100 protein-coding genes, 1 tRNA gene and 5 pseudogenes (1 of these 106 running past the window's edge) are annotated in these 115,343 nt (G+C 40.5%); 54 read left to right on the forward strand and 52 right to left on the reverse strand.

The window, feature by feature from the left end; genetic code table 11:
* The 5 genes and pseudogenes from L2096_RS05800 to L2096_RS05820 all read left to right on the forward strand — a co-directional run.
* Nucleotides 1-139: pseudogene (locus tag L2096_RS05800) on the forward strand (acetyl-CoA C-acyltransferase); the annotation flags it as partial.
* A 9-nt stretch (nucleotides 140-148) separates the two neighbouring features.
* Nucleotides 149-952 carry a 3-oxoadipate enol-lactonase gene (pcaD, locus tag L2096_RS05805; RefSeq protein WP_250365032.1) on the forward strand — a complete coding sequence of 268 codons (804 nt, stop codon included), beginning with the start codon at nucleotides 149-151 and terminating at the stop codon, nucleotides 950-952.
* Between the two features lie 169 nt (nucleotides 953-1,121).
* Nucleotides 1,122-1,736: pseudogene (locus L2096_RS05810) on the forward strand (IS1595 family transposase).
* Nucleotides 1,737-1,770: 34 nt separating this feature from the next.
* Entirely contained in the window at nucleotides 1,771-2,658 is an 888-nt protein-coding gene (locus L2096_RS05815) for a hypothetical protein (protein ID WP_250365033.1), read from the forward strand.
* A 3-nt stretch (nucleotides 2,659-2,661) separates the two neighbouring features.
* Nucleotides 2,662-2,913 carry a hypothetical protein gene (locus L2096_RS05820; RefSeq protein WP_004936978.1) on the forward strand — a complete coding sequence of 84 codons (252 nt, stop codon included), beginning with the start codon at nucleotides 2,662-2,664 and terminating at the stop codon, nucleotides 2,911-2,913.
* A gap of 540 nt (nucleotides 2,914-3,453) precedes the next feature.
* Here the strand turns inward: L2096_RS05820 and L2096_RS05825 are convergent.
* On the reverse strand, nucleotides 3,454-4,383 hold the full coding sequence (locus tag L2096_RS05825) for a HEAT repeat domain-containing protein (RefSeq protein ID WP_250365034.1): 930 nt from the start codon (nucleotides 4,381-4,383) through the stop codon (nucleotides 3,454-3,456).
* Between the two features lie 604 nt (nucleotides 4,384-4,987).
* Here L2096_RS05825 and L2096_RS05830 point away from each other — a divergent pair.
* Nucleotides 4,988-6,331: an aspartate aminotransferase family protein gene (locus tag L2096_RS05830; RefSeq protein ID WP_151746407.1), complete on the forward strand. Its 1,344-nt coding sequence runs from the start codon at nucleotides 4,988-4,990 to the stop codon at nucleotides 6,329-6,331.
* A gap of 43 nt (nucleotides 6,332-6,374) precedes the next feature.
* Here L2096_RS05830 and L2096_RS05835 read toward each other — a convergent pair whose 3' ends face one another.
* Nucleotides 6,375-6,791, reverse strand: a complete 417-nt coding sequence (locus tag L2096_RS05835) for a winged helix-turn-helix transcriptional regulator (RefSeq protein WP_250365035.1) — start codon at nucleotides 6,789-6,791, stop codon at nucleotides 6,375-6,377.
* A 98-nt stretch (nucleotides 6,792-6,889) separates the two neighbouring features.
* Between L2096_RS05835 and L2096_RS05840 the strand changes: the two genes are divergently transcribed.
* A complete protein-coding gene (locus L2096_RS05840; RefSeq protein WP_250365036.1) occupies nucleotides 6,890-7,903 on the forward strand; it encodes a zinc-binding alcohol dehydrogenase family protein in 1,014 nt (337 codons plus the stop codon).
* 53 nt (nucleotides 7,904-7,956) lie between these two features.
* On the opposite strand, the gene qhpR is transcribed toward L2096_RS05840, so the two are convergent.
* From qhpR to L2096_RS05855, 3 genes are all read right to left on the reverse strand, one after another.
* The gene (gene qhpR, locus L2096_RS05845) at nucleotides 7,957-8,991 is read right to left on the reverse strand and encodes an AraC-like transcriptional regulator QhpR (protein ID WP_250365037.1); all 1,035 of its coding nucleotides are present in this window, start codon (nucleotides 8,989-8,991) and stop codon (nucleotides 7,957-7,959) included.
* Nucleotides 8,992-9,140: 149 nt separating this feature from the next.
* Complete coding sequence (locus tag L2096_RS05850; RefSeq protein WP_250365133.1) at nucleotides 9,141-10,376, reverse strand: HAD family hydrolase; 1,236 nt, start codon at nucleotides 10,374-10,376, stop codon at nucleotides 9,141-9,143.
* 149 nt (nucleotides 10,377-10,525) lie between these two features.
* On the reverse strand, nucleotides 10,526-11,536 hold the full coding sequence (locus L2096_RS05855; protein ID WP_025095927.1) for a phosphotransferase enzyme family protein: 1,011 nt from the start codon (nucleotides 11,534-11,536) through the stop codon (nucleotides 10,526-10,528).
* A gap of 182 nt (nucleotides 11,537-11,718) precedes the next feature.
* Here L2096_RS05855 and eat point away from each other — a divergent pair, with 182 nt between their 5' ends.
* The 3 genes from eat to L2096_RS05870 all read left to right on the forward strand — a co-directional run bounded on the left by eat (nucleotide 11,719) and on the right by L2096_RS05870 (nucleotide 15,853).
* A complete protein-coding gene (gene eat, locus L2096_RS05860) occupies nucleotides 11,719-13,134 on the forward strand; it encodes an ethanolamine permease (protein WP_111813090.1) in 1,416 nt (471 codons plus the stop codon).
* Nucleotides 13,135-13,302: 168 nt separating this feature from the next.
* Entirely contained in the window at nucleotides 13,303-13,704 is a 402-nt protein-coding gene (locus L2096_RS05865) for a hypothetical protein (protein ID WP_228205177.1), read from the forward strand.
* Nucleotides 13,705-13,747: 43 nt separating this feature from the next.
* Nucleotides 13,748-15,853: a TonB-dependent receptor gene (locus L2096_RS05870; protein WP_250365038.1), complete on the forward strand. Its 2,106-nt coding sequence runs from the start codon at nucleotides 13,748-13,750 to the stop codon at nucleotides 15,851-15,853.
* 371 nt (nucleotides 15,854-16,224) lie between these two features.
* Here L2096_RS05870 and L2096_RS05875 read toward each other — a convergent pair whose 3' ends face one another.
* Nucleotides 16,225-16,935, reverse strand: coding sequence for a FadR/GntR family transcriptional regulator (locus L2096_RS05875; RefSeq protein WP_025095931.1), 711 nt, complete (start codon nucleotides 16,933-16,935; stop codon nucleotides 16,225-16,227).
* A gap of 442 nt (nucleotides 16,936-17,377) precedes the next feature.
* Here L2096_RS05875 and L2096_RS05880 point away from each other — a divergent pair, with 442 nt between their 5' ends.
* From L2096_RS05880 to L2096_RS05900, 5 genes are all read left to right on the forward strand, one after another.
* On the forward strand, nucleotides 17,378-18,364 hold the full coding sequence (locus tag L2096_RS05880; protein WP_250365039.1) for an ABC transporter substrate-binding protein: 987 nt from the start codon (nucleotides 17,378-17,380) through the stop codon (nucleotides 18,362-18,364).
* 52 nt (nucleotides 18,365-18,416) lie between these two features.
* Nucleotides 18,417-19,235 carry an ABC transporter ATP-binding protein gene (locus L2096_RS05885; protein ID WP_004946775.1) on the forward strand — a complete coding sequence of 273 codons (819 nt, stop codon included), beginning with the start codon at nucleotides 18,417-18,419 and terminating at the stop codon, nucleotides 19,233-19,235.
* Nucleotides 19,228-20,022 (forward strand): ABC transporter permease, encoded by a 795-nt coding sequence (locus L2096_RS05890; RefSeq protein ID WP_250365040.1) that lies wholly within the window; start codon nucleotides 19,228-19,230, stop codon nucleotides 20,020-20,022. Before L2096_RS05885 ends, L2096_RS05890 begins: the two co-directional genes overlap by 8 nt.
* Complete coding sequence (locus L2096_RS05895) at nucleotides 20,022-21,455, forward strand: amidohydrolase family protein (protein WP_212515509.1); 1,434 nt, start codon at nucleotides 20,022-20,024, stop codon at nucleotides 21,453-21,455. Before L2096_RS05890 ends, L2096_RS05895 begins: the two co-directional genes overlap by 1 nt.
* 132 nt (nucleotides 21,456-21,587) lie before the next feature.
* Entirely contained in the window at nucleotides 21,588-22,376 is a 789-nt protein-coding gene (locus L2096_RS05900) for an alpha/beta fold hydrolase (RefSeq protein WP_250365041.1), read from the forward strand.
* Between the two features lie 86 nt (nucleotides 22,377-22,462).
* On the opposite strand, the gene L2096_RS05905 is transcribed toward L2096_RS05900, so the two are convergent.
* Together L2096_RS05905 and L2096_RS05910 are read right to left on the reverse strand one after the other, a co-directional pair.
* Nucleotides 22,463-23,119 carry an epoxyqueuosine reductase QueH gene (locus tag L2096_RS05905; protein ID WP_025095936.1) on the reverse strand — a complete coding sequence of 219 codons (657 nt, stop codon included), beginning with the start codon at nucleotides 23,117-23,119 and terminating at the stop codon, nucleotides 22,463-22,465.
* Between the two features lie 132 nt (nucleotides 23,120-23,251).
* Nucleotides 23,252-24,496, reverse strand: coding sequence for a GGDEF domain-containing protein (locus tag L2096_RS05910; protein ID WP_004946783.1), 1,245 nt, complete (start codon nucleotides 24,494-24,496; stop codon nucleotides 23,252-23,254).
* 483 nt (nucleotides 24,497-24,979) lie between these two features.
* On the opposite strand from L2096_RS05910, the gene L2096_RS05915 reads away from it, so the two are divergent.
* Complete coding sequence (locus L2096_RS05915; protein WP_250365042.1) at nucleotides 24,980-25,726, forward strand: iron-containing redox enzyme family protein; 747 nt, start codon at nucleotides 24,980-24,982, stop codon at nucleotides 25,724-25,726.
* Here the strand turns inward: L2096_RS05915 and L2096_RS05920 are convergent, their stop codons facing one another.
* The 7 genes from L2096_RS05920 to L2096_RS05950 form a co-directional block, all read right to left on the reverse strand.
* Nucleotides 25,727-27,730: an esterase/lipase family protein gene (locus L2096_RS05920; protein ID WP_250365043.1), complete on the reverse strand. Its 2,004-nt coding sequence runs from the start codon at nucleotides 27,728-27,730 to the stop codon at nucleotides 25,727-25,729.
* 144 nt (nucleotides 27,731-27,874) lie between these two features.
* Nucleotides 27,875-28,798 carry an ABUW_2363 family tetratricopeptide repeat lipoprotein gene (locus tag L2096_RS05925; protein ID WP_004937048.1) on the reverse strand — a complete coding sequence of 308 codons (924 nt, stop codon included), beginning with the start codon at nucleotides 28,796-28,798 and terminating at the stop codon, nucleotides 27,875-27,877.
* A gap of 109 nt (nucleotides 28,799-28,907) precedes the next feature.
* Entirely contained in the window at nucleotides 28,908-29,717 is an 810-nt protein-coding gene (gene cysE / locus L2096_RS05930; RefSeq protein ID WP_004937050.1) for a serine O-acetyltransferase, read from the reverse strand.
* A complete protein-coding gene (locus L2096_RS05935) occupies nucleotides 29,710-30,558 on the reverse strand; it encodes an RNA methyltransferase (protein ID WP_250365044.1) in 849 nt (282 codons plus the stop codon). The genes cysE and L2096_RS05935 overlap by 8 nt, the downstream gene beginning before the upstream one ends.
* Nucleotides 30,559-30,576: 18 nt before the next feature.
* Nucleotides 30,577-34,134: a DNA polymerase III subunit alpha gene (dnaE, locus tag L2096_RS05940; protein ID WP_250365045.1), complete on the reverse strand. Its 3,558-nt coding sequence runs from the start codon at nucleotides 34,132-34,134 to the stop codon at nucleotides 30,577-30,579.
* Nucleotides 34,135-34,290: 156 nt separating this feature from the next.
* Complete coding sequence (locus L2096_RS05945) at nucleotides 34,291-35,358, reverse strand: asparaginase (protein ID WP_004937056.1); 1,068 nt, start codon at nucleotides 35,356-35,358, stop codon at nucleotides 34,291-34,293.
* Nucleotides 35,359-35,703: 345 nt separating this feature from the next.
* Nucleotides 35,704-37,134 (reverse strand): pyridoxal phosphate-dependent aminotransferase, encoded by a 1,431-nt coding sequence (locus L2096_RS05950; RefSeq protein WP_004937057.1) that lies wholly within the window; start codon nucleotides 37,132-37,134, stop codon nucleotides 35,704-35,706.
* A gap of 228 nt (nucleotides 37,135-37,362) precedes the next feature.
* Here L2096_RS05950 and msrB point away from each other — a divergent pair, with 228 nt between their 5' ends.
* From msrB to L2096_RS05975, 5 genes are all read left to right on the forward strand, one after another.
* Nucleotides 37,363-37,782 (forward strand): peptide-methionine (R)-S-oxide reductase MsrB, encoded by a 420-nt coding sequence (msrB, locus tag L2096_RS05955; protein ID WP_004937058.1) that lies wholly within the window; start codon nucleotides 37,363-37,365, stop codon nucleotides 37,780-37,782.
* Nucleotides 37,779-38,267, forward strand: a complete 489-nt coding sequence (locus tag L2096_RS05960; RefSeq protein ID WP_004946797.1) for a glutathione peroxidase — start codon at nucleotides 37,779-37,781, stop codon at nucleotides 38,265-38,267. The genes msrB and L2096_RS05960 overlap by 4 nt, the downstream gene beginning before the upstream one ends.
* A 21-nt stretch (nucleotides 38,268-38,288) precedes the next feature.
* Nucleotides 38,289-39,155, forward strand: coding sequence for an AraC family transcriptional regulator (locus L2096_RS05965; protein ID WP_250365046.1), 867 nt, complete (start codon nucleotides 38,289-38,291; stop codon nucleotides 39,153-39,155).
* 32 nt (nucleotides 39,156-39,187) lie between these two features.
* Nucleotides 39,188-39,799 (forward strand): LysE family translocator, encoded by a 612-nt coding sequence (locus L2096_RS05970; RefSeq protein ID WP_250365047.1) that lies wholly within the window; start codon nucleotides 39,188-39,190, stop codon nucleotides 39,797-39,799.
* A gap of 154 nt (nucleotides 39,800-39,953) precedes the next feature.
* Nucleotides 39,954-42,170: a TonB-dependent receptor gene (locus tag L2096_RS05975; RefSeq protein WP_250365048.1), complete on the forward strand. Its 2,217-nt coding sequence runs from the start codon at nucleotides 39,954-39,956 to the stop codon at nucleotides 42,168-42,170.
* 44 nt (nucleotides 42,171-42,214) lie between these two features.
* Here the strand turns inward: L2096_RS05975 and dapC are convergent, their stop codons facing one another.
* Genes dapC through purT form a run of 3 tightly spaced genes read right to left on the reverse strand, consistent with a single transcriptional unit; the run spans nucleotide 42,215 to nucleotide 47,319 of the window.
* Complete coding sequence (dapC, locus tag L2096_RS05980; RefSeq protein ID WP_250365049.1) at nucleotides 42,215-43,384, reverse strand: succinyldiaminopimelate transaminase; 1,170 nt, start codon at nucleotides 43,382-43,384, stop codon at nucleotides 42,215-42,217.
* 22 nt (nucleotides 43,385-43,406) lie between these two features.
* Nucleotides 43,407-46,073 (reverse strand): [protein-PII] uridylyltransferase, encoded by a 2,667-nt coding sequence (gene glnD / locus L2096_RS05985; RefSeq protein ID WP_250365050.1) that lies wholly within the window; start codon nucleotides 46,071-46,073, stop codon nucleotides 43,407-43,409.
* A gap of 28 nt (nucleotides 46,074-46,101) precedes the next feature.
* The gene (purT, locus tag L2096_RS05990) at nucleotides 46,102-47,319 is read right to left on the reverse strand and encodes a formate-dependent phosphoribosylglycinamide formyltransferase (protein WP_111813031.1); all 1,218 of its coding nucleotides are present in this window, start codon (nucleotides 47,317-47,319) and stop codon (nucleotides 46,102-46,104) included.
* 285 nt (nucleotides 47,320-47,604) lie between these two features.
* Here purT and L2096_RS05995 point away from each other — a divergent pair, with 285 nt between their 5' ends.
* On the forward strand, nucleotides 47,605-48,078 hold the full coding sequence (locus L2096_RS05995) for a hypothetical protein (RefSeq protein ID WP_004937076.1): 474 nt from the start codon (nucleotides 47,605-47,607) through the stop codon (nucleotides 48,076-48,078).
* Nucleotides 48,079-48,132: 54 nt separating this feature from the next.
* Here the strand turns inward: L2096_RS05995 and L2096_RS16095 are convergent, their stop codons facing one another.
* From L2096_RS16095 to L2096_RS06015, 4 genes are all read right to left on the reverse strand, one after another.
* Nucleotides 48,133-48,378, reverse strand: coding sequence for a hypothetical protein (locus L2096_RS16095; protein WP_171063730.1), 246 nt, complete (start codon nucleotides 48,376-48,378; stop codon nucleotides 48,133-48,135).
* 280 nt (nucleotides 48,379-48,658) lie between these two features.
* Nucleotides 48,659-49,645 (reverse strand): zinc-binding dehydrogenase, encoded by a 987-nt coding sequence (locus tag L2096_RS06005; RefSeq protein ID WP_250365051.1) that lies wholly within the window; start codon nucleotides 49,643-49,645, stop codon nucleotides 48,659-48,661.
* Nucleotides 49,646-49,714: 69 nt separating this feature from the next.
* Nucleotides 49,715-50,872 carry an iron-containing alcohol dehydrogenase gene (locus tag L2096_RS06010; protein ID WP_076032640.1) on the reverse strand — a complete coding sequence of 386 codons (1,158 nt, stop codon included), beginning with the start codon at nucleotides 50,870-50,872 and terminating at the stop codon, nucleotides 49,715-49,717.
* 10 nt (nucleotides 50,873-50,882) lie between these two features.
* On the reverse strand, nucleotides 50,883-51,746 hold the full coding sequence (locus L2096_RS06015) for a type 1 glutamine amidotransferase domain-containing protein (protein WP_250365052.1): 864 nt from the start codon (nucleotides 51,744-51,746) through the stop codon (nucleotides 50,883-50,885).
* Nucleotides 51,747-51,880: 134 nt separating this feature from the next.
* Here L2096_RS06015 and L2096_RS06020 point away from each other — a divergent pair, with 134 nt between their 5' ends.
* Nucleotides 51,881-52,810, forward strand: coding sequence for a LysR family transcriptional regulator (locus tag L2096_RS06020; protein ID WP_250365053.1), 930 nt, complete (start codon nucleotides 51,881-51,883; stop codon nucleotides 52,808-52,810).
* Nucleotides 52,811-53,068: 258 nt separating this feature from the next.
* On the opposite strand, the gene L2096_RS06025 is transcribed toward L2096_RS06020, so the two are convergent.
* The 8 genes from L2096_RS06025 to L2096_RS06060 all read right to left on the reverse strand — a co-directional run bounded on the left by L2096_RS06025 (nucleotide 53,069) and on the right by L2096_RS06060 (nucleotide 61,464).
* Complete coding sequence (locus L2096_RS06025) at nucleotides 53,069-53,680, reverse strand: superoxide dismutase (protein ID WP_025095952.1); 612 nt, start codon at nucleotides 53,678-53,680, stop codon at nucleotides 53,069-53,071.
* A 168-nt stretch (nucleotides 53,681-53,848) separates the two neighbouring features.
* The gene (ychF, locus tag L2096_RS06030) at nucleotides 53,849-54,940 is read right to left on the reverse strand and encodes a redox-regulated ATPase YchF (protein WP_250365054.1); all 1,092 of its coding nucleotides are present in this window, start codon (nucleotides 54,938-54,940) and stop codon (nucleotides 53,849-53,851) included.
* 99 nt (nucleotides 54,941-55,039) lie between these two features.
* The gene (locus L2096_RS06035) at nucleotides 55,040-55,699 is read right to left on the reverse strand and encodes a methionine ABC transporter permease (protein WP_250365055.1); all 660 of its coding nucleotides are present in this window, start codon (nucleotides 55,697-55,699) and stop codon (nucleotides 55,040-55,042) included.
* Nucleotides 55,680-56,747, reverse strand: a complete 1,068-nt coding sequence (locus tag L2096_RS06040) for a methionine ABC transporter ATP-binding protein (RefSeq protein WP_149929869.1) — start codon at nucleotides 56,745-56,747, stop codon at nucleotides 55,680-55,682. The genes L2096_RS06035 and L2096_RS06040 overlap by 20 nt, the downstream gene beginning before the upstream one ends.
* Before the next feature lie 10 nt (nucleotides 56,748-56,757).
* On the reverse strand, nucleotides 56,758-57,591 hold the full coding sequence (locus L2096_RS06045) for a MetQ/NlpA family ABC transporter substrate-binding protein (protein WP_250365056.1): 834 nt from the start codon (nucleotides 57,589-57,591) through the stop codon (nucleotides 56,758-56,760).
* 15 nt (nucleotides 57,592-57,606) lie between these two features.
* A complete protein-coding gene (locus L2096_RS06050; RefSeq protein WP_250365057.1) occupies nucleotides 57,607-59,019 on the reverse strand; it encodes an LLM class flavin-dependent oxidoreductase in 1,413 nt (470 codons plus the stop codon).
* Nucleotides 59,019-60,242, reverse strand: a complete 1,224-nt coding sequence (locus L2096_RS06055; RefSeq protein ID WP_250365058.1) for an SfnB family sulfur acquisition oxidoreductase — start codon at nucleotides 60,240-60,242, stop codon at nucleotides 59,019-59,021. Before L2096_RS06055 ends, L2096_RS06050 begins: the two co-directional genes overlap by 1 nt.
* 10 nt (nucleotides 60,243-60,252) lie before the next feature.
* Entirely contained in the window at nucleotides 60,253-61,464 is a 1,212-nt protein-coding gene (locus tag L2096_RS06060; RefSeq protein WP_151795877.1) for an SfnB family sulfur acquisition oxidoreductase, read from the reverse strand.
* A 378-nt stretch (nucleotides 61,465-61,842) separates the two neighbouring features.
* Here L2096_RS06060 and L2096_RS06065 point away from each other — a divergent pair, with 378 nt between their 5' ends.
* The 5 genes from L2096_RS06065 (at nucleotide 61,843) to L2096_RS06085 (ending at nucleotide 66,460) form a co-directional block, all read left to right on the forward strand.
* Nucleotides 61,843-62,607 (forward strand): glutathione S-transferase family protein, encoded by a 765-nt coding sequence (locus L2096_RS06065; protein ID WP_227265636.1) that lies wholly within the window; start codon nucleotides 61,843-61,845, stop codon nucleotides 62,605-62,607.
* A gap of 581 nt (nucleotides 62,608-63,188) precedes the next feature.
* Entirely contained in the window at nucleotides 63,189-64,082 is an 894-nt protein-coding gene (locus L2096_RS06070) for a transporter substrate-binding domain-containing protein (RefSeq protein WP_004937109.1), read from the forward strand.
* Nucleotides 64,083-64,180: 98 nt separating this feature from the next.
* Nucleotides 64,181-65,023, forward strand: a complete 843-nt coding sequence (locus L2096_RS06075; RefSeq protein ID WP_004937110.1) for an amino acid ABC transporter permease — start codon at nucleotides 64,181-64,183, stop codon at nucleotides 65,021-65,023.
* A gap of 2 nt (nucleotides 65,024-65,025) precedes the next feature.
* On the forward strand, nucleotides 65,026-65,703 hold the full coding sequence (locus L2096_RS06080) for an amino acid ABC transporter permease (protein ID WP_004937112.1): 678 nt from the start codon (nucleotides 65,026-65,028) through the stop codon (nucleotides 65,701-65,703).
* Between the two features lie 13 nt (nucleotides 65,704-65,716).
* On the forward strand, nucleotides 65,717-66,460 hold the full coding sequence (locus tag L2096_RS06085) for an amino acid ABC transporter ATP-binding protein (RefSeq protein WP_004937114.1): 744 nt from the start codon (nucleotides 65,717-65,719) through the stop codon (nucleotides 66,458-66,460).
* A 345-nt stretch (nucleotides 66,461-66,805) separates the two neighbouring features.
* On the opposite strand, the gene L2096_RS06090 is transcribed toward L2096_RS06085, so the two are convergent.
* Nucleotides 66,806-68,245 (reverse strand): DcaP family trimeric outer membrane transporter, encoded by a 1,440-nt coding sequence (locus L2096_RS06090; RefSeq protein ID WP_215901039.1) that lies wholly within the window; start codon nucleotides 68,243-68,245, stop codon nucleotides 66,806-66,808.
* 403 nt (nucleotides 68,246-68,648) lie between these two features.
* On the opposite strand from L2096_RS06090, the gene L2096_RS06095 reads away from it, so the two are divergent.
* Complete coding sequence (locus L2096_RS06095) at nucleotides 68,649-69,119, forward strand: Lrp/AsnC family transcriptional regulator (RefSeq protein ID WP_004937117.1); 471 nt, start codon at nucleotides 68,649-68,651, stop codon at nucleotides 69,117-69,119.
* Between the two features lie 34 nt (nucleotides 69,120-69,153).
* On the opposite strand, the gene L2096_RS06100 is transcribed toward L2096_RS06095, so the two are convergent.
* The 5 genes from L2096_RS06100 to L2096_RS06120 all read right to left on the reverse strand — a co-directional run bounded on the left by L2096_RS06100 (nucleotide 69,154) and on the right by L2096_RS06120 (nucleotide 74,963).
* A complete protein-coding gene (locus L2096_RS06100; protein WP_004937118.1) occupies nucleotides 69,154-69,903 on the reverse strand; it encodes a YebC/PmpR family DNA-binding transcriptional regulator in 750 nt (249 codons plus the stop codon).
* 147 nt (nucleotides 69,904-70,050) lie between these two features.
* Nucleotides 70,051-70,611, reverse strand: a complete 561-nt coding sequence (locus L2096_RS06105; protein WP_040053976.1) for a 1-acyl-sn-glycerol-3-phosphate acyltransferase — start codon at nucleotides 70,609-70,611, stop codon at nucleotides 70,051-70,053.
* 182 nt (nucleotides 70,612-70,793) lie between these two features.
* Complete coding sequence (locus tag L2096_RS06110) at nucleotides 70,794-72,965, reverse strand: TonB-dependent siderophore receptor (protein ID WP_250365059.1); 2,172 nt, start codon at nucleotides 72,963-72,965, stop codon at nucleotides 70,794-70,796.
* Between the two features lie 131 nt (nucleotides 72,966-73,096).
* Nucleotides 73,097-74,290: a chromate efflux transporter gene (gene chrA / locus L2096_RS06115; RefSeq protein WP_250365060.1), complete on the reverse strand. Its 1,194-nt coding sequence runs from the start codon at nucleotides 74,288-74,290 to the stop codon at nucleotides 73,097-73,099.
* Between the two features lie 76 nt (nucleotides 74,291-74,366).
* Nucleotides 74,367-74,963, reverse strand: a complete 597-nt coding sequence (locus L2096_RS06120) for an HvfX family Cu-binding RiPP maturation protein (protein WP_502801289.1) — start codon at nucleotides 74,961-74,963, stop codon at nucleotides 74,367-74,369.
* Nucleotides 74,964-75,125: 162 nt separating this feature from the next.
* On the opposite strand from L2096_RS06120, the gene L2096_RS06125 reads away from it, so the two are divergent.
* The 10 genes from L2096_RS06125 to L2096_RS06170 all read left to right on the forward strand — a co-directional run bounded on the left by L2096_RS06125 (nucleotide 75,126) and on the right by L2096_RS06170 (nucleotide 84,288).
* On the forward strand, nucleotides 75,126-75,368 hold the full coding sequence (locus L2096_RS06125) for an HvfA family oxazolone/thioamide-modified RiPP metallophore (protein ID WP_004937127.1): 243 nt from the start codon (nucleotides 75,126-75,128) through the stop codon (nucleotides 75,366-75,368).
* 72 nt (nucleotides 75,369-75,440) lie between these two features.
* Nucleotides 75,441-76,304, forward strand: a complete 864-nt coding sequence (locus L2096_RS06130; protein ID WP_004946852.1) for an HvfB family MNIO-type RiPP peptide maturase — start codon at nucleotides 75,441-75,443, stop codon at nucleotides 76,302-76,304.
* A complete protein-coding gene (locus tag L2096_RS06135; RefSeq protein ID WP_151746383.1) occupies nucleotides 76,255-77,001 on the forward strand; it encodes an HvfC family RiPP maturation protein in 747 nt (248 codons plus the stop codon). Before L2096_RS06130 ends, L2096_RS06135 begins: the two co-directional genes overlap by 50 nt.
* Before the next feature lie 9 nt (nucleotides 77,002-77,010).
* Nucleotides 77,011-77,628: an RNA polymerase factor sigma-70 gene (locus L2096_RS06140; RefSeq protein ID WP_055415755.1), complete on the forward strand. Its 618-nt coding sequence runs from the start codon at nucleotides 77,011-77,013 to the stop codon at nucleotides 77,626-77,628.
* Nucleotides 77,622-77,819, forward strand: a complete 198-nt coding sequence (locus L2096_RS06145) for an anti-sigma factor family protein (RefSeq protein ID WP_004937134.1) — start codon at nucleotides 77,622-77,624, stop codon at nucleotides 77,817-77,819. Before L2096_RS06140 ends, L2096_RS06145 begins: the two co-directional genes overlap by 7 nt.
* 459 nt (nucleotides 77,820-78,278) lie before the next feature.
* Nucleotides 78,279-79,772, forward strand: a complete 1,494-nt coding sequence (locus L2096_RS06150; RefSeq protein ID WP_250365062.1) for a DUF4331 domain-containing protein — start codon at nucleotides 78,279-78,281, stop codon at nucleotides 79,770-79,772.
* A 15-nt stretch (nucleotides 79,773-79,787) separates the two neighbouring features.
* The gene (locus L2096_RS06155) at nucleotides 79,788-80,024 is read left to right on the forward strand and encodes a hypothetical protein (RefSeq protein ID WP_004937138.1); all 237 of its coding nucleotides are present in this window, start codon (nucleotides 79,788-79,790) and stop codon (nucleotides 80,022-80,024) included.
* 51 nt (nucleotides 80,025-80,075) lie between these two features.
* Nucleotides 80,076-81,185, forward strand: coding sequence for a tetratricopeptide repeat protein (locus L2096_RS06160; RefSeq protein WP_250365063.1), 1,110 nt, complete (start codon nucleotides 80,076-80,078; stop codon nucleotides 81,183-81,185).
* 70 nt (nucleotides 81,186-81,255) lie between these two features.
* Nucleotides 81,256-83,373, forward strand: coding sequence for a TonB-dependent receptor (locus L2096_RS06165; RefSeq protein WP_250365064.1), 2,118 nt, complete (start codon nucleotides 81,256-81,258; stop codon nucleotides 83,371-83,373).
* An 18-nt stretch (nucleotides 83,374-83,391) separates the two neighbouring features.
* Nucleotides 83,392-84,288 (forward strand): hypothetical protein, encoded by an 897-nt coding sequence (locus L2096_RS06170; protein WP_250365065.1) that lies wholly within the window; start codon nucleotides 83,392-83,394, stop codon nucleotides 84,286-84,288.
* A 111-nt stretch (nucleotides 84,289-84,399) separates the two neighbouring features.
* Here L2096_RS06170 and L2096_RS06175 read toward each other — a convergent pair whose 3' ends face one another.
* From L2096_RS06175 to L2096_RS06190, 4 genes are all read right to left on the reverse strand, one after another.
* Complete coding sequence (locus L2096_RS06175; RefSeq protein WP_119026325.1) at nucleotides 84,400-85,104, reverse strand: SDR family NAD(P)-dependent oxidoreductase; 705 nt, start codon at nucleotides 85,102-85,104, stop codon at nucleotides 84,400-84,402.
* On the reverse strand, nucleotides 85,104-85,730 hold the full coding sequence (locus tag L2096_RS06180) for a glutathione S-transferase family protein (protein WP_250365066.1): 627 nt from the start codon (nucleotides 85,728-85,730) through the stop codon (nucleotides 85,104-85,106). The genes L2096_RS06175 and L2096_RS06180 overlap by 1 nt, the downstream gene beginning before the upstream one ends.
* Before the next feature lie 12 nt (nucleotides 85,731-85,742).
* Nucleotides 85,743-86,762, reverse strand: coding sequence for an NADPH-dependent curcumin/dihydrocurcumin reductase (curA, locus tag L2096_RS06185; protein ID WP_111813034.1), 1,020 nt, complete (start codon nucleotides 86,760-86,762; stop codon nucleotides 85,743-85,745).
* A 408-nt stretch (nucleotides 86,763-87,170) separates the two neighbouring features.
* Complete coding sequence (locus tag L2096_RS06190; protein WP_004937151.1) at nucleotides 87,171-88,061, reverse strand: DMT family transporter; 891 nt, start codon at nucleotides 88,059-88,061, stop codon at nucleotides 87,171-87,173.
* A 96-nt stretch (nucleotides 88,062-88,157) separates the two neighbouring features.
* Between L2096_RS06190 and L2096_RS06195 the strand changes: the two genes are divergently transcribed.
* The 5 genes and pseudogenes from L2096_RS06195 (at nucleotide 88,158) to L2096_RS06215 (ending at nucleotide 94,305) form a co-directional block, all read left to right on the forward strand.
* A complete protein-coding gene (locus tag L2096_RS06195) occupies nucleotides 88,158-88,703 on the forward strand; it encodes a helix-turn-helix domain-containing protein (RefSeq protein WP_250365067.1) in 546 nt (181 codons plus the stop codon).
* A 295-nt stretch (nucleotides 88,704-88,998) separates the two neighbouring features.
* Nucleotides 88,999-89,358, forward strand: a pseudogene (locus tag L2096_RS06200) (hypothetical protein); the annotation flags it as partial.
* Between the two features lie 48 nt (nucleotides 89,359-89,406).
* A complete protein-coding gene (locus L2096_RS06205; protein ID WP_250365068.1) occupies nucleotides 89,407-90,567 on the forward strand; it encodes an efflux RND transporter periplasmic adaptor subunit in 1,161 nt (386 codons plus the stop codon).
* Nucleotide 90,568: 1 nt separating this feature from the next.
* A complete protein-coding gene (locus L2096_RS06210; RefSeq protein WP_250365069.1) occupies nucleotides 90,569-93,673 on the forward strand; it encodes a multidrug efflux RND transporter permease subunit in 3,105 nt (1,034 codons plus the stop codon).
* 86 nt (nucleotides 93,674-93,759) lie between these two features.
* Nucleotides 93,760-94,305, forward strand: a complete 546-nt coding sequence (locus L2096_RS06215; RefSeq protein ID WP_250365070.1) for a GNAT family N-acetyltransferase — start codon at nucleotides 93,760-93,762, stop codon at nucleotides 94,303-94,305.
* A gap of 14 nt (nucleotides 94,306-94,319) precedes the next feature.
* On the opposite strand, the gene adeS is transcribed toward L2096_RS06215, so the two are convergent.
* The 7 genes and pseudogenes from adeS to L2096_RS06250 all read right to left on the reverse strand — a co-directional run bounded on the left by adeS (nucleotide 94,320) and on the right by L2096_RS06250 (nucleotide 98,745).
* Nucleotides 94,320-95,411: a two-component sensor histidine kinase AdeS gene (adeS, locus tag L2096_RS06220; RefSeq protein ID WP_250365071.1), complete on the reverse strand. Its 1,092-nt coding sequence runs from the start codon at nucleotides 95,409-95,411 to the stop codon at nucleotides 94,320-94,322.
* Complete coding sequence (gene adeR / locus L2096_RS06225) at nucleotides 95,401-96,162, reverse strand: efflux system response regulator transcription factor AdeR (protein ID WP_104124350.1); 762 nt, start codon at nucleotides 96,160-96,162, stop codon at nucleotides 95,401-95,403. The genes adeS and adeR overlap by 11 nt, the downstream gene beginning before the upstream one ends.
* Nucleotides 96,163-96,437: 275 nt before the next feature.
* Nucleotides 96,438-96,748, reverse strand: a pseudogene (locus L2096_RS06230) (sodium/glutamate symporter); the annotation flags it as partial.
* Nucleotides 96,733-96,885: pseudogene (locus L2096_RS06235) on the reverse strand (arsenical resistance protein ArsH); the annotation flags it as partial. The pseudogenes L2096_RS06235 and L2096_RS06230, both read right to left, overlap by 16 nt.
* 5 nt (nucleotides 96,886-96,890) lie before the next feature.
* Nucleotides 96,891-97,934, reverse strand: a complete 1,044-nt coding sequence (gene arsB, locus L2096_RS06240) for an ACR3 family arsenite efflux transporter (RefSeq protein ID WP_151795896.1) — start codon at nucleotides 97,932-97,934, stop codon at nucleotides 96,891-96,893.
* Nucleotides 97,935-97,941: 7 nt separating this feature from the next.
* Complete coding sequence (locus L2096_RS06245; RefSeq protein WP_048763029.1) at nucleotides 97,942-98,415, reverse strand: arsenate reductase ArsC; 474 nt, start codon at nucleotides 98,413-98,415, stop codon at nucleotides 97,942-97,944.
* Nucleotides 98,416-98,421: 6 nt separating this feature from the next.
* A complete protein-coding gene (locus tag L2096_RS06250) occupies nucleotides 98,422-98,745 on the reverse strand; it encodes an ArsR/SmtB family transcription factor (RefSeq protein ID WP_076032612.1) in 324 nt (107 codons plus the stop codon).
* A gap of 432 nt (nucleotides 98,746-99,177) precedes the next feature.
* Here L2096_RS06250 and L2096_RS06255 point away from each other — a divergent pair, with 432 nt between their 5' ends.
* Entirely contained in the window at nucleotides 99,178-101,262 is a 2,085-nt protein-coding gene (locus tag L2096_RS06255; RefSeq protein ID WP_250365072.1) for a catalase, read from the forward strand.
* Nucleotides 101,263-101,355: 93 nt separating this feature from the next.
* Here the strand turns inward: L2096_RS06255 and L2096_RS06260 are convergent, their stop codons facing one another.
* Both L2096_RS06260 and lipA read right to left on the reverse strand, forming a co-directional pair.
* Nucleotides 101,356-102,444 (reverse strand): transcriptional regulator, encoded by a 1,089-nt coding sequence (locus tag L2096_RS06260; RefSeq protein WP_151794965.1) that lies wholly within the window; start codon nucleotides 102,442-102,444, stop codon nucleotides 101,356-101,358.
* A gap of 209 nt (nucleotides 102,445-102,653) precedes the next feature.
* Nucleotides 102,654-103,631 carry a lipoyl synthase gene (gene lipA / locus L2096_RS06265; RefSeq protein WP_250365073.1) on the reverse strand — a complete coding sequence of 326 codons (978 nt, stop codon included), beginning with the start codon at nucleotides 103,629-103,631 and terminating at the stop codon, nucleotides 102,654-102,656.
* A gap of 340 nt (nucleotides 103,632-103,971) precedes the next feature.
* Between lipA and L2096_RS06270 the strand changes: the two genes are divergently transcribed.
* The 6 genes from L2096_RS06270 to L2096_RS06295 all read left to right on the forward strand — a co-directional run bounded on the left by L2096_RS06270 (nucleotide 103,972) and on the right by L2096_RS06295 (nucleotide 111,568).
* On the forward strand, nucleotides 103,972-104,934 hold the full coding sequence (locus L2096_RS06270; protein WP_048763454.1) for a thiamine pyrophosphate-dependent dehydrogenase E1 component subunit alpha: 963 nt from the start codon (nucleotides 103,972-103,974) through the stop codon (nucleotides 104,932-104,934).
* Between the two features lie 15 nt (nucleotides 104,935-104,949).
* Nucleotides 104,950-105,969: an alpha-ketoacid dehydrogenase subunit beta gene (locus tag L2096_RS06275; protein ID WP_004946928.1), complete on the forward strand. Its 1,020-nt coding sequence runs from the start codon at nucleotides 104,950-104,952 to the stop codon at nucleotides 105,967-105,969.
* Between the two features lies 1 nt (nucleotide 105,970).
* Nucleotides 105,971-107,503 carry a dihydrolipoamide acetyltransferase family protein gene (locus L2096_RS06280; protein WP_250365074.1) on the forward strand — a complete coding sequence of 511 codons (1,533 nt, stop codon included), beginning with the start codon at nucleotides 105,971-105,973 and terminating at the stop codon, nucleotides 107,501-107,503.
* Nucleotides 107,504-107,514: 11 nt separating this feature from the next.
* Nucleotides 107,515-108,915 (forward strand): dihydrolipoyl dehydrogenase, encoded by a 1,401-nt coding sequence (gene lpdA, locus L2096_RS06285; protein ID WP_250365075.1) that lies wholly within the window; start codon nucleotides 107,515-107,517, stop codon nucleotides 108,913-108,915.
* A 119-nt stretch (nucleotides 108,916-109,034) separates the two neighbouring features.
* Complete coding sequence (locus L2096_RS06290) at nucleotides 109,035-110,093, forward strand: 2,3-butanediol dehydrogenase (RefSeq protein WP_151868543.1); 1,059 nt, start codon at nucleotides 109,035-109,037, stop codon at nucleotides 110,091-110,093.
* 1,028 nt (nucleotides 110,094-111,121) lie between these two features.
* Nucleotides 111,122-111,568, forward strand: coding sequence for a BLUF domain-containing protein (locus tag L2096_RS06295; protein ID WP_151746361.1), 447 nt, complete (start codon nucleotides 111,122-111,124; stop codon nucleotides 111,566-111,568).
* A 111-nt stretch (nucleotides 111,569-111,679) separates the two neighbouring features.
* Here the strand turns inward: L2096_RS06295 and L2096_RS16100 are convergent, their stop codons facing one another.
* Nucleotides 111,680-111,754: a DUF6500 family protein gene (locus tag L2096_RS16100; protein ID WP_350028482.1), complete on the reverse strand. Its 75-nt coding sequence runs from the start codon at nucleotides 111,752-111,754 to the stop codon at nucleotides 111,680-111,682.
* Nucleotides 111,755-111,915: 161 nt separating this feature from the next.
* On the opposite strand from L2096_RS16100, the gene L2096_RS06300 reads away from it, so the two are divergent.
* Complete coding sequence (locus L2096_RS06300; protein ID WP_025095191.1) at nucleotides 111,916-112,383, forward strand: putative hemolysin; 468 nt, start codon at nucleotides 111,916-111,918, stop codon at nucleotides 112,381-112,383.
* Between the two features lie 464 nt (nucleotides 112,384-112,847).
* Here L2096_RS06300 and L2096_RS06305 read toward each other — a convergent pair.
* Nucleotides 112,848-112,924 (reverse strand) — tRNA-Ile (locus tag L2096_RS06305).
* A gap of 898 nt (nucleotides 112,925-113,822) precedes the next feature.
* On the opposite strand from L2096_RS06305, the gene L2096_RS06310 reads away from it, so the two are divergent.
* Both L2096_RS06310 and L2096_RS06315 read left to right on the forward strand, forming a co-directional pair.
* Nucleotides 113,823-114,269 (forward strand): BLUF domain-containing protein, encoded by a 447-nt coding sequence (locus L2096_RS06310; protein ID WP_250365076.1) that lies wholly within the window; start codon nucleotides 113,823-113,825, stop codon nucleotides 114,267-114,269.
* A gap of 215 nt (nucleotides 114,270-114,484) precedes the next feature.
* Nucleotides 114,485-114,685, forward strand: coding sequence for a hypothetical protein (locus L2096_RS06315; RefSeq protein WP_250365077.1), 201 nt, complete (start codon nucleotides 114,485-114,487; stop codon nucleotides 114,683-114,685).
* Nucleotides 114,686-114,726: 41 nt separating this feature from the next.
* Here L2096_RS06315 and bioB read toward each other — a convergent pair whose 3' ends face one another.
* Nucleotides 114,727-115,343: the 3' portion of a biotin synthase BioB gene (gene bioB / locus L2096_RS06320; protein WP_025095189.1), read on the reverse strand. Its footprint extends 373 nt past the window's final position; 617 of the gene's 990 nt are visible here — the last part of the coding sequence; the start codon falls outside the window, past its right edge; it ends in the stop codon at nucleotides 114,727-114,729.

Below are 115,343 nucleotides of genomic sequence, written 5' to 3' on the forward strand. Positions count from 1 at the left end.
TCATCCATTGGGTGCATCTGGTGCGCGTCTGGTGACGACGGCTTTAAACCAGCTGGAACAGTCGGGCGGTAAGTATGCGCTGTGTTCGATGTGTATCGGCGTGGGTCAGGGGATTGCGCTCATTATTGAGCGGGTTTAAGGAATAAATATGCCAGTATTTCACTTTAAAGACACACTAACGGCGCAGGATGTTGCTCTCAATTATGCAACATTCGGTCAGGCGGATCGTCCTGCACTGATCTTTTCAAATTCGTTAGGTACCAACCTGAGTATGTGGCAACAGCAGATAGCGTATTTTCAGGACAAGTATTTTGTCATTTGCTACGACACGCGCGGTCATGGTGCATCATCGACACTTGTTGGCCCTTATCGCATTGATCAGCTAGGTACCGATGTAATTGCATTGCTTGATCATTTGCAAATTCCTCAGGCTACGTTTTGTGGAATTTCGATGGGTGGTTTAACCGGACAATGGCTGGCAATACATTTTCCTGAGCGTTTTAATCAGGTGATTGTAGCCAACACCGCAGCAAAAATTGGAGAAGCTCAAGCTTGGCAAGCACGTGCGCAATTGGTGCGTGAGCAAGGGTTAACACCAGTTGCTCAAACTGCGGCAGCACGCTGGTTTACGCCAGGCTTTATTGAAGACTCACCAGAAATTGTAGAAAAGCTGAGTCATGATTTAGCTCAAGGTAGTGCCGAAGGCTATGCCAGTTGTTGTGAAGCGTTGGCAGAGGCCGATGTGCGCCCTCAACTGCAACGTATAAGCATACCGGTACTGGTGATTGCTGGTGCACAAGATCCAGTGACCACAGTAGTCGATGGTCAGTTTTTATGTGAGCACATTGTACATTCAACACTTAAAGTGCTGGAGGCATCGCATATTTCGAATGTGGAACAGCCACAGGCATTTAATCATGCAGTCGAAGCAGTGATGAAGCGCTTCAATTGATTTGATCTTTTTGACAGATAGAGATTTTAAACCTTTATCTATGAATTTTCAAAACGCCGCGCGTTCATGCACGTGGCGTTTTTTTGTATCGGCTCAGAAAGCGATTTTATATGAAAGCAAAAACAGATACTATTCCCGTTCAAGAATCACACAAGCAAAACTCAGGTAGATCATTCGTTTTTTTGCCGTGGATTTTACTGGTTCAGACACTGCTAAACTCACCAGTACTTCAGTGCGTTCTATCAATACAACTTACATCAAATTGCGTAAAAAATACTATTTAGTATGAACAAATATCTCTTTTCAATGATGTTATTGAACTGGATGAATTTTATTTCTGAGTCAATCGTGTACGAGGTAAGCACGGTCGAGGTGCATTAGGTAAAACCGTTGTTTTTGGACTACTGAAACGGGGTAGGAATTTATATAAAGGAATTGTCCCTCACTGCTCCAAAGCTACGCTAAAAGGTATTATCCGTGGACATATTGAGCTTGTTCAGTGATTTATGCTATAGGCTGGAGAGGCTATGATGGTCTAGTTGAAATTGGTTTTGGTAAATATCTAGGAGTTAATCATGGAGACAATGAATTTGCTAATGCTGAGCGTAATATTAGCGGCATAGAATCATTCTGGAACTATGTTAAAAAGCGACTCAGTAAATTTAATAGAATTGACAAAAAGATATTTTATTTGCATCTTAAAGAAAAGGAGTATTGCTTCAATCATTGGTATTGTAATTTATACCTCGATTTGCTTAAATTAATTCGTAATAATTTTCTTTAACTTCCTAAGCCCCAAAATTAAAATAGGGAAAATTATGAAATATAAGAGTTTATATTTAGTATTATTATTATCTGTACCAACATTTAGTTTTGCTCGAAATTTAAATTTAAATCCATATCTAGAAAATCCATCTACGTTATCTAAGATTGATAGTAACTCACATATTCAGAATGAATTAGCGGCTGTATTAGGCGAAGATTACATTAAATTTTCGAAAAATTTTGAAGTCTTATCAACACCATATAAGTTAAAAATGGCAAAAGCTATTTATTCTGAAGGTAGAACAAAAGCAGGTAGTGATGCTTCTGCAATGACTTTGTATGCAGATGGTCGTATTTACGCAGCTCACTATAATTCACAAAAACATACTGTCAGATATTTTACAAATGATAAGTCGTGTTCAACGGTACTTCATCCCACAATCCAAGTCTTTATAAAGCATTATCCGAATGTAAAAGTTGAGTTTGTAAACTCGAATAATAGTGTTCTGAAATATAATGATGGTAATGGGTTAGGGTGTTCTAGCCCAACATCCCGTACAGTTCAAACATATCCCATTGCGCCCGATAATCCAGCTCAAGCTGCTGCACGTGAGGTTGCCTCTAAGATATGGACACAAAGTATAGCTAACTCATTAGATATGAATAATGACGTGGGGGTTGTCATTTCTAATACAGTAAAATCAATTCTTGCCTGTTCTGCAAATTTTAATTTGGGTCCAAAACCACTTGGTGTTGGAGACATAATTCCTGGTACATCATATTTTATAAAACCAGGATTAGATTATTTGAAAGATTATTTTTATGAAATCATTCCTTATTTAGCTGGATTAAGCGGTGCTCAACCAGTTTATAAAGCTTGTATAAATGTAGCAGCAGCAAATAATAGATCTGCATTAGAGATGGCATCACTAGGAATCTAACGAATGTCTACTTCTCTATGGATATTAATTTATTTATGTTTTAGCTTGGTTTGTAAGTGGATTCTTTCGTGGGGTGGGGCTAGTTATATTAAGGGTTGGAAAAGTATCTTTTTTTTAGATACAGAATCTAGCTCATGGAATGAAGAACAAGTAAAAATGATGACCTTGTTTTTATGGGTTGGTTTTTCTATCTTATTTGTAATTGGTTTAATTTATCCAGAATACAGATTCTATAAGCTTAAAAATAATTTGTAGATTACTAGTAAAATAGAAAAATAAGTTATTATCTAATTTAAATGCAAAGTCCTTGTTTCCATAAGGGCATTCAACTTACATTTTTTGGCGTTACACTTAAATGATGGTTAGAAGAGTTGTTTAATGAAAGCTCTGTAGAGCTAGCAACTCGTAAAGATATTCACACAAAGCCTTATATAGCAGTCAAATCTTATCCTAAGAGATTTGTCCTATGACACAAATTTAAAAATTTAAAAAATTACTATTACTCAAAAATTTACAGCACTTCTCTATTCGTTCACTACATCTGTACAATAGATAAAGTTAACAAGTTCGATTTTATATTTTGGTTTAGTCTTTGTTGGCTTTAACAAAGAATTGCTAGAAAGAATCTCAACCATAATGCATTCAGTCTCGTCGGAAGTAGTCAAAGCTCAGCTGAATTTGCTCGAGACATTGGAAATATTAAAACGAATATCGTCCAGATGAAGGAACGATAAAAAGAAATAGAGAACCTAAAACCTAAGCAATATCGCGGTATGAGTTTTGGATGTTAATTATTTAAAATCTATTTAAAGTGTTTTTCCAAATATCATTTTTAGAACTAAAATCATCATTATGCGAAGTTGGAGGATTTTTTTGAATAAATGTATAAAGTTCTTCTTTTTGGGTTGGATTCAATACATTTAATATGTCTGGATTATTGATAATACTGCTACAAATACTCATTATAATCGCGTCTTTTATTATTTCATTTTTACTCATAATTGTAGAAATAGTATTTGTTGAATCCATTCCGTTGAGAATGGTGGTAGCTATATAAGATGATTCATTTGCCGTTATATTTTGCTCATTGAGAATACTCTTAATCATTGCTTTTGTATCCTCAATAGAAGGGTTAGTAGACATATAAGAGGATACAATAGTCTGTTTCACTTCGGTGGATATATTTGGGTTTTTCTTTAACTCATTAACTTCTTTAGATATTTTAGATCTTATTTGATTATTTTCTGGGAGTGTTTTTTTAAGTTCATGTTCTTCTTCTGTTAGTAAAGACGCATTACTAAGTGCACCGAGAGCAGCACTTTGAACGATAGGGTTATTACTTTTTAAGAAAGGAAGAATATCATCCACTGCTTCAATTGGATTCAGATTCGCTAACTGAGATAAAATTTCTCTAACTGCTGCCGGATCATTTTTATTTTTATTTAATAAGTCGTTTAGCTCTTTAACTTTTTCAATACGGCTGTATTGTGAATTTTCATTAACATCAATAATTTTTTGTGACCAAAATGGAACATTAAGTTTTTGAGTATTTTGTCTTACCTGTATGTCATTCATAATTTTATCTTGATACATACTTTCAGAACTTTTTGCTTTAAGTGCTGTTAGACTTTCAGAACCTTGATCAGTTGAATCTTCTTTTATAAAAAATATGAATATGGTTAAAATAGTAAAGGATAATAAGACATACAGAATATTTTTTTTCATAAGTAATCTATCAATGTTAAAAGAATTCCTCATTATGATTTAATGAGGAATATATTAAAAATTATGCACGAGTTATCGTTAGAAGAGAGCTATTAAAAGTACCGTTAGGAGTATTTCCACCTAAGTTCCCATTTCCTGTCTCTGTATAAAGCCATTTTGTAAATCTGTCACAACGAAAGCTACCCTTTTGCCAAGTATAGGCTATACATCTACCGCATGAATTATAAGATGAACAAAAGTGAACTTGTTTTTGCTTTATTATAAAACACATTTTTATCTTTAGAATTAAGATAAAACAATTGCATACGAATATCCTCACGATTTAATTCATACCATTATTTGTAAGATAGTTATTTTGATTAGTATGACATTCTAGTGTTAGATGCGATACGTAGTAGTTTGCTGAAGCATACAGCAATCCGACCATACATTGAATTCGCTAATTTGACATCAAATGACAACTTTCGCGCTTTAGTGTCAAGTTTCTTTTCTCAAACTTGAACAATATAAGTCAAACAGCGATATATACATTCGAAAGAACATGGCCCGATTTGATTCAATTTCAAGTGTGCCATTTTGAATTATTTAAATACAGGAGTCATTCATGGTTACACGTTCAACCATCATGGATACCAACAGTTTCCGCGCAGAACATGCAGCCGCACTGGATGCTGAAACCCGAAAATTAACAGATAAACGCAGCCAAGTGCTCGGTGAGTCTTATCGATTATTTTATCGTAACCCTGTGCATTTGGTAAAAGGGCAAGGGCAGTATCTTTGGGATGCTGCGGGCCATAAATATCTCGATGTATACAATAATGTAGCCAGTATTGGGCATTGTCATCCTGCTGTCATTGAGGCAGTGAATGAGCAGATGAAAATGCTCAACACACATACACGCTATTTGCATGAAAATATTCTGAATTACACCGAAGAGCTTTTAAAAACAACACCAAGCGAAATTGACCGTGCCATGTATATGTGTACAGGTTCTGAAGCCAATGATTTGGCCATTCGAATTGCCCGTGAATATAGTGGCGGAACAGGTATCATTGTTTCGCAAGAAGCTTATCACGGCACCAGTGAGTTAACTTCAGGCTGTTCTCCTGCATTAGGTTCTGGTCAGGCTTTGGCAGCTACAACTCGTTTGGTTCCTGCACCGGATGCATACCGAATTGCAGCAGATGATTTAGGTGATTGGTTTGCAGCGCAAATTCAACAGCAAATCGATGACATGAACGCCAACGGTATTAAGTTTGCAGGCTTTCTGGCAGATTCAATTTTCTCTTCAGATGGTGTAATGCCAAATCCGGTTGGATTTTTGAAAAAAGCAGTAGATGTGGTTCATGCCAATGGCGGAATATTTATTGCCGATGAAGTACAACCTGGGTTTGCACGTACTGGAGACTCATTTTGGGGATTCGGTCGCCATGGTGTAGTGCCAGATATTATTACCACAGGTAAACCGATGGGCAATGGAATCCCGGTATCTGGTCTACTTGCCAAAAGCGATGTATTGGCAGCATTTAGCGATAATATTCCATATTTCAATACTTTCGGTGGAAACCCAGTATCGATGGCGGCAGCTCAAGCTGTTCTCAAGGTAATTCATGATGCAGACTTACAAGCACACAGCAAATATGTGGGTGCTAAACTTCAGGCCGAACTTAGCAAACTCATGGATATACATGAATGTGTGGGCGATGTACGCGGTGCGGGCTTGTTTATCGGATTTGAACTGGTGAAAGATCGTGACAGTAAATCGCCAGATAAAGCCTTGGCACTGAATCTGATTGAAGAATTACGTAATACTCACCGCGTATTGACTTCGGTTGCTGGCCCATATGGCAATGTACTGAAATTACGTCCACCGCTGGCATTTCAGGAACACGATATCGACTGGTTGGTTAGCGCACTCGATCAATCTATTCGTAAACTCAAAGATTAAAACTCAGCTAATCTTTAAGCCTTATCACTCGATAAGGCTTTTTTTATCCTACCTGAGCGGTAATTTCTGTGTGCTGCTCACGCTCATTATGCTGCTCAGTTTCACTTTGATGCGGTTTTCCATACAAATCGATATGCTGATCGCCCCATTCTTTTAAAGCAACTAAAATAGGCTTTAAGGTTTGGCCCAGCGCAGAAAGCTGATACTCAACCTTAGGCGGCACTTTTGGGTAAACCGTTCGAATAATGAGTCCGTCTTGTTCAAGCTCGCGAAGCTGATTGGTGAGCATACGCTGAGTTACATTTGGAATACGGCGCTTTAGCTCATTAAAACGTAATATTTTTTCGGTAAGTAAATTCCATAAAATTAAACTTTTCCATTTACCGTCGAGTAGGCCAATCGCAGCCTCGACCGAGCAGCCCGGATTACAATTAAAGCGTGAATGTTTTACCTTACTCATAACAGTATCCTTTTTGACACTATGTGCGAAATTTGTCTGTATATACAGTGATTAAGCTTAAGGTATGCTACCACGCAATACAAGTGAGGAACGTCAAGATGAAAGCGGTAGGCTATAAAGAACAAGGTGAGATTACACGCCCAGATGCATTGGTGGATATCGAGATCGAGCAGCCCGTGGCGCGCGGTAAAGATATTCTGGTCGAGGTAAAAGCGATTTCAGTGAATCCGGTTGATACCAAAGTTCGCAAACGTGCAGCAGCAGAAGCAGGACAGTGGAAAATTTTAGGTTGGGATGCAGCTGGCGTTGTGGTCAGTGTAGGCGACGAAGTCACCGAATTTAAAGCAGGCGATGAAGTCTGGTATGCAGGTGATTTAACCCGTCCGGGCAGTAATGCACAGTTTCAATTGGTCGATGCGCGCATTGTGGGGCATAAACCGAAACGCCTTTCTTTTGCAGAAGCGGCTGCTATGCCTCTGACCACCATCACTGCATGGGAAATGTTGTTTGACCGTTTAAAAATTGAAGATCCAGTACCAGGTGGAGACCGAAGTATCCTAATTATTGGTGGGGCAGGCGGTGTTGGCTCAATCACGATTCAATTACTTAAAGCAAAATCAGATTTGAAAGTTATTGCGACAGCATCACGTGCTGAGACACAAGCGTGGGTGAAACAGCTCGGAGCGGATTACGTGATTGATCATTCAAAACCACTTAAGGCGCAAATGGATGAACTGGGTTTAAAGGCACCTAGTTATGTTTTTTCTACCAATTATACCGATCAATACATGGAGCAGATTGCTGCATTGACCGCACCTCAGGGGCGTTTGGGCCTGATTGATGATCCAGCCGAACTGAGTATCAGCTCACTCAAAACCAAATCGATCTCTTTACATTGGGAGTTTATGTATACCCGCTCAATGTATCAAACGGAAGATATTGCACAGCAGCGTGAACTGTTAAATGCAGTGGCCAAACTGGTCGATGATGGCGTCATTCAATCCACATTGACCGAGGTATATGGCAAGATCAATGCCGAAAATCTTAAAGAAGTGCATAGCCTGATTGAAGGTGGTAAAGCCAAAGGCAAAATTGTGCTTGAAGGGTTTTAAATCGAATCAATCAACAAATAGCCGGAACCGCTTAATTGCGTGTTCCGGTTGTATTAGTTACGCCATTGTCTTGGATTAACACCAAACCAGCGCTTAAATGCACGAGAAAATGCACTCACCTCTGAGTAGCCCAATAAAAATGCCATTTCGGAAATCGGGATATTTTTTTGTTTCATGTAATGCTCTGCAAGCTCACAACGCACTTTATCGACCAGTGAACTAAAGGTTAATCCTTCAAGTTTAAGCCGACGGGTGAGTGCACAGCTGCTCAAATCCAAATCGTGTGCAATTTTTTCCAGATTAGGTTCACCTGTGTTCAGCTCAATTTGAATATGTGAGCGCACTTGATCGGTTAGGCTTTGTCTGTGTACATGGGTATTGAGCAAGCGAAGAGTATCTAGAATTACGGTTAATAGCAGCGGATCATGATTGGGCATCGGGTGCTGCAAATCTTTTTTTGACAGTAAAATTGAGTTGAATGGCTGATCAAAATAAACAGGTGCGTTAAACAATTTGCTATGTTCTTGCCAAAACTCAGGCCGCGTATGCTCAAAATGAATTTCACGTGGTGAATAATACCCGCCCAGCACGCCACGAATCACATTCATGAACATGCCTAAGGTCAATTCGGCATCTTGACGTCGGGTTAAGATCGCACCGTGATGCACCTGATAGTCTAAGCGCCAGCAATCTCCTAAATCGACCATGCGGTTCAGCGTGTCTTTCTGGTGCAAATAAAAGTGATTGGTCATATTGACTAATGCGCTTTCAAGCGTTGCAGAGCATAGTCCGATGTAGCCAATTAGACCTAAAGATTTGGGTTGAAATTGCTGACCATAATGCAAACCGAAATTGTCGCATCCTGAAAGTCCAGCAGCCTGTTCTAATACATGACAGTAATTGGGAAGTTGTAAACTTAATGTCGGACTGGCCAGTAACTCGGGATTGATACCACTGATACCAAAGACACGATCGACGTCTGCACCTTTGCTGCTAATGAAATCACTCAAGCCTGATGCAGCTGCTGACAACACGCCCTGATTGCACATGCTGGTGCCCAATAGTTGTGCCGTATTCATCTGAAACATGTGAAGATCTCACTTAATACCGATATATAAGAGAGATGAAGCAAGATGCATACCAGCTATAGCGTAGTTTTTATATGTACGGCTAAAATTAAAAAACCTGCGCCGGAATGGATCAAGCACAGGTTAAAACATAACTCAGTGGATTGGATTTATTGAGATTTCAATGCTTTTGGTATGCTCGATCCATAACTGATACTGTTGATTGATCCTGTAAATTGTCCTGTGTTTGCATCACGGCCCTGTAGTAAAAATTTCGGATTACTCTGTCCATAGCTTTGAACAGCCAAAGCTGAAAACTTCCCAATATCTGTGGTGGGTTTGCGCAGACGATTTACAATCAGCACCTTTTTCGTATCTGTAAAATCCTGCATCATGTTTTGATCGCCTTCGCTGTCGCCAGCAATGAAGAGCGGCCCATAACCATATTTAGATACCAAAAATTTTTCAATTGTGCGCGTTTTGCCTTTGCCTTGGGTCTGATCATATCCTTTACGAAATTCAGGCAAAATGCGTCCTTGTGAATCTCGCTCAAGTTCCATGGCATAAGCATGGCTGTCTGGAATGTTAAAGCCCACGTTGGGATTAGAAATAATTTCTTTAATCACATCGATATATGAAGCCGAACACACATAAACATCGATGCCGTTATTTTGAAATGCCTGAAATAAGTCCTGCATTTCGGCATAAGGGCGTAAACCATTTTCCCACGTTACACTGACCACACCGGCCTGACCTTTTAAATCAGATGGGGATGTCCATGTCACCGGGCCAATGGGCTGAGATTTTTGCCAAGCAACTGTTTTTTGAACCAAATCACGTACTTCTGTTTCGGTCATTCCGGCAAATAAATAGGTTACCCATGGATAAGACACATCATGATCGAAAGTATCTCCAATAGCCGCATACAAATAACGCATTTTGCTGATAAAGTTTTGATAGTGCGGGCTCGTTTGGATTTGCGCTAAGGATTGATTGCCTTTTAAGCCTGAATAGTGCGTATATAGCCATGCATAGCTTTGCACAATATCGGGTGCAATCTTGTCGATATTAACTGCTTGACCTTGGCTGTTATTGTAATCTGCAACAAAATTTTGCGTACTGATTCCCTTACGAATAATCGTATTGAGCTGTTCTGGCGTTACGGCAAATGCAAGCTGTTGAAGTTGATAGATTAATGTCGCTTCCTCAATATCTAAAAAAACCGAGGTATTGTCAAAATCAGTCACAATATAGGGCCGTTTTAACGGATTATAGTTAGGACTGTCTTTGCCGTATTGTGCAATTAATTGATTGAGCTGATCGCGATTAAACGCATCCCAGCGACCTTGTGCCAGATACTCCTGCTTGATCGCGGATGCCAACACCTGTGTATCGTGCTTTGGCATTTGGGCACAGCCTCCCAACGCTAAAACACCTGCGATTAAAGCTCCAATTCCGAGTAAATGCATGTTTCTTTTCATATTTAATTTAGCCCCAAATTACGAAATACAACTCAATTAAAAAACAGATAAAGTGAACAAGTGCTTTGTTTTACTTAAGCGTTGCTACGTCCGACTGGCATTTCACCATTTAAGTACTTCTTACATAAGCGCACGGTTTCATTCGACCACTGATCGCCTAAGCTAAGCGCCATTTCGGTATGTGCATGTGAACCATTCCACGCCATCATTTGAATGCGACGTTGCATAATAAATGTAGGAATCATGACGTAATCATGATTTTGAACATGACCTGTTTTTTCATAACCTGTTAGCCAGTGCTCTACCCATTGCGGTGCAGCATCTAAGTGTTCATTAAAACTAATCGCGGCAGCCAGATCATGCATAAACCAGCTCATACCGCAGTCGTCAAAGTCAATCACACCAATTTGTTGATCTTGCAGTAGTAAGTTGGTGAGTCTTAAATCGGCATGAATCAGACCATAGCGATCTTCACCGGCACCGTACTGGCATAGTTCAGTTGAAATACGTGCAATCGCTTCTTCCACCACAGCGTGGTCGGCTTGATCTAAATGCGGTGCATGTTTCCAGTTGCCCCAATGGCCTTGAGCACCGACCATGGTGTCATGATTCCACACAATTCGATTAAACTGTTCTGGGCGTTTCCAGCTTTTACTGTGTTGATGTAGTGCGGCGGTAATTTGTCCCAGTTGTTGAAAAGCGGTCGGATCGACATCGGTGGTGGGCATGCTGCCATTGACCCAATTGAAAAGCACTGCGTAGCGCGAAATGCCTTCGGCCAGTTTCAGGGTGATCACACGTTGACCATTCTGATCGGCAATCGCCAGTGGAACTTCGATTCCACTTTGATTAAGCGCATCTAACCACGCCAGCTCACTTTCGATATCTTGCAAGTGATGATAATTCGGTCGATGGATTCTAAGTGCGTATTTTGCCTGCGCTGTGGTCACTAAAAAAGTGGCATTTTCTGACTGACACAGGAGTTTAACTGAACCTTGATATTCGTTTGGATATTGCTTGATGGCTTGTTCTGCAAGAATTTGAAGCTGAACTGAGCTTAAAAATTCGTTTTGTTCGACCGTCATGATTCGACTCCTTCACTCTAATTTTAGATACATCGTAAGTACCGATTGGCCTGATCTTATAAAAGAAAAAATGAATCAACTTGACTTCAAATGACCTTGCTCACAATTTGCGGTCAAGTTTTGAAATGGGCTTTTACGCAACATGAATGAAGTCGGTTGGATCAATAGAGTGATTGAATACAATGAAAGATTCAGAATTAAGCCTAGACAATGGCGCAACTCGTGATGTTGATTATTTTGCAAAACGCCAGCTCAAAAAGGGTGCAGTGGGCTGGTTATTATTGGTGGGTTTAGGAGTCTCTTATGTGATATCTGGAGACTTTGCGGGGTGGAACTTCGGTCTGGCTCAGGGCGGCTGGGGCGGTTTATTTATTGCCACGGTCATTGTCGCCTTAATGTACCTGTGCATGAGTTTGTCTATGTCTGAAATGTCGACCATGTTGCCTACCGCAGGTGGTGGCTACAGTTTTGCTCGTGTCGCGTTTGGCCCATTAGGAGGCTACCTCACCGGAACCGCTATTTTAATTGAATATGCCATTGCACCTGCGGCGATTGCGGTCTTTATTGGCTCATATTGTGAGTCACTGTTTGGGATTGGTGGCTGGAGCGTTTACTTACTGTGCTATCTGGTCTTTATGGGTATTCATCTTAAAGGTGCAGGAGAAGCCCTTAAAATCATGTTTGGAATTACCGCAATTGCCTGTGTGGCTTTACTGGTATTTATTGTGGCCATGATTCCGCATTTTGAAAGCGGTAAATTGTTTGATATTGCAGTCAGCAATAACGTAGGGGCCAGTGCATTTTTACCACTCGGTTATTTAGGAATTTGGGCAGCGGTACCCTATGCCATTTGGTTCTTTTTAGCTGTGGAGGGCGTTCCACTGGCGGCAGAAGAAGCCAAAGATCCAGTTCGTTCTTTGCCGCGTGGCCTCATTGGTTCGATGCTGATTTTGGCGGCATTTGCGCTACTGATTTTGTTTTTAAGTGCTGGTGCTGCGGGGTCAGATGCGTTAAAAGCCTCAGGTGCGCCTTTGGTTGATGCCTTGATTGCGGTGTATGGGCAGCATACATGGTTGGCCAGTTTTGTTAATTTTGTTGGATTGGCTGGGCTTGTAGCGAGCTTCTTTTCGATTATTTATGCATATTCGCGTCAGATTTTTGCACTTTCACGTGCCGGATATTTACCAAAAAGCTTGTCATTGACCAACAAAAACAAAGCACCTTTTCTTGCGATTATTATTCCAGGGATCATTGGCTTTTTGATGTCATTGACTCATGAAGGTGATTTACTGATTTTAATGGCTGTCTTTGGAGCAACCATCTCTTATGTGCTCATGATGCTGTCACATATCAAATTGCGGATTTCACATCCAAACCTTGCACGTCCGTATAAAACGCCGGGTGGTGTGGTTACTTCAAGTATTGCATTGGTTCTGGCTGCAATTGCAGTAGTGGCTGGGTTAATGGTCAATCCGAAAGTATGGTTGCTCACCGCAATGATTTATGTGGCTTTTATTCTGTACTTTATTTTGTATAGCCGCTTCCATCTGGTGAAAGGAACGCCCGAAGAAGAGTTTGCGCGCGTGAACGAAGACTAACCACATTTAAGTGAAACCCAAAGGCATGGTATCTACTGATTCCATGCTTTTTTTATATCTGTCGCCTGTACTAGAAGGTGTGTTTTTTTTAAAATTATGCTATTTTCGCCGCGCTTAGGTATTAATTTTTTTGCGATGCATAAATTGGGTGTGGCCTTTGGCCTTTTGGTGATCTTGTTGCAGAATCTTGTATTCTGGCAAGCGCTATTGCCTGTATCGATGCAGCAAAATCCGGTCTGCGTGGAAATTATGCAGATGACTGAGCACAGTGCAATGCATCATGATGCATCGCATACCACAATGTCTGCTGTCAAATCGTCTGCAATGTCATTACATAGCGATTTCAAAGCGGATCATCAGCATTCGATGCATCCAACTCTGGATTGTCATTTTTGTCATCTGTTTCATCATATTGCACCTACGCCGATAACGGATATCACGCTGATCGAGATCGGTCAGGTTTTTAAACTGATTTTCTTATCGGCGATGGCATATATTCTCTTTTGCCTTCGCCGTCTCTTTCTTTGTCCGCAAGGTCGAGCCCCGCCTGTAAATCCTGTTTTGATCTAAATTCCGACATTTTTGTCCAATTTTTGTCTTACAGAGTTTTACTATGTCTAAATTTTATGTTCATCCACTTGCGTGGAGTATTTTACTTGCCCAGAGTTCAATGGTATCGGTGGCTTTGGCGGCTGAAACAGGCACTCAAGTTCAAACTGCGCAGCTTTCAACCTTGACGCTAACCGCAGAAAAGCAAGATGAGCGTCATGCATCTTCTCAGGCAATTACCCAGTTTAATCACGATCTGATTGATGTGCCGTTCACCAAATCGCATGTGTCCGAACAAGATATCAAAAATCATAATATTCAGCGCGTGAGCGATGCATTGGCCTTGGTTAATGGCGTGGTTTATCAAGACAGTTATGGCGGTGGCTTTTGGGACAATTACTCGTTTCGCGGTTTTAGTACCGACCCAAACATGGGCACGATTTACATGCGTAACGGCTTAAGCTCTTTAAGCGGCATCCATGCGCCACGCGATATGGTCAACATCCAGTCGATTGATTTTCTGAAGGGGCCAATGGCTGCCATGTATGGCCAAGGCGCTATAGGGGGGATTATGAACATCACCACCAAACAGCCCGAATGGCAACGTAAGAGTGAATTGACCTTAAGTGGCAGTACACTTGAAGAATACCGGACAGCACTCGATACCACTGGCGCAATCAATGATCAGCTTGCGTACAGACTGGGGCTCGCTTATGAAAACAATCAAAGTTTTAGAGATCAGGTCGATAGCCAGCATTATTATATTGCGCCACAGCTGGCTTGGAAAATTTCAGATCGTACTCAGTTAAATCTGGATACAGAATTTGCCAAAAATCAAGGCGTGTTTGACCGTGGCGTACCGATGGTCAACGGTCAATTTGTGGTTAATAAAAAAACCTTTTTAGGTGAACCAAGTGATGGCGATATTAAAATCAACGACCAGATGTATCAACTGCGTCTGAATCATCAATTCAATGACGACTGGAACCTGACCACCGCGCTAAGTCATGAGCAGGGTGAGCGCGAAGGAACTTCAACTGAAATTTCATCGATTGCAGCCGATGGACAAACTGCAAATCGCTTTCGTCGCTATCGATGGTTTAATACCGAAACCACGCAATTTCAGGCAATTTTACGTGGGAAATTGAATACAGGAACCATTAAGCACGAGCTGGTGGCTAATGTTGAAGCAGGGCATTACACCATCGACCAGCTTCAGCGCAGAAGTGCAGTGGGTGCTTTAAGTACGATCAATATTTACCAGCCTGTATATGGTGTAAATGTATTGCCACTCACGCGAGTAACCAAAAACAGTAAAGAAACTCAGGATATGCTGGGATTCAATCTGCAAGATCAGATTTTCCTGAATGATCAGTGGAATATATTGCTGGGTGGACGCTTTAACCGACTAGAGCAGCAAATTGCAGATTATCGTAGCAATACACAAAGCAAGCAGGCCTTCTCGCCGTTTACGCCGCGTGCTGGTATTAACTTCAAGCCCACCGATCATTTATCTTTTTATAGCAACTGGGGGAAATCACTTGAGCTAAATACGGGATTAAATAAAAATAATCAACTGTATGATCCTGAAAAAACCACCAGTTGGGAAGTCGGTACTAAATATGAATATCTGCCACAAAGCTGGCTGGGATTCACGTATTTTGATCTCGATAAACGCCATTTACTTACCGAAGGGATTACAGACACTTATGTGGACAGTGGCCGCGTGCAAAGCCATGGTCTTGAGTTTGAGCTACAGCATCAGGTCTCTGAGCATTTACGCCTTAATGCCAACTACACCTATACCGATGCCTCGGTGGTCGAAAGTGAAGTCGAAGCCAAAGGTGCACGCCTAAAAAATATTCCTAAGCATACGGCAAATTTAAGTGCGGATTATCAATTTAGTGCGTGGGGGAAAGATGCTGGTGTTACGGGCAATATCAATTATTATGGCAAACGAAGCGCCAATTACATCGACAATGGCACCAGTTTACCTAAATTTACGACCGTAAATGTCGGGGCATATATCAAGCTCCGTCCAGATTTACGTGCCCAGCTCAATATCGACAACCTGTTTGATAAAGACTATTACGTTTCAAGTTATACCAATTACTGGGTACAACCTGGTGAACCACTCAAAGCAACATTGTCATTGAGCTGGAATTTCTAAGAAAGATCGGTCAGCGTTGTATGCTCAGGCATGCAGCGCTGTAAAATAATCATAATGAAATCAAATATTCGCTATCGTGATCAGATACAGATATGCACCCGCCTGAAATAGACATGCTCATTTTAAAAGCATGATGCGCATTTTTTGCTCATTTAGGTGCGCCGAGCAGACTCATAATATGTTGAATTCAGCTTATATTTGATTCATATATTCATTATTTGAGAATTCAAATATCAAGAATTAATACAAAAAAATGGGCTTCGAGCACACCCAAATCTGTAAAAGCTCAAGATATGTGATCAGATGCGTTGCAATGGTGCGTGTATGAATGAATGACTGCACCATGTTTGAAACCGTTGAACAGCGTTATGTTAAATAGAATGACTCGAAAAATACACACCGGCACGTTGCGCAGCACCCACAATATGTAAGCGCATGGCTTTTTCAGCGCCAGCGGCATTGCGTTGACTGAGTGCCTGTAAAATCTGTTCGTGTTCTTGAACAGTTTTATAGGCCAGATTGGGTTGTACAAACGGCAGGATCTGGCTTTGTTTCATCCAGTCAGTTTGATTTTTTAAGCTTTGAATAATGGATTGATTATTGCTCAATCCAATGATGAGCTGATGAAATAAAAAGTCATGCTCGGCAGCTTCAGTCCAGTGATGTGCTTCAATTGCAGCTTTAAGTTGCTGAAAATGTTGGTTGAGGGTTTCGATATCATGATCAGAGATATATTCACAGGCCAGAAGTGCGCTAAAGCCTTCTAAAATATAACGAAGCTGATAAAAATCTTTAAGTGAAATTTTAAACTGGATATTCCATTGCTCGACTGGCTGGCTTTCAAGCGCAGTCACATATGCACCTTTACCCGCCATAATGTTGAGCAAACCTAAGGCAGCCAAACGCGTGAGTGCTTCTCTGAGCGACGCACGGCTAATGCCAAGTTCCGAAGACAATTCGCGTTGCGAGGGCAAAGCTGACCCCACTGGATAGATTCCGTTTTGAATCCGCTCATGAATAATTTCAACCGCTTGATCGGTCACTTGAGAACTAGAGCGTTTAACGAGTGCAGTCGATTTCATAGAGCTTTGAGATTCAAGAAAATAATTGAACGAAAGATTCATTGGTATTATGCCATTTTTTGAGTTTTACTCGTTTTCCTTCAAAACATCTAGCCCAAATACTCATCAAGACAGTTAGATGCATTCATATGCTGCTTTTGTGCGCAAGTTTAGGGCAGATGTTTCATGTGATCCTATTTCGCATACAAATTTTGAGCCAGTTTTAGAGCCGATATGGTGCTCTTTTTGTTGGCATAGCTCTTGCTTAATCAGAACCTGAGTATAAGCGGTTAGTGCGATCATTCGCATGGGACATTGCTCTACAGCGCAGGCTGTTCCTCTTAGGGGGACAAGACAGATTTTTATGCTGTCTTGAGAGTATGAATGATCACACAGGTATACTCCATTCTCCCTTTGTATGAATAGCTGTTATGGCTTTCACCTATTCATCAGGGAGTTCATCATGAACAAATATCATGGTTTAGGCAAATCGCGTTTGGCTGTCGTTGCCGCATCACTTCTATTTCTTACATCTGCTCAAGCCAACGATAAACTCGTCTTACAAACCACATGGTACGCACAGGCCGAACAGGGTGGTTATTATCAGGCTTTAGCTGAAGGCATTTATAAAAAGTATGGTTTAGATGTCACCATCAAGGTAGGTGGCCCGCAAATCAATAACATGACACTGCTTTTGGCCAAGCGTGCCGATGTGATTATTAACTATGATTTACAGGTGCTCAAAGGCATTGAAAGTGGTTTCCCCATTAAAGCGATTGCTGCGCCATTTCAAGTCGATCCACAAGGACTGATTACCCATGCCGATGTAAAATCACTGTCCGATCTTAAAGACAAAACCATTTTAGTCTCAACCAGTGGGCAAGCCAGCTGGTGGCCATGGTTACGTGGCAAATATAATCTCAACAATGCTCAAGCCCGCCCATACACTTTTAATATGCAGCCATTTTTAGCCGATAAAAATGTTGCACAACAAGCATATGCCACCTCTGAAGTGCTACAAGCCAAAAAAGCAGAACCATCGAGTAAATTTTTCTTGTTTGCCAAAGACGGCTATCCAGCTTATGGCGGTATTTTGGTCACCCGAAATGATCTGGTTCAAACCAAGCCAGAGGTTTTACAATGCTTTGTCAAAGCCTCAATGGAAGGTTGGAAAAGCTATCTGAAAAATCCTGCACCAGGCAATGCCCTCATTAAAAAAGAAAATCGGAATATGGATGACGCATTGCTGGCATTTGGTGTCGCGCAAATGAAAAGCTTGGGTTTAATTGAAGGTGGAGATGCTAAAACCATGGGGATAGGCGTCATGACGGATGCCCGCTGGAGTAAAACACGAGATTTCATGGTGCAGTCCAAGTTACTTAAGCCCCAGACTCAGTGGAAATCGGCATATACCTTACAGTTTGTACAGCCGAAATCCAATAAAAACTAAATATCTCATCGAGGTAGAAACATAAGCAAAACAATAATAGGGGGAACCTAACATGAATTCAGCCGTCTTCGTCTCTCAAAATCCAGAGCCACAAAATACTGTAGCACCAATGCTGATGGCGCGTGGTGTAGAAAAAGTTTATCCAAACGGCACACATGCGCTTCAACGCCTCGATGTCGATATTCAGCGTGGTGAAATCGTGTCGCTTTTAGGGCCCTCAGGCTGTGGTAAAAGTACACTTTTAAAGATGTTTGCAGATCTTGAACAACCCAGCGCAGGGCAAGTACGCTGGCATGGTAAAACTGATCTACAGTCTCAGTGCAAAATGGCCATGGTGTTCCAAGAGGCCACTCTCATGCCGTGGGCCAATATTGCAGAGAATGTTCGGCTTCCGCTCGATCTACGTCATGTACCTAAAAAAATCAGTCAGCCTAAAGTACAAGCAGCTTTAACTTCGGTTGGATTAGGTAATTTTGCTGCATCTTATCCAAAAGAGCTTTCTGGTGGCATGCAGATGCGTGCTTCTTTGGCCAGAGCTTTGGTGACAGAACCTGATTTATTACTCATGGATGAACCCTTTGGTGCCTTAGATGAATTTACGCGGCACCGCCTAGATCAAGATATCCGTACATTATGGGCAGAGCGAGATCTGACGGTCGTGTTTGTCACGCACAGCATTTATGAAGCCGTATTTTTATCTTCCCGAGTGATTGTGATGGGAGCTCGTCCGGGGCGTATTGTAGCAGATATTGCGATTGAAGGGCCGGCACAGCGTGATGACCACTTTAGAGCTTCAGAACGATTTATGACGCAGTGTGCAGAACTATCCAATATTTTGGAACAAGCAAGTGGAGGGCATCACCATGGTTAAGCCATTAATCGAACATCCACAAGTACGTCGGCTCTTGGCGCCGTTAACACTGGGGTTGTTGCTGCTGCTCGTGTGGCAAATTGCGCTTCAGCAAATGAACGTTCCGATTTATCTTATTCCCAAACCATCCGATATTGCTCATGCTTTGGTTGAACAAGCAGATTTACTGTTCGGTAGTTTATGGATCACCTTAAAAATTACATTGCTAGCGTTTGTCTGTGCCGTGCTAATTGGGACTTTGATTGCATTTTTGTTTGTACAAAGCCGGGTGATTGAGGCGTGCTTTATGCCGTATGCCATTTTATTTCAAGTTACGCCAATTGTAGCCATTGCACCTTTGGTAATTATTTGGATTCATAATACTACATTGGCTTTAGTCGTTTGTGCCATGCTGGTCGCGATTTTCCCGATTTTAACCAATACCACGTTGGGGCTACGTAGTGTCAATGCTGGGCTGTTACATCTGTTTCAAATCAATAAAGCTTCACGTTGGCAGGTACTGCTCAAACTGCGTGTACCCAATGCATTACCCTATTTTTTTGGCGGGCTCCGTATCTCAAGTGGCTTGGCGCTGATCGGTGCGGTAGTTTCCGAATTTGTTGCGGGTACAGGGGGCAGCAGTGCCGGATTGGCCTATCAGATTTTACAAGCCGGATTCCAGCTCGATTTGCCATTGATGTTTGCCGCATTATTTTTAATTACCTGTACGGGACTGATTCTATTTATGCTGATGTCACTGCTTAGCCGTATCTTCTTGAACAAATGGCATGAAAGCGAGCAAGTCTAATGAATTATTTGATTAAAAATATACATGCCATCATGACCGGACAAGCCAATCAACAAGCACGATCTTCTGCAACTTCAATCCGCATTTCAAATGGCGTGATTACCGAGATAGGACATTTAAGGGCCCATTCAGATGAAACTGTTTTAGATGCGCAAGATGGTGTGGTGTATCCAGCGTGGGTGAATACCCATCACCATTTATTTCAGTCTTTGCTTAAAGGTGAACCGCAAGGATTAAATCAAAATTTGACGCCTTGGCTCGCGGCAACACCTTATCGTTTTCGTGGCGCATTTGATGAAGATACCTTTCGACTCGCAAGCCGAATTGGCTTAATTGAATTGCTCCAGTCAGGCTGTGGTACAGTGGCCGATCATCATTATCTATACTGGCCAGACATGCCCTTTGATGGCGCCGAAATTTTATTTGACGAAGCGGATCGGCTAGGCATGCGATTTGTACTTTGTCGAGGCGGTGGCACACTCACCAGAGGGCTTGAAGCTGAGTTGCCACAGGCGCTTCGACCTGAAAAATTTGAACACATGATGTACGATGTTGAGCGCTTGGTACAGCGCTATCATCAAGCCCAGCCCGATGCATATAGACAAATTGTGATGGCGCCCACCACGGCACTCCACTCAACTACACCGCAGCAACTTCGAGAAAGTGCAAAACTCGCTCGCCATTTGGGCATTCGTTTACATTCACATCTCTCTGAAACCGTTGATTATCTGGATGCGGCAAAAGCCAAATTTAATTCAACACCAGTGCAGTTTTGTGCCGAGCATGACTGGGTAGGTGAGGATGTCTGGTTTGCACATTTAGTCAAGCTCTTACCCGAAGAAATCAAGATTTTGGGGCAAAGTAAAACCGGAATAGCACATTGCCCACAAAGTAATGCCCGACTGGGTAGTGGTATCGCCGATCTGGTCACGCTTGAAGCCGCAGGGATGGCCATTTCAATCGGCGTAGATGGTGCAGCATCCAATGAGGCTGCCGATATGTTGTCTGAAACACATGCAGCATGGATGCTACAGCGTGCCCGAAAAGGAATGCTGGCACAACCTAAATATGCAAGAGGTACTTTTGAAGGCGGTGCAGACGCTGCAACCATCGAAGATGTGATCCGCTGGGGTACGCAAGGCGGCGCACAGGTACTCGGGCTTCCCAACATTGGAACACTTGAGATTGGTCAACAGGCCGATCTGGTCATTTATAATCTCAATGATCCGCGATACATGGGATTACACGATCTTGCCATTGGCCCGGTAGCAAGTGCCGGACAAGCCAATATTCGGTATATGCTGATTGGCGGTAAAATCGTAATGCAAAATAATCTGATTCCAGATCTAGATTTGCATGAGTTAGCCTTTGAGGCACGTCAAGCCGTCAAAAAATTACAGGTTCGTGCCGAGCAAATGGCGCTCGCATCCTAATAAGTGCTGTAAAAAACAACAGCTCTCTACGGAGGGCTTTTTTATTTGATGCGGATATGTAGTTGATGCTTGAATCCAGTTGGTCAGCCGAGCTAGTCTTATTGGTATAGCGATAAATATATGGAAATCTTTATGATATTAAACAGCCACATTGTTGAATCAGATCATGCCACAACCAATGCACCTCTTGTGTTGTTGCACGGTTTATTTGGTAGTTTGTCAAATTTAGGGGTGATTGCGCGGGCATTAAATACCAATCATAAAATTATCCAGCTCGATTTACGCAACCATGGGGCTTCTCCACACAGTGCCGAAATAAACTATGAAATTATGGCGCAGGACGTGATCGATACACTGGATGAACTGGGTATTGCTGAGTTTTCCGTGATTGGTCATTCAATGGGCGGAAAAGTCGCCATGAAAATTGCTGGATTATATCCAGAACGTATTGCGCATCTGATTGTACTTGATGTGAGTCCTGTGGCTTATGAAGGGCATCGTCATCAGGCTATTTTAAATGCGCTGAACGCTGTTCGTGCTGAACCGCATGAGCTGAGCCGTAAACAAGCTACCGAGATCATGAAGCAGTATATTCATGAAGATGGCGTGATTATGTTTTTGCTGAAATCGTTTAATCAAGGCCACTGGCTTTTTAATGTCGATGCAATCGAACAACAGTATTCTCATATTGCAGGTTGGCATCCGATTCAGCCATGGAATAAACCGATGTTGTTGATTCGTGGTGGATTATCAGAATACGTCCTACCCGAATATCACGATCAAATTACAGCACAGTTCCCGCAAGCAGATATCCAAAGTATTGATGGTGTAGGCCACTGGCTGCATGCAGAAAAACCCGATATTGTAATTGAGATGATTCAGGATTTTTTACATCAGCAAGGTGAGTCACGAACGCACTGAGTTGGGTGACGTCATGACTGCTGTAAACAAAAAGACTCGAGCTTCAATGCATCGAGTCTTTTTGTTTTACCCAATTTGTTAAAGTATTATTCAGGATCAGTCGCAGAATAAAATTTAACACCGAGCTTAATCCGATCACGTCCCTGACTCATTCTCCAGCGATTGGTATCGCGTAATGAATACACACAACCGCAGTATTCCTGCTGATAAAATTCTTCGCGTTTGCTAATCTCTAGCATGCGCGTTGCACCGCCATTTTTACGCCAGTTGTAATCCCAATAAGTAATTTCAGGATAATGTGAGGCAGCGCGAACACCACAGTCATTAATCTGATTCATGTCTTTCCAGCGGGAAATACCGAGCGAGCTGCTAATCACTTTAAATCCATTTTCATGCGCATACAGGGCGGTACGTTCAAAACGCATATCGAAGCACATGGTGCAGCGTATCCCTTTTTCAGGTTCATTTTCCATGCCTTTGGCACGTGCAAACCAGTTGTCGGTGTCATAGTCGCAGTCGATAAAGGGAATATTGTGTTTCTCGGCAAATCGAATATTTTCCTCTTTGCGAATCAGATATTCCTTAACAGGATGAATGTTAGGATTATAAAAAAAGATCGAATAATCGATACCCGATTCAAGTAGCGTTTCCATCACTTCGCCTGAACACGGTGCGCAGCAGGAATGCAGAAGCAATTTATCTGCATTGTTAGGAAGTTCAAGTTTAATTCTAGGTTTAGTCATCAAGTCGTAAAAAGTTATCGCTTTAAAGCCATATAATTTACTCGATTTTACCTTTAATGGCATGAATTAAGTGTGATAGCGTTTTAAATTGGATGGTTTTTATGCAAATGACAGATCATATTAAACGAACAATTAAGCTCTCGATGAAGAATAATTCATCTCTACCGACACATGAATATTGGCAATCTGATACTGGTTACGACCCTTACTTTTTGCCGTGTACAGTGCATGATCTGCGCGAGATACAAATGATGAAATACTGTCATCAACTTGCGGAATCATGGTCGCGACCCCAACACTTAAAGTCACCTGAGACGAAATATCGCTTGAGGGATGTTGAATATCGATCTTACGAATTACATTCATGAGGCGTTTAACCTGAATGAGTGCTTCAGATTCATTGGTCATTGGAAACAATAATAAAAATTCTTCACCGCCATAACGTGCAGCTAAATCGCCACTTCGTGAAGTGAGTGACGTTAAGGCCTTGGCAATTTCACGTAAACATTCGTCGCCTTTGATATGCCCCAACGAATCATTATACGATTTAAAAAAATCCAGATCGATCATCATGATGGTGATGGGCATACTGTGTCGAACCGCACGGCGCCATTCTTTTTCAAGCACTTCATCTAAATAGCGTCTGTTGGCTAAGCCAGTGAGTGAATCTTGCTGTGAAAGTGTTTCCAGTAATTCGGCCTGTTTAACCAGTTTGAGCCGATTGAGTTCAATAACGCAGTCACTTAAAAAATTTTCACGATGCTGACGATCGGTAAAGTAGGCCAGCGCCATACCTAAGAAGCTGCTAAAGGTATACGTGCGATTTAAGTAAGTCCAATCAATCGAGATGTTTGAATTAATACTAATCGTAAAACCAATTAACCCACCGACCCAACCTGCAAACAGGGCAGTATAAAAACGAAGACCAACAAAGCCGTAAATAATAATCACGGCATACATCATTGATGCATGCAGTAAGGCATTGTTTTGACCGCCTTCTAGAATATTAATGAGCGTAAATGTGATGGCAACAGCGGCAGTCGAGCCGAGGCAAACATAGTAATCGAACCATTTATCAAACGATTTAAAAAAAGAGAGCAGCCAGGCACTGGTAATAATTACACCAACCCAAGCATAATTAATCAGCCAGAGTTTAATTTCAGATTGTGGAAGAACCTGAAAAATACCAAAGCTGAGTAAACTATATAAAATGAGAATAATCGGTGCACGAAAACGAAACTCATGGGCAGCCGCTTGTCGATATTGAGTGCGATAAACTTGTTCAAGTGTTTTAGGAAACCAGACAAAGTTTAAGCCACGCGATAAAAGTAAGTCTATCTGCTCCTGACTTAAAATATTTGAGCCTTGTAACTTCATCGGCAGATCTCACTGTCTTAACGCAATCTCAAAATATTTTTTTAAAAGTGATTTAGATTTAAATATTGTATTCAAGTCATAATTATCATACGTTGAAATTTTAAGGATGAAAAGTAATATCTATTTTTTATATAAAACTTTATAAAACAATATGTTATTAAAATAATTATTTATTTGTAAAAATGTGAAATATAAATGTGAATGATTTAAAAATGATAATTGGTCATCATTTTTAAATAATATTAATTCATTATAATTTGATAAATTGTGTATTAAATCACATTATTATAAAAATTGATCTTTATTTAAATATCGCTTAAGAATTATAAAAAATAGTCAATTAAAATGAGATTTAATTCACACAAATGATTTGAAGGCGTCTAGAAAAGTGATAAAAAATACAGTATTTTTCTAAATTGTATATTGTATTATCAATGCAGCATAAATGAGTTCACTGGACGAAACAGTAACAGGATTTTAAGAATGAGTGCTTATACAAAAGGAACAGCTTTAGAAATAACATCGCATAGTCCATGGGCTCAGCAATTTTGGGACGAACTCATTCCGTATAAAGATCGCGTAAGCCAGCATCCATTATTTCAAAATATGGCCAGCGGACAATTGAGTCTGGACTGCTTTCGTTCGGCCTTGCTTAACTTTTATCCTTTGGTCGCGCATTTTCCTTCTTACATGGCGCTGGGGTTGTCTAAAGCGATTGATTTTTCTGCTCAGGGTGTGACTGAAACCCGCAATTGGCTGATTCAAAACATTAAAGTGGAAGAACGACACCTAAATTGGTATCAAGACTGGGCAGGAGGCTTTGGTTTGAGCATTGATCAACTCAATCAAGTTCGTCCCCCAGTCGCCATGAATGCAGTCAATCACTTTTTATGGCATACCAATACCACGGGTTCTTTAGCTGAGTGCCTTGCAGCAACCAATCTGGCGATTGAATGGGCGACAGGTGATTGGTCAGTTCAGGTCTATAAAGGTATACATGCATATCTTGATCACCCAGAAGTGAATATCAATAAACGTTCTCTGGCATGGCTACGTGCGCATGCGCATTACGATGATTTACATCCCTATGAAGCCATGGAGCTCATCAAACGATTGTGTGCAGATCAACCAGAATTGCAGCAAAAAGCTTTTCTTGCTGCAAAAGAAGGACTTGAATACTATGCATTGGCACTCGATGAGTGTTACAAACTGCAATCTAGAACTGCGTAATTACTTGATTTGATGCTGCTGAAGGTGCAAGCGCAGAATCCGACGTAACTCAAGCAATGCTTCTGGTGTTTCCTGAATTGAATGCCCGCCTTTAATAATTTTTTCAGATACAGCGCCGTCAAGATGGGCGCTGCTATACGGAACAATACCATCTGTAATTTGATCAGGTTCCTGACTTTTAGTGATGTTGCCCATAATTGAATGAAACACGTAGCTTTTTGGTGGCACAACATCTTTAGTTAGTGCAATAAATTTAGATTTGTGGCTTAAATCACTTGGACCATTTTGAATGAGTCCACCGTTGATGCCATTGGTTAGGTCCTTGGCCTGATCGGTCGCATCGTTGGTGAGGGTGTCGGTCAGTGCGCCTAAAAAAGAGCTGGGCAGGCGAATAATTTTACGTGCTGCTAAAGTAAACCATCGGTCTGCATAATCTGTACCCCGGTGAGGTGCAGACATAAAAATTGCGCGGTCAAAATTTTCAATGGGTTGAATTTTAAAGCGGTTCAAAACATTTTGATCTCGCTTAAACCGTTGACGTTGATTGGTATTTAGCATCTTAAAGGCTTTATCTGATAAATCAGCCTTACTCACCAGTAATCGGCTAATAATGCCTCCCATACTATGACCAATCAGTACTGCATTGTGGTCTGCTGCATCTTGAGGGTCAAGTCCATCAAATGCCTGCTGTAACAACGCATAAATTTGATAACGGCTTTCCAAAATTGGCATATTGGTCGAGTAAAAAATTTGCCAGACTTGATAATGCTCGCGTAGTACACGATCACCCATAATATCGTTGGTGAGCCCAATCCATGCCTCAGGGCTACTGGCCAATCCATGTACCAATACAATAATTTTTTTATTGGGATTATACGGTTCGAGCTTATACAGATGCGGCATGCTTAAACGTTGATCGCGATCCAATAAGCTTAAATAAGCCAAAATTCCAAGATTATTTTCCGCCAGCCATAAACCATAAGGTGCCGAAAAATTTGCTGCTAAGGGGTAGCTTTTCCCCGCGACCTTAATATTTTCAGTGTTGTACGGATCATAAACTTTAATCACAAATTGAGGATTATTTAAAATCTGGTCGACATTCTTGGGCTTGATCTGAGGCTCGACCACAAGTGTAACTGCCAGATAGCGCGCGTCGTGAATATTTGGATTTTGTCCACTCTTAAAGTTGTAATGTAGCGGGTCGACAATATATTTTGAAGATTCTTTACGATTTGATGGCGGGAAAACTGCAACAAACTCTGATCCAAAACCATCTCGGCGATTAATTGTGCGAAGCCCTGAAAAGTTCAGGTTATAACTCGAAATAAACTTCTCAAGAGGTTGCTTTGCAAGTTGTGGAAAATCATCAAAATTAATACGGTAAGTATTGTCACCGAGTTGAATCTGGGTTTGTACTTGTTTTTGTGGATTGCGAAGCGCATACAACGTCACTTGTTTCGCAATGGCTTGATTATAGAAATCTCGAATTTGAACTTGGCGGTTATCGAATATTCGATCTTGCGGTTTTCTTTGTGTCAAAAATAAATAGGCATAACTATAGCGAATGCTTTTATCGAGCATATTCATTTGACGATCTAAACAGTTATTTTCCTGATTCGACAAATTTAGTTTTGTATTTGATTTAGCTGTGGAAGAAGGTGTTTTACAATCCGACGAGCGTTCAAGTTGCATCGATTTTGCCAGATATATTTCGCTTGCGGCAGACAGAAATTGCTCTTCACCAATTTGTGAAATTGTTTTGAGTTCTGTAATACATGCATCGGGGTCGTTTGTACAAACATTTGCTTCTCGGCCCGACATCGACAAGACATTCAGACTGGCCTCACTCAATGCATCTTGCATCAGAATACTATTGCGCTCATTGGCAATAGTAATATTTAACGCTTGCTGCTTTACGCTCACCACTTGGCAACCACTGAGTAAGAGGGTGAGGCTTACACTCAGTAGGCTAAGTCCTTTTAGCAATGATGGATTCGGTCTCATAGCAAATAGTTCTTTTTAGATATGGTGAGTCGGCACATCATAATATGTGCAATCAATTTGGATCAAATTGAAGTACAGGGTTCTAAGAAACAACCATAAAAATAGGCTGTTGGTCAGCCTATTTTTATATACAAGAGTGAAGTGTTACTTCGGTGCAACTGCCGGGTTGGTCATGACTTGCCATACATTCCAACGACCTTGCTTTTCGATCTCTGTAATTAAACGATCTGCAACCTCAGCTTCGTCTGGATATTTGATTTTGTAATTTTTGAGCGTTTGGACTGCATTTTTCTTTTGCTCCATTGCAATATAGTTATTTGCACTGACCAAATACGCTTCCTGTACGCCGCCTTTCATGGCTTTTTCCAAATATGGCATTGCTTCACGTTGACCACCACCTTCAGATAAACCAAAACCAAACCAGAAATTGGCTTCTGGATCATTTGGATTCATTTTGAGTAAACGTTGAGCATAAGTCAATGATTTGGTGGTATAAGCAGAACCTAAATCGAGGTTACGGCCAAGCACACTGGCTTTAAATGCACGAATCAGAACATCAAATGAAGCATCTGGATTGGCTGCTAAAGTATCAAGTTGCGCTGAAACCTGCTTTAACTTGCTTTCATAACCACGACGCTCCTGACGATCGGTAAAACGTGGTGGATAATGGCGAGCTTTACCTTCAACAAGCTGGATAAAGTCATCAATTTCAGTGACATCCAGTTCATTTTCACCAGCCAATGCTGCATATTTCATGCTACGCGTATTATTTTTAATTGTTGGAACAATCAGTTTATTGACATCGAGCACGATCGTTTGTGTCGGATCATCCGAACGTTTTACCACCATTTTTGTTACAGGTTGAGCTGCTGCTTCTTTAAGTGCAACTTCAAATGCAGGAGGTGCATCGTAGTTAAATGGATTTAATGAATAAAATGGCGGCGAAATATCCGGCTCGGTGAACACGTAAGGTTGTGTGCTTTGCTTATTTTCTTTGACAGGAAGAGGGCTACATGCGGTTAAAACTGAAGCTGCTAACATGGTGTATGCCAAAGGCTTAAACATCATAGAGTCATCCGTAAAATTGTTGTATGAATAAAAGATCGTTGTGTAGCCAGTCTAAGAAAACCTGAGCAAACATGCAATGAGTGCCGTGTTACAGTATTAAACTAAATGGTCAAGCATCACTCATCTTATGCTGTGCTTCACATTCACGTCGGACTTCTTCAATAATTTTAAGCTCTTCATCACTAAATGGATGCTGATCATAGTTTTGTTTTTTAAATGTCGGATCAAGTGCAGTCAATCGCTTGCATAAAGTATTCATACGCACTTCATTTTGCTGAATACGGTCAAGCAGTACTTTCATACCTTCGAGTAAAGGATCGGTCTGGTCGCGAGTGGCTGCATAAGGTTCAAATCCAATACTTTGCGCATAGCTTTCACGGCGCATTTCTTCGGCATTTTTATCCAGATCTTTTTGAATAAATCGTGCTGCACTGCCTACAGCAGTCACACCCGCAGGAACAGGCTTGGTCACAACAGCATTTGAACCAATTTTCGCGCCTTTACCAATGATCAATGGCCCTAAAATTTTTGCGCCGGCACCGACCACTACACCATCTTCAAGCGTCGGGTGACGCTTGCCTTTATTCCAAGTTGTACCGCCAAGCGTTACGCCATGATAGAGCGTGACATCGTCGCCAATTTCGGCAGTTTCACCAATTACGACACCCATGCCATGATCGATAAAAAAGCGACGACCAATTTTGGCGCCAGGATGAATCTCAATTCCTGTCGCAAATCGGCTCAGAGAAGACAGCGCACGTGCAGAGCCTTTCAAGTCTTTTTTCCAAAGCTCATGTGCAACCCGATGCATGATCAGTGCATGAATACCCGGATAAGTCGTCAAAACTTCCAGGGTATTTCGTGCTGCCGGATCACGCGCAAATACGGCTTGAATGTCTTCTTTAAGCTGTTTAAACATGGGGCTGATCCTCATCCTGTTGTGTTTTTTTCCATTTGCCCTGACTGAGTGCTTGCACGCGGCTAAATACACCACGTAACAAATGATACTCCATTCGGTCGAGTTGAATACGACCAAACAAACGGCGCATACGAAGTGGAAGCAAACGCGGATTTTGTGGATCTAGAAATTCGATATCGACCAGCATTTTTTCAAAATGAGGATAAAATTCTTCCATTTGCTGATGAGTGACCAGTGGTTCATCCCAGTCCATTACGACACCTTCTGCAACCTGCATTTGCGCATTTGTCGTTTCAGTAGATGATGTGGTGACTCGTTCGAGTGCAGCCATTCGCATTTCATAGCACACCACTTGAATGGCTTGCGCTACGTTTAACACGCCATAGTCGGTATTGACCGGAATCGTGAGGTGATAATTGGCCAATGCCAGCTCTTCATTGGTCAGACCGCGATCTTCACGACCAAATACAATCGCAACTTGCTGTTGTTTATTCAGCACGGCATCTATCGATAATTCAGCAGCCGGGCGTACATCGAGCAATGGCCAAGGAATGGTTCTGCTACGCGCACTGGTTCCAAATACAATATGACAATCTCGAATGGCATCTTCAAGCGTATCCACAATCTGAATTTGCTCGATCAGATCTTGTGCACCTGCGGCAAGGGCATCGATATCGGGATGTGGATAGGTTTTGGGTGCAACCAATACCAGTTTTGACAGTCCCATGGTTTTCATTGCACGTAACGCACTTCCAATATTGGCTGGAAGCGTGGTATTGACCATCACAATTCGTACATGCGCCAATGATTGATTCACCAACGCATTGTCAGCATTATTCATAAAGTATCCGATTCAAATTTAAGAGTATTGAGAGACTTCTGCGTGATACAGATCCATTGCTTCATCCATCGACATATCTTGCGGTGGGGCAATATTCGCTTTTACTGGCTCTGCCGCTTTGGCTGCTTTTGACTTCACCTGATATTCAATGTAAATCGCTTCTTTACCAAAATAATCGCGCAGTTTCACCAGTAGTTCGTCTAGTGGCGCAACCTTCCAGTTTTGCCCAAGCTGCACTTCTGCACTTGCGTAAGGCTGATCGATACACATGATGACAGGAACATGCTGGCACATATCAATATTACAATAAGGCAAAAGAATCTGTTGCAGATCGCGCGCTAAAGCAGGGGTCATCAAGTCGTCTGTTGGCTGGATGCGAATATGATTGGCACGTTTTTGACGAATTTCATTCAGACTAAATGCTTTGGTCAAGCGTGCCATCGGGCGGTCGAAGCCTTCGCGTTCGTAAATTTCGCCTTCAATCACCACCACTTGCTCAATTGCGACAATATCTTTAAAGCGCTGAAAACGTTCATGGTTACAACTGACTTCAACACGCGCAGTTCCGTCATCGAGCGTAACAACAATCCGGTTCGGGAAATTGGCAACGTCGAGTACCAGTCCAGCAAAGACCGTAGTGACTCCACGACGCGTAGGTGTCAGTTCATTTAGTTTAGCTGGAATAAACGATTTTAATTCGGTACGATAAACATCAATCGGGTGACCGGTCAGATACAAGCCCAAAGTGTCTTTTTCACCTTTTAAGCGAACTTCGTCTGACCACGGTTTAACAGGTTTGGCAGGTTTGCGCTGAACTTCTTCAACTTCACCAAACAAATCCATAATACCAGTTTCACGGTTCTGGCGTGCTTGCTCCGCGGCCTGAACAGCCTCAGGCAACTGTGCCATGAGCGTTGATCGTTCAATTTGTAGACAGTCGAGAGCACCGGCACGAATCAGCGCTTCAAGTGTACGCTTATTAATTTTTTTCAAATCGATGCGGTGGCAAAAATCGAATAAGTCGGTATATGGACCTTGCTTAATACGTGAGTCAATCACCGATTGCATTGCTTGTTCGCCCACACCTTTAATGGCACCTAAACCATACACAATGGTACGTTCATCACTGGCATGAAAATGATACAGCGACATATTTACAGAAGGTGGCATGACTTCAAGTGCGTTATTACGACAGTCATCAATCAAAAATACGATACTGTCGGTATTTTGCATTTCCGACGATAAAACCGCCGCCATAAATTCGGCAGGATAATGCGCTTTTAACCAAGCGGTATGATAGGCCACCAAGGCATAGGCAGCAGCATGCGATTTGTTAAAGCCATAGCCTGCAAACTTTTCCATATAGTCAAAAATATGGTTGGCTGTGGCTTCATCAATATCTTTTTGTGCAGCACCTTCAATGAAGATTTTACGCTGCTTGACCATTTCTTCAGGTTTCTTTTTACCCATGGCGCGGCGGAGCAAATCTGCGCCACCGAGCGTGTATCCCGCACAAAACTGTGCAGCCTGCATTACCTGTTCCTGATATACCATAATGCCATAGGTCGGTTCGAGCACACTTTCAAGTAATGGATGCAAATACTCAAATTCACCGCCGTGCATCCGGTGAATAAAGTCGGGAATCAGATCCATCGGGCCCGGACGGTAAAGCGATACGAAGGCAATAATTTCTTCAAATTTACTCGGTCGCGCTTCCTTCAGCATTTTTTTCATGCCGACGGATTCAAACTGAAACACCGCAGTCGTATTAGCGTTGGCGAACACCAAGTAGGCATCTTTATCGTCTAAAGGCACATTGGCAATTTCAAGCGGTGTCTCAAACTGGATGCGCTTATTGATATTTTGCACCGCATCTTCAATTACGGTCAGGTTTCGCAAGCCCAAAAAGTCAAATTTGACCAGACCGGCTGCCTCAACGTCATCTTTATCGTATTGTGCAACGCGGTTTGTACCATCGGCATCGCATAGGACTGCCGAGTAATCGGTAATTTTTCCGGGTGCAATCACCACACCACCGGCGTGTTTACCTGTATTGCGCGTGATACCTTCAAGCTTGAGTGCCATTTCCCAAATTTCACTGGCATCGTCATAATCCGGATTGGACGGGTTGGTGACGATGTCTTTGAGTTGTGGCTCCATGTCGATGGCCGTCGCCAGATCCACCCCGAGCGGTTTGGTAGGCACCATTTTTGAAATACGATCGGCCAAACCGTACGATTTACCCAGTACGCGCGCAACATCCCGGATCGCGCCTTTGGCCGCCATCGTACCGAATGTCGCAATTTGCGATACTGCTTCACGTCCATAGGTACGAGAGACGTAATCAATTACTCGGTCTCGCCCTGCAATGCAAAAGTCGACGTCAAAGTCGGGCATTGAAACTCGTTCTGGGTTCAAGAAACGCTCGAAGAGCAAATCGTAACGAAGTGGATCCAGATCGGTAATTTTTAAACTATACGCCACCAATGAGCCTGCACCAGAGCCACGGCCCGGGCCAACTGGAACACCATTACTTTTGGCCCATTGAATAAAGTCCATCACGATGAGGAAGTAACCCGGAAATCCCATTTTAAGGATAATGCCCACTTCATACTCAATACGTTCATCGTAAGGTTTACGAATTTCAGGCCAGTCTTCATCGCGCATCTCTACGGGATACAAATGATTAAGGCGCTCTTCAAGACCTACTTTAGACAAATGCTCAAAATAGGTGTCGATGGTAAAACCATCTGGAATTGGATAATCCGGAAGGAAGTAAGTTCCAAGCTGTAGCGAAACATTACAGCGCTGCGCAATGTAATAAGTATTTTCAAGTGCGCTTGGAATATCTGAAAAGAGTTCCACCATGTCGGCGGTGGTTTTAAAATATTGCTCGGGGCTGTAAATTCGGGGTCTGCGGTTATCAGCAAGTACGTAACCATCTGCAATACAGACTCGTGCTTCGTGTGCATCAAAATCATCACGCTCAATAAAGTGAATATCATTATGCGCGACGACACCAATATGATACTTGGCCGCCAATTTAACCGCTTCACCAATATAATCTTCTTCACCCGGACGATCTGTGCGAGTTAAAGCCAGATAAACACGATTGCCAAATTTTTCTTGCCAGGCTTCAAGCAGCGGCTCTGCTTTTTGTGGATTGGACGAACACAACATTTTGCCAACATCGCTGTTTTGTCCGAGCAATACAATAATGTCGTGATGTTGTTCCAAGATCCATTCTTTTTGAACACAAGGAATGCTGAGTTGCTGGCCTTCGATATGACCACGTGACACAATTTCAGTTAAGCCTTTCCAGCCTTCATTGGTCATGGCGAGCAAGGTAACTCGTTGGTCGGGCTCATTGAGCCGAACCACACTGCCTAAGATCGGTTTGATGCCTTTACTTAAACACGAGGTGTAAAACTTCACGGCCGCATGTAAGTTAGATAAGTCTGTGAGCGCCAAAGCAGGCATATTGTCTTTGACAGCAGCTTTGATGAGATCAGGTATGCGAACAATCGATTCAGTAATCGAAAATTCTGAATGAATACCAAGATGAACAAACTGCATAGACCTATCCTTAACACGACCGCCAAATATTCTAACACGCTCTGTCTGAGACAGTTGTCTAATATTTTGGCATTAAAACATCTTCGTAAAGACAAATCAGATTATAAAACAAAAAAACCGATGTATAGACATCGGTTTTTTTGAGGCTAATTGCGCTTAGTATTGCCAGAACATACGCTGAATTTCTTTTGCGTCATTGGTTTTGGTCAGTGCAAGTGCAGTTAGCAGACGTGCTTTTTGTGGATTTAAGTCATGTGCAACCACCCAGCCGTATTTGTCGTCTGGTTGTTCAGCATTACGTAGTACAAAGCCTTGCGGTACACGTGATGAACGTACCACTTGAATGCCTTGCTCATCATGCAATTGCTTTAATGTTGGCACAATATAGTTACCTACAGAGCCATTACCTGTACCCGCATTTACAATTCCTTTTACACCAGCCTTGGCATAGGCAAGGTAAGCATCTGGAATCATTGAGTCAGAACCATATACGATTTGAACCAAAGGTAACTGGTCGCCTTTAATATTTTCGATATTAAATTCTGAAGCATTAGTATGGCGCTTAACAGAACTTCTAAACCAGTAAGGCTTACCTTCAACCAGTGTACCCAAAGCACCCCATTGGCTGCCAAAAGCATTGGTATGAATGTTGATTGCTTTGGTTACATCACGTGCAGCAAAGATCGAATCATTCATCATGACTAAAACGCCTTTGTTTTTTGCTTCATCAGATGAAGCTAGAGCAACTGCGCTATAAAGATTGAGCGGACCATCAGCAGAAAGTGCTGTAGATGGACGCATTGAGCCAACCAGTACAATCGGCTTGTCTGTATGAATGACTAAATTCAAAAAGAATGCAGTTTCTTCTAGCGTGTCCGTACCATGCGTAATGACGATACCGTTTACAGATGGCTTTTTGACAAGATCATTCACTTGGCGAGCAAGGGAGAGTAGTTCTTTATCGGTAATGCTTTCAGAAGCAATTTGTAGCGCCTGAACACCAGTGACATTTGCTAAATCTTTGATTTGCGGCACTGCATTGATGAGTGCATCGACTGGAACTTTTGCTGCTGTATATGTTGCGCTATTGGTTGAGCTTGCGCCAGCGCCTGCTATCGTTCCACCTGTTGCAACGACCACTACATTATTTTTTGCATATAGTGATACAGATGCTGCAAGAAGCGTTAATCCTAAACCGAATGATTTAATAGCCTTATTAATCATTTATGACAATCCTGTGTTTTGATCTTCCATCGAATAGCAATGTCTATGCCAGACATTTTGGCTATTATTTGAATTTTGATCAATTAAAGCATTGGCATTTTATTTTTTAAATTAAATTAAAAGAATGCATTAATTTTAACGAGAAATACATCAATCTTATCTATGCTATTTCGAGCGTACTGATAAAAATAAAGTGAAAAAACAAAGTATTTAGCCTACAAAAAGTATTTTTGCACCAAATTGGAATGTTGTTGCTTTATCTTGGTGCGTAAATGGCTTTTTTATAAACCGTATAAAAAATAAAAAAGCAATGTCGAACTTCGACATTGCTTTAAATTTTCTTAATTAACGACGATTTGCTAAAAAACGAGATAGACGGGTAATTGCTTCTCTTAACTCATTTTCTGCAGGCAAGAACACCAGACGGAAATGGTCAGGAGTCGGCCAGTTAAAACCGGTACCTTGAACCAGTAGTACTTTCTCTGCACGAAGAAAGTCTAGCATCAGTTGTTCATCGTCTTCTACGGGATACATGTTTGGATCGAGTTTTGGGAAGCAATACATGGCACCTTCCGGTTTTACACAACTCACACCCGGAATTTCGTTGAGCATTTCCCACGCAATATTGCGTTGTTCGTATAAACGACCACTCGGGCGAATCAAGTCGTTAATCGATTGATAGCCCCCTAGCGCAGTTTGAATGGCATATTGGGCCTGATGGTTGGCACACAAGCGCATTGAAGCCAGCATGTCCAGCCCTTCAATATAATCTTTCGCGCGTGATTTATCGCCTGTAATAGCCATCCAGCCTGAACGATAGCCCGCAACACGATAAGATTTTGATAAGCCGTTAAATGAGATGCACAACTGGTCGCCAGCAAGTGCAGCAACAGACACATGTTCAATGCCATCGTAAACGATTTTATCGTAGATTTCGTCTGCAAATAAAATCAGGTCATATTTTTTTGCCAATGCGACAATTTGTGCCAAAACATGACGTGGATAAACTGAACCTGTCGGGTTGTTTGGGTTGATAATCACAATACCGCGTGTATTGGGTGTGATTTTACTTTCCATGTCGGCAAGATCAGGATACCAGCTATTTTCTTCATCACATTTATAGTGAATGGCGGTTCCTCCTGAAAGGTTTACCGCAGCGGTCCAAAGTGGATAGTCTGGCATAGGCACGAGCATTTCATCGCCGTCGTCGAGCAAGCCTTGCATAGCCATGACAATCAGTTCTGATACGCCGTTGCCGACATAGACATCGTTGACATGCATATCACGGATGCCTTTTTGCTGATAATACTGGCAAATGGCTTTGCGTGCAGGGAAGATACCCTTTGAGTCGGTGTAACCAATCGCATTAGGTAAATTTAGTGCGACATCATTAATAATTTCTTGTGGTGCTTCAAATCCAAACGGAGCAGGATTGCCAATATTGAGCTTAATAATTTTATGTCCTTGTTCTTCCATTTCATTGGCCGCTCGTAACACAGGACCACGAATGTCGTAGCATACATGCTCGAGCTTAGAAGACTTTTTAATTTCTCGTGGGGTTTGGGTCGTGTTCGTCATTTTGAGGGTCTCAGAAGGAGGAGGGTTCACTTTTGCATAACGATATAAATAGCTTTTAAATGTTTCAGTTGTAACCAAATCAAGATCATGCTGGTCTTTGAGTAAGGTCACAATTTTTTCATGCGTATAACCGAGCTGTTGATATTGTTTAATCACAGGCAGTAGGTTTTTAAAAATAACGCTCTTTTTTTGAGACATTTTTTTATCCTTAGCAAGAATGGACAAAGATTAACATGTATTTTGCTTACAATGAAGCATTGGTTACATAACTACTGCTTACTTAAAAAATAATATTGCTTACTTTTTGCTTTTGGTTCAATTATACGTGTTTTGTAAATTGTGCATGAAACACTAGAAATTTTAGATTGAATGACGTAAATATAAGATTATCCTATTTTAAACAGCAAAATAGCTAGGGAAACTATCATGGGAAAACTCAACAAAACAGAACGAGAATGGCAAAGAGAGTTATCACCAGAAGAGTACCGAATCACGCGACAAAAGGGCACTGAGCCTGCTTTTACAGGTCAGTACTGGAATACAAAGCAATCGGGTACCTATGTATGTCGTTGCTGCGGTGCAGAATTATTCTCTTCAATCACTAAATATGATAGTGGCTGTGGCTGGCCAAGTTTTTATAAACCGATTAACACCACCGCAATAGAGGAGCATGACGATTTATCGCATGGAATGGTTCGAACAGAGATTGTTTGTCATCACTGCGACGCTCATTTAGGGCATGTTTTTGAAGATGGACCACAGCCGACAGGATTGCGATATTGCGTAAATTCGGCGTCATTACAATTAAAAACCGACGAGAAGAATGATGAGGAAACTTATCCATGACCAACCTTTATCAATTTGAAGCAGATTTACTTGAGGGAGAGACGAAGTCACTTGCCGATTATCAGGGCAAAGTACTTTTAATCGTAAATACTGCAAGCAAATGTGGTTTTACGCCACAATTTGCTGGTTTAGAAAAAATTTATGAAAAATACAAAGAACAGGGTTTTGAAGTTTTAGGTTTTCCATGCAACCAGTTTGGAGGGCAAGATCCAGGTTCAAATCAGGAAATTGGCTCATTTTGTCAACGCAATTATGGCGTAAGCTTCCCGATGTTTGCCAAGGTTGATGTTAAAGGTCCAGAAGCACATGCGATTTTTCGTTATCTTACCCGTGAAGCAAAAGGGATTTTGGGCAGCGAAAATATCAAATGGAACTTTACTAAGTTTCTTGTTAGCCGTGACGGGAAGGTGTTGAATCGTTATGCACCAACCACAAAACCAGAAAGCCTAGAAGAAGATATTGAGAAAGCTTTGGGCAATGCATAAGTTTAATGCTTGGCTTTTTTAATGTTGAATCATTCAAGTAATCTGTTCTGGTCAGATGCTCGCATGCCTTATGTGGAAACGCGTAAGGCATGTACCAGTCGAACTTGCTACAAATCGCATAGTCATGAAACTTTTTCGATTGGTGCTGTTGATGCCGGTTTTAGTTGCTTTAGTAGTGCCTTTCACCAATTCGAGCGCTTAACTCCAGGTAGTCTGGTGATTGTGCCAGCATTTACAGAGCACTCGTGTAATCCATTACCCAATCAAGACTGGAGTTATCAAATGATGCACTTAGATGCATCGTGGCTTTCAGCTCTTATTGAAGAGGGTTTATCGAATAGCATCGAACAGAAAATACCTGTTTTAAAACCTGAAATTATTCAAAAATCTGAAGTGTATCAATCGTTCTGCAAAATGAATGAGACACTATTTAATCCAAATTTTACTGTTTTAGAAAAAGAGCAACAATTAATAGATACGCTCATTCAATTTATTTTCCCTTCAATGTCTTGGTGTTTTTTACACAATAAGCAGTATTTAAGAGCGGCTTTAGATGAATTAATAAATCTTCTTAACCAGCACCAAACCTTTCTTTCCCTTGAAGAACTTGCTCAGTCGAGTGGATTGAGCCGCTTTACAATCATACGATTATTTAAACAAAATTTAGGGTTAACTCCACATGCATTTCAGTTGAATCTTCGTATTCATCAAGCTCGACAACAACTTAAAACAGGAAAGTCAATCACAGCAATTGCTTATGATTTAGGTTTTAGCGACCAGAGCCATTTTCATCGGGTTTTTAAGCAGTTCGCTGGTGCGACGCCTAGACAGTATCAACTATCTATGACGCGCAATTTTATACAAGATAATACATATCTAAATACTTAATCTCGTGTTGATGATTTATTGCGAGATACCTTGTGGAACTGTTTATTGCGATTGCGCTCACTCACTTTATTGCCTTACTTTCTCCAGGACCAGATTTTTTTCTCATTTTAACAACGCTATTGCGCCATAATCGAAATGCAGCCATTTTAGTCTGTTGCGGAGTAGCGTTGGGAAATGCGGTCATTATCGCTTTGGTATTTATTGGATTACAATTACTAATCAATATCGATAAAAGTATTCTCGTAGCCATCAAATGGATCGGTATTTTATATTTATTCTATCTCTCTTATTTATGTATCCTTTATGCCAAATCACCGTTGAATTTGAGACGTGAAAATAATTTACACATCCGTAAGGAAAAAATACATTTCATCAAAGGTGTTCAATCTAGCCTAGTTAATCCAAAAAATATACTTTTTTACAGTAGCTTGAGTATTTTAATAGCTGAGCAGTTCGATTGGTATGAAAAACTTTCAATTTCAATCTGGATGGTAGTGGTCGTTTTAGTTTGGAACCTTTTTTTGGTTCGAATGTTCACATTCGATCAGTCATTAAACTTTTTACAACGGAATTCTTGTAAATTGTATTATCTATCCGCTGGAGCATTTTGCATTTTTTCAATACTTTTGATTGGTTATGTATAGCTCTTTTTTTGAGTTTGGAGATATGTACTATAAGAATCACAATCATAAAGGGCATAATTAGAAAATATGAGAATGAGTTTTATTTAATAATAATTCTTTTAATTATTGTTATTCTCATTTAGTATTTGTGTAAATTTTTCTCCCTGAGTCAGCCATGCGAAAAATCAAACCTTTGGTCATGCTTATGGCCTGTGTAGCTGGTACGCAAATTATTCATGCTGAAGTACAAGCTTCACTAGATGAATCTCAACAAAAATCCACAACTGTAACTGCACTTGAAACCATCCGCGTGGTCGCAAGTGCAGATGCATCGGCAGATGGTCTTATGGAGGCTTATGCTGGAGGTCAGGTTGCATCGGGAGGGCGAATTGGTATTTTTGGAAATCAAAAAAATTTGGATACGCCGTTTAGTCTAAGTGCCTACACCAATCAATACATTCAAGAGCGGCAAGCAAAGAGTGTTGGTGATGTACTTAAAGCCGATCCAAGTGTGCGGGTGGGGCGTGGCTTTGGAAACTTCCAAGAAAACTATTATATTCGCGGTTTTAATCTTGGCTCAGATGATACGGCGTATAACGGCTTGTATTCTATTTTACCACGCCAATATATTCCGACTGAATTGTTCGAACGTGTGGAATTACTAAAAGGCACTTCTTCATTTTTAAATGGGGCGATGCCAAGTAGTGGTGGTATTGGGGGTGCAATAAATCTGTTGCCTAAACGTGCTGGAAATGAGCCTTTAAATCGTGTCACGTTAGGAACCGATTTTAATGGAGGGTATGTTGCTAGCGATGTAGCCCGACGTTTTGGAGAGGATCAACAGTTTGGTGTGCGAGTCAATACGGCTTATCATGGTGGTCATACCGCGGTTGATCATGAAAAAAATACATTAGGTTTGACTGCGATAGGGCTAGACTATCGAGGTGAGCGTTTGCGTCTATCGGGCGATATGGGATATAGCAATAATAGACTAGAGGCGACTAGACCCAATGTAACATTAGGTGCTGCTGTAACGAGTGTGCCTTCTGCGGTTAAAGCATCAAGTAATTATGCGCAAAAATGGACTTATTCAAATGAAGAAAATTATTTTGGAAGTTACCGTGCAGAATATGATCTGACTGATGCTGTTACTGCCTATGCAGCCTATGGTTTTCGTCATGGTGAAGAGCGTAATAGCCTAGCTAATCTTACACTGAGTAATGCAAGTACGGGTGATAGCACATTTTATCGGTTTGACAATGCTCGGGTAGATATGGTCAATACAGGAGAAATCGGCCTACGTACCAAACTGAATACTGGCGACATATCGCATCAATTCGTACTTGCAGCATCGGCATTTCAATTGAATTCCCGTAATGCCTACATTATGGATTTTGCGAATCAATATACCAACAACTTATATATGCCAGTGCAATACGATCAGCCACTTGCAACATCGCCTGTATATTCTGGAAATGAGTTGAATTCACCCAAACTGACGACACGTACACGGTTAAGAAGTATTGCAATTGGAGACAACCTAAAGGCACTTGATGATCGACTTAATCTAATGTTTGGTGGGCGATATCAAACGATTATGCAAGATAATTATGCGTATAATAATGGGGAAAAAACCGCCTATGATGAAAGCAAATTTACACCAGTATTAGGTGTTTCATACAAGTTAACACCAGAAATTTCGGTGTATGGTAATTACATTGAGTCGTTGGCCAAGGGTTTAAGTAATACCAATAATGGCACCACAACTACATTAAAGCCATTTGTTGCAAAACAAAAAGAAATTGGAACAAAGTATGAAAATGGAACTTTCGGTGCAAGTTTGAGTCTATTTGATATCAACAAACAGCGTGCTGTTATTCAAAATCAGGTATTTAGTGATGCAGGTGAATATGTTCATCGAGGTGTTGAACTTAATACTTATGGCAAACTTACAGATGCAATTACTGTATTAGGCGGTGCAACATGGATGCATGCTAAACAAGAAAATACAGGGTCGATTGCTTATGATTCAAAGGATGAGGTGGGTGTACCTAAGTTTCAGGCTAACATTGGAGCGGACTGGAAACTACCCATTGCAGCAGATATTTCGCTTAATGCCCAACTGGTTTATACCGGATCAAGTTATGCAAGCCTAGACAACACACTTAAGGTGAAAGACTGGACTACGCTCGATTTAGGGGCAATTTACAAAACTCAATTAGGGCAAACGCCAACCACATTTAATTTCAAAATCAATAATGTCTTTGATCAAAACTATTGGGCATCGGTAGGTTTGTACGACAATATCAATAGCAGTTCCAATACCAATAATGGTTATTTGGTTGCCGGATTGCCACGTACATTTATGCTCAGTGCAAGCTTTGATTTCTAAGAAAAAAGCCTCTCAATAGAGAGGCTTTTTTTAAGCTTGATTGATTATAAAATTTTCTTTAATCGTGCCACAACTTGTTCACATTGTGCCAGATCTGCGACCAATGCCATACGTACATGATTTTCACCCGGATTACCTGTTGAAGTATCACGCGAAAGATAACGACCTGGCAAAACCTTGATGTGGGCTTTTTCCATCAGCATTTTGGCAAAGGCTTCATCGTTATCGACTTGCAACCAGTAATAAAAACCCGCATCAGGCTTTTGAAGCGGTAGCAAACCGCCTAATTCTGACTGAAACATGTCGAATTTCGCGCGATATTGCTGGCGGTTTTCTTCAACATGTACTTCATCGTTCCATGCGTAAATAGAAGCCAATTGATGTTGAACCGGCATTGCCGCACCATGATAGGTACGGAACTGTAAATAAGGCTTGAGCAATGCTGCATCACCCGCCACAAAACCAGAGCGCATACCCGGTAAATTTGAACGCTTGGATAACGAATGGAAAACGATACAGTTTTTATAGTCATCGCGCCCAATTTCGGCACATACTTCCAATAAGCCGACAGGTGGCTGGTCAAACCAGAGTTCTGAGTAGCATTCATCTGATGCAATCACAAAATTATACTGATCTGACAGTTCAATCAGTTTTTTAAATTTCTCTTTTGAGAGTACTGCACCTGTTGGATTTCCAGGTGTACACACAAACAGCAAAGCTGTTTTTTCCCACACTTCGGCAGGAACGGCATCAAAGTCACCTAAATAGTCATTTTCTGCTGTACAGTTGATGAAATACGGTTTTGCGCCGGCAAGTAATGCTGCACCCTCATAAATTTGATAAAAAGGATTAGGCATGACCACATAAGGTGTTTCGTCACGATTGATCAGCGCCTGTACAAAAGAAAAAATTCCTTCGCGTGTACCTGTGACTGGTAAAATCTGTGAGTCTGCACTGATCTGATTTAGTTTAAAACGACGCTGTAGCCAATTTGCAATACTGTCACGTAGCTCTGGCAAACCTTTACTGTTTGGATAGGTTGAAAGATGATTAAAATGTTCCACGATTGCTTGTTTTACAAAAGCTGGTGCAGGATGTTTTGGCTCCCCAATCGATAATGGAATTAACGGGAGGTCTGCGGGCGTAATATCCTTAAAAAGGGCATTCAGCTTTTCAAATGGGTAAGGGTGCAGTAAAGACAAGCTAGCGTTCATGAAACAGTTACCAGTAAAAATATTAATGTTGAATCGCGATTTGGCTCGAAGCCTCATCTAGTGCAGATTTTAGTTGCGCTGCAAACAGAGTGGCTTCATCGGTGGTCATCGGTCGGCCATCTTTTTTGGTGACAAAGAAAATATCCTCAGCGCGCTCACCCAGTGTCGCAATCTTTGCTGAATGAATATCTAGTCCTTGCATCATAAACAAGCCACCTACACGAGCCAATAAGCCCGGCTGGTCAAGCGTTGAGATTTCCACCATATTTTGTTGCAGTGCTTCATTGAGTGTGACATCTACTGTATTTTCAATGTCAAAATGGCGCAATTGACGCGGAATACGGCGCTGCATTAGTCCAGGATATTTATCAGATTGACTCAGTGCCTGCACCAAAGCCGATTTTACAGTGTGCTCTCGGTCTGGATCGGTGAGCAGGGTGCCAAAACGATCTAAGACCAAGTAAGTATCTAAACTAAATGCTTTGGTGGCAGTAATAATCCGTGCATCTTGTACATCCAGATTCATACGATCTAACACCGCCACAGTGGTGGCAAAAAGGTTAGGCTTATCTTGTGTATAAATAAAGATTTGTACCGCGTCTTGTGCAGATTGGCGGTGTGCACGAAGCAACACCAGTGGTGCGGAGTTATCGCCGTGAAGCAAAATAGCACGCGTATGCCACGCGATTTCATCTGCTGACTCTTTGAGGAAGTATTCATCACCAAGCTCTTGCCAGACCCGTTCGACTGCATCAAGTGAAAACTCATTGACCAGTATTTCACTCGCAGTAAACTTGGTGTCTTCAATCAGCATTTGATAGTCGACTGGGCGGCCCAAACCTGAACGAATCACATCACGTGAATACGTGTATAACTGACGCATTAATGAGGCGCGCCAAGTATTCCAAAGCTTTGGATTGGTGGCATTAATATCAGCGACGGTAAGTGTATATAAATAGTCAAGATGTTCCATGTCACCGAGTTTTTCAGCGAACTCTTTAATGACATCTGGATCTGAAATATCTTTTTTCTGTGCAGTGAGCGACATTAACAAGTGGTTTTGAATCAACCATGCGACCAGTTTACATTCACGTTCGGTGAAACCATGCGCTCGGCAAAATTCGATCGCATCTTCTGCACCCAATTCACTATGATCACCGCCACGGCCCTTGGCGATATCGTGAAAAATAGCAGCCAGATAGACAATATCACGACGTGCCAAACGCTGGAATACGGAGCTTACCACTGGAAAGTGTTGTGCAAATTCAGTTTCTTTGAATCGATTAAGATTACGAATCAACAATAAAGTATGCGCATCGACGGTATAGATATGAAATAGATCGTACTGCATGAGGCCCATGATTTGACCAAACGCAGGAATATAATTACCCAAAATTCCATAACGTTTCATATCGACCAGTGTGTCGTATAGGCGGTATGGCGAGCGGATAATGGCCATAAATAGGGCTTGATGCGCTGGATTGTCTCGAAATTCTTGATCAATACGCTTTGCGGCCATAATTAATAAGCGCAAGGTTCGCGCACGAATTCCTTCAATTTCTGGACGATTGGCCAGCAAATAGAAAAGCTCTAAAATAGCACTCGGATTCTCAGAAAAAACTTTATGATGCTGAACGGCAAGTTTTTTGTCTACGAGCTTAAAATTTTCATTAATTTCTTCGATTTTACGCTCGTAATTGGGAAGTCGAGGCGTAATGACTGATTCATTAAAATAAGCCAATAGCATTTCATTGAGTGTAGAAATTTGCTGGGCAGTGCGGTAGTACCGCTTCATAAATTGTTCAACCGCATAGTTGGCTGGCTGACCGTCAAGGCGGGTATATCCAAATTTGGCTGCAATTTCACGCTGATGATCAAACAGTAGCCGGTTTTCATCACGTTTGCTGAGTCGGTGCAAGTGATGACGAATTTCCCATAAAAAGCTTTCTGCTTCCTCAAGAATCTTGAGTTCGTACTCGGTAATAAAGCCTAAATGCACCAAATCATAGATCCGATTCACACGGAAATGGCGTTTTGCGATCCATCCAATTTGATTCATATCGCGAATGCCACCAGGTGCATTTTTAATATCAGGCTCAAGGTTGCTTTCGGTGTTATTGTGCTGGGCGTGCCGTTTTGCTTGCTCTGCCATTTTGGCATCGAAGAAGGTTTTGTCGGTCCAGGTTTGTGAAACAATTCGGCGGGGCCATTTAGCTAAATCTGGATTGCCGGTAATAAGTCGCGCTTCAATCAGCGTGGTTGCAACGGTCAGATCATTGGTGGCCTGTTCAACGCAGTTTTGAATAGTACGAACGCTGGTGCCGGGTTTAAAATTTCCTACATCCCAAAGCGATGAAATAAATGTCGAGATCTGTTTTTCTAGCTCTGGATCAATTTCATCTTCTGCCAAAATCATGATGTCGACATCGGAGTAGGGCAGCATTTCCTTTCGGCCATAGCCACCCACTGCAAAAAGCCCCAAACGTGATTGATCAAGCCCGGCATGTTTCCACAAAAATATCAGGGCTTCATCAATCAGATTAGATCGTGCAATGACGACATCACGAATGGAGTGTCCATTTTCATAATACTCCTGAATCTGCTGTTCGACATCTGCACGCCATTGATTAATTGCCTTGATATCGTGATGACTGGTGACATAATCCAGCAGCGGTGAAGTAATAATCATAAAAATGGACTCATATTAAATTGAATGATTATTCAGGAAGTACAACATGAACCTGATCGGCTGCTTGCTGTGCCAATGTGCGAGCTGCGTCAGTCGTTTCAGCGCGTGCAGTGGCAACACCCATACGGCGACGTTTAAAGCCTTCTGGTTTACCAAAGAGGCGCAAATCCGTATCTGGATGCGACAGTGCTGTATTGAGCTGATCAAAACTTAAATTATTTGCATCTGTACCTGCATAAATCACGGCACTGGCCGCTACGCTGTGGCGCGCTGTGTTTACAGGCAGCCCTAAAATGGCACGCGCATGTAATTCAAATTCGCTTTGAAATTGTGAAGCAAGCGTAACCAGCCCAGTATCGTGTGGACGTGGTGATACTTCGCTAAACCAGACATGATCACCTTTGACAAACAGCTCAACACCGAAAATACCGCAACCGCCAAGTGCTGTGGTGACTTTATTTGCAATGCGTTTAGATTCTGCTAGCGCCGCATCTGTCATTGGTTGTGGTTGCCAGCTTTCAACATAATCACCTGCGTCTTGGCGATGCCCAATCGGGTCACAGTAATGTGTTTCGATTTGGCCTGTTTGAGGGTTTTTGGCACGTACGGTGAGTAGGGTAATTTCAAAATCAAAATCAATTTGAGATTCTACAATCACTTTGCCCTGATTTACCCGACCACCGGTTTGTGCATATTCCCATGCAGCATCGACTTCTTCAAAGCTCTTAACTCGTGATTGACCTTTACCGGATGACGACATGACAGGTTTTACAAAGTTTGGATAACCAATGTCATCGCAGGCTGCCCTGAAGCTTTCTAAAGATTCGGCAAAGCGGTAGGCTGAGGTTGGTAAACCTAATTCTTCAGCAGCCAAGCGTCGAATGCCTTCACGGTTCATGGTCAGGTTGACTGCTTTTGCCGATGGAATAACGGTTGCAGTTTGATTACGCTCAATTTCAAGCAATACTTCAGTGGCAATTGCTTCAATTTCAGGCACGATCAAATGCGGTTTAACGTCTTCGATGAGTTTTTTAAGTTCGACCGGATCGGCCATATTGAGCGTATAAGAATAATGCGCTACTTGCATTGCTGGTGCATGATCATAACGATCTGCCGCATGAACTTCGACACCAAGACGCTGTAATGAAATCACAACCTCTTTACCAAGTTCTCCCGAACCTAACAGTAACACTTTAAATGCAGAAGATTGAAGGGGAGTACCAATTGTGACGCTCATGCGAATCATCCATGCAAGAAGTAGGGCTTTTAAGCATAACAGAACTTTTACTGGATTGACGCCTTGATTCACATAAATTAGTGACTTTTGTTGTCTAATAAATAATCTAATAGATTGAGGTATTTAAGTGCGAAACACTTAGAAAACTAACGTAAGTCTGAACAGTTGTCTGTCATCATTTAAGTCCATCTTAAATGAACGAATTTAGTGCATTGATAAAGTAAATCAATGATTGAGTATTATCGCTTAATTCACTAGCATAGAGCCGAATGTTCAGATGGATAATCGTGGATAATGATCTCAACGCTTAAAACTTCTGGTTTAATTTCATGTGTTTTATTTGGACTGGTTGTGTCTGGTTGTAGCCAAGACCATACATCAGGTTCAAAAGAAAAAGTTGAAATTAAAGCTGCACCAAAATTGACCAATGATGCAACAACCTATGCAAATGAAGCGTGGAAGCTGATCAATCAAATCGATCCTATTGTTTATGATGGCAAAAAAGATGAGATTGAAGAGCAGGTAAGAAAGCCATTGCGTAAGCTTAGTACCGACTGGCGCATTAATGTCAAAATGACTGACTCAGTTACAGAGGGCAAGTATGCTTTATGTCGCAAAGCACTGACTTCACTGGATACATGGTCACGTGAAGTGATCACGGGTAGCTCCACACTTGCGCAGCGACAAGCTGATTACGAGCGAGACAAAGCACAATGTAAAGATGCGATAGCTAATCCTGCATTGGGTAATACAGATCCGAAGCGATAAACGATATAAATAAAAAAGCGAGTTGATCTCGCTTTTTTATATTCAATATGTTGATTAAGATTTGGTTTTTGCTGGTTCAGTTTTAGCAGGCATTGCCGTTGTCATTGGTTTGCTTTTTTCAGCCATCATTTTCTTGTCGGTTTTCGCGGCCATTTTTTTACCGCTAACTGCTACACATTTTCCACCTTTATGGTGTGGGCCAGTTCCGCCTTGTAATTCAGTGCCTTTAGGACAAGCAAAAGCGGTGGCACTTAACATCGCGAAAGAAGCCGCAAGCAGTACCGTTGAAATCTTTTTCATTGTATATCTTCTATTCATGGGGCGTTAGTGCCTGTTTCTGAGCTTAATCTGTTTTATTCATAATTAAATTAAAAATTTGTTGATCAAAAGATGAGTTTTCTTGTTGTTTATTTGTCTTAATTTTGCTTTTAATATCAGGTTAAGCTTCATCACGTTTGATGTGAAGTTGGCTTTCAAATACTTTATATTTGTTTGTCAAAAAGTTCGCTTATGCATAAATTAAATACGTTCATGCAGCCAACGTATTCGCTATATGAACGTAGTTTACTATCAATGACCATCAGCTTGCTTTGGCAATTTCGATCACTACTTTGCCTTGTGTTTTGCCGTGCTCGGCCTGATGCAAACCATTTTCCAACTCATCTAGTGTGATCACGTTTTGAATCATCGGGTCGAGTTTGCCATTTGCCATAAGCGCAGCTAAGAATTCACCACCAGCAGCAATATCACGTAGATTTTCATCATCGCCGTGTTGATAGGCAAAGCCTAAAGCCACTTCATGAATTGAAATCGCTTTGGTAAAAGAAGGAATTGGGTTCTGATCAATCCGTCCTGATACCGAAATCAAATGACCGTTATGACGCAGCACTGTTGCAAGTTGTAGAGACGTTTCAGATGAAATCAAATCAATCACCGCATCTACACCGCGACCTTCAGTGAGCGCATGAATACGTTCAACAATATTGTCTTGTTTGTAATTGATGATGTGGTCAGCGCCAAGTGCTTTGATGCGTTTTGGTTCGCTAGAGGCAGTAGCATACACTTCCAGACCCATAAGCTTAGCCAGTTGCACAACGAAACCACCGACACCGCCACCCGCACCATTCACCAAAATTCGCTGACCTGCATGAAGTGGTGCCTTACGATTTAACGCTTGCCAAGCGGTAATACCGGCACATGGGATTGTCGCGGCCGCATTAAAATCTAACTGTTCCGGTATTGCACTGATACTATTTGCATCAACCACGACATATTCTGCAAAACCACCCCAGCGCCATAAATTGGTTAGACTGATGACTCGGTCGCCTTTTTTCCAAGTGGTGACGTCATGCCCTACAGCATCGACAATACCAGCAGCATCAATTCCCAAAATATGGGGTAACTGAAGAGTTGTACCGTTTTTGGCAAACTTGTAGTCGACCGGATTAATACTCGAACTCATCACTTTGATACGAACTTCACCAGCAGCGGGTTCGGGTATCTCGATATCGGTTTCGACATGCAGCGTGTAAGGTGTTCCGACTTGAGTTAAAACTAATGCTTTCATGTGATTTTCCTCGGTCTTAAGTAGTGACTATCATTCATTAAAATTCTCATGGGAGTAGACAGCACTCTATTAGAGTGCTTTTTCAAGAATTTGACGACTGATTGCCAAAGTCACATCACTGTGTTCGCCCAAAGCGGTCATACCATGATGCTCAAGTTGAGCCACAACCTTGTCGATTGCTTCATTACCTAAGTCATAATCGCCAAGTTGAGTTGGAATTCCCATTGCTTTAAAAAATGCTTTGGTTTGCTCAATGGCAGCATCAATACGCGCTTGCTCTGATCCTTCACGGATCTGCCATACACGTTCTGCATATTGCAGTAACTTGGCCGCTTTACTTTCGCGTCTTACACTTAGGTTTGCTGGCAACACCACGGCAAGTGTACGTGCATGGTCAATCTCGTACAGTGCGGTGAGTTCATGACCAATCATATGTGTCGACCAGTCTTGCGGGACACCTGCACCGATTAGACCATTCAGTGCAAGGGTTGCTACCCACATTAAATTGGCACGTGCTTCATCGTCTTTTTCAGCGCTTAAAACACGTGGGCCAATTTCAATCAGGGTTTGTAACAATCCTTCGGCCATTCGATCCTGAATATAACCGCCTGCTGGATAAGTCAGATATTGTTCCATGACATGGGTAAAGGCATCGACTACTCCATTGGCCAATTGACGCTCTGGCAAAGTATAGGTTTTAAGCGGATCAAGAATTGAGAACTGCGGAAATACATGGGTACTGTTAAAAAACAGTTTGTCTTGAGTTTCACCACGGGTGATTACAGCGCCCGCATTCATTTCAGAACCAGTAGCCGGTAGCGTCAGTACACAACCAAATGCCAGTGCTTGTTCTACGTCGGCACCCTGATTTTTAAGGATGTTCCATGGTTCGCCCGTGTACAAGGCTGCCGCTGCGATAAATTTGGTGCCATCAATGACAGAACCGCCACCCACAGCAAGCAAATAATCAATATCGTTGCTTTTGATTAGCTCTACTGCGCGCATAAGTGTTTCATAGCGTGGATTTGGTTCTACACCACCAAATTCCTTTACAATACGGTGCCCTAACACATCACGAATTTCTTTGAGTGTTCCTGTTTTTTCCGCACTTTGTCCGCCATAAATCATCATGATGCGCGCGTCGGAAGCAATTAACGTCTCAAGCTGTTCGACAGAATTTTGACCAAATACAATTTTTGTTGGGTTGTAAAATGTGAAATTTTGCATGGAGATTCCTCTAGATTTTAGGTGAATGTTGGGTTTGAGTAGCAAGTGCTTTAAGTAACGCTTGGGCGAGCGCATGGTCTGAATATGGGTTTTGACCCGTAATCAGTTCACGGTCAATCACAACATGTGGTTGCCATGCCTTGGCAAACTGCATATTGCCGCCTGCTTTTTTCATCGCGTTGGCTGGGTAATAGTGTAATTTGTCGCCGTGAAGTGAGTTTTCAAACACGTGTTCTTCTTCATTCGAGAAAATGGTCATTTGATAACCATGATAGATCCAACCCTCAGCATTCATTTTTTGATTTTGGATCAGTGACTGTTCAAATGCCTTAGGATCTTTTTGCGCAGCTAATAGGGTAATCGGGCCATGACAAATCGCTGCGGTCGGTTTGCCTTTGCGATGAAAGTGTTGCAGGGTGGTACCCACCATCGGATTATTCGCTAGGTCAATGAGTGGTGCATGTCCACCCGGAATAAAAATAGCTGAATAGCGATCAAGCCCATGTTGCATCACATCTTGTAATGAACGTACGTTCTGCGCTTGAGTCAATTGTTCAGTCAATTTTTTGATTCGCAGCATTTCATTGCGATTTTTTCCAAAATAGACCGAATCAATCGAGCGGACGTCTGGCTTGGGTACATTGCCTTTTGGGGTGACAATTGTCAGGGTGTATCCTGCTTTGATGAGGGCATCGGCTGGCACACCAAACTCATTGACATAATAACCCGACGGAAACGATTTCTTTCCTTGTAGTGGAAGTTCGGTTTCACTCGAGAGTAACACCAGAACTTCACCTTTAGATGCGGCGTGCGTGAATGATGCCGCACCCACCAGCAACAAGGCAAAAATACGAAATAAACGTGACAGAAACATGTTTTCTCACTAACCAAATACGTTGCAGTTATTTCAGCCTTAAATCAGGCATCTTTTGTAACTGCAACTTTATTAGAGTGATAAATAAAGATAAATTAACCGAATGGTAATTTATTTATTACATCAGAGAATAAATGCGACATTTTGATTCGGTCCAATTGGCCAGTATAGAATTGTTCTGTAAAGCGGCAGAGCTGGGAAGTTTTACTGCTGCGGCAGAAGGTTTGGGCATTACACCGGCTTCAGTCAGCCGTTCTATCGGACGCTTGGAAGCAAGGCTCGGTGTGCGCCTTTTTGCGCGAACCACACGTAGTATTAAGCTAACGTGTGAAGGGGAGCTCTATTATCAACACTGTCAGCAGGCACTGGAGCAAATTTCAGAAGTAGAGCGCATGATTACAGGCGATCAGCACAGTCCAAGTGGTACATTAAGGATTAGTGTTGGAACACCGTATGCTCATTATCGGCTTCTGCCTCTGCTGCCTAAATTTCAGGCAAAATATCCACAAATTGAAATTGAGCTAAATATCTCCAATCGAGTCATCGATTTTGTGGAAGAAGGTTTTGATCTGGCCATTCGTTTGGGTATTCCCAAAGACTCCCGACTCATTGCGCGTACGCTTGAAGATGCAACCTTGGGCGTTTTTGCTGCCCCTGAATATTTACAACAGTATGCTGAACCCAGAACGGTTGCAGCGCTTGATCAGCATCAGTGCATTCAGTTTATTCTGCCCAGTACAGGCCGCGCCATGCCATGGATTTTTAAAGATAGCCACGGCAATGATTTCAATTACGGCTTTAAAAGTCGTCGACGGGTTTATGATGATGTTATGGGGTGTTTGACATGGGCAAAAGCAGGAGGTGGTTTGTTTCAGATTTATCACTTTATCGCACAACCAGCAGTTGAGCGCGGCGAATTGGTTGAGGTACTTAGCACTTTAACGCCTAGGACTCGGCGCTTTTCTATTTTGTATCCACAAAATCGGCACATGTCTGCAAAAATCCGTATATTTGTAGATTTTTTAATGCAGGAAATTGCAGCACTCCAGCATCATGTATCATGAAAATTTGCATAGCTAAACTATTCTATTACGCCTTCTTTTAAATTGAAGCTATAAAAGCTGGACTGCATGATGTTTTATTGCATTTTGAAGCAGCATAAACAAATCGCAATCCAGCACAGAGGATCAATCGCTCATATTAAACGAAGAATTAAAATTACCAGTCCTGTGATTAAAATCAAAATACCAAGCAGCAATCGAAACACATGAAAAAGGGGCATTTCATACAGACCTGTTGTTGTGTACAAATGAGTTAACTCCTTATTTCAATGTATCCTGATAACGATGATTGACTTCATCCCAATCAATCACTTGATAAAATGCCGCGATATATTCAGGGCGACGATTTTGATACTGTAAATAGTAAGCGTGTTCCCAAACATCAAGACCCAAAATAGGCGTGTTGCCATGCATGAGTGGTGAGTCCTGATTGGCGCTGCTTTCAACCACCAGCGTTTTTTGTGGTGTCACACTGAGCCATGCCCAACCACTGCCAAAGCGAGATAATGCGGCTTTGGTAAAAGCTTCTTTAAATGCATCAAAGCCACCTAATTGTTGTCGTATTGCATCGGACACAGGGCCATGGGGTTCACCACCACCTTGAGGGCTCATAATCGTCCAAAACAGACTGTGGTTGGCATGACCGCCAGCATTATTGATCACTGTATGTTTTAAATCGCTTGGTACCTCATGCACCTTTGCAACCAGATCTTCAACTGACAGTTTTTCCCATTCAGTGCCTTCAATCGCAGCGTTGATATTATTGATATAAGTTTGATGATGCTTGGTGTGATGAATCTGCATCGTTTTGGCATCGATATGCGGTTCAAGTGCGTCATAGGCATAATTCAGTGCAGGTAAGCTATAGGCCATGGGGTGTTGTCCTTTGAGATATTTTAAGTCGTTCTTTCCATGTGAGTTTAGGCGATGGATTAGAATATGTAAATATATTGATAATGATTATCATTGTAATTATTATTTAATAAATGTTTGTAAATTTAAAAAAGGCCAGCATGAGCTGGCCTTTTTTGAACGAATATTTTATACGTTAAAACGGAAATGCAGCACATCACCGTCTTGAACAACATAGGTTTTACCTTCAAGACGCCATTTACCCGCTTCTTTGGCACCTGCTTCGCCGTTGTACTGAACAAAGTCGTTATAGGCAACACATTCTGCACGAATAAAACCTTTTTCGAAGTCGGTATGAATCACACCGGCTGCTTGAGGTGCAGTCGCACCTACTTTTACGGTCCATGCACGTACTTCTTGTACACCGGCAGTGAAGTAGGTTTGTAAACCAAGTAGGGCATAACCTGCACGAATTACAACATTCAGGCCTGGTTCTTCCATTCCCATAGCTTCTAAAAATTCGGCACGATCTTCATCTTCTAGCAATGAAATTTCGGCTTCAATCTGGTTGCATAGCGGCACGACAATCGCATTTTCTTCTGCTGCTAATTTTTTAACGGCATCAAGATGCGGGTTATTTTCAAAGCCATCTTCAGCAACGTTCGCAATATACATGGTTGGTTTTAAGGTCATTAAACCAAAGCCACGAATCAGTTTACGCTCATCATCGCTTAAGTCGGCTGCGCGTGCTGGCTTGCCTTCATCTAACAATGGCTGAATTTTTTCTAGCACGGCTTTAGTTGCAAGTGCTTCTTTATCACCACTTTTTGCAACTTTGGTCAAACGTAGCAAAGCTTTTGCTACAGTGTCTAAATCGGCAAGTGCAAGTTCGGTGTTGATGGTGGCAATATCGTCTAGCGGATCGATTTTACCATTCACGTGAATGACGTTTTCATCTTCAAAACAACGTACCACGTGCGCAATTGCATCAGTTTCACGAATATTTGCCAAAAACTGGTTACCCAAGCCTTCACCTTTCGATGCGCCCGCAACCAAACCAGCAATATCCACAAACTCCATTGTGGTTGCAATAATACGTTGTGGTTTTACAATTTCTGCAAGTTTATCTAGGCGTGCATCTGGAACAGGAACAATCCCGGTGTTTGGTTCGATGGTACAGAACGGGAAGTTTTCTGCTGCAATCGCTGCTTTGGTCAATGCATTAAAAAGCGTTGATTTACCGACGTTTGGTAGACCCACAATACCGCAATTAAAACCCATGAAATGACTCACAAAAAGTGTAATGTAAAAATTGAGGCTGATTTTACATGAAAGCCATGACAAAGTCAGGTCATGGCGAAGTGTGAATCATAAAGAAGTTTAGATTTTGCGTTTATCGAGTTGGTTGGAAAGCGCATCGCCTGTGGCTTGTATCAGCATCACCAATACAATCAAAACTGAAATAACGGCAAACATAATAGTCAGATCAAAACGCTGATAGCCATAACGATAAGCGATATCGCCTAAACCACCTGCACCAATGGCACCTGCAATTGCCGAAGAATTAATCATGGTAACCACAGTAACGGTAAAACCCGCCACGATGCCAGGCATGGCTTCTGGTAGGAGTACATGCCAGATGATCTGTTTGCGATTACAGCCGATGGCCTGTGCAGCTTCAATCAGGCCCTGATCGACCTCACGCAAACTGACCTCGGAAATGCGCGCAAAAAAGGGGATTGCAGCAAGTGTAAGTGGAACAACAGCCGCCCACACACCATAACTGGTACCGACAATCCAGCGCGTTACTGGAATGAGCGCCACCATTAAAATTAAAAAGGGAATAGAGCGGGTAATATTAATGACCCAGCCAATGGGCTGATTAATTTTAATAGAAGGATAGATCCCATGTTCAGAGGTCATCACCAGTAAAACGGCGAGCGGTAAACCAATCAAAAATGCCAGTAAAGCGGATACGCCTACCATTAGTAAGGTATCCAGTGTACCTGTGAGTAATAAATCAAGAAGTTGGTTGTGCATAACCAATCACCTCCACATCAAAAACAAAATGAGACAGTTGTTTTAGTACCTGCGCATCAAAAGCTTGCTTTGGTATGGCTAAAATTAATGTACCAATTAAGTGATCCTGAACAGTATCGACATGGCTCTGGTACAAAGAAGTATGCGACCCGAGTAATCTCAGCAAATCGGTTAAGTTTGGGGGATGCTTAAGATCGGTTTGATAACGAACTTTAATGATTCGATGCGTTAAGTGATCTTGTGGCGCTTCGTAAAGCGTAAAAGGTAAATTGAGTTGTTCAAGATTCAGCAGTTCTTGAGTGATTTTTTGCTTTGGATTTGAAAAAACTGACCAGACCAAACCAGACTCGACAATTTCCCCTTGATCTATAACCACCACTTGATCACAAATTTCACGAATGACCTGCATTTCATGCGTGATCAGAACCACCGTAATGCCTAAATCCCGATTAATCTTTTTTAACAAGGAGAGAACAGTGGCGGTACTTTCAGGATCTAACGCCGATGTGGCTTCATCACACAGTAAAATTTCAGGATGATGCACCAGCGCTCGGGCAATCCCGACACGCTGCTTTTGTCCACCGGAGAGCTGTGATGGATATTGCCCGGCTTTATGTGCCAGATCGACCAAGCCCAAAACCTCATCGACGCGGCGTTGAATTTCTACTTTATCTAGACCTGCAATTTTAAGCGGTAACGCCACGTTGTCCCACACCGTTTTGGCCGACATCAAATTAAAATGCTGAAAAATCATGCCAATTTTCTGACGCAGATGAATGAGCTGTGCGTGATCAAGTGTGGTTAATTCATCTTGATGAATTTTAATAGAGCCAGAACTCGGTGTTTCTAGTCCATTTAGCGTGCGTAACAAAGATGATTTTCCAGCACCACTTTTTCCAATCACGCCTAAAATTTTGCCTTGTGGAATATCCAGATCAATGGCTTTAAGCGCCTGCACAGTCTGACCATTCGATGTATAGGTTTTATTGAGTGCACGAATCTGAATATGTGGCGGTGAGAAATCAACCTGTGATCCAAAACTAACCATGATTAACCTCCTAGACCCAACCTGGGAACCAAAGTTTTGGTCCAATGTCTTCATCGATGGCTGCTTTTACCGCCGGTGAATTTTGATAAATCTCAATAAATTTTTTCAGCTTACCGTCTTTATCTTCATAATCATCTCGGACCACAAACAAGATGGCATAACGTTTATTGGTTGTGTCGTCTAAAAGTAGGGCACTATTTGGATCGGCTGTTTTAGCCAAACGCAAATAGTGTGGATAGCCAAATGCCAAGTCGACATCATCAATTGCACGTGCAGTTTGAGGGCCTTCAACTTCAATAAATTTCAGATTTTTTGGATTAACTGTGATATCACTTAGTTTAGACAAGTAATTGTTTGGATCTTTAAGCTGAATCAGTTTGGCTTGCTGCAGTAAGAGCAAAGCACGCCCTTGATTGACTGGATCATTCGGAACCACAACACGTGCATTTTGCGGTAGTTCATCCAGTGACTTATATTTTTTGGAATATAATCCGACGTGAGATGCTGCGCCCACACCAAAAGCTTTGAGTTTATAACCACCTTCTTTAATTGCATTGCTTAGAAAAGGCTGATGTTGAAAGAAATTGGCATCAATGTCGCCATTATTTAAAGTGATGTTTGGCGTATTCCAGTCGGAAAACTCAACCAGCTTGACATGAATCCCTTGTTTTTCAGCTTCTTTGGCTGCCGCTTGCAGCGGGTGAGCAAAAGGAGGGCTAATACCGATCACTAACTCTTGATGCTGACTTTGTCTATTTTGATTCCAGATTACAAGCCCAACAATTAAAATAACAAATAATGCCCCAAGAATAATGAGTTTTTTTGATGAAGATGACTGTGCCATCGAAGACTCCAAGAATTATGCTCTAATTTTTTCGTGTTGATTTAAATTGAATGAATGTGTGGAAGGTGAACATCGATATTGCTCGACGGGATGCGTCGATGGAAGCAAATCGCCGTGTCCTGAAATTTTTTGACGTAACGAGCCTTCATTATATGCAGTTTTAAAACGGCCTCGTTGTTGCAGCTCAGGAATCACGTATTGAATAAAATCATGATGTGACTCTGGTGCGACGGTACGCGTTAAATTGAATCCATCTACGCCAGTTTGATCGACCAGCTCAATCAGTCGTTTTGCCACGTCTTCACCACTGCCAACAATCAGTGGGTAACGCCCACCTAAAACGTGTTGATCTTTTAAATCCTGAATGGTGATTTGTTGGGTTTTAAATTTTTCATTTACCGAAGCGATGCTGTTACTTTTTTGATAGGGAACCACCTCATGATCGGCATATTTCGATAGGTCGATACCGACCGAACTTGCATAATGGGCAAGCCCAGCTTCGGGAGAAGCATAGCGACGATACTCCGCCAGTTTATCTTGTGCTTCAGCCGTTGTTTCGGCAGTGACCACGGTAATGCCGACAAAAATCTTGATATCGTCTGGATGGCGCCCATGCTGTTTGGCGCGCTCACGAATTTTATCGACATTTTGTTTGATCTTGTCGGGTTGGTCGCCACCAATAAAAATGCATTCGGCATGGGCAGTCGCAAAGGCCATTCCTCTTGAAGAGGCGCCTGCTTGAAACAACACTGGCGTGCGCTGCACCGAAGGTGCAACTTGAAATACACCTTCACTTTGATAAAACCGCCCAGAGTGATGAATCGAATGTACCTTGTGTGGATCTGTAAAAACTCGATGTTGTTTGTCCTTGAGCAGTGCATCGGACTCCCAAGAGCCTTCCCAGTATTTGTAGCAGAGTGCTAAAAACTCTTCTGCCTGATCGTAGCGCAGATCGTGATCTTTAAGTGCAGACTGCCCAATTAAGCGTTGCGCACTATCTAGATAGCCTGTAACAATATTCCAGCCAATACGCCCTTGCGTGAGATGGTCGAGTGAAGCAAAGCGCCGTGCAAACTGATAGGGCGTTTCGTAGCTCAAATTCACTGTAACCCCAAAGCCTAAATGTTGTGTGACGGCTGCCATTGCCGAGACCAACGTCGTTGGATCATGGCTGGGGAGCTGAATTGATTCTCTTAACGTGAGATCGATATTATTTTGATAAACATCATATACCCCTGTGATGTCGGCTATAAATAAGCCATCAAATAATCCGCGTTCGAGTGTTTGTGCCAGTTCTGTCCAGTAACTCAGCTCATTAAATCGATGCGACTGATCACGCGGATGAGTCCATAAGCCATGATTGATATGGCCGACACTGTTCATGTCAAAAGCATTCAGTAAAATGTGTTTGTGTGTTTTATTTGTCATTACAATGTCCCTCGTAGTGGAGGAAAAATTTGATTCAATGCATAATTGCCAATAAAAAAGTATTTCCAGCGCGCAGCATCATGTAGCGTGTGTACCCGTGCATTACGCCAAAAACGGTCGAGTCCATCTTGACGCTGACTACCACGACTCCCTGCAAGTTCGATCAGTTTCGAACTGGCTTTAAGTGCGGTTTCAGTACTATGCGCTCTGACCTTCGCAACTGCCAATGAAGCTAATGCAACATGCTCTGCTGTGGTGTCTAAATGTGCCGTATCGATTGATTGAGCTGCACGTTTGAGTAAGACTTCACTTGCTCTTACATCAATTGCAATACGTCCAACATCGTAAATGGTGAGTGGGTCCTGCGCCGCGGTATCAACATTTGAATCAATCCAAGGACGGGCTTGATGGACGCGCTTTAGCGTTTCTTCGAACGCGGCACGGGCAATTCCGACTTCAATCGCGGCATGCATGATTTGTGCAAAAGGGCCAACCAGTGTCGGGTGATCAAAGGCTACATCAAAGGGAATAACATCGTCATAAGCAACAAAAACACTATCAAATTTTACCGCACCACTGCCTGTCACACGTTGTCCAAAGCCACTCCAGTTATCAACAAGGCTCAATCCCTGACTTTCACGTTTTACAAAAGCCAAGTATTCGCGACCATGCGCATCTATGACCAAAGTTGGAATACGATGTGCAAATAAACTGCCTGTGCAATAGAACTTTTCACCCTGAATCAAATAACCATTCTCGGTGGCTGTAATCGTTGTATGTTTCTGAGCCGCTGTTTTGGGTTTAAATTCTGCAAGTGCATTGCCAAAACGTGCGCCTTGCAATACTTCTTTATAGAGCTTCTGCTTTTGTTGCTCGGTACCAGTATTACGAAGTACCTCAAGGGCATAGAAGTGATTTTGAGGAATCTGTCCAATCGAGCCGTCAACGCCACTAAACAGTGCAATGATTTTTGCCACTGTCAGGCTAGAAACATCTGCACCGCCAAAGCGTTTTGGTACGGTAATTGCCCAAAGGCCAGACTGACTAAATTGCTCAATTTCCTCAAAAGGCAAAATCCGCTCGGCATCACGTTGCACACTTTTTTCTTTAAAACGCTCACTCAATGTGGTGGCAATTGAAAGTGCCTCGGCATCGTCTCGGATAATATGTGCCTGTGTGGAGTTTGATGAATTAAAAGATGCGATTGCTTGATAAGATGTCATGAAGCTCTCCTTAAATCCATGCATGACGTGCAGGGAAGACGCCATTGAGGTAATAGTTGCCAATCGCATGGATTTTCCAGCGCACAGGATCATGCAGCGTATGTACACGGGCATTGCGCCAGTGCTGATCTAAATTGTGCTGACTTAAACTGGCACGACTACCACCAAGTTCGAGTAATTTTTCAGAGATCGTTAGTGCTGCATCATTGGCATAGACTTTGGCTTCTGCCACCAAAATAGAGGCGCGGGCAGCCTGTGCATCCGTCACTTCGAATTGTGAATCCAGTTCATCCAAATACTCGGCAGCATCATCAAGTAATGCAATCGCGGCATCAAGTAAAACTTGAAGCTTGCCTGTTTCCTGAATGGTGAAATGTTCTAAACTGGCTTTTTCAACATTGGCATCGATAACTGGGCGCGCTTTTTTTACCGCTGATATAAGATCAGTAAATGCAGCTTCAGCAATTCCGACATCGATTGCGACTTGCATCAGTTGCGAATAGGCACCTCTATAATTTGGAGCTTGTGTCAATAAACGCTCATCAAAAATAAGTGCAGGATCGATGTGTACTTGATTGAGTTTTATTGTGCCACTTGCGGTGGTGCGCTGACCAAATCCATTCCAGTCATCTTCAATTTCGATCCCATTTGTAAAGCGATTAACCAATACAAGAACCACATGACCTTCTGGGTGAAGAGCTTTAATTGCCAGCCAATCTGCAAAAATGCTACCCGTAGAATAAAATTTTTCGCCGTTTAAGACCCAAACTTCTCCATTTTGTATGAGCGTCGTATGAACGGTTTTACTGTCTTTACTCTGGCGTTCAGGCCCGCCGTTGGCGAGGCGTTTACCTGCCAGTATTTCGCCAAATACACGTTTTTTTTGTTCTTCATTTCCCATTAAATCAATTAAATTTAACAGGCTGATTTGATTTTGTGGGATTTGGCCAACATTAGAATCGGCTTTACTTAAAATACGAAATACCTGAGCTAAAGTTTTATTTGATACAAAAGCACCACCGTAACGTTTAGGAATTCGAATACCGCCAAGGCCTTTTTGACTCAAGTGTTCAATTGCCTCATACGGCAAAATACGTTGTTGATCTCGTATGTTTCGGTTTACAAGTGCTTCATCAGCAACTTGATAGGCCGCGTTTAATGCTTGTTGGTCGTTTTTAAGAATGTGAACCGAGCGTTTAGATAACGAACTTAACTCAGACATATTGATACCCTTATTTGATATCAATACTTTAGGTAAAATTCTGTGCTTTTTTAAACGATGTATTTGTCAAAACTAATCGATAAAAATGCTAAGTTTTATTTCAGCTAAGAAAATCACTTTTTCATATTTAACAAGTTTTTTAAATTCAATTGCTTATATTAATTCATCTATTAAATTACATCTTAAATATCTATTTTTATCGATCCACTTCATATGCTTTGAATAAAAAATCATAGTTTTCATATCGCGGCAATAGGTGATTTAGACAGAGATTTGGCACAAAAAGTACATTGTTTTAAAGCGCGCTTAATTCTAAAGTAACAAGGCAAAACAATGTTTTTTACATTTGGTTGACTAAAAAAATAATTTGGAGTTTTTATGCGGGTTTTATACCAGTTCCCTTTGTCTCATTACTGTGAGAAAGCTCGCTGGTTACTGGATCACAAAGAGCTTGATTATGTTGCTCATAATTTGATTCCTGGTTTTCATCGTGCGTTCGCACAGTTAAAAACAGGTCAAAATAAGCTACCCATTCTAAAAGATGATGCAAGATGGATTGCTCAATCGACTCCGATTGCACTGTATCTTGACGATACTTACCCTGAACATTCCTTGCTGAGAAAAGATCCTGCACAACGACGCGCAGCCTTAGAAATTGATCAACTTGCAGACGAGCTTGGGATTCATGTTCGCCGTTGGTCATTGGCACATGCGTTGTCTTACAGTGATGAACCGATTGAAATCATGATGGGAGAGCAGGGCTACTTGCGTCAATTTGAAAAATTTTCAAAACCAATTCTTAAGACTCTGGTCAAAAAAAGTTACGAACTCGAACAAGATAAAGTTGCCCAGTCTAAGGCGCGTCTAGATGAGCTTGTACTACTACTTAATGATAGTTTAGTCGAAAACTACGGACGCTATATGGTAGGTGATCGTCTTGGATTAGCTGATATAGCGGTATGTGCCATTTTGGCGCCTTTACTGCATCCAAATGGTACACCTTGGGAAGTGGAAAATACTGAATTTCATTCGCCCGAACTCGATACCTATAAAACCTACCTGCTAAGTTTGCCTTTGGGGCAATATGTACAGCGAATTTATGAAACCGAACGAAATGCCAGAGTGGATTGGCGTGGTATGTAATGCCAATCCAAGAGGGCACATCAAAAATAAGGAATTTCCACTGAGTTAAAGATTTAAACGTTTGAATACAAAATCAATAATATTTTTGTATTCAATCATTTGTACGCAAATGATTTTGCTTTGTGCTGCTTAATAAGCATAGCTTAACAATGATTGAAATTTATTTTCATTATTTTATTTTGTGATGATAGTTTTTTTGATATTTCGTTCACTTTATATGCAAAAAATGCATAGATTCAAAATGATGCATGCTGAATATAGCTGGCACTAAAAAGATGCAAATAATTTAATTTAATGTGATTTAAATCACATTTTTTTGAAAATAAAACTTTAAAAAAAAGATTTTGGCGTTAAAATAATCTAAAGCAATCAAAGCTAAGACTAAAGTCTAGCGAAAAACTGTATGAAGTGCTTTCAATTAGGATAAGAAAGCATGTAAAAATAGTGGAATCGGTCGATGATAAGCAACAATTAAAAGTTGGCTTGATAATTGCTTTAAATGAAAGGAGAGCTATTTTTTAGGTAGGTTGAATAATATACAACTGTCTTAGAATTTAGCGAAATATAATCAAGGAGTTTTTATGAAACATTCTGCAACCTCACTAATTGTATCGGCATTAATGATTTGTACAGTTGGAGGAGCAACTCAGGTTCAAGCTGCGGATACTTTGGCTAAAATTAAAAGCAGTGGAAAAATTATTATTGGACACCGTGAGTCATCGGATCCTATTTCCTATGTTGTCGCAGGTAAACCAGTGGGTTATGCGGTAGATATTTGTAATGCTTTCGCAAACGACATCAAGAAAGAGCTTAAAATGCCGAATTTGAAAGTCGAATATAAAGCAGTTACATCGTCTACACGTATTCCAGAACTTCTTGCAGGCAATATCGACATGGAATGTGGTACAACCACTAACTCCAAACAACGCCAACAGCAAGTAGGATTCTCTACAAACTACTACGCAACAGAAGTGCGTATGGCAGTCAAAGCAAATTCAGGTATTAAGAGCTTGGCTGACCTGAACGGTAAAGCTGTCGTGACCACTCAAGGCACAACGTCAGACAAATACATCAAAATGAATGAAAAAGGTCAGTCTATCAATGTGCAAAACATTTATGGTAAAGACCACGCAGACTCATTTTCAATGATGGCATCTGGTCGTGCAGCAGCATTTGTGATGGACGACAATATTTTGGCTGGTTTGATTGCAAAATCATCTAACCCGAAAGAATTTGCAATTGTTGGCCCTGTATTATCTTCTGAGCCATATGGCATCATGATTGCAAAAGATGATCCGAAATTCAAAGCGGTTGCGGATCGCACCGTAACTGGTATGTGGAAATCAGGTCAAATGGATAAACTTTATAAAAAATGGTTCCAGTCTCCAATTCCACCTAAAAATACCAATCTAAACATGGCACAAAGTGCTTCTTTCAAGAAATTGAAAGCACATCCGACTGATGAAGGCATTTAAGCCCTAAAACTCTTTTGATTTGCAGCTAACCATTTTGCATACAGTAACTTGTGTACTGTATGCATGCTGTATTTTTAATATTTTAAAAAGGGGCATTTATGTCAGTCGGCTCATTAAACTGGACTGTATTCTGTGCTGAATCGAACGAATTTAGTGTCGAAAAAGCAGCTTGGGCGGAATCGGTCTGTAAAGCGATAGGCAGCTCAAGTTATTCTCAATACGCCGATGCACCAACATGGCTTCAAATGTTAGGTTCAGGTGTTTTAACCATGATATGGACTGCAATTGCTGCATTCTTTATCGCATTCTTTTTGGGTTCTTTACTTGGAATTATACGTACCTTACCTAATAAGCCATTGGCTTTAATTGGTGATACGTACGTTGAGATTTTCCGTAATATCCCATTAATTGTTCAACTTTTCTTTTGGGCTTTCGTTTTTCCTGAACTTTTACCAGCCACACTTAGCTCTGGGAGCGGAGAAGTTGTTGCCGGTGGATGGTGGAAAAACCTGCTGAATGATCATCCTGCGGTTATTGGTGTTTTTGCACTCGGTTTATATACTGCTGCGCGTGTATCAGAGCATATTCGTGCCGGAATCAACACGGTATCACGTGGCCAAAAATTTGCAGCATCTGCAATGGGTTTTACCACAGGCCAAAGTTATCGCTATGTGATTTTACCCGTTGCTTATCGCACGGTATGGCCGACGATTACGTCTGAAGCAATGAACGTGTTTAAAAACTCAGCCGTTCTATATGCGCTAAGTGTACTCAATTTTTTCGCTTATACCAAAACCATGCGCGAAGAAACGTCTCAAGATATTATTATTTTGATTCTTTCAACGCCTGTATACCTGATCATCACTTACACCATCAAATTTATTATGGCGTGGATTGAAAAACGTATGGCAGTTCCTGGCCTAGGTTCGGGAGGGAAATAACCATGGATTTCAGTCTTTTACAATCTCCTGATGTTATCAATGCACTTAAAGAAGGTTTTGTTTTTACCTTAACCGTTACAGTGCTTGCGATGCTAGGCGGTATCATCATCGGTACACCTTTGGCCATGATGCGTCTGTCGAATAACGTTGTGGCAAGTAACTTTGCTAAATTCTACGTGGATCTATTTCGTGGTATTCCACTGATTCAGGTTATTTTTATCTTTTACTTTTTACTTCCAAAAGTATTTGAATTCCAGTCTGATACGTATTGGGGGCCACTGTTTTCGAGTGTCATTACGTTTGCAATTTTTGAAGCTGCGTTTTTCTCGGAAATTGTGCGTTCAGGTATTCAATCCGTTTCGCGCGGACAGGTCAATGCAGGTTATGCACTCGGTTTTACTTATGGTCAATCGATGAAATATGTGGTGTTACCACAAGCATTTCGTAATATGTTACCTGTACTGTTGACCCAAACCATTATTCTTTTTCAGGATGTGTCATTGGTCTATGTAATTAGTGCACCAGACTTCTTAGGTCGTGCCGACACGCTTGCCAATACTTATGGTCCTGAAACAAAAGCAACCTTTTATTTAATTGTAGCAGTGGTTTATTTCTGTAGTTCGTTCTTGCTTTCAAGACTTGTAAAACGATTACAGCAAAAAATTGCCATTATTCGCTAATTGGAGATTTTAAATGCCAATGATAGACATCCAACATATCTCTAAATGGTATGGTGATTTCCAAGTACTCACTGACTGTACAACCAGTATTGAAAAAGGCGATGTGGTAGTAGTGTGCGGACCATCTGGTTCAGGTAAGTCAACATTAATTAAAACCGTAAATGCATTAGAGCCAATTCAAAAAGGCGACATTTTTGTTGATGGTACTTCTTTACGTGATCCGAAAACCAATCTTGCAAAATTCCGTTCGCGTGTGGGAATGGTGTTTCAGCATTTCGAGTTATTTCCGCATATGACTGTGCTTGAAAATTTGACTGTGGCACAAGTTAAAGTTTTAAAGCGCTCGAAAGAAGAAGCTCGCAAAAAGGGGTTGGGATATTTAGACCGAGTGGGGCTTTTGGCACACAAGGATAAATTCCCGGGTCAGCTTTCTGGTGGTCAGCAGCAACGTGTTGCAATTGCACGCGGTCTTTCAATGGACCCAATTTGTATGTTGTTTGATGAGCCAACTTCCGCACTCGATCCAGAGATGGTGGGTGAGGTGTTAGATGTAATGGTTCAACTCGCTAACGAAGGGATGACCATGATGTGTGTGACACACGAAATGGGCTTCGCGAAAAGAGTTTCAAACCGATTAATTTTCATGGATCAAGGCATGATTCTTGAAGATTGCCCAACATCTGAGTTCTTTGGTAATCTTGATGCACGTCATGAACGTGCCAAATTATTCTTAGACAAAATTCAAGCCATGCATTAATCTGCTTAGCACAAGCATTAAAAAAGCCCAGTCAAGTGACTGGGTTTTTTATTTAAAAAGTAACTTTGCAAATCTTAAAACAGAGTTTTGTCCGCAACTTTAATTTGATTGCAGCTTTTAATCGCTTAGCTAAAACATAAATAAAAATATAAGCGTAGTTAAGCGATTTGATTTGAGTATTAAAGCGCTCATAACGTATACATGAGATAGATGAATCAAAAGACAGTTTAGTTGCAATGATACGTCTTATTTTATAAGTAACTTGATTATCTTTATAGTTTCGTTTTAAAGCGTATTAAAAAACCCTGCATATGCAGGGTTTTTTAGATGCTCGTTTAGCTTAAATTAGAAGCTATACTTCGCCATCAAGTTAAGACGCGAGTAGTCGCCTTTATTATCGGTAATTGCGGTTTTATCAGCAAAAATTTCACGTTGACCATAAGTATATTCCACACCTAAATCTACGTTTTTCGTAGGAGTGTAGAAACTGTTTACGATAACGTTATAAAGTTGCTTATTCAAATTAGGTGCTTTGACTGCAAAATTATCATTGTCCTTATACCAAATTGCACCTGCAGCTAAAGTTGAACGTAACTTTGGTGACCATTTGTGCGAATAACCAATTAAGCCCGAGTTAAATTCACTTTCATAAATACTCACGTCTGTTGAATTGGTTGTCGCTGTACCGTTAAGTGTTGCTACATATGCAGAGTTACCGTATAGCAAGTAACGATTATCGCCTTTAACGTGGTAATAGTTCGCAAATAATGTATCAGCAGGTGTTAAGCTATATTTGCCGCCAATTCCGATGCCCCAACCAAGCTTGGTTTCGTCAACATTTGTACCTGTATCATTTGCTGCTGTAGCAAATGAAACACGGTTTTCATGGACTAAACCATGAACTTGTACTAAACCTTTCTTATCGGCGGTAGTGTAGTCATATCTTGCTGTCAAAGCAGGTAAACGGTTACCACCAGAAGTATTGGTATTCACTCCACTGACTGTGGTAGCGCTATTGAAGTTGTCAACATCACCACCTTCAACTGCTAGTAATACTTTTTGGTTGGCATCGATTGGCTGAGTGTAACGTACTTGTACAGTACGTGTAGAGCCATAACCCATAGGGCCGTTAAAGTCGACTGTTTCAGGTGCTGTGTCAGTGTTAACAAATGGAGAAGTGGTTTGACCAACTAACCATTTTCCAAGTGAGAAGTAAGCGTGACGAACACGTAGCGAACCATTACCGTTGGTTGTTCTTGAACTACTGTCTGCCGCAATACCGCCTGCAAAGTCAGCTTCAATTTTACCTGTTAACTCACCTAGATCTGTCGGGCGAGAAAAGTCGAAACCAAAACGAGTTGTCGCTGCAGAAACGTTAAGATTGTTTTTGGTAGCATTTGCTGAATTTAACGGAACAGAGTTAGTATTGTTGTTGATGTTTGGTGATGGGTTACCTTTAAAGTCATAAGTTGCATCTCCACGGATACTACCGTAAAGTTTAACTTGTGTTTGACCATCAGGTAACGTGAACCAGCCTGGTTTTGCATTACTTGGTGCTTTCGGTGCTGGTGCTGCGGCAACCATTGGCGCTGGAGCTGGTGGTGGAGCCATCACGACAGGTGCAGCTTTTTGCTGTGTAGATAATTGTTGAACCAACTGTTTAAGTTCATTGACTTCTTTTCGTAAAGCATCCACTTCAGTGTTGCTCGCTGCGTAAGCAGGAATGGCGAGAGAGGATAGCCCGATAGTACCCATGCTAAGGGCTAAAGTTTTAAGTTTATTCACGATAACTCCGTTAATTATTAAAAAAAGTAAAACTTACTTTTGGGATTTACATAACAAAAAGAATGCCAATTCCTTAAAAATTGTTAATAAACGTTCCCTTTTGTCTAAAAAAACTACTTCAATGTAGCTTCGCTTAATAATCCTGTATTTTATTGTTACAAGTCAATATTACTAAGGTCTAAAAAGAAGCAATATTTTGAAATATTTTACTTAAAGCACAAAAAAGATACTTAACTTTACACTTTCAGGTCAAGCATCGTCTTAGATGAAATTTTTACAAGCTCGTTCGATTTTTTTATATGTACTTTTCACTGTAAAGTGAATGTATTTTTTGAGAATGCTCAAAACTACAATACAATGGCCAGAAGTCATTAAAATCATGAAAGATAAGTGGGGAACAGTTATGGAGCTTGATCGTTACGACAAACAGATTCTTGAGATATTGACCCATGAAGACCTCAACCTGAATGAGTTGTCAGAACGGATTAACCTCTCGGTCAGTTCAGTGCATCGACGGATCAAGCATTTAATTGAATCCAAAATCATGAGTAATCTCAAGCGTGACATTAATTTTGTTAAGCTTGGATTTTCTTTACATATTTTGCTTCAAGTTTCTTTGAGCAAACACGATACCGAAACTTTTGATAAGTTTTTAACTGAACTTGAGGATATCCCGGAAGTTACCAATGCGTTTTTGGTTACAGGGCAGAGCGCAGATTTTATTTTAGAACTTGTTGCGCGTGATATGGATAATTACAGTGATATTTTGCTACGCCGGATTGGTAAAATTGATAATGTCGTAGCCTTACATTCAAGTTTTGTGATTAAAGAATACAACGTCTTTAATTGTTATAAGCTACTCAATAAAGTTTAAAAAAAACGCACCTGTGCGGTGCGTTTCATATTATTTAGGCATCAAGTTGAGCCAAAACTTCGTCTGAAAATTCAACGTTTGTATAAACGTTTTGAACATCGTCCAGATCTTCAAGCATATCGATCATTTTTAAGATTTGTTTCGCTTGGTCGATATCGGTAATTTCAGCTTTGGTCGATGGACTCATCACTACTTCTGCATTGTCAGATTTCAGGCCTGCTGCTGCAAGTGCATCCTGAACATCACCAAAGCTCTCTGGTGTTGTGATGACCAAAATGCCATCTTCTTCCACTTCGATATCTTCAGCGCCCGCTTCGAGTGCGATTTCCATGATTTTGTCTTCTAAACTGACATCTTCAAAGCTGATTTCACCACGCTTGGTAAACAGATACGAAACCGAACCGTTAGTCCCCAAATTACCGTTGGTTTTACTGAAGCAGTGACGAACATCTGGTACTGTACGGTTAAGATTGTCTGTCATGGTTTCGACCAGAACAGCAACACCACCGACACCGTACCCCTCGTAGGTTACTTCGTTCAGATCATCATTGTCTTCACCGCCAGCACCACGCTGAATCGCACGGTTGATCGCGTCACGTGTCATATTTACAGATAAAGCTTTTTCAACGACCGCACGTAAACGAGGGTTGCTGGCTGCATCACCACCGCCTAGTTTTGCTGCAGTTACAATTTCACGAATATATTTTGTGAAAACTTTAGCACGGCTTGCATCTTGTTTTGCTTTACGATGCTTGGTGTTTGCCCACTTGGAATGACCTGCCATGTTGAAATATGCTCCTTACAGATTGGTACCATTACCAGATCAAATTTTTGCAATTCTACCATAAGCATATTTTTTGAAGAAAGTGCCTGATGATAGAGAAAATAATCGATTGGTCAGATAAAAACGTAATAAATACAGCTTTGATCGTTAATTTGATTGTTCTGGAATACAGATATCTAAGCCGACTTTTTCTTTATAAAGTGCCTGAATAAGCTTAAGGTCTGCTTCAAGATTTTCTGGATAAATTTTGCCTAAAATGCCGCCTTCTTTGGTAACAGGGTTGGCATACATCAACACAATTGGAACATTTGCCGCACGCGCGATGTGCCAGAAACCAGTACGAATCGGTTTGCGTGTAGAGCCGTCTTTTGCTCGCGTTGCTTGAGGCGCAATCACCAGATTAAAACGGTCATTTTGCTCAAATAGCTTGACCATTTGCGAGACGATATCTGATTTTGAATGGCGATCAACCGCAATACCGCCGAGTTTTTCTAAAAGTGGTTTGAGTGGTCCCTGAAAGAGCTCTTTTTTAATCAGCGTGTGAATTTTAATTTCTAAAATTTCAAACAAAGCAACTGAGAGTACAGCATCAAGATTAGATGTATGTTCAAATCCAATAATGACCTGCTTATTTTCAAGAATCTCTGGCTCGATGTGATAGCTCCAGCCAGACAATTTAAAAATCATTTTTGCAATTTGCTTTTTCATAAAACTCACGCCCAAATCAGTGCGCATAGTTTAATGTCGTTAAGGTGAAAGACAAGAGGTTTTATCTTAAAGTTTGAACACCGAGTGTAAGCACACCTCAATTACAAATAAGACATGAATAGACTCGGTATTTGATGTTTGTTTATCCAAAATCACTTTGGAGTGATCTACTGACTGAACAATTAATATTTAAATTTGACCGTAAAGTTAATTTGACGTGGATCACCCAAGGTCACCATATTGGCATTGAGTAATCCTGCATAATAGTCTTTATCAAACAAATTTTTAATCGACAATTGCGCGCCCCAGCGTGTTGCTTCGTAACCTGCTTCGGCATCGTAGAGTAAGTAAGATGGTGTGTGTACATCGAGTCCTTTATACGATTTTGAGCTTTCACCTCGAATGCCAGCACCGACAAACCATCCCGATGTTAAATCAGTCAGATAATAACGTGATGAGAGACTATAGCTATTTTGAGAGACATTATCGAGTGCTGCACCTACATTGCTCGCAACCGAATCTTTGGTAATTTTTGAGTCAAACATATGGCTAAAACTGGCTGTTAATCGCATGCGCTCAATGACCGTGGCACTGAGCTCTGCTTCAATACCACGGGTTAACTGCTCACCATTGAGTACATAAGCAGAGGTATTATTCGGGTCGCTGACTGCAACGTTTTGGCGACGTAAATCGTATAAGGCCAGACTCCCTTGAACCAACTGGTTCGGGCTTTGTAGTTTTACACCGATCTCAGCCTGCTGACCTGTTTCGGGTGCCAGAATGCTGCCATTGACATCGGTACGCGTATTCGGAATAAACGACGTGGCATAACTGGCGTAAGGAGCCACGATATCATTGATGCTGTAGAGCAGCCCCACATTTCCGGTAAATTTGTCATATGAGTTTCGGTCGGTCAGTCCTTTGGCTGCAACTCCAGACTTGGAAACATTTTGCGTTGATACCTCGGCCCAGTCTTGACGTCCTGCAAGGCTGAGTACCAGTTGATCTGTTAGGTTAATACGATCACGCACATATAAACCGCTATAGCGTAAACGGTTAATATCTTCGGTACTATTTGTTGCTACATATTTAACTGCTTGCCCATACACAGGGTTGTAAACGTTTAAATTTCCTGTGGTATATCGATCATTGATATAATCGTCTTTTGACTGCATGGCATCAACACCAATGCTGAGATCATGCTGCATACCCAGTAAATTAAACGCGCGCTGGAAGCTGTTATCTAATGAGTAAGTCAGCGTATCATGACTTTGATAACGCCCGTTATTGGTTCGATTGAGTGTGGTATAAGCAGGTGTGGTATTGACCCAGAAGTTTGTACCGGTTTGTGTAAACACAACCCGACCAGTCGATTTTAGTTGCTGAACCGCTGCATTTTGATTAAATGTCCAGCCGTTATCAAACTTGTATTTATAATTCCAGCCAGTGCGGTAAACATCTGCTTCATACCCACCAAAAGTTGGCTCACCTAAATATAAGCTTCGGTCAATCGTGCCATTCGGATTGGATTTTAAGGTGCCAATCACTGGTAAACCTTGTTGACGTAAATATTCTCGATGTTGATAGCTGGCAATCACCGATAGTTCGGCTTTATCGCCCAAATCGAAATTATAAGAAGGCGAGATATAAAAGTTTTTAAAGTACACATAGTCGGTTGGATCGTCTTGATCGGAAACACGACCTGTCAGTCTGAATGCACCTTTTTCAGTTTGCTTTGGCGCATAGTTCAAATCAAATGTGGCTTGTTTGAAGTTGTAGCTTCCGTAGCTCAGATCAGCAGTTGCAAAATTTTCGGCTTGTGGACGTTTAGTCACTAAATTGACCATGCCACCTGGTTGCACCAATCCAAAGTTCACAGACGCTGGCCCTTTAATGACCTGAACTTGATCCATACCAGATAAATCGACTGCAACACCATCTAAGGGTGACTGGCTTTGTCGAAGTCCATCGATATACACTTGATCAGACGAATTTTGACCACGAATAATAAAATCATCCCATCCTCTACGCCCTAAATAGCCAGCACTGACCCCAGCAACACCATTGATGGCTTGTGAAAGTGTAGTTGCTTGCTTTTGATCGAGTTGTTCTCGCGTAATGACACTAACAGATTGCGGGGTTTTAAATAACGGTGCATCAGATTTCAGTGCTGAACTTGCTTGGGTTGCAGCATATTTTTTCTGGTTCGAATCTGCCTGTAATGAAATAGTGGGTAAAATATTTGAAGATGTAGCAACATCTGATTGCGTTATTTCTTCTGCCCAAGCACTTGTAGATAAACCCGTAAAAAGAACGATATAGATTGCATGCGATAAACAATTCAATTTGTGCATGATGATGCTCAGGCAGTCGCTGTTAAAAATGATTCTTATTATCTTTATTTCGATTTGATTAGCAAGCAGAATTTAAGAGTGATCTTATATTTTTAATTTGAAATTAAAATCTTAGAATGCGATAGGTTGCTCTACATGAACCACCATCCTAAAAGACCCCCTAAAAAAACCACCAACCATACCGGAAGCTGCCAAACCATCAATGCAAGGAGCGCAAGAAGTGCCAGACTAAAGTCTTTTGAGGTATAAATACTATTGGTCCAGATCGGTTGATACAAAGCTGCCAACAGCAGGCCCACCACGGCTGCATTAATTCCTTTGAGCGCAGCAATCATCCATGCAAGATCACGAATACTTTGCCAAAAAGGTAAAATGCCGATAAGAAGAAAAAAAGATGGACTAAAAATTGCCACAATACACAAAATACCTCCTAGCCAAGGCGTGATCATGTGAGGCATCGAGGCGCCTAAGAAGCCAGCAAAAGTAAATAATGGGCCGGGCACCGCTTGAGCCAGTGAATAACCGGCTAAAAAGGTATTTTGCTCAATCCATCCAGTTGCGACGACTTGGGTGTTTAATAAAGGTAAAACAACGTGCCCACCACCAAAAACCAATGCCCCAGTACGATAAAAGGCATCAAAAATCGCAAGGGATGGGTTTGAAAACGTAAAACTCAGCACAGGTAGCGCAATCAGTAATCCAAAAAATAGGATCAATCCAGTGAAACCAATATGACGAGAATTTGCTGTCGATACTTGTTGTTTTTCTGTGCTTTGCGATGATCTGAAAATCAATGTACCTAATATTCCCGCCACAATAATCACCACGAGCTGAGTCCAGAGCGAGGGAAGCATTAACATCATGAATGTGCTTAAACTCATGAGGGTGATTCGGGTTGCATCTGGGCATAAAGTTTTTGTCATTCCCCAAAGTGCTTGTATCACCACCGCTACAGCGATAATTTTCAAGCCATGCAAAATACCAGTAAGTTGCATGCTTTGCAGATGATCAAAACCCAGTGCAAATGAAATTAATATGATGGCTGAAGGGAAGGTAAACCCTAGCCAAGCAACTAAAGCACCTTTATAGCCACCGCAATAGTAGCCAATTGCCATACCCACCTGACTACTGGCTGGCCCAGGTAAAAACTGGCACAGTGCAACGGTATCGGCATACTGAGCATCGTTTAACCATTTACGGCGGATGACGAACTCATCACGAAAATAGCCAAGATGCGCAGTTGGACCACCAAAGGAGGTGAGTCCTAAGCGCAAAAATACAAGAAAAATTGTCCAAAGTGACTGGGTGGAGATCATCATAGGCATCTGTGATACTGATTATTTTGAATCTAAAGTATCAGAAAGCGTATGAAAGCATCATGAATATGCATGATGATTTGTTTTATTTCAAACGAAACCAGTAATCCAGACTGACATAACGCCCACCGCCCAATTTGATTAGTGCAACTAGCATGATCAGGTAAGTGACTGCAAACTCGATTCCATTATTTAAAATTACAAAATTTCCACTTGAGGTCAACCAGTCATAATTGCCATGTTCGGTCAGAATTTGTCGTGCTCGCTCTAACTTTTCAGCAGAAGCAAGTACCTGAGCATTTGCAAAAGGCGCCGAAGGATCGGCAATTGCTTGCCAACCGTTTGGCAAATGAACAGTCAAGATTGCAACCAGCATGGTGATGATCAAGGGAATGCTGATCCAGCGAGTGAATATACCTAAGCTCAGACAAACTGCGCCAGCCAATTCAGTTGAGGTTGCAAGTGCAGCCATGACATAGGGGAAGGGCAAGCCCAACCCCCAGTCAGTATTGCCAAACCACTCTACAATATTGCTAAAGTGCATTAATTTATTTGTCCCTGCCATCCAAAAGATCGGAACTAAATACAATCGCAGCGCCAATGCGGGTAAGCCATCAAACGGAGTGCTCGCTTTTTTTACAGTTAAATAGAGCTGATTGATTTTTTTTGTATAAATATTCATCATTTTTTCACATCCGATGCGATTTAATTCACATTAGTCGAAAGGATCTCGATTTTCTTACATAAAAAAAATTTTTTTAATGTGTAATAAATTCAGATGAACTGCGTCTAACACCAAGTACACCCCGTACACACAATCAAAAAATGTAAAAAGGAATCGCTCATGAACAAATTAAACTCTATGACCACCGTGACTGCGCTATTGGCTTTGTCTGTCCTTGGCCCAACTCAGATTGCAACAGCTGCAACCTCATCTTCTACGGAAACCCATGCCAGTAAGGCAGCAGATGGTAAGTGCGGCAGTGCTAAATGTGGTGCGGATCATGCCAAGAAAGGGCATAAGTCGGCAGATGCAAAATGTGGTGCAGATAAAAAAATGGCAGATGCAAAATGTGGTTCTAAATAAACCGATCAGATATGTACAAGATCGGCTCATTCAATGGATGGGCCGATCTTGATTTGGATAAGGAGCTTGCTCATGATTGAAACTTCACACGTTGGGCTCGGTTTAAGACGAGAATTTATCGATGATTTTTTAAGTGCAGCTTATCCGCCTGATTTTATCGAAATTGCACCTGAAAACTGGATGAACTTTGGCGGTCGACACGCAAAACTTCTTGCGACCTGTGTTGAAAAGTCTCCTCTTGTTTGTCATGGTCTTTCTCTCTCAATTGGCGGGCCACATCCGCTCAACCTTGAGTTTATTCATAAAATCAAAGCATTTTTAAATACTTATAATGTCAGTATTTACTCTGAGCATTTAAGTTATTCTCATGATGGCGGATACTTATATGACTTGTTACCCATTCCAATGACTCAAGACGCTGTTCGTTATGTTGCGGAGCGTATTTTACGTGTACAGGATATTTTGGGGCAAAAACTGGTCATTGAAAATGTATCGACTTATTTAATGCCCGGTGCTGAGATGACCGAAGCAGAATTTATTGTAGAAGTAATCAAGCAGGCGGATTGCGAATTACTTTTAGATGTAAACAACGTATACGTGAACAGCATAAATCACGGCACTGATGCTCAAGCGTTTATTTGTGCGATGCCTCAAGACAAAATACGCTATTTGCATATTGCAGGTCATGCGCAAGTAGAAGATCACCTGATCATTGATACACATGGTGATGCGATTACGGATTCTGTATGGCAACTTCTGGCGTTTACTTATCAACAATGTGGAATCAAGCCAACATTATTAGAACGGGATTTCAATATTCCGAGTTGGGAAGAACTCAATAAAGAATTAAAAAAAATTAAGACCATTCAAGCCATGGAGAGTGGATATGAACCAAATTCAGAAATCATTTCAGCACACGCAGCAGCAATTCTGTAATTGGATTCGCCATCCACATTCTGATTTGGCTAGCGTTTACGATCATGAGCGCATGCAAGTGTATCGTGATTTGGTATTTAATAATATTAGCTCGTTTATCAATCTGGTTTATCCGATTACGCGCAGATTATTGCTTGAATGTCAGTGGCAAGCACTATTACAGGATTTTGTCGCAAATTCGAAATGTCAATCTCCGTACTCAAACGAGATAGCGCTAGAGTTTCGTGAGTATTATTCTCATCAAGCTCATCCCATGTTTAGTCAATATCCTTGGTTAGCCGAGCTTCTACAATTTGAGTGGCTTGAATTGTATTTAGACACTTTGGTTATCGATCAACCGGTATGTGTAGAACCTTATCAATGGCAGTTAAAGCAGGCTGTTTGGGTTTTGGTTTATCAATATCCTGTATATGAATGGACACTCGATACACAACCGAATGACATTCAGCTTGCACCTGGTGTGATTATGGTATGGCGTGATGAAATTGATCAAATCCGTTTAGAGCGATTATCGCCGTTATTTGGATTGCTCATCGAACATCTGGTCGAACATGGTGGCGCTATGCAAGATACGCTTCATGATTTAATCGTTTCGATTTTGGGAGATCAGCCTAATGACGTGGCTGAAAACCAATTAAATGAACTGAAATCGTTACTGCTTAAGTTTGATTTGGTCTCCATTTCTGTGTCTAAGTGAGAATTCTTCATGACCATAGCTGCGTCGACTCAAGCGGGTCACATTACTGATCAGTTGAATGATCCTATTTTTATTGCCGATCTTAGACATCAAATGATTAAGTTTGCTGTGTTACAGATGTCTTCTATCCAAAGCGCCGAAGATGTCGTGCAGGAAGCACTTATCAGTGCACTAGAACATGCCGCTTCGTTTTCAGGTCGGTGTGCGTTTAAAACGTGGGTATTTGCAATTTTAAAAAATAAAATCATCGACTTTATCCGTAAGCAATCACGCTTGATCAGCATGACAGATTTATTCGATGATGATTCTGAAAAAAGCATCGATACATTGTTTAATGACAAGAATCACTGGCATGCACATGAAGCACCACAGGCATGGCCAAGTCCAGACCAGATGCTTGAACAAGAAGACTTCTGGGTAATTTTTGATGCCTGCCTCAATCATTTGCCTGCACAGCAGGCACAAGTGTTTATGTTGCGTGAAATGATTGAGCTAAGCTCACAGGAAATTTGCAATAAGCTAGGGTTAACTATTTCAAATTTTAATGTATTGATGTACCGCAGTCGAACACGCCTAAGAGAATGTCTCGAAAATAAATGGCTTTTAAAGGAGGAATGTTCATGCTGACCTGTCGAAAAGCGACTCAACTACTCTCGGAAAAACAAGATCGTTCACTTGCATTAAATGAACTTACACATCTTCAATTACATTTATTGATGTGTATATCCTGTCGCCGCTATGCAAAACAAATTAAAGTAATTTCAATATTATCAAGTAAATTTAAACAATTAAAAGATGATGAATTAAATAATGATTAAATTTAAAAAACGTGAAGATCATTCATGTTTTATGACGCTTTTTTGTGGCTTTGGTCTGAAGTTTAAAATATATAAAAATTAAATTAAACTAATGTAATGATAAATATAAATAAAAAGTAATAGTTTGATTATTTATTTTTTAAGTTGTTGTTTTTAATAATTTAAATTTTTAGAATTTATCTTTATTTGTGTTTAAAATGTTCGAATGATTTTCATTTAATCAAGTATTTTATATATAAATAATCCAGATTTTAAAATAAAAATCATGTGAAATCAGACTGAAAAGCAAATACTTGACTTCACAAAAATATTGATTTCATCCGTTATTTTCAAAATGATCACATAATATTCACATTCTCTCCTATATGTTAATATGGTCCCTCATAATGATTTAAAACAATGTAGGGATAAAAAAAAAGTAATAACGATGAAATGAAATATTGGTCAAGGAGATAGCCAATGAACAATCGTATCGCACTAGCGATGGCATTAATGGGGTTAAGTGCTTGTGCACTTGCATCCAGTCACCGCGAAGCTCCATCCATCACCAAAACACCTAAAGTAGATGCCACCGATTTTTATATGTTTAAAAGCTATGAAAGTAATCGGGGCGACTATGTCACTATTTTAGCCAATTACCAGCCACTTCAAGATGCTTATGGTGGCCCGAACTACTTTGCTTTAGACCCTAAAGCGCTTTATGAGATTCATATCGATAACAATGGTGATGCGCAAGAAGATATTACTTTTCAATTTAAATTTGATCAGGAGTTAAAAGATCTACAAGTACCTGTAGGTGGCAAAAATATCTCTGTACCATTGTCAAATATTGGAAAAATTACCAATGATGGCAGTTCTGCTCAAAACACGGCTGAAACATATACCGTGACCATGGTCAAAGGTGATCGACGTAAAGGCGATCGTAACGTGTTGGGCTCCTTTAAAAAACCTTTTGATAATGTGGGCGCAAAATCAATTCCCAATTATCAGTCTTATGCCAATAGTTTTGTGCAAAATATCAACTTTGGCAGCTGCGGATCAGGCAAAGTATTTGTCGGCCAGCGCCAAGATCCATTTGCAGTCAATCTTGGTGAAGTCTTTGACCTTGTAAATATCAAGATTCCTGCTACTCAGCTTGCACCATCGGGTGTGAATGCTGAAGATCAGGGACTTAATACCATTGGCAATAAAAACGTGACGACCATTGCACTTGAAGTGCCACAATCATGTTTGGTGTCTTCGGGTGAAACAGTAATTGGTGGTTGGACCACAGCTAGTTTACCTCAAGCGACTTTACTTAACCCGACTCCAGAGAGTAATTTGACCAGTGCATCTAAAGTGGGTGGGGCATGGACGCAAGTTTCCCGTTTGGGTATGCCTTTGGTCAATGAGGTGGTGATTGGTTTAAAAGACAAAGACAAATTCAATGCCAGCAAACCAGTCAATGATGGCCAGTTTGCCGATTATGTTACCAATCCAACATTACCAACATTGATTGAAGTGTTATTTAAAGACGCTACAGGCGGTGCCGTGGTTGCGCCAACCAATTTCCCACGCACCGATCTGGTCAATGCATTTTTACTTGGAGTACCGGGTCTGAATCAGCCTAAAAACGTGAAAGCCTCTGAAATGTTGCGCTTAAATACTGCAATTGCAGCGCAAGCCAAAGATAAGCAAAATCGTTTAGGTGTGATCGGTGGAGACACCAGCGGATTCCCAAATGGTCGCCGTCCGGGAGATGATGTAGTCGATATCGAGCTACGTGTTGCGATGGGTTTACTGTGTACCATTGATGGTGTGAATACCGCAGTGGGCTGTAAAACGTCGGATGCGAAAGCAGGTACGATTGGATTTACCGACGGTGCATTGCAGTCACCTCAGCAGTTTGGTACCACTTTCCCGTATCTTAACACTCCAGTTGCGGGTTCACCGTTCAATACTGCCAGTAAGTAATGAGGAGTCATTACCATGAAAAAAATAACCTTGATGTTCATGGTTGTTTGGGGATTGAGCGGTTGTGGTGGCAGTGGAGATGATCATGCTTCTAATAACACCCAAACGCAGAGCGATCCTGTGTTACGAGAAACTTTGACGTTAACCAACCAATCACAAAGCAGCTTTAGTCAGTCTGAACCTAAATCTCTGAAAGATATTTCAGAAGCTTCGATTGATAACAAAGCAGAGCCGCTTGCAGTTAAATTTTAAGGATTTGCGCCCTAGGTGTTGAGCCTCGGGCGTATTTAAGAGGGATACCCAATGTTGATGCGTAAACTGTCGTTCGCCATAATTTTAATGATTCCTGTAAGTTCGATTTATGCTCATCCAAAGCACCATCATAGCTATAGCGGTAATACTGAAAAAAACCAAAATCCCAAAGCCACTTATAGTGACGCAACGCGTAATCAAATTGTGAATGTATTACTTGAAAATGCCTACGCCAAAGGTGACGGTGATTCACTCGAAAAAGCTGAACAATTGATGCAAAAAAGCAATGATCCATCAGATCTTGAAAATCAGTTGCTAAATACCCGCATTGAGCAAGCGAATCATAATTTTTCGGCTGCAGAACAGCGTTTAAAACAGCTTTTAAAAACTCAACCCAACAACAGCGATGCTATTTTACAGCTGGCCAATATTTACCGTTTGCAAGGAAAATACAGTGCGTCTACCCAGTTATGCCAACAGCTGACGCAGCCTGAAGTCATGCTTTATCGTGCAGGATGCGAGTTGCAGGTTGATGCAATGACAAAGTCTTATTCACAGCTTAAACCTCAAATTGATCAGCTTCTTTCGCAAACACCACGTATGAGCCGCGCAGATCAACAATGGTTGGGAAATATCTTTATTGAACTTGCCACACGGTTTAACGATGCGGCACTTGCAGATAAATCTATGTTATTGCTGCAAACCAATAACTTACCCAATACATTAGCAAAAGCGAATTGGTACATCGCACAACATCAGTATCAGACTGCACTGAAGCTTTTAACACCTTACCGCTATCATGACGGTGCGATGTACCGCATTATTTTGTGCAAACAAAAACTGAATGATCCAAGTGCCCAGACTGATCTCAATGAGCTAACCCAGCGCGTACAAGATTTACTTGACCATCATGACCATATTCATTTACGTGAGCAGGCACAGTTTCTCTGGATTTCTAAAAAATACAATGAAGGACTCAAAATCGCGGCTAAAAACTGGGATATGCAACGAGAAAATGATGATTTTGAAGTGTATGCAGCACTTGCTATCGCAGCTAAAGATACTGATATTTCTAAAAAATTACTAACTTGGAGTGAAAAAACTGGTTATCAACATCCAGAATATATTCCTCAATTACAACAGATCGTGAATCAGTCATGATGTGAAAATTTAAACTGAACCAGCCTATAAAAACTTAAAAATAACTGACTTTATAAATGAGATAAACATCATGAACAAAACAATGTTAAGCGTATTACTGCTGAGTAGTTCGGGGTTTTATACCAGTCAAACGGTCTGGGCAGGGGGAGAGTACATTGCCAATTTACCTACCATTACCATGCAGGCATCAGGCGATAACATAGATCCTTTAAACGGTGCGTTTACTGCATCTCAAGGAACAATTACACAAGAGCAGATCGAAACGCGTCCTTTGTCTCGTCCGGCTGAAGTATTAGAAACCATCCCTGGCGTCATTGTGACGCAGCACAGTGGTTCCGGAAAAGCGAACCAGTATTTTCTACGCGGTTTTAATCTGGATCATGGTACAGACTTTGCCACATCAATAGACGGTCAACCGCTTAATATGGTGACACATGCGCATGGGCAAGGTTATACCGATCTAAATTTTTTAATCCCAGAACTGATTCACAATATTGATTATCACAAAGGTGCAACTTCTGTCGATGATGGTGATTTTGCCTCTGCTGGAACAGCAAAAATTTACACCCTTCATACGCTGGAGCGTCCATTTGCACAGGTAACATTGGGTAATCATGATCTACTACGGTTTTTAGGTGTTGGGCATGTAAAAATAAATGACGGTGAGCTAATTGGTGCCTTTGAAAATCAAAGCAGTGACGGGCCTTGGACAAATCCTGAAAATCTGTCTAAACAAAATCTCTTTTTAAAATATTTTAAAGGCGATGAAGATCAAAACACATCGTTTGGTCTTCAGCATTATCAAGCAAAATGGGACGCCACAGATCAGATTCCTGAACATCTGGTTCAAAATGGGCAGCTTGATCGTTTCGATAGTCTAGACCCTTCCGATGGTGGAAAATCTAAACGCACAGCATTGTGGTTCAATCGCAATCAGCGTGCAGATCGTGAGTTTTCACAGTTTTCTGCCTACGCGGTCCGTAGTGAACTGAATCTTTTTTCAAATTTTACTTACTTTTTAGATGATCCGCTGCGTGGCGATCAGTTTGAACAAGCTGAAAAGCGCACCTTACTGGGTTTGAAGTTTCAAAAGGGATGGAGTGATCGATGGTACGATAAAGAAATGCTCAATATTGTCGGGTCATCTCTTCGTTATGATGACATTGATGGTCTAGGCTTACATCAAACTCAAAATCGTCAACGATTCAATACAATACGTGAAGATGATGTCAAACAAACCACGCTCGGCGTTTGGGGACAAAATCAGATTGCATGGCAACCTTGGTTGCGCTCAATTATAGGTTTACGTGGTGACCTTTATCATTTTAATGTGAATTCGGATCGAAATGAAAATAGTGGCCGAAAAACAGATCACATTCTGAGTCCGAAATTCAGTTTGATTTTAGGGCCATGGAAAAATGTCGAATATTACATCAATTATGCCTACGGATTTCATAGTAACGATGCAAGGGGCGTTACGACAAAGCTCAATGTAGATCCGCGTGACGCAAATTACTTACAACCACTTGATTCGGTTTCACCACTAGTACGTACAGTGAATAAAGAGCTGGGTTTAAGAGCACATTTGATTGATAACCTCACCACCACACTGGCATTATGGCGCCTGGATTCTGACTCTGAACTACTGTTTATTGGTGATGCGGGCACCACTGAGCCCAGCCGGCCCAGTAAACGCCAAGGGATTGAGCTGAGTAATTTTTATCAACTCAATGATTGGGTGATGATTGATATTGATGCGGCATGGTCAAAAGCGCGCTTTAAAGATAGCAGTGAAGAGGGCGATTTTATTCCCGGAGCCATCGAAAAAACGCTTAGTGCGGGTATAAGTTATAAATTGAATGACCAATGGAGTTTTGGCGGTCGTTTACGGTATTTCGGCCCTCGAGCATTGATTGAAGACAACAGTGTTCGCTCGGACTCATCGACAATCGTTAACTTACTAGCCAGCTATCAACTGAATAAAAATATCTTCACACAAATAGAACTACTCAATGTATTGGATAAAAAGGTGAATGATATCGAATACTACTATGCATCGTGTGCTGCACAAGATTTCAATACTGCGGCATGTGCGCCTGGTTCTGCTGAAAGAGAAGGAATTTCAGATAAACATATCCATCCGAGTGAAGGGCGTAACCTAAGATTCACCTTAAGGTATTTATTTTAAATCGCTGGGGAGTCAGCTATGAGACTTCATGACCAATCCAAGATTTCACCTTTTGCTTTATTTTTCACTGCAATATTGCATATTGGATTGGTCGTGTTTGTTATTTCTCGTCCAGTTGAGCAAACGCCAGAAATCAAAAAAGGTATGAGTGTTATCTTCATGCCAACAAGCGCTGTTGAACAAAATGATTCGTTGAGTTTTAAACCCGCCGTCAAAATGCCACCCATGCCAGAAACATTGATTGAAACGCCTTTTGGTCAGTATGATACGCAGAGTTTGGGGCAAACAGCCCAGTTAAATGTGCTGGAGTTTAGCCAAGAGGCAACAAAGGGAAATCAAGCAATTGATCCTTTACTGGCGGCCCAGCTTAGAGCCAAACAAGCCATTCGTCGGGCTAAAGTCACTTCAGATCAATATCAGTTGAATCCTGAAAAAATCGATCCCGCTTTGCTATCACAATTAAATTTAGAGCCCAAGCATCCCGATACATCACACGTTAAGAATGTTCAGGCGCCACAAAATAGTGAGCTTGTCCAGATCATCGAAATATATCCCTTTATAAGCGATCAAATAGAAATTGAGCAACTTACTCAAGCATTAATGAATCAGCCCTATACTCAAGAACAGATTTTTCAAGAGAATCAGTTGAAACAGCAAATTTTGAGTAAAACAGAGAAACAAATACTTCAAAGCTTTGCTCAACATATCGATGAACTCGTTTTCCTGATTTTACCTTCACAGTCTCGCGTTATACTGGTTCAATATACTGCCGATTTAATTCCCTCCGACGATATTCAATCATTTTTAAAAACGCTCGATGTTGAGCCACTCATTCAGAATAAAAAAGCTAAACCCTATCTGGTGAAAGTGAATATCAACGAGTTGATGAACATCACAACACAAAACGGTGTTTAGCTTTTTTTGTTTATTGCATGACCTATCGAGAGTAGGGCTGCACCTATTTTCCACTCTTTTGAATGATAGGTAACCAAGCCTATTCAAATCAAGCAGATTGAAAAGATCAAATCACCATGCCATTTCATGACCCTGAAAATCAATAAATTTGTGTTGGTTGCTGCCGATAGAAGCCTGTATTACCTTTACCAGTCCTGCAGTACTTTCTTTGACCGTAACAGGCGCTTGGCTTCCGCCCATCTCTGTTTGAACCCAGCCCGGATGTAAATTCAACACACCGATATTCAGCGGAATCGCCTCATTTTGTGCAAAACCACGGCTGATACTGTTTAAAGCGGCCTTGCTGGCACGATACAACTCCATACTGCCATCGTCATTGAGCGCAACACTGCCCATTCTTGAACTCATAAATGCAATGAGGCTGTTTGCTTTCATGAGTGGAAGGAATTTTCTGGCAATGGTCACAGGTGCAATGCTGTTAACCCAAAACAGGTCTACAATTTCATTTGGCTGTGATTGTTCGACGCGCTGATGTTCTGGCCCCGCTATACCAGCAGACACTAAAAGCAGATCTATTGAACCTTCTGAATATTTGCTGGTGATCATATTGGCAGTATCTAAATGACTCAGATCTAGCTCAGCCAATTCCAGTTGGTCTGGATATTCTGCAAGTAATTGTTTGAGGTCATCGGGTACACGAGTTATATCTCGAAGTGTCGCAATAACGCTCCACTGCTGAAGAAGTAATTCCCGAACCAGTCCTAAACCAATTCCTCGTGAAGCACCCACGACAATAGCACGCTGATTTTCTTTCATTATGACTTTTCCTGTTCGATTTTGACCGCGGCTTGCCAGCTTGGCAGTAAACTCAAGCCCTCAACATAGCGTTGAATATTTGGATACTTTTTACCTTGTTGCATTTGATGAACTAAAGCATGTAATCTAAAGCCCATCATAAAGTCAGCACCAGTTAAACGCTGATCAACAAAGTGCTTTTTATCTGCCAAATAGTCATCTAAGAAACCAAATACTTTTTCAAACTCAACTTGCGTATAGCGTTCTAAAAATACCAATTCTGTACCTTGCTTTGTTTCCATTGCATTAAATGTTTTTAACAAAAATGGCAACATGGCAGAGCTTTCAGAAAAATGAATCCATTGCAGGTAATCTGCATAGAGATCTTCACTTGAATCGGGTGCTAAATGTGGTGCAAGTTTGGCAATTAAAAGCTCAACAATCGCACCAGATTCTGTAATCACTTTACCATCCCATTCTATGACAGGCGATTTCCCTAAAGCATGGATTGATTTCAACGAATCTGGAGCTAAATGCGTATTCAGATCACGATAGTAGCGTTGTAACTGATACGGCTGTTGAATCTCTTCAAGTAACCATAAAATACGAAAAGAACGTGATTGATCTAAATGATGCAGTGTAATCATAAGGCTTCCTTATTAGAGTTTGACCACGACTTTGCCAAAGTTTTCACCCTTTAACATGCCATTGAAAGCGTCAATCACGTTATCTAAACCTTGCACCATATGTTCTTTGTATTTGATTTTACCTTCTTTTAGCCACTCAGACATTTGCTGATTAAATTCAGGGTACTGGCTACCATAATCATCAAAAATAATGAAACCTTGCATGCGAATTCGTTTTTTTAATAGGGTAGAGATAAAACCAGGCAGGCGATCTGGCCCCTGTGCTTGTTCGGTCGCGTTATATTGAGCAACTACGCCACACAAAGGTACACGTGCAGCCGAGTTAAGTAATGGCCATACAGCCTCAAAGACTTTTCCGCCTACATTTTCGTAATAGATATCAATGCCATCAGGAACAGCCTGTTTTAATTTCTCTGCGAAATTTTCATCACGATGATCAATACATGCATCAAAACCGAGTTCTTCGACAGCATAACGGCATTTTTCCGCTCCGCCAGCGACACCGACCACACGACAACCTTTAAGTTTACCAATCTGTCCGACTGTTGCACCTACGGGGCCAGTTGCAGCGGCAACCACTAAGGTTTCACCTGCTTTAGGCTGACCAATGTCTAAAAGCCCCATATAAGCGGTAAAGCCAGGCATTCCTAAAATACCTAATGCCCAAGCAGGATGTTCGGGCTGCATGCCCAAACTTTGACACGCCGTGCCATCTGAGATCGCGTAAGCCTGCCAACCATTTCCAGAAAGAATCCATTCACCTTCTTTAAACTTTGAGTTTTTAGTGGCAACAACTTGACTCACTGTTCCACCAACCATTACGCCACCAATTTCGACAGGTGCTGCGTAAGAGGGGGCATCACTCATACGACCACGCATATACGGATCTAGTGATAGATAAACGGTTTTTAACAAGATTTCGCCTTGTTTAAGCTCAGGAACCTGAACTTCCTCAATTTTGAAATCACTATGTTTTGGTTCACCGACTGGTCTTGCAGCTAAAACAATACGCTGATTGGTAATATTGTTCATTGATTTAACTCCATATTCTGTATAAGAAACACTTCTATACAGAAATTAGAAATATTGATTGATGACCTTAAAATCGATTGTAGGTAAGTTGTGATTAAAATCAAGACGACTGGTCTATTTTTTAACAATAGAGAACATAATTGATATGAATCTGTGAGTTTTGATTACGTATGAGACAGACTCTGACATTTCAAAAAAACTTCTTTAACGACGAAGTGATTTATCGTATTTGGTTTTTTCTCACAGTAGTTGATTTATTAGAATTGAAAAATGGAAGTGAAACACTTCCATTATAGTTTTACACAAAAATACTTATATGAAATTCAAAAGTCTTTTGTGGCGCATTCAGATTTGTTTTGACGAGCTCAAATCATTTAAATGCCTATTGAAAGAGAAATCGCCATTTCACTATCTTTTAAAAAAATAAATCCACAATTTTTTAAACTTTAACTCACTGACTAACACGCCCAATAAAACTAAAATCCCTCCAAAAATCGATAATATTGATAGTCGCTCCCCAGCCAAACGGCCAAAAATTGCAGCCCATACAGGTTCTCCAGAATATATAATTGCAGCTTTTGATGGATCTACCGTACGTTGTGCCCAATTCATTGCGAATTGAATTAACGCGCTCGCACATCCTAATGCACCGACAATCAGCATAAACTGCCACGAAAGATTAGGAATGTATTCCGACTGGCTAAAAGGAATTGCTACGAAACAGGCAATGGAGGCCACAACAAGCTGAATAAACGTTACCTTGCCTAAATTCACTTTACCCGCAAAGAATCCAATTAAAATAATCTCCATGGCAATTCCGATCGCACTGCATATGGTCATGATCTGTCCGTAACTTAAATCTATTTGAGACATACTATTCCCGGTAAGCAAAAGCAGACCAAAAAATGCCAGTACAACTCCGATCCAGATATTAAACGCAGGTACTTTTTTAAAAAAAAGAAAAAGCAATATCGGCACAAAAGGGACATAAAGCGCCGTGAGGAATGCCGACTCACTACTTGTGATCGTTTGCAGGCCTACCGTTTGAAATACATAAGAAAAGGCGATAACGATACCAATGAAAAAACCGGCAATCACTTCTTGACGGCTGAAATTTTTGAGCTGCTGATAAGACACCAGAAATAGAACAGCTGCCGCGATACCGAAGCGTGTACCTACAAAAAAAATTGGTGAAGTAAAGTTCAGAGCATAATGTACGGCTAAAAAAGTACCACCCCAGAGAATTGTAATGAGGATCAATACAATTTCAGGAAATTTTGAAGACGAAGTGATTGACATAGTGAAAGACCAACAGAATGTGCAATATATTACCCATTATTGCATTAAATTAATTTTTTGTGCAATATACTGCTCAAAACATTCAATAGATAGCGTATGACCAACAAGGTATTAGAGTTTGTAGGGCAGAATATTAGGCATTTCAGAGAAAAAGCCAGCTTGAGTCAGGTTGAATTGGCAAATTTAGCCGGATTAAGTAGGCGCACAGTGATAGCTCTGGAAAGTAATCAGATGAATATTAGCTTGGCTAAACTCGATGCAATTGCATCTGCTCTTAAAATAGACTTTGTAACGCTTGTAAGTGATCACGCTCATGATCTTCCAAAATTAACGAATGTCTTGGCTTGGAAAGGCAGTCAACCAGAGAGCTATGCAACTTTAGTGGGTGCAATGCCATCAAAACATCAGACAGAAATGTGGGTATGGTGTTTGGGTACAGGGGAAAAGTATGAAGCAGAACCCGATGCCGATGGATGGCATGAAATGATATGGGTGTTGGAAGGCGAGCTTACTCTTCAAATTAACGATACAGCGCATATTTTAAAAGCAAATGAAAGTTTGGTATTTCCAAGCTCTACTCATTACATCTACATCAATTCAGGATTAAATACGGTTAAATTTATCAGGAATGTAGCGCATTAATTTTGTGAATTTTTTTGACTGGCAGTATTTGTTTGGCTTTTACCAACAATGCTGATGCATTTATTGTTTATATCTTAAATATCTCTGCCATTTGAGCCTAGAATAGTCAAGATTATATGAAAATTCAAAATTAAATAGAGATTATAAAAAATTATTTAAATGCTTAAATGAGAAGCGTTAGACAGCATCAAAAATAGCGTTATCGCGTCTAAATTTTTAATGCTTAGTTTCTAAAATTAAAAATACCCTGTAGTGATGAGCTTAATTTAGGAGTATCTCAGCATCTATTTGATACATAGTGGACCGGCAAGCACAAGCAGTGATTCCACCAAGAAAAAATGCGAAGTTATCGAAAGATAAAAAGACGGGCTCGCTAAAACGCAATAAGTTGCTTCAACCAGTTAAGTGTTTAGAAAGAACTATTTGGAAGAAATGGTCAGGCTATCACTGGTGGAGTCTAGTTGAAACCAACATATATTGCATGAAATTGCTAAGGGATAAACTCAGTGCGAGAAATTTTCAAAGCCAAGTCAATGAGATTCATGCACGAGTAGCAGTATTAAATAAATTTACAGACTTAAGTAGACCAGATACCCGAGTTGTAACTTTACGTATCTCTCCACACAATCTCAACACAATATTGGCAGAAATTTGAAACTAAGTTTTAACAATACCAACTGTCACTAATTTTGTTGTAGTTAAAATGAACAAACACTTTCATCTTAAGCTTTGTGTGTTGGGGATGAGTGCAGCCATGCTTATGGGTTGCAAAAAAAATGCTGAAGAAATTCAAACTGAACAGCCACCAGCGGTTGTCAGCGTTTTTACTGCACAGCAGCAACCAATTCACCTTATTGAAAATCTACCTGCACGCGTAGCAGCGTATCGGACTGCCGAAATTCGTCCACAAGTCGGAGGAATTGTGGAAAAGGTATTATTTACACAAGGTTCTGATGTCAAAATAGGTCAGTCTTTGTTCAAAATTAATTCCGATATCTTGCAAGCAGATGTAGAGAGTAATCAAGCTACATTACAACGTGCTCAGGCTGAAGTGATACGTTTAAAATCGCTTCTTGGCCGTTATGAACAATTATTGTCAAGCCATGCCATTAGTCAGCAAGAATATAACAATACTGAGACAGCTTATGATCAAGCGAAAGCCGATGTTGCTCAACTAAAAGCAGCATTAACCAGACAGAAATTAAACTTAAAATATTCTACGGTTACAGCACCTATTTCTGGTCGTATCGGTCAGATTTTAGTGACGGAAGGTGCATTGGTTGGTCAAGCAGATACTAAAGCGATGGCTGTCATTCAACAGATCAGTCAAGTTTATGTCGATGTGAAACAATCTATTAGTGAATATGAGAAATTACAAGAAGCGTTACAGCAAGGAACAGTATCCGATGTGCAACCTCAAGTCGTTATTTTAAACAGTCAGGGCAAGCCTTATCAGGCAAAGGGAAAATTACTGTTTTCAGATACTAATGTTGATCCTGATACCGGTGATGTCACAATCCGTATTCTCGTCAATAACAGCCAGCAAGAACTTCTACCGGGTATGTATGTGCGGGTCAATATCAATCGTGCTGTAATTGACAACGCGATTTTGATACCAGAACGAGCAATTCAACATGATATCAGTGGAAAGACCAATGTTACGGTTATCAATTCACAGGGACAGGCTATTGTTAAACCTGTTCAGTTAGGGCAGCGTTATCAAAGTAATTATGTAGTAACCAGTGGCTTGAGTGCTGGTGAAAAGGTCGTGGTTGAAGGTGCGGAACGTATACAGCCAGATCAGAAATTAAAAATTAAAATCTGGAAACCATCTGTAGCTACCTCTGAAAAAGGAGCACACTAAGATGTCTCAATTTTTCATTCGTAGACCAATTTTTGCTTGGGTGATTGCACTATTTATTATTTTATTTGGGGTATTGAGTATTCCTAAATTACCCATTGCCCGTTTTCCAAGTGTAGCACCGCCGCAAATCAGTATTACCGCAACCTATCCTGGGGCGACGCCTAAAACACTCAATGACAGTGTAGTCACATTGATTGAGCGCGAGATGTCAGGGGTTAAAAACTTACTATATTACAGTTCAACATCGGATAATTCAGGAAGTGCAACCATCACGGCCACCTTTAAGCCTGGTACAGATGTTGAACTTGCTCAAGTCGATGTACAAAACAAAATCAAAGCAATTGAATCAAGGCTGCCACAGTCGGTAAGGCAGCAAGGTTTGATGGTTGATGCTGCATCATCTGGTTTTTTGATGATTGTGGGACTTAATTCTTCAGATAATCGTTACTCTGAAGTTGATCTGAGTGATTACATGGCTCGCTTTGTGATTGAGGAGCTTAAACGGGTCAATGGCGTAGGTAAGGTTCAAAATTTTGGTGCAGAAAAGGCGATGCGTATCTGGGTCGACCCTGATCGCTTGGTTGCATATGGACTTAGTATTAAAGATGTCAATACAGCCATTCAAAATCAGAACATTCCGATTTCTCCCGGTCGAATCGGAGATTTGCCTGCATCAAAAGATCAGCAAATTACCATTCCATTAACCGCTTTAGGTCAGCTGGAAAATATCGAACAATTCGAAAATATTAGCCTTAAATCAAATAAAAATGGGGCGAATGTAAAATTATCGGATGTTGCTCGAATTGAAATTGGTGCGCAGTCTTATAATTTTGCCATTCTGGAAAATGGTAAACCTTCTACAGCTATTGCTATTCAAATGAGCCCTGGTGCCAATGCAGTGAAAACCGCTCAAGGGGTTCAAGAAAAACTCGATCAGCTCAGTGCTTCTTTGCCACAAGGTATGAAATTTTCTATTCCATACGATACAGCTCCGTTTGTAAAAGTATCGATTGAAAAAGTAATTACCACTTTGCTAGAAGCAATGGTTCTTGTCTTTATCGTGATGTTTTTATTCCTTCACAATATTCGCTATACCCTCATTCCTGCGATTGTTGCACCAATTGCCTTACTGGGAACCTTTTCAGTCATGCTGATCGCAGGGTTTTCAATTAATGTGCTGACTATGTTTGGCATGGTGCTCGCCATCGGAATTATTGTGGATGACGCGATTGTGGTGATCGAGAATGTTGAACGGATTATGGCAACAGAACACTTGTCTCCTGTAGAAGCGACCTCAAAAGCCATGACCGAAATTACCAATCCCATAATCGGGATTACCTTAGTCTTGGCTGCGGTATTTTTACCGATGGCATTTGCTGCAGGCTCTGTGGGAATTATTTATCGTCAATTTACCATGACTATGTCGGTTTCTATTCTGTTTTCAGCATTCTTGGCGCTGACATTAACGCCTGCCTTATGTGCAGCGCTATTAAAACCTATTCATGCACATCAAGAGAAAAAAGGATTTTTTGGCTGGTTTGATCGAAATTTCGAAAAACTGAATAATCAATACGAAAAAGTACTGTTTCGAGTCACCCGGCATGTTTTGCCTGCGATGTTCATTTTTGTTGGCATTGTGGCTGTACTGATCTTCAGTTTTAAAATGGTGCCAACGGCATTTATGCCAGAGGAAGATCAAGGCTGGTTTATGACTTCCATTCAGTTGCCGGCAGATGCCACTCAGCAGCGCACTCTTAAAGTGGTTAATGAATTTCAGCAATTTCTTAATCATGAAAAAGGCATTAAAGATAATATGGCGATTTTAGGATTTGGATTTAGCGGTTCAGGTCAGAATACTGCTATGTTTTTTACCAATCTGACCGATTTTAAAGAGCGAACGATCACTGCACACAAAGTTGTGAATAATGCCAATATGGCCATGACCGATAGCTCAGAAGGGCAAACAATGTCTGTTTTACCCCCTGCGATCGATGAGTTAGGAACATCGTCTGGTTTTACTTTGCGTTTACTAGATAAAGGCAATATTGGTATGGATGCTTTGATCAAAGCACAAAATCAGCTCATTACACTTGCTACGCAAAATAAAAAACTTACTGGCGTATATGCTGAAGGTTTACCGGAGGGGAGTACGGTACAGCTAAAAATTGATCGTGAAAAATTACAGGCATTAGGTGTCAACTTTAGCGATGTCACGGATATTATTTCGACTTCTATGGGATCTATGTATATCAATGACTTCCCCAATCAGGAGCGTATGCAGCAAGTGATTGTACAGCTAGGTGCCAAATCTAGAATGAGTATTGAAGATATTGGTAAAATTAAAGTGAATAGCCAGAGTGGTAAACTGGTATCGATGGCTGAAGTGATCACACCTGTTTGGCAGCATGCCCCTCAGCAGTTCAACCGTTACAATGGTCGACCGTCTTTAAGTATTACGGGGAGTCCCGCAGCAGGATTTTCTTCTGGGCAAGCGATGCTTGAAATGGAACGTCTCATTACGCAACTGCCTCAAGGTGTCGGTTATGAGTGGACGGGAATTTCTCTCGAAGAAAGACAGTCTGAAGCACAGACCACATTCTTACTGATCTTATCGATGCTGGTGGTGTTTTTGGTCTTGGCTGCACTGTACGAAAGCTGGTCAATTCCTTTATCTGTGATGTTGGTGGTTCCTCTTGGCATGGTCGGGGCGTTTATCGCGGTGATGGTAAGAGGCATGCCCAATGACATTTTCTTCAAAGTGGGTTTGATAACCATTATTGGTCTATCTGCAAAAAATGCGATTTTGATTGTTGAGTTTGCCAAAACATTAAGACAAGAGGGTATGGGCTTGGTTGAGGCAACCGTCGCCGCAGCAAAACTAAGATTACGTCCTATTTTAATGACATCTCTTGCATTTACCTGTGGTGTAATTCCCTTGGTAATCGCAACAGGTGCTAGTTCGGAAACGCAAAAAGCCATTGGTACAGGCGTGTTTGGCGGTATGATCAGCGCCACCATTCTGGCAGTCTTTTTTGTTCCTGTGTTCTTTATTTTCGTGATGAACATTGTAGAAAAATTCTCTCAACGAAAACATTCTCACAAGTAGTTCATGTCCAATATAGTCATGAGATAAGGCGTGTCCGCTTTATCTCATTGGATAATGTTGTTGAGTATTCAAACGAGGTTGATGTAATGCAAGTAAGAATTGAAACATCACGATTGATTTTGCGAGCATTTGAAATTGAAGACGCAAGTGATTTGCTGGCTTATCTTTCTCAGCCGAAAGTCAATTGTTTTATTGACGAACAAATTTTAAAGATTGAACAAGCGATTGAAAAAATAAAAACAAGACAGCAGAGTAAAGATTATCTTGCAGTTCAGTTAAAACAAACCAATCAGGTCATTGGGGAGCTATTTTTTATTCATGAAGAACCAGATACCTACTCTGTAGGATGGAACTTCAATGCAACTTTTCATGGCCAAGGCTTTGCCTATGAGAGTGCTGATGCATTCTTAGATCATCTTTTCAAGCAGCTCAATGCACGAAGAATCTACGCTTATGTCGAGGAAGATAATCATGCTTCACAAAAACTGTGTGAACGGTTAGGTATGCGTAAAGAAGGATGTTTTGTCGAATATATTTCTTTTGTTCAGCATGAAGATGGAACGCCAAAATACGAAAATACTCTCCAATACGCCATATTGAAAAAAGAGTGGTTAGATAAAACTAGGGTTTGAGAACTTTTTTGGCGCTATGACTTTTTCAAGAGAATGGTAAAACAGCTACCACCAAAATCTGTTGATGTCGTATAGGTGATTTGTCCTTGATGTGCCTCAATAATGGCGTAAATCACTGCAAGCCCCAGACCAGTTCCACCTTCCGAGCGTGATCGAGATTCTTCTAAACGATAGAAGGGTTTGAATAAGTGTTCGAGGTGCTGCTCATCGATACCTGGGCCTTGATCTTCAAGCATTAAAATCCAATGGTCTTGGGTTGTTTTGGTTGTAATGGAAAGTTTGCCAGCGTCCGCATAACGTGAAGCATTAGAAAATAAGGCAATCAACACCTGTTCCATACGTGTTACATCACATCGCGCTGTTTCATGGGTCAAATTAAAAACTACATGCAATCCTTTGTGTTCAAAGCGATCTTGAAACATTTGAAAGCACTTAAAAATACTGTTCTGAAGGTTTGTTTCTTGGATATCTAAACGAAATTGTTGGTTTTCAACCAAAGTCAGCGTACGTAAATCTTCAACCAAGTAGGATAATCCTTCTACTTGACTGAGCAAGCTTTGATGTAACTGCGGATCTGCTTCAAAAACACCATCGACTATTCCTTGTAATCGACCCTGTAAAATAGTGATCGGGGTGCGAAGTTCATGTGCAATTGCCGCATTCCAAAGAGTAGAGTTTTTGACTGAGATCTCGAGCTGATTGGCCATGGCATTAAAATTCTGGATTAATGACATAAGTTCATGTGGAATGTGTGCTTGTTGCTGTTCAATTCTTAATGAAAGATTTCCTTGCTGGATTTGTTTTACGACATTGGCCAGTGCATTGATGGGCTGAGTGTAACGTTTAGCGTATCTGAAAGCTAAAAAAGTGGACAGCAAAAAGCCCGTCAACACGACCAAAAAAGTCCACAGATAGTCTACTGAAGTAAAAGAAAAATTATCAGGGCAAGCGTTCTTGAGATCGAGTAAACCTTTTTCTGTTGCCCAGCCATAAACCAAATAACCTAAACCAAAAGAGAAAATAGTTATTCCCAGATTCAGTACGCTCATCATAATCAGTAGTTGAGCGCTAATACCAATCGAATTTTTATTCAGTTTAGTTCTCATGATTTTGATCTAATCGGTAGCCTACACCACGTAAATTGATGAAATATCCCAAAGCGCGTTTTTGTTCAAGCTTTTTCCGTAAGTTACTGATATGGCTGTCTACGGTACGATCAAGTGTCGTTTTTTCGGGCATGCACTTCTCAATTAATTCAGTCCGGGTAAATACCTTATTCGGACTTTGCAGCATCAACTTTAGAATATTAAATTCAGTCAGCGTGAGATTCAGCATCTGCTTTTGATCATGTTGAAGGACATACGCCAAATGTTGTTCAAGATCAATTTCAATGGATTTATAGTTCAGATATTTCTTTTGTTGCTGCTGTAAGGTACTGCGCCGTAATACGGCTTCTACACGAGCAATCACTTCATTCGGATTAAAGGGTTTCACCACAAAGTCATCGGCACCCATTTTTAATGCCATAATTTTATTGTCGAAATCGTCCATAGCGGTGAGCATGATCACAGGAATATTGCTGTACTGTCTTAAAACGGTTAATACTTCCCAACCATTTTTTTTTGGTAGTTTAATATCTAAGATCACGAGATCAATAGCATGGACTTTTAATAATTCTAGTGCCTGTTGACCTTGTATAGCACGGATTACATGCATATTTTCTTTTTTTAAATATCTTTCAAGAATATCACCAATGTCAAAGTCATCTTCGACTACAAGAATGGTTTTATTGGATAAATCACAGGAATGATAGGATGTGTTCAAGGGAATACCGAAGCGTACTAAAATTAAGGTCATGAATGTTTTTTAAAGTATAGTGATTTTATAAAAATGTCTAATCGGATAGCGGATATTTTTATTAGTTTTAATGGCCATCTAATAACTTTTAAGCGTTCTTGATGAACGTTAATGAAATAGAAATAAAAGCACTGAATTTGAGATTTAATTGAATCGCTAAGACCTATAACTTGGATATAAGTAAAGAATGATCTATGAAAAACGTCTAATGTATAAGATAGAATTAGATAACTTAGATCAAAAACTTGATCAGATATGCTCTGATCAAGCTCGCTTTAACCAATAAACTTCAAGATTAACTGAATAACTGTTGCATTGATAAGATCCACAAAAAATGCGCCGCAAAGTGGAACAATCAAAAAGGCTTTATGCGACGGACCATACATATTGGTAATTGCTTGCATATTAGCAACGGCAGTTGGTGTTGCACCCATCGCAAAACCACAATGACCTGCTGACAGCACCGCAGCATCGTAATTTTTTCCCAAATTCTGACCTTAAAAACGCCTTCTAGTACATTTCTAAGAATCACGCCACCTGCCAATGTCCAGACAAATGTAGGAAGTTCAAACCAAGAACCTTTACTGCCAATCGACTATATGAACGTTCTCGATTTGAGCCATAAAGCAAAAGTATACGTGGTGGATGATCCAGTGCTTTGGCTTGTACTTTTTCTAAAGTTAGTTGGTCGAGAAGATTTATATCTATATTTGGGAGAGACATCGAAATCACACCTCAGTTTTGAAAAACTTCTTTCTAAGCCATAAAGATACGCTGACCAATGCGATCAATACGGGAACCTCAACCAAAGGTCCGATCACTGTCGTGAATGCCACAGGAGAAGCTAAACCAAAAGTTGCGATTGCCACAGCTAGCGCTAATTCAAAATTATTTCCCGCAGCGGTAAATGAAATTGCAGTAGTTTTAGGATAGTTATTTCCCATCCATTTACTCATAAAGAAGCTAATGAAGAACATCACAATAAAATAAATTGTCAATGGAATTGCGATGCGTAATACATCCAGAGGTAAGCTCACCACATCGTTTCCTTTGAGGCTAAACATCGCCACAATGGTAAACAATAAAGCAAGCAAACTGAGCGGGCTGATCTTGGGCAAGAAGACTTGTTGATACCAAACTAAACCTTTGGCTCGAACCAATAAGAATCGGGTGATAAAACCGAGTAAGAACGGAATTCCTAAATAAACCAATACCGCATGAGTAATCGTCCAGAAATTAACATCAATAACTTGACCTGCAACACCAAAATACGGAGGTAAAAAAGTGAGAAACAGCCAAGCATACGTACTAAAAAATAGAATCTGAAAGATACTGTTGAAAGCCACCAATGCGGCAACATATTGATTATCGCCACAGGCCAGACCATTCCAAACTAGAACCATCGCAATACATCTTGCTAAACCAATCAGGATCAAACCCGTCATGTATTCAGGGTAGCTCTGCAAAAAGATAATCGCCAAAGCAAACATCAAAACAGGCGCAATAATCCAATTTTGCACCAACGACAGAGTTAAGGTTTTTTTATCTTTAAATACTTGCGGTAAAGCAGCATAGTCCACTTTGGCAAGCGGTGGATACATCATCAAAATCAGTCCCAACGCAATTGGAATATTGACTGAGTCAATGCTCATTTTATTCAAAGAAACAGAGACCTGCGGAAAGAAAACGCCAATACCGATTCCTAATGCCATGGCAATAAAAATCCATAGCGTAAGATTACGATCTAGAAAAGACAGTCTTTGTCGAGCCATGATGTTCTCATTCAATATTTGAGATCTGATTAATCGCTGCGATCAATTCAGTACGCGTCATATTTGTGCTATCTAGTGCAAACAAAGCATCCAAACGACGATGAATATGTTTAACCGTCACTTGGAATGCTTGTAGTTTTTCTTCTTTTGGCAAATCTAAATGTGAAGGATCAGCCAAGCCCCAATGTGCTTTAATCGCTGTACCTAAATACAGTGGACAAGGTTCTTGCGCTGCTGAATCACAGACTGTGATCACAACATCTGGCTGGTATTGCTCGCAGTCATCAATGGTTTTACTCCATAATCCATCAGTTGAAAGACCCATATTTTCTAGGGTTTCGATAGTGAGAGGGTGAACCTGTCCTGATGGTTGGCTGCCTGCACTATAGGCTGTCCAGCCTGCTGGAGCCCGATGATTGAACAGCACTTCAGAAAGGATACTGCGGCAACTGTTTCCGGTGCATAAAAACAAGAATTTCATTCGTGCTTACTCGCAATGAGTTGGGATGGATGATTGTGCATTGACTAGATTGATAGAGTGATCAGACAGATTTGACAGGATATTCAGAATATCCTTGGCCCATTCTGGAAGGTTCGGATTTAAGCGGTAATACACCCATTGTCCTTGTCTTTGATCCAGTAAAATGGAAAGGTTGCGAAGCAGGGCTAAATGTCTGGAAATTTTGGGTTGACTGAGTTGTAAATGTTCTGTCAGTTCACACACGCAGACATTGTGCCGAGCCAAAATCAACTTAAGAATATCGAGTCGAGTCGGATCGGAAAGACACTTGAAGAAATCAGATTGATTCATACGTTGTCGCTTATATATTTGATATTTCGAATATACGCATATGCATATATGAATGCAATATTTTTTAGCATTCTATGGAGTAAAAATTGAATAAATTTGAATAATTAATGTTAATAAAACTTAAATAAAGCTAATTTAAAAAGGCTAAACTGATTGCAAATATATTTTGACTTCAAACTTCGTCAATTTCAGGGAAGATCCGCTAATAGTTTAAACAAGTAAAATTATAAGCTCCATATTTATTCCCGAGCAGACTGATACGGCAATCAATGAGTAAGATGGTGAGTACATATCGCATTTAGATTGTTGCTTTAACGTTATCAAACCGTATCATATAAAAAAAACTACTTAATTCTCAGATACTATCTTGAAGTCTATAAATATCATTCACAGTTTTTGCATTTTTTAAAAATACGAACTAGGAAAAATACAATGAGCAGAAAATCCAATAAGGACAATGCCAAGATCACACAATTCGAAAATGAAAGTTATGTCGATCCTAAAGGGAAGACACTCACGAGTTCACTGGGTGTTCCTGTATCCGATAATCAAAATAGTTTAAAAATTGGCGATCGTGGACCAACGTTACTCGAAGATTTTCTACTACGAGATAAATTAATTCATTTTGATCGTGAACGTATACCAGAGCGAGTTGTTCATGCTCGTGGCTTTGGTGCACATGGTTATTTTGAAGCGTATGAGGGAAATGAGAAATGGACGAAGGCTCAATTTCTTACAGATACAACTCACCCGACACCAATTTTTACCCGTATTTCAACGGTACAAGGTGGGCGTGGATCAGCAGATGTCGTCCGAGATGTACGTGGATTCTCAATTAAATTTTACACGCAAGAAGGCAACTATGATTTAGTTGGGAATAATATTCCGGTATTTTTCATTCAAGATGCGATTAAATTTCCTGATTTTGTTCATGCTGTTAAACCTGAAGATCCAAACGAAGTTCCTACAGGGCAATCTGCACACGATACGTTTTGGGATTTTGTTTCTTTAAATACTGAAACTGCGCATATGACGACTTGGGTCATGTCTGACCGAGCTATTCCTCGTAACTTACGTTCTATCCAAGGCTTTGGTGTACATACATTCAGATTGATTAATGCGCAAGGCAAAGCGCATTTGGTTAAATTTCATTGGACACCAAATCAAGGCGTCGCTCAGGTTGTTTGGGATGAAGCATTGAAGCTAAATGGTAAAGATCCGGATTTTCATCGCCGTGATTTGTGGGATGCAATTGAAAATGGAAATTATCCAGAATGGGAACTAGGAGCCCAAATTTTCACTGAGGAAGAGGCTGCTCAGTGGGATTTTGATGTATTAGATCCGACAAAACTTGTGCCTGAAGAGCTAGTACCGGTAACGCCATTAGGTAAATTCGTACTTAACCGTAATACAGATGATTTCTTTGCTGAAACAGAGCAGGTTGCATTTAGTCCTGCAAACATTGTTTCAGGAATCGATTTCAGTAATGATCCTTTACTTCAAGGGCGTTTATTTAGTTATACAGACACGCATCTCCACCGATTAGGCACAGCCAATTTTAATCAGATTCCAATCAATAAACCTGTATGTCCATTTCATACTAACCGACGTGGAGGTTTTGCCAACCATGAAGTTTACAAAGGAAAGGCAAATTATGAGCCAAATTCAGTAGATGAAAATTGGCCACGTGAGGCTGATCAAGACAAAGGTGCGTTTAGCTCTTATCCAGAACCTGTAGAAGCAAGTAAATTGCGTGTGCGTCCTGAAAGTTTTGCTGATCATTTCTCTCAAGCTACGCTTCATTACAGCAGTTTAAAAAAACATGAACAACAGCATATAAAAGATGCTTATGCATTTGAATTATCAAAAGTACAAGATGAAGTGATTCGTCAGCGAGTTATCGATCGAGTTCTAATCAATATTGATAAAGATCTTGCCACATATGTTGCAAATGAACTCGGCTTAGAGCCATTAATGCAACCTGAAACAGATCAGCAAAGTCAGGTGAAAATTTCTGAAAAACTGAGTATCGATGCTTTTAAAGCACCGGATATTAAACAACGAAAAATCGCAATCTTGGTACATAATGGCGCAAATGCTAGTTCGGTAGATGCAGTCAAAGCATGGGCTGAAGGTGAAAATGCTGTTGCGGAAGTTCTTGCTCCAAGTGCAGCTCCCGTTAGATCTAAAGATGGCAAAGAGATTGCAGTTGATGGTCGCCAAAATGGAGAACCATCTGTCACTTATGATGCTATTGTCGTGATTGATGGAGATAATTTAGATACTTTTAAAGCCGATGGCGTAGCAAAATATTATGTTTTAGAGACTTACAAGCATCTGAAACCCATCTATTTGCTTGACGATAAAAAGTCACTTCTCGATTATTTTGGTATCCATCAAGATGATGCTATTTTCACTAGCGAGTCTTTTAAAGATCAACAGGATAAATTTAAATTAGCCATACAGAATCACAGACTTTGGTCTCGAGAAGATGTAATAGCAAGCGTTCCAGTATAAATTTAGGAAAAAGTCTAGAATCAATATTGAGTTCTAGACTTTTTGGTTCTCAGCACATTGTAGGTCGTAATGATCTCAATTAACTCAATCTGCTTAAACAAATTTTGAAAAACGATCGTGATAGATACTATCTTTTGGGATCAGTTCAAGCAAACGTTGCACGGCATCGACTCGCTCTGGTAAATAACCGATAATTTTTAGTAGTTGATCTACATCCTGTAGTTGATAAATTAAATAGCTTAAACGAGCATCAAAACTTTCTCTCCATGCACAAAGATAAGGACTTTCAGTTTTAGACAAAAAACTTCCTTTATATAAAGAAAAAGTGCTCGCTAAAAATCCGGCACTTAAAGAATGTTCAGCTTTTAAAAAATCACATTCAACTTCACAAGTTAATTTATATACTCGGGAATCAATGCAGTTAGGCAACAGATTACGTAATTGAGACAATTCTGATTTAAGCGTTTTGACACTAACGTCTCGATCGCCATACAAAGCATAATGTAGCTCATCCAAACTGATACCTTTTGGACGTAGAACCAGAATGCATAAAATTTCAATTTGGCGATGAGTTAACACTAGGGGTGTTTGATTAAATATAATTCTTGGTGTTCCTAATGCATGAATATATAAAATATTTTTTTGTTGAGTTAACAGCGATTGACGTACTAAGTCGGCACAACGCTCAACAGCTAAAACTCCCAAAGGCGTGTGTTTTTTATACTTGGTCGATAAATTAATAACACCATGAAAATGATTAGATACTGGATCAATAATAGGGGCTGCATAGCACACCCAGTCTCGTACACTATTCATCTGATTTTCATGAGAATGTACACAACTCGAACGATGACTATTGAGCGCCATCCCGATGGCATTTTTACCCACAGCTTGAGTAGACCAGTGACCACCTTCAATAAAATTGACTTGTTCTGCAGACGATAACATCGTTCGACTACTCCAGGTCCATAGTAATGTACCTTGATGGTCAGTTAAGCCTATTGCCATTTCGGAGTCATAGGCGATTTTTGACAGTTCATCACAGGTTTGGTGTATAGATCGATCAAATATAGAATTATGTTCTTCATCACGCAAAAGAAGAATCGGGGCTGCTTTTACATCAATCTGATTAACTAAATGTGTTGTTTGTAAAGCTGAATTTATTTTTTCCAAATGATTCATTCCATATTCCTTTATGGTTGAGCAGCGTATTCGCTTGAGTAAAACTATTTATTATTCCGACACCGCCTATATCAACGTTCTATTGGGTTAATTGATTTGCAGACATTTAATTCCATATGAAAAACTGTAATATGAAAGAATTCTTTTTTCTATCGAATTTTAGTAAGTTTTGAGCATATAGATTTTTACTCAGGTTGAATCCAATTTCTTCAGTCAATTCGATTAAGTTGGTCAGATAGTTGCTGTCCGTAGTACTGCTTTTCAGCAAAGTAACTCGATCTGACCAATGGGCCGCTCCAAATATTTTTAAATTTTAGGCGCTCTCCATGGATCTGATAATGTTTAAATTCTTCTAAGGTAACAAAGCGATGAATGGGCGCATGAGATTTCGAAGGCTGTAAGTATTGATCAATAGTGACATAGTCTACTTGGTAATCTTTTAAGTCATTTAACAATACAATTACCTCTGCCTCCACTTCTCCTAAACCCACCATCAATCCGCATTTGGTGGGAATGTCTGGACAATAGTGTTTGAATTTATTGAGTAGATCCAATGAATGCTGATAGTCAGCGCCTGGTCGCATGGCTTTATACAGACGCGGAACGGTTTCAATATTGTGGTTAAAAACGTCAGGTGGATTTTGACTCAAGATTTTAAGCGCAATATCAGCACGGCCACGAAAATCAGGAACTAAAATTTCAATCAAAGTATCTGGGCTGGTTTCACGAATTTCTCGAATGCAATCAGAGAAGTGTTGTGCACCGCCATCTTTTAAATCATCTCGATCAACCGAGGTGATCACCACATACTTTAATCCTAAATTCTTAACCGTTTCAGCCAAATTCTTTGGCTCATGAATATCTAAAACTTGAGGACGACCATGAGCCACATCGCAAAATGGACAACGTCGAGTACATATATCTCCCATAATCATAAATGTTGCCGTGCCACTGCCAAAACATTGCGGCAAATTAGGACAAGCTGCTTCTTCACACACCGTGTGAAGCTTTTGTTGTCTTAGTAAATTCTTGATCATTCGAACTTCTTCAGGCTGACTCATTTTAGTTCGAATCCACTCAGGTTTCTTTGGCGTAATTTCTGTTGCAACAATTTTAATTGGAATACGTGCTATTTTTTCAGCGCCTCTTAACTTATTTCCAGTTAATATTGTGTTATTTAAATCCATTTTAAATGCTCCATTATTTAAAAATAATTAATATAAATCCCGATCTTCATTCGCTATTTTTATTGCACCAATAATATAAAACTGGGCAAAAAACATATCATATAAAATAAAGGTTGGTTAAAGGTTTGTTTTAGCATGTATATGAATAATATAAAAAAATTACAAATTTTTTGATTGTTTAACCTTTTGTTTTTTATGTTGATCTTACTGATTTAAAAATTAATTTTTTTTAGTCTAATATAAAATTAGAGAAAAATATTCTTATATAAATATACGGTTTAAAAATCTGATTATTCAATTTTGGATTTCTTTTTTAGCGTAATCAATAAGGAATAAATATATGCAGTTAACGGAAGAGCAATTGCTAGCAGCATACAAAAGAATGCGTGACATTCGTGAATTTGAGGATCGGCTTCACGATGAAAACAATACAGGTGATATCCCAGGATTCATTCATTTATATAGCGGTGAGGAAGCAGTTGCTGTAGGTATTTGTGAAAACCTAACAGACAAGGACTTTATCACATCAACACATCGTGGTCATGGACACTGTATTGCGAAGGGGTGTGATATCCACGCCATGATGTTAGAGATCTTTGGCAAAGATGAAGGCCTGTGCCGTGGTAAAGGCGGCTCAATGCATATTGCAGACTTAGATAAAGGTATGCTTGGTGCAAATGGTATTGTGGGCGGCGGCCCACCTTTAGCAATTGGGGCTGCTTTAAGTGCCAAAACACTTAAAACGGGTGGTATTGGTTTGTCGTTTACAGGCGATGGTGGTTCAAATCAGGGTTTAACTTTCGAAGCTATTAATATGGCGGTGGTGTTAAAGCTTCCTGTCATTTTTGTTTTTGAAAATAACGGGTTTGGTGAAGGCACGGCACATGACTATGCTGTAGGCAGTAAAGATATCGCAGGCCGAGCAGGAGGCTTTGGCTTACCTGCTGAAAAAGTAGATGGAACAGACTTTTTTGCTGTGTATGAAGTTGCACAAAAAGCCATTGAACGTGCCCGCCGTGGTGAAGGCCCGAGTGTGATTGAAACGGTAACCAACCGGTTTTATGGACATTTTGAGGGTGATCCGGGGCTTATCCGTTCTAAAGAAGAGCTGGATTATGTGAAAGAACATAAAGATCCATTGAAAATATTCCGTGAAAAAGTCAAAGACAAAATTGACGAAGCCAAACTCGATGCGATAGATGCTCAGTCTAAAGCCAATGTAGACGATGCCGTTGCAAAGGCACGTGCAGCTAAGTACCCAGAAGTTTCTCAGTTACTTACCGATGTATACGTCTCTTACTAAAGGAATAGTAGAAAAATGCCAAATAAAAGTTATCGAAACGCAATTAAAGAAGCAATCGAATTAGAAATGCGCCGAGATCCAAGTGTTATTGTGGTTGGTGAAGATGTTCGTGGTGGACATGGCGGTAAAAATACCGATGACAATAAGCTGGAAGGTTTTGGCGGAGTACTTGGCGTAACCAAAGGCCTATGGACTGAATTTGGCTCTGAACGAGTCATTGATACGCCAATTACAGAATCTGCGATTATCGGTATGGCGGCAGGTGCTGCTGCTACAGGTTTAAGACCGGTAGCAGATTTAATGTTTATGGATTTTTATGGCGTGTGTTATGACATGCTTTATAACCAAGCGGCGAAATTCCGCTATATGTTTGGAGGGAAAGCCAAAGCACCACTCGTTGTACGCGGCATGATTGGTGCGGGTTTTTCCGCTGCAGCACAGCATTCTCAATCACCATATAACGTATTTGCGTCGGTACCTGGTTTAAAAGTGGTGGTGCCTTCTAGTGCTTACGATGTCAAAGGATTATTGATTCAAGCCATTCGAGATGATGACCCAGTGGTCTTTTGTGAACACAAAATGTTATACGACATTAAAGGCGAGGTACCCGATGAAGCCTACACCATTCCTTTTGGTGTCGCAAATTACACCCGTGAAGGCACAGATATTACAATTATTGCCTTAGGCCTGATGGTACATCGTGCCAATGACGTTGCCGACAAGCTTGCAAAAGAAGGCATTTCGGTTGAAGTGGTTGATCCTCGTACCATTTCTCCACTAGACGAAGATGGCATTTTAGAGTCCGTAGCTTCAACAGGTCGGGTGGTGATTGTTGATGAATCTGCCGCGCGTTGCGGTTTCGGACACGATGTGGCTGCACTTATTGCCCAGAAAGGCTTTCATTATCTTAAAGCACCAATCGAGTTAGTCACTCCACCACATTCACCCGTACCATTTTCACCTGTATTAGAAAAAGAATGGCTACCAAGTGTAGAACGCATCGAACAGGCTGTACGCAAGACGTTGGAGGCTTAGGATGAGCGAAATTAAAACCTTAGAAATCCCAAAATGGGGTTTGTCCATGGAAGAGGGCACAATTGCCCAATGGCTGATTCAGGAAGGTAGGCAATTTAGTAAAGGACAGGAAATTTGTGAAATTGAAACCACAAAAATCGTCAATGTTCTGGAAGCACCTTTCGATGGCTTGCTACGAAAAATCATTGCTAAAGACGGTGACACACTAATTGTAGGTGGAGTCATTGCAATTTGTGCAGACGCTCAAGTTTCCGACGCAGAAGTTGAAGCATTTGCACAGTCGTTAGGCGGCACACCTGCGGTAACTGAAAATAAAGCGGTAACAGCAGTTCCTGAAAAAGTAGCTGTAGCGCAAGTTGAAACCGAAGTACAAGCTGCTCCTAAACAGAACAGTGTTGGTAATGGATCAAAAGTGGTGACTCAGGGCGGATATTCTATTCCTGCTGCGTTACAAGGCTACCAGCAAAACAATGATATTTTTGCAACGCCGCATGCCTTGAAATTAGCTCAAAAGCACAATGTAGACTTGTCTCAGATTACGGGTTCTGGGCGTGAAGGTCGTATTAGTGTTCAAGATATTCAGACCGCAGTTCAAGCTGCTGGTGGTTCATGGCCAGATGTACGACATCAAGCCAGTACCAAGGCCGCTAAATCTAAAGCAGATGATAGTCATGTTTTGGCAACACCTGTTGCCCGCCGTTTGGCCAAACAATGGGACATCAATTTGCATGATTGCCGTGCATCGGGTTCACGTGGACGAGTCTGCAAGGAAGATGTTGAAGCTGTCTATCAACGTGAAAACCCTATAAATGCTCAACATGATCATGCGCAACCGACAGAGTCCGCACAATTTACCACTGTAGCGATGAATGGTATGCGTAAAGCAATCGCTTCAAGGTTACAAGCGGCAAAACGCAATGCACCACATTTTCGCTTAACAATAGACCTAAATGTTGAATCGGTTCAGGCTTTGCGCCAGCAAATTAACAATACGGTGCCGCAAGTTAAGCTGTCTATCAACGATATACTGATTAAAGCTGCTGCTGCCGCACTGATCAAAGTTCCGCAGGTTAACGTTCAGTTTGATGAAGAAAATCAGCAAATTCTACAGTTTGAACAAGCTGATATTTCGGTTGCTGTGGCCATCGAAAACGGACTGATCACACCAATTATTAAAGCAGCGAACCGTAAATCTTTGGCGCAAATTTCCAATGATATGCGTGATCTGGCGACACGTGCCAAAACTGGAAAACTAGCACCTGACGAGTTTCAAGGCGGTAGTTTCAGTATTTCCAATTTGGGGATGCTGGGTATTCAACAGTTTGATGCCATTATTAACCCACCTCAAGGTGCGATTCTGGCCTTAGGTATAGCAGAAAAACGTGCTGTCGTCGAAAATGATGAGATTGTTGTTCGTGAAATGGTGACAGCGACTTTATCTTGTGATCATCGTGTCATTGATGGTGCGTTGGGTGCTCAATTCTTATCGGCATTGAAGCAGTTTGTCGAAAATCCTGCATTAATTTTGGTGTAGGAGGAATAGCCATGTCAGATACACGATTTGATCTTGTGGTTATTGGTGCTGGTCCTGGAGGCTATGTCGCTGCGATTCGCGCAGCGCAACTGGGATTAAAAACGGCAATCGTTGAAAAACAACACTTAGGCGGAGTCTGTCTGAATTGGGGATGTATTCCAGCCAAGGCATTATTGAGCGGGGCTGCGCTTGCGCAGCAGTTCAAACATGCAGGACAGTTTGGTTTTACGCTTAACGCGATTGATTTTGACATTCAAAAACTGGTCCATCATAGCAGACAGGTTTCTGAGCAACTGGTGCAAGGTATCGGTCAATTATTGAAAAAAAATCAAATCACTGTTTTAAATGCAACAGCTCAATTTGTTGCCAAAGAACGATTAGAGCTTACAGATGCGAATGGTCAAAAACAGCAGATTTCTGCACCGCATATTATTGTCGCAACAGGTGCACGTGTAGCCAATTTGCCTCATATTGCTGTAGATGGCCATCAGGTCTGGAGTTATAAAGAGGCTTTGGTTCCAGAACAATTACCAAAGTCTTTACTGGTCATTGGTTCGGGTGCTATAGGCAGTGAGTTTGCAAGCCTATACCAAGACTTAGGCTGCCAAGTCACCTTGGTTGATATTGCCAAGCAGATTCTCCCTAGCGAAGACATTGAAGTTGCGAAGTATGTACAAAAGCAATTTGAACAGCAGGGTATGCAGGTTTTAACCGAAGCGACTGTAAAAAAAATAGAAACTGATCAGGCTCAAGTACATTGTCATATTCAAACTGCCACAGGTGGGCAAGTCATTAGCGTTGAAAAGGTACTTTCAGCAATTGGTGTGAAACCAAATACTGAAAATCTGGGACTAGAAGCTTTAGGTGTCGAATTAGAGAATGGTTTTATTAAAGTCGACTCATGGTGCAAAACTAATATTGTGGGCGTATATGCAATTGGTGATGTTGCAGGCGCACCGTGTTTGGCACACAAGGCCAGTCACGAGGCTATTCTTTGTGTAGAGAAGATTGCAGGTTTAGATCATGTACATGCTTTAGATCGTACACAAATTCCGGGCTGTATTTTTACCCATCCGCAAGTGGCCAGTATTGGTCTGACAGAACAGAAAGCGAAAGCTGCGGGCTTGAATATCAATGTGGGTAAGTTTCCTTTGCAAGCCAATGGTAAGGCATTGGCTTTAGGTGATAGCACAGGATTCATTAAAACTATTTTTAGTCAGGAAACAGGTGAATTGTTAGGTGCTCACATGGTTGGGCATGAAGTTACCGAACATATTCAGGGTTTTGCCATCGCAAAATATCTAGAAGCGACGGATGAAAGCTTAGCGCAGGTCATTTTCCCTCATCCTACTTTGTCTGAAGCGATGCATGAGTCGGTTTTATCTGCAATGCAACGTGCAATTCATATTTAAGGGGTCTGCAATGTGCTTAAAGGTTTAAACAATAAAGTTGCATTAATTACGTTACAGGTTAGTTTATTTTGACAAATGGCGGAATGGTTTAGCGTTAGTATCAACATAAGGAATACATGATGAAAGCAGCTCGTTTTTATGACCGAGGGGATATTCGAATTGAAGATATCCCTGAGCCGAAAGTACTTCCAGGCACCGTTGGAATTCAGGTTGCATGGTGTGGTATTTGCGGTACAGATTTACATGAATTCATGGAAGGCCCTATTTTTATTCCACCATGTGGTCATCCACATCCAATTTCAGGAGAGTCGGCACCTGTAACAATGGGACATGAATTTTCAGGTGTGGTTTATGCAGTTGGTGAAGGCGTAAATGATATCGAAATTGGACAACATGTCGTAGTTGAACCCTATATTATTGCTGACGATGTACCAACTGGCCCACATGATAAGTATCATTTATCAAAAAATATGAATTTTATTGGTTTAGGCGGGCGTGGTGGCGGTCTTTCTGAAAAAATTGCAGTTCAGCGCCGTTGGGTACATCCTATTTCAAATGATATTCCTTTAGACCAAGCAGCGTTGATAGAACCTTTATCTGTTGGTCATCACGCCTATGTCAGAAGTGGTGCAAAAGCAGGTGATGTAGCATTGGTTGGTGGAGCTGGCCCAATAGGCTTACTTTTATCCGCAATTTTAAAGGCCAAAGGTCTTACGGTTATCATCACTGAGCTAAGTGCAAAGCGTAAAGAAAAAGCGATAGAGGCTGGTGTTGCCGATTATGTACTGGATCCATCTCAGGTTGATGTGGTAAATGAAGTAATGAAAATTACCCAAGACCGCGGTGTAGATATTGCTTTCGAGTGTAGTAGTGTGAATAAAGTTATGGATACACTCGTCGCAGCGATGAAACCAACGGGTGTTGTTGTAATTGTTTCTATTTGGAGCCATCCTGCCACGATTAATGTACATAGCGTAGTAATGAAAGAACTAGATATTCGTGGCACGATAGCTTACGTCAATGACCATCAGGAAACTATTCGTTTAGTTGAGCAAGGCAAGATTAATCTAGAACCTTTTATTACCCAACGGATTGCTTTAGATGATCTTGTTTCTAAAGGCTTTGAAACATTGATTCATAATAATGAGTCTGCTGTAAAAATTATTGTTCATCCTTAAATGAATATTGCATATGAAATAAAATTATTTTTTTGCTACTACATTTTATCAATTCATATAGTTTATTGATCTAAATTGATTTTGATTATTCGCCCTGCTTAGGCAGGGTATATAAATAAGATCAACAGTGAATATCAAAATATGAATGCTAGAAGCAGGAATAACCAAGAGAACTAACAGTAGAATTAATTCTTATTATGAATGCTAATTGATCTAAAATAAAAATTAATACGAGAAGTAATTTTTAAAAAATGTAGAACTGATCAACCTTATTTTCATACAGATATTGCATAAGCAACTTCTTCTTCTTCCCAGTACTCTTTTATTTTTAACTCATTCAAGAAAAGGATAGTACGAATTTCCTATGCGATATTGCCAAAACTCTTAACATGCATGAAGTCAGACCGTAAAGAATAAAATATGGTGCGATGATCACATGATTTCACTTCAAAATACATCATGACATAAGTAATTACCAGAATTCGCGTATATTTCTCCTATCCAAAACTTGTAAGCATAAGAAAAGCTTATGGCTCTATTCATTTCCCCTTATTATGCAAGACAATTTCTTATCCACGATTCGAGGTTATACATAAAAATTTCATAAAAGCCATTGATTGAAATTTATACAACTTGAATTAAGTTACTAAGAAATTGGAAAAAATGAACTGATCTGTACTCAATAAAATTGTAAAAACATGTCGTATTTTGCAATGGAAATGTATATTGAGTCTCGTTAATTTTTTGTGATTAGTAAAAATTCGCAATTAAAATTATTTATCACTACTAATTTTTTTGATTAATAGATTGATTTTTATAAATTTTTTTAATTTATGGCAATACTTTTTAGAAAAATATCACGAATCTTTTATTTGTTAAAATTTACTTAAAAAATACGTTTTTTTTTCGAGAAGTCATTACTTGTCAAATCTACTTAGAGTAATCTTTTCGTAATTAAAAGCACAAATCTCCCAAGCAAGCATTTGTATTATTTAATTTCTTTAAAATTATGTTAGATCGAGATAAGTATGAATGATGCAAGAATGCTGTATGTAAGTAAGTTGAAAGAGTGTGATAATCCAATGAATGAATTATTCAACATTTTGACTGAATCAATGAACTATAATGCCCCAAATGCAATTTGTGGTGCACTTTACTACGGAAATGGTTATTTCGTTCAATGTATTGAAGGTGATAAAACCAGAATTAATGAGCTTTTTCATAACAAAATCTTAAATGATCGACGTCATGAAAATTGCGAATTGATGTATTGCGAAGACATTAAAGAAAGACTATTTTCTCAATGGCATATGAAATATGCGATTTTCCACAAAGATATTGTGAATTTTTTCTCTCAAAGCAATGTTGATCAGTTTAATCCATATACGCTATCGGTCGATACCATTCCTGAATTTATTAATTTACTTTCTAAACAGAAGGATAGCTACTATACGCTTAAGCTCAACAATACGTAGATCTGATCTTTATAGTATGCTGCTGAAAGCCTTGATTGGAGGCTTGTTTATATAAAGCTTACGAAAATTTTATGCTGACTCAAAATGATCTAGCATGTGTTTGAGAATCCATCATTGAGCTACTTCCATGAGTAGCTCAGCGTAGTCATTTCGACTCTTAGAGAAATCATAAAACGAAATACCCATTTTTTCATCTTCTCATGCTAATTTTTTAAGTAAATTATTATCTAAAGTATGGGTTAATAAAGGTTTCTAAAAATTTTTATATCGAAATAAATACATTTATCATACTTCATCGAATAATTTTGTCTGATAATATCCTTTTTCCTCAGCTAGTTTATGATCTTATGAAAAAAACCCTAATTGGAACACTAGCCTCATCACTTTTGTTCACTGCATGCACATCTAGTAGTATTAGTAATACTAATAATATTAAATCAATTGGTATGCCCAATCCTGCCAGTGTTCATTGTGAAAAAATAGGTGGAAAATCTTTCACCAAAAAAAATTTAGCTGGTGATGAGTTTGCATTTTGTAAGCTTTCAGATGGTTCAGAAGTAGATGCATGGGAGTTATTTAGATCTGCTCATCAACAAGATCATACTAACTTCATAGTTCATTATGATGCTACCAAGAAGCAAAAAGTTTTGAGTAAAATACAGAATCAAAAATTAGAAACAGTATATGTATTAGATAATTTAAGTATCATTGTAGTCTCAGTTCCTCAATCTAAGGTAAAAGAAATTGTTAATGAAATAGAAAAGACAGATGGTGTATTCGGCGTTCAAGAAGACTCAGTGAATCAACTCTATTAATAAAATTTGATATTATTTCCAGCCAATGGATTTAAATTAATTAGAATTTAAAATTAGCGAGTATAGAAATTTCATGCAATGACTGAGTAAAACTATCTCGCTAATTTTATTTTGATTTAACAAAAGTCTAAAAATAATATTTTAGTCATCTGGCTGACTTGTCATACTATCAATATACAACTACATGTACGACGTTTTCTTTCATGAACCTAGCTTCAATAGCTACTAATTCTTGACTCAAAAATTAGTACTCATTAATAAATAAGTGGCTACGAAAATAAGCGTCTATGATTAATTTTAGTAGGAGACATTGCTCATTGCCTATTGCTCTGTAGCGAGGTAAAAGAAGAGAGCATCATAATCTTTGATGAGCCAGAAAAGATGAACTGGTTACATAGTGCTTGCATGAATTTCAAGCATTAAAAAACCACTTAGGATTAATGCACCTAAGTGGTTGTTTTATATGGTGGGCCCACCGTGACTCGAACACGGGACCAACGGATTATGAGTCCGCTGCTCTAACCGACTGAGCTATAGGCCCTATATCGCAAGTTATTGTATTTCAAACAATTTGCGTTGAGCGCAATCTTAGCGAATTTCAAAATATATTACAAGTTTTTTATTAAGTAGATACAGCGTAAACTCTCAAAAAAATTGCAAAAAAAACGCTATATTGCAAAACATTCGGATTCTAGCTCATGTCATCTTGTTGAGTAAAGCAATCAAAGACAATTATTGACCAACTCGAATTGTTTTTGACGATTTATTAATAAATTAAACGGGTAAGCTCTATTTTAAGCTTTAATGACTCCGAAAGATGCTTGTTGTAAAGGAAAGATAATACACAGTATGGCACATATACTTTGATTATTTATTCATCAATCACTCTAATAAAGCCCATTGGTGAATGTAAGAGATTTGAAGTAGATAAAGAACATCCATCCAGATCAGAACATCAAAGCATGAGTTAGCAATAAGCGTGGGTACGGTATCAAATTTGCTTAAATGATATCGAGATATGCGTAAATGGAAATTTAGGAAAAGTGATATGAAAAACTTTTTTTGTATGAAATTCAAGCATTTATAGTGGGTATAAATTCAACAGATCTGCTAAGGATAAAATAAAAATATGTATCAATTTGCAATATAATTGTTAAATTTGTCACACTTTTAAGGTGTGGAATAATATTAATTAATCTATGCAAGTTATCAATAAATTTACATTATTAGAATAAGTGTTTGTTTTTAAATATATTTTTAATATAAAGGCAGATTCTATCAATATTTGTTAAAAGTTGATCAAAAAAGAATATTTTTCATTTTAGTCATTACTTATACAAGAAGTTTAGAGTATTCTTTAAGTGATTAAAAGCACAAATCCCTTCAGCAAGTATTTGTATTATTTTAATTTTTTTAAATTATTATATATCGAGACAAGTATGAGCGATGCAAGAATGCTGTATGTGAGTAAGTTAAAAGAATGTGATAATCCAATGAATGAATTATTTAATATTTTAACTGAAGCATTAAATTTTAATACCCCAAATGCAATTTGTGGTGCACTTTATTATGGAAATGGCTATTTCGTTCAGTGTCTTGAAGGTAACAAAATCAAAATTAATGATCTTTTTCATAACAAAATCATAAACGATCCTCGTCATGAAAATTGTGAATTAATGTATTGTGAGGATGTAACAGACAGATTATTTTCTAAATGGCATATGAAATATGCTATTTTTCACAAGGAAATTGTTAATTTTTTCTCTGAATATAATATTGATGAATTTAATCCATATACTTTGTCAATTGATAATATTCCTGAATTTATTAATTTACTTTCTAAGCAGAAAGATAGCTTTTATACACTCAAACCAAACAGTATTTGATTTTAATTTTTATAAGATAAACTAGATATAGAAATATATTTAGTTGAAAGGTGGGAAACTCGTTTTCCATCTTTGATTTTTACATATAAATTTTAATAAGAGACAAATTAAAGAATACGTACTTATCCAATTAGCATTAAATGCTACACTTTATTTTATGTGGATTAACAATTATGATTATTCTTGAATATTTTTGGATTTGTTAAAGAAACGAAATGTCAAAACTCGACCATGTAGTAACGCAAGATTTGAGTGAAACCATTATCTGGTTATTTCATCATCCTGATATTTTTGATTCACTACATTATGATGCAGCAACAAACCAATTACGGGTATGTCACGCACTAGGTGAAGATCTGATTCGAGAAGGAATGTACTTAACTGCAAAATATGGAAATTTAGTGACATCAATATAAAAAACCCTCAAATGACTTGAGGGTTTCTTTACCAACTGAACTTAAGCTGACATTGCATCGACAGCCATGGCACGTACAGATACTTTTGGTTTTTCTGCAACAAGGCCTAATTTTGCAAACAAGACCTGATCTTTACCTTCACCAGCGTTTGGTGTAGTGAGAAGTTTGTCACCGGAAAATAGGGAGTTTGCACCTGCCATAAATGCCAATGCTTGATCTGAATCACTCAAAGATTCACGGCCTGCCGAGAGACGAATATAACTCTGTGGCATGATAATACGTGCTACAGCAATGGTACGAATCCATTCAGTCACATCTAATTTTTCAACTTCTGCCAATGGTGTACCTTCAATTGGTACCAGCATATTAATTGGCACAGATTCAGGATGAATTGGAAGCGTTGCAAGCTCATGTAACAAGCCGATTCGATCTTGTTTCTGTTCGCCCAAGCCCACAATACCACCACTACACACTTTCATGCCTGCACCACGAACGTGATCAAGCGTATTCAAACGATCATCAAAGGTACGGGTACTGATAATATTATTATAGTACTCGCGTGATGTATCGAGGTTGTGGTTGTAATAATCTAATCCAGCATCTTTTAAACGCTCAGCTTGCGACTGATTCAGCATACCGAGTGTCATACATGTTTCAA

Source organism: Acinetobacter sp. ACZLY 512, assembly GCF_023614015.1.
GTDB classification, from domain to species: Bacteria; Pseudomonadota; Gammaproteobacteria; order Pseudomonadales; family Moraxellaceae; genus Acinetobacter; species Acinetobacter soli.

Coding starts and splice junctions, on each gene's coding strand:
- pcaD (WP_250365032.1), top strand. CDS start 149: ATGCCAGTATTTCACTTTAAAGACACACTAACGGCGCAGGATGTTGCT.
- L2096_RS05815 (WP_250365033.1), top strand. CDS start 1,771: ATGAAATATAAGAGTTTATATTTAGTATTATTATTATCTGTACCAACA.
- L2096_RS05820 (WP_004936978.1), top strand. CDS start 2,662: ATGTCTACTTCTCTATGGATATTAATTTATTTATGTTTTAGCTTGGTT.
- L2096_RS05825 (WP_250365034.1), bottom strand. CDS start 4,383: ATGAAAAAAAATATTCTGTATGTCTTATTATCCTTTACTATTTTAACC.
- L2096_RS05830 (WP_151746407.1), top strand. CDS start 4,988: ATGGTTACACGTTCAACCATCATGGATACCAACAGTTTCCGCGCAGAA.
- L2096_RS05835 (WP_250365035.1), bottom strand. CDS start 6,791: ATGAGTAAGGTAAAACATTCACGCTTTAATTGTAATCCGGGCTGCTCG.
- L2096_RS05840 (WP_250365036.1), top strand. CDS start 6,890: ATGAAAGCGGTAGGCTATAAAGAACAAGGTGAGATTACACGCCCAGAT.
- qhpR (WP_250365037.1), bottom strand. CDS start 8,991: ATGTTTCAGATGAATACGGCACAACTATTGGGCACCAGCATGTGCAAT.
- L2096_RS05850 (WP_250365133.1), bottom strand. CDS start 10,376: ATGCCAAAGCACGATACACAGGTGTTGGCATCCGCGATCAAGCAGGAG.
- L2096_RS05855 (WP_025095927.1), bottom strand. CDS start 11,536: ATGACGGTCGAACAAAACGAATTTTTAAGCTCAGTTCAGCTTCAAATT.
- eat (WP_111813090.1), top strand. CDS start 11,719: ATGAAAGATTCAGAATTAAGCCTAGACAATGGCGCAACTCGTGATGTT.
- L2096_RS05870 (WP_250365038.1), top strand. CDS start 13,748: ATGTCTAAATTTTATGTTCATCCACTTGCGTGGAGTATTTTACTTGCC.
- L2096_RS05875 (WP_025095931.1), bottom strand. CDS start 16,935: ATGAAATCGACTGCACTCGTTAAACGCTCTAGTTCTCAAGTGACCGAT.
- L2096_RS05880 (WP_250365039.1), top strand. CDS start 17,378: ATGAACAAATATCATGGTTTAGGCAAATCGCGTTTGGCTGTCGTTGCC.
- L2096_RS05885 (WP_004946775.1), top strand. CDS start 18,417: ATGAATTCAGCCGTCTTCGTCTCTCAAAATCCAGAGCCACAAAATACT.
- L2096_RS05890 (WP_250365040.1), top strand. CDS start 19,228: ATGGTTAAGCCATTAATCGAACATCCACAAGTACGTCGGCTCTTGGCG.
- L2096_RS05895 (WP_212515509.1), top strand. CDS start 20,022: ATGAATTATTTGATTAAAAATATACATGCCATCATGACCGGACAAGCC.
- L2096_RS05900 (WP_250365041.1), top strand. CDS start 21,588: ATGATATTAAACAGCCACATTGTTGAATCAGATCATGCCACAACCAAT.
- L2096_RS05905 (WP_025095936.1), bottom strand. CDS start 23,119: ATGACTAAACCTAGAATTAAACTTGAACTTCCTAACAATGCAGATAAA.
- L2096_RS05910 (WP_004946783.1), bottom strand. CDS start 24,496: ATGAAGTTACAAGGCTCAAATATTTTAAGTCAGGAGCAGATAGACTTA.
- L2096_RS05915 (WP_250365042.1), top strand. CDS start 24,980: ATGAGTGCTTATACAAAAGGAACAGCTTTAGAAATAACATCGCATAGT.
- L2096_RS05920 (WP_250365043.1), bottom strand. CDS start 27,730: ATGAGACCGAATCCATCATTGCTAAAAGGACTTAGCCTACTGAGTGTA.
- L2096_RS05925 (WP_004937048.1), bottom strand. CDS start 28,798: ATGATGTTTAAGCCTTTGGCATACACCATGTTAGCAGCTTCAGTTTTA.
- cysE (WP_004937050.1), bottom strand. CDS start 29,717: ATGTTTAAACAGCTTAAAGAAGACATTCAAGCCGTATTTGCGCGTGAT.
- L2096_RS05935 (WP_250365044.1), bottom strand. CDS start 30,558: ATGAATAATGCTGACAATGCGTTGGTGAATCAATCATTGGCGCATGTA.
- dnaE (WP_250365045.1), bottom strand. CDS start 34,134: ATGCAGTTTGTTCATCTTGGTATTCATTCAGAATTTTCGATTACTGAA.
- L2096_RS05945 (WP_004937056.1), bottom strand. CDS start 35,358: ATGATTAATAAGGCTATTAAATCATTCGGTTTAGGATTAACGCTTCTT.
- L2096_RS05950 (WP_004937057.1), bottom strand. CDS start 37,134: ATGTCTCAAAAAAAGAGCGTTATTTTTAAAAACCTACTGCCTGTGATT.
- msrB (WP_004937058.1), top strand. CDS start 37,363: ATGGGAAAACTCAACAAAACAGAACGAGAATGGCAAAGAGAGTTATCA.
- L2096_RS05960 (WP_004946797.1), top strand. CDS start 37,779: ATGACCAACCTTTATCAATTTGAAGCAGATTTACTTGAGGGAGAGACG.
- L2096_RS05965 (WP_250365046.1), top strand. CDS start 38,289: ATGTTGAATCATTCAAGTAATCTGTTCTGGTCAGATGCTCGCATGCCT.
- L2096_RS05975 (WP_250365048.1), top strand. CDS start 39,954: ATGCGAAAAATCAAACCTTTGGTCATGCTTATGGCCTGTGTAGCTGGT.
- dapC (WP_250365049.1), bottom strand. CDS start 43,384: ATGAACGCTAGCTTGTCTTTACTGCACCCTTACCCATTTGAAAAGCTG.
- glnD (WP_250365050.1), bottom strand. CDS start 46,073: ATGATTATTACTTCACCGCTGCTGGATTATGTCACCAGTCATCACGAT.
- purT (WP_111813031.1), bottom strand. CDS start 47,319: ATGATTCGCATGAGCGTCACAATTGGTACTCCCCTTCAATCTTCTGCA.
- L2096_RS05995 (WP_004937076.1), top strand. CDS start 47,605: ATGATCTCAACGCTTAAAACTTCTGGTTTAATTTCATGTGTTTTATTT.
- L2096_RS16095 (WP_171063730.1), bottom strand. CDS start 48,378: ATGAAAAAGATTTCAACGGTACTGCTTGCGGCTTCTTTCGCGATGTTA.
- L2096_RS06005 (WP_250365051.1), bottom strand. CDS start 49,645: ATGAAAGCATTAGTTTTAACTCAAGTCGGAACACCTTACACGCTGCAT.
- L2096_RS06010 (WP_076032640.1), bottom strand. CDS start 50,872: ATGCAAAATTTCACATTTTACAACCCAACAAAAATTGTATTTGGTCAA.
- L2096_RS06015 (WP_250365052.1), bottom strand. CDS start 51,746: ATGTTTCTGTCACGTTTATTTCGTATTTTTGCCTTGTTGCTGGTGGGT.
- L2096_RS06020 (WP_250365053.1), top strand. CDS start 51,881: ATGCGACATTTTGATTCGGTCCAATTGGCCAGTATAGAATTGTTCTGT.
- L2096_RS06025 (WP_025095952.1), bottom strand. CDS start 53,680: ATGGCCTATAGCTTACCTGCACTGAATTATGCCTATGACGCACTTGAA.
- ychF (WP_250365054.1), bottom strand. CDS start 54,940: ATGGGTTTTAATTGCGGTATTGTGGGTCTACCAAACGTCGGTAAATCA.
- L2096_RS06035 (WP_250365055.1), bottom strand. CDS start 55,699: ATGCACAACCAACTTCTTGATTTATTACTCACAGGTACACTGGATACC.
- L2096_RS06040 (WP_149929869.1), bottom strand. CDS start 56,747: ATGGTTAGTTTTGGATCACAGGTTGATTTCTCACCGCCACATATTCAG.
- L2096_RS06045 (WP_250365056.1), bottom strand. CDS start 57,591: ATGGCACAGTCATCTTCATCAAAAAAACTCATTATTCTTGGGGCATTA.
- L2096_RS06050 (WP_250365057.1), bottom strand. CDS start 59,019: ATGACAAATAAAACACACAAACACATTTTACTGAATGCTTTTGACATG.
- L2096_RS06055 (WP_250365058.1), bottom strand. CDS start 60,242: ATGACATCTTATCAAGCAATCGCATCTTTTAATTCATCAAACTCCACA.
- L2096_RS06060 (WP_151795877.1), bottom strand. CDS start 61,464: ATGTCTGAGTTAAGTTCGTTATCTAAACGCTCGGTTCACATTCTTAAA.
- L2096_RS06065 (WP_227265636.1), top strand. CDS start 61,843: ATGCGGGTTTTATACCAGTTCCCTTTGTCTCATTACTGTGAGAAAGCT.
- L2096_RS06070 (WP_004937109.1), top strand. CDS start 63,189: ATGAAACATTCTGCAACCTCACTAATTGTATCGGCATTAATGATTTGT.
- L2096_RS06075 (WP_004937110.1), top strand. CDS start 64,181: ATGTCAGTCGGCTCATTAAACTGGACTGTATTCTGTGCTGAATCGAAC.
- L2096_RS06080 (WP_004937112.1), top strand. CDS start 65,026: ATGGATTTCAGTCTTTTACAATCTCCTGATGTTATCAATGCACTTAAA.
- L2096_RS06085 (WP_004937114.1), top strand. CDS start 65,717: ATGCCAATGATAGACATCCAACATATCTCTAAATGGTATGGTGATTTC.
- L2096_RS06095 (WP_004937117.1), top strand. CDS start 68,649: ATGGAGCTTGATCGTTACGACAAACAGATTCTTGAGATATTGACCCAT.
- L2096_RS06100 (WP_004937118.1), bottom strand. CDS start 69,903: ATGGCAGGTCATTCCAAGTGGGCAAACACCAAGCATCGTAAAGCAAAA.
- L2096_RS06105 (WP_040053976.1), bottom strand. CDS start 70,611: ATGAAAAAGCAAATTGCAAAAATGATTTTTAAATTGTCTGGCTGGAGC.
- L2096_RS06110 (WP_250365059.1), bottom strand. CDS start 72,965: ATGCACAAATTGAATTGTTTATCGCATGCAATCTATATCGTTCTTTTT.
- chrA (WP_250365060.1), bottom strand. CDS start 74,290: ATGCCTATGATGATCTCCACCCAGTCACTTTGGACAATTTTTCTTGTA.
- L2096_RS06120 (WP_502801289.1), bottom strand. CDS start 74,963: ATGAATATTTATACAAAAAAAATCAATCAGCTCTATTTAACTGTAAAA.
- L2096_RS06125 (WP_004937127.1), top strand. CDS start 75,126: ATGAACAAATTAAACTCTATGACCACCGTGACTGCGCTATTGGCTTTG.
- L2096_RS06130 (WP_004946852.1), top strand. CDS start 75,441: ATGATTGAAACTTCACACGTTGGGCTCGGTTTAAGACGAGAATTTATC.
- L2096_RS06135 (WP_151746383.1), top strand. CDS start 76,255: ATGAACCAAATTCAGAAATCATTTCAGCACACGCAGCAGCAATTCTGT.
- L2096_RS06140 (WP_055415755.1), top strand. CDS start 77,011: ATGACCATAGCTGCGTCGACTCAAGCGGGTCACATTACTGATCAGTTG.
- L2096_RS06145 (WP_004937134.1), top strand. CDS start 77,622: ATGCTGACCTGTCGAAAAGCGACTCAACTACTCTCGGAAAAACAAGAT.
- L2096_RS06150 (WP_250365062.1), top strand. CDS start 78,279: ATGAACAATCGTATCGCACTAGCGATGGCATTAATGGGGTTAAGTGCT.
- L2096_RS06155 (WP_004937138.1), top strand. CDS start 79,788: ATGAAAAAAATAACCTTGATGTTCATGGTTGTTTGGGGATTGAGCGGT.
- L2096_RS06160 (WP_250365063.1), top strand. CDS start 80,076: ATGTTGATGCGTAAACTGTCGTTCGCCATAATTTTAATGATTCCTGTA.
- L2096_RS06165 (WP_250365064.1), top strand. CDS start 81,256: ATGAACAAAACAATGTTAAGCGTATTACTGCTGAGTAGTTCGGGGTTT.
- L2096_RS06170 (WP_250365065.1), top strand. CDS start 83,392: ATGAGACTTCATGACCAATCCAAGATTTCACCTTTTGCTTTATTTTTC.
- L2096_RS06175 (WP_119026325.1), bottom strand. CDS start 85,104: ATGAAAGAAAATCAGCGTGCTATTGTCGTGGGTGCTTCACGAGGAATT.
- L2096_RS06180 (WP_250365066.1), bottom strand. CDS start 85,730: ATGATTACACTGCATCATTTAGATCAATCACGTTCTTTTCGTATTTTA.
- curA (WP_111813034.1), bottom strand. CDS start 86,762: ATGAACAATATTACCAATCAGCGTATTGTTTTAGCTGCAAGACCAGTC.
- L2096_RS06190 (WP_004937151.1), bottom strand. CDS start 88,061: ATGTCAATCACTTCGTCTTCAAAATTTCCTGAAATTGTATTGATCCTC.
- L2096_RS06195 (WP_250365067.1), top strand. CDS start 88,158: ATGACCAACAAGGTATTAGAGTTTGTAGGGCAGAATATTAGGCATTTC.
- L2096_RS06205 (WP_250365068.1), top strand. CDS start 89,407: ATGAACAAACACTTTCATCTTAAGCTTTGTGTGTTGGGGATGAGTGCA.
- L2096_RS06210 (WP_250365069.1), top strand. CDS start 90,569: ATGTCTCAATTTTTCATTCGTAGACCAATTTTTGCTTGGGTGATTGCA.
- L2096_RS06215 (WP_250365070.1), top strand. CDS start 93,760: ATGCAAGTAAGAATTGAAACATCACGATTGATTTTGCGAGCATTTGAA.
- adeS (WP_250365071.1), bottom strand. CDS start 95,411: ATGAGAACTAAACTGAATAAAAATTCGATTGGTATTAGCGCTCAACTA.
- adeR (WP_104124350.1), bottom strand. CDS start 96,162: ATGACCTTAATTTTAGTACGCTTCGGTATTCCCTTGAACACATCCTAT.
- arsB (WP_151795896.1), bottom strand. CDS start 97,934: ATGGCTCGACAAAGACTGTCTTTTCTAGATCGTAATCTTACGCTATGG.
- L2096_RS06245 (WP_048763029.1), bottom strand. CDS start 98,415: ATGAAATTCTTGTTTTTATGCACCGGAAACAGTTGCCGCAGTATCCTT.
- L2096_RS06250 (WP_076032612.1), bottom strand. CDS start 98,745: ATGAATCAATCTGATTTCTTCAAGTGTCTTTCCGATCCGACTCGACTC.
- L2096_RS06255 (WP_250365072.1), top strand. CDS start 99,178: ATGAGCAGAAAATCCAATAAGGACAATGCCAAGATCACACAATTCGAA.
- L2096_RS06260 (WP_151794965.1), bottom strand. CDS start 102,444: ATGAATCATTTGGAAAAAATAAATTCAGCTTTACAAACAACACATTTA.
- lipA (WP_250365073.1), bottom strand. CDS start 103,631: ATGGATTTAAATAACACAATATTAACTGGAAATAAGTTAAGAGGCGCT.
- L2096_RS06270 (WP_048763454.1), top strand. CDS start 103,972: ATGCAGTTAACGGAAGAGCAATTGCTAGCAGCATACAAAAGAATGCGT.
- L2096_RS06275 (WP_004946928.1), top strand. CDS start 104,950: ATGCCAAATAAAAGTTATCGAAACGCAATTAAAGAAGCAATCGAATTA.
- L2096_RS06280 (WP_250365074.1), top strand. CDS start 105,971: ATGAGCGAAATTAAAACCTTAGAAATCCCAAAATGGGGTTTGTCCATG.
- lpdA (WP_250365075.1), top strand. CDS start 107,515: ATGTCAGATACACGATTTGATCTTGTGGTTATTGGTGCTGGTCCTGGA.
- L2096_RS06290 (WP_151868543.1), top strand. CDS start 109,035: ATGAAAGCAGCTCGTTTTTATGACCGAGGGGATATTCGAATTGAAGAT.
- L2096_RS06295 (WP_151746361.1), top strand. CDS start 111,122: ATGAATGATGCAAGAATGCTGTATGTAAGTAAGTTGAAAGAGTGTGAT.
- L2096_RS06300 (WP_025095191.1), top strand. CDS start 111,916: ATGAAAAAAACCCTAATTGGAACACTAGCCTCATCACTTTTGTTCACT.
- L2096_RS06310 (WP_250365076.1), top strand. CDS start 113,823: ATGAGCGATGCAAGAATGCTGTATGTGAGTAAGTTAAAAGAATGTGAT.
- L2096_RS06315 (WP_250365077.1), top strand. CDS start 114,485: ATGTCAAAACTCGACCATGTAGTAACGCAAGATTTGAGTGAAACCATT.